This window comes from Streptomyces sp. OZ13, from assembly GCF_052068155.1.
Taxonomy (GTDB): domain Bacteria; phylum Actinomycetota; class Actinomycetes; order Streptomycetales; family Streptomycetaceae; genus Streptomyces.
On sequence record NZ_JBQHCZ010000017.1, the window covers coordinates 55692 to 169195 of the forward strand.

A 113504-nucleotide genomic window follows, 5' to 3' on the forward strand; every position below is an offset into this window, starting at 1 on the left:
GATGTCGACGCTGCGCGTCACCGCCGAACTGCTGACCGTTCACGAGCATCCGAACGCCGACGCCCTGGAGGTGGCCCAGGTGGGCCTGTACCGGGCCGTCGTCGCGAAGGGCGTCTACCGCACCGGTGACGCCGCGCTCTACATCCCCGAGCAGGCGGTCCTCCCGGCGGCGCTCATCGACGAACTGGGGCTGACCGGCCGTCTGGCGGGCGGCGAGTCCGACCGGGTCAAGGCGGTGCGGCTGCGGGGCGAGCTCTCGCAGGGGATCGTGTGCCGGCCCCGGGCGCTGGCGGACGTCGATCTGGTGCGGGCGGCCGCGGAGGGAACGGACTTCGCGGAGCTGCTCTCGATCACCAAGTGGGCGCCGCCGGTGCCGTCCAGGATGAGTGGCGAGATCGAGGCGGCGCCCGGCCTGCTGCCCTGGGTGGACATCGAGAATCTCCAGCGTTATCCGGGCATCTTCGAGCCGGGCGAGGCCGTCGTGATCACCGAGAAGCTGCACGGCACCGCTTGTCTGACGACCTGCAGCACGGCGGACGGCGGCCGGGTGCAGGTCTCGTCCAAGGGTTTCGGCGCCAAGGGCCTGGCGCTCAAGGAGGACCCGGCCAACCTGTACTGGCGCGCGGTCCGCGGGCACGGCGTGCCCAAGATCGCGGCACGCCTGGCCGAGAAGCTGGGCGCGAGCCGGGTGGGTGTGTTCGCCGAGGTGTACGGCGCCGGGGTGCAGGACCTCGGCTACGGCAAGAACGCCAGGACGGAGACCGCGCCGGGCTATGCCGTGTTCGACATCTCCGCGGAGATCGACGGCCGGGTCCGCTGGCTGGACGCGGCGGCCGTCCTCGGCGGTGAACTGCCGGTGGTGCCCCGGCTGTTCAAGGGCCCGTTCGACGTGGACACGGTGCTGGAGCTGGCGAACGGCCGTGAGACGGTGTCGGGCCGGCGACTGCACCTGCGGGAGGGCGTCGTCGTGCGGCCCGTGGTGGAGCGGTACAGCCCGGTCACCGGCGGGCGGGCGATCGCGAAGGCGGTCAGCCCGGCGTACCTGACCCGCAAGGGCGGTACGGAGTTCGAGTGACTCCTGCCCGAACGAGCGAGTACGCGCGGGGCGCACGCGGGCCCGGTCCGGGGGGACCGGGCCCGTCGCGTCCCGGGTCAGCCCCCTTCGCCCGCGCGGCGCCGCTCCGGCAGCAGCCGTGAACCGGTCAGCTGCTCGCCGAACACGTCGTCCGGGTTGGACAGGACGCAGGTCTCCAGGGAGAGGCAGCCGCAGCCGATGCAGTCGGTCAGATGGTCGCGGAGCCGGCTGAGCTGCTTGATGCGCTCGTCGAGTTCGCCGCGCCAGGCCCGGGAGAGCCGCGCCCAGTCGTCACGGTCGGGCGTCCGCTCCTCGGGCAGCTCGGCGAGGGCGTCCCTGATGGTGGCGAGCGGGATGCCGACGCGCTGGGCGGCGCGCACGAAGGCGACCCGGCGCAGTGCGTCCCTTCCGTAGCGGCGCTGGTTCCCGCTGGTGCGGCGGCTGCTGATGAGGCCCTTGGACTCGTAGAAGTGCAGGGCGGACACGGCGGCTCCGCTGCGCGCCGAGAGCTGGCCGACCGTGAGCTCGTGGATCTTCTCTGGAATCTGTGGCACTCCTCGAAGCCTACTGGTCCGTCGTTGACAGGAGGGCGCCCGCCCAACCATGCTGAGCAAGCGCTTAGACATGAGTGTCACAACGGTCGAGAGGCAGGCACCAGGACATGGCAGAGCCGAGGATCTTCACTTCCCCAGAGGAGCTGCGCGCAGGGGTGGGCGAGCAACTGGGACACAGCGACTGGCTCGAGGTCGACCAGAAGCGGATCGATCTCTTCGCCGACGCCACCGGCGATCACCAGTGGATCCACGTGGACCCCGAGCGTGCCGCGAGCGGCCCGTTCGGCACGACGATCGCCCACGGCTATCTGACGCTGTCGCTGCTGCCCGCCCTGGTGCCGCAGGTGCTCCGGGTCGAGGGCATGAAGATGGGCATCAACTACGGCACCAACAAGGTCCGTTTCCCCGCCCCCGTGCCCGTGGGCTCGCGGCTGCGGGCCACCGCGGTGCTGCAGAGCGTCGAGGAGGCCGGCAGCGGGGGCGTGCAGGTGACCGCCCTCGTCACCGTCGAGCGCGAGGGCGGCGACAAGCCGGTGTGCGTGGCGGAGTCGCTGTCACGCTACTTCTTCTGAGCGCTCACCATGCGCAGGACGAGGTCGGCGTAGAGCGCGCCGACCTCGTCGGGCGTCCGACGCCCCTTGGTGTTGAACCAGCGCGCCACGTCGATGCAGAGCGACAGCACAGCGACGGCCGTCCCGGGCACGTCCGGCACGTCGAACTCGCCGGCCTCCACACCCTCTTCGAGAATGCGGCGCACCACGGCGTCGCTCTGCCTGCGCAGGCCGGTGATCTCGGTGCGGTGGGTCTCGCTGAGCGCTTCGAGTTCGTACTGCACCACTCGGGCGGTGGTGTGCCGGCCGGCGTGCCAGCGGACGAACGAGCGCACGGCGTCGGCCAGCCGGTCGGTGGGCGTGCCCGCGCCGGCGTAGGCGGCGCCCAGGATCTCGAGGGCCTTGTCGTGCCCGATCCGGCTGATCCGGTGGAGCAGCTCTTCCTTGGTCTTGTAGTGGATGTAGAGCGCTGCCGGGCTCATGCCGGCCCGGCCGGCGATGTCCCGGGTGGTGGTCGCGTGGTAACCGCGCTCGGCGAAGGCCTCCACGGCGGCGATGAGCAGTTTCCTGGCCGCCTCGGGTGTGACCTCGTCCCACGGCTGCTCCTCGCCGGCCGCCCGGTCCGCCGTCTCGTCCGCCGCACTCATCGCTCGTTCGCCCCTTTCGTGGCACAGGACGAACACCATACCCCGACGGTGAGCAAGCGCTTAGAGCCTGAGCACGGCTTCCGGGACGGATCGTGCTCCGCGAGCGGCTTCCCAGGGGCCGGCCCGTGCCGCCCGGCTCACGATCCGGCCCGTCTCCTGCCGGGCGAACGGCGTCAGAACGCGGAGACCCCGGTCAGCGCACGGCCGATGATCAGCTTCTGGATCTGGCTGGTGCCCTCGTACAGCGTCATCACACGGGCGTCGCGCACCAGCTTGCCGACGGGGTACTCGTCGATGTAGCCGTAGCCGCCGAAGACCTGGAGGGCGTTGTTGGCGCAGCGGACGGCGGCCTCGGAGGCGAACAGCTTGGCCTGGGAGGCGGCGGTGGCGAACGGCTCCCCCCGGTCGATCAGGTCGGCGACCCGCCACGTCAGCAGCCGGGCGGCGTCCACGTCGACGGCTATGTCGCTGAGCAGCTCCTGCACCAGCTGGTAGTGCGCGATGGGCTTGCCGAACTGCTCGCGCTCCTTGGCGTATCCGACCGCGGCGTCGAGGGCGGCCTGCGCGATGCCGACACAGCCGGCGGCGACCGACATCCGGCCCTTGGCGAGTGCGGACATGGCGATGGAGAACCCCTTGCCCTCGGTGCCGAGCATGGCGGACGCCGGGACCCGGACGTCCTCGAGCACCAGCTCCGCGGTGGCCTGGCCGCGCAGCCCCAGCTTTCCGTGGACGGTGCGGCGGGTCAGTCCGGGGGTGCCGGTGGGGACGAGGAAGGCGGACACGCCCTTGTGGCCGGGCATGTCGTTGGTCCTGGCGAACAGCAGCACCACGTCCGCCCAGGTGCCGTTGGTGATGAACATCTTGGAGCCGTTGATCACGTAGTCGCCGCCGTCGGCGACGGCCCGGGTGATCAGGTTTCCCGCGTCGGAGCCGGTGCCGGGCTCGGTGAGGCCGAAGCAGCCGAGGGCTTCGCCGGAGGTGAGCCGGGGCAGCCAGTCGCGCTTCTGCTCCTCGGTCCCGTGGGCGGCGACGGTCTTGGCGACCAGGCCGAGGGAGACGGAGACGATGCCGCGCACGGAGGAGTCACCGCGGCCGAGCTCCTCGGTCACCAGGCAGTAGGCGAGGTGGTCGCCGCCGGAGCCGCCGTACTCCTCGTCGATCGTGAGGCCGAGGAAGCCGAGCGCGCCCAGCTTCTTGACGATGCCCCGCTCGACGCTCTCCGCGCGGTCCCACTCCACGACGTGCGGTGTGATCTCACGGGCCACGAAGTCCTTCGCCAGCTGCCGGACGGCCGTCTGCTCCTCGTCGAGCTCCAGGTTCATTGCGGGCACCCCACTTTAACTATCACTGCTAGTTTATTTGTGCAGGGCCTACTATGTGCCGCATGGCCCGCCCGCGCAAGCCCCTCCTCAGCAGAGAACGCATCGTCGAGACGGCGAGCGCGCTCGTGGACGCGGAGGGCCTCGACGCGGTCTCCACCCGCCGGCTCGCCGCGGAGCTCGGCGTCAGCGGCCCCTCCCTCTACAACCACTTCCGCAACAAGGACGAGATCCTCGACGCGGTCGCCGACGCGGTCAGCGCCCGTGTCGACCTGTCGATGTTCGACGAGGACGACGACCGCGACTGGCGCACCGCCCTGCACGACTGGGCCGTCTCCTACCGGGCCGCCCTGAGCGCCCACCCCAACACCGTGCCCGTCCTCGCCCGCGGGCCCGGCCGCCGCCCGGCCGGCCTCAAGGTCGCGGACGCCGTGTTCGGCGCGATGGTGCGCGCCGGCTGGCCACCCGCCCACGCGACCCGTATCGGCGCCCTGATGCGCTACTTCATCACCGGCTCCGCGCTGGGCTCCTTCGCCCGCGGCTTCGTCGACGACGCGACGGCGTACGACCCGGCGGACTACCCGCACCTGGGCCAGGCCCACCTGCTGGCGGACCGGCAGGAGCAGGTGGACCAAGGGGCGTTCGAGACGGGACTCGAGGCCCTGCTCGACGGCCTGGCGCTCCAGTACGAGACCGTCCGCCACGGCGCCACCCTTCGGTCGGCGCCGAAACGTCCCTGACGCATCCTGGGAGGCATGACCTCCTCCCGCGACCTCGCCGCCTTCGCCGCGCTGCTCGCCGACGAGACCCGCGCGTGCTTCGCCCTCGCCCTCCTCGACGGGCGGGCCTGGACGGCCGGGGAGCTCGCCCGGCACGCCCGGGTCGCCCCGTCGACCGCGAGCGAGCACCTCGGCAAGCTCGTCGCGGGCGGGCTGCTCTCGGAGGAACGGCAGGGCCGGCACCGGTACGTCAGGCTCGCCGACGACCGGGTGGCGCACCTCGTCGAGGAACTCGCCGCGCACGCGTCGCCCGGACCTCCTCCGGAGCCGCGGTCCCTGCGCGAGTCCACCGTCGCCGGAGCCCTGGCGCGGGGACGGACATGCTACGACCATCTGGCAGGACGGCTCGGCATCACGATCACCCGGGCCATGACCGCCCGCGGACTGCTCACCCAGGACACCGGCTTCGCGCTCACGGACCGCGGCGCCCGATGGTTCGGTGACCTGGGGATCGACCTCACGGCCAAGGGCCGCCGCCCGCTCGTACGGGGCTGCCTCGACTGGACGGAGCGCAGGCCGCACCTCGCCGGCGTCGCCGGCGCCCGGCTGTGCGGCCACGCCCTGGACGCCGGCTGGTGCGTACGCATCGGCTCCGACCGGGCCGTGAAGGTGACGGACGACGGCGAGCGGGCGCTGCACACGCTCCTCGGGATCGAGCCGGGGATATTGCGGTGAACCCCGAAAGGTCCAGCCCTTACGGTCGCACCATGACGAACCCCATCCGCCACACGAAGTGGCCCGCCCTGGCCGCCGCCGCCGTCACCGTCGTGCTCTGGGCGTCCGCTTTCGTATCCATCCGCAGCGCGGGTGAGGCCTACTCCCCCGGCGCGCTCGCCCTCGGCCGGCTGCTCGCCGGCTCCCTCGCGCTGGGCTGTGTCCTGCTGATCCGGCGGGAGGGCCTGCCGCCGCGCGCCGCCTGGCCGGGGATCCTCGTCTCCGGTCTGCTGTGGTTCGGCGTCTACATGGTGGTGCTCAACTGGGGCGAGCAGCAGGTCGACGCGGGCACGGCGGCGATGGTGGTGAACATCGGCCCGATCCTCATCGCGCTGCTGGGCGCCCGGCTGCTGGGCGAGGGACTGGGCCCGCGGCTGGTGGCGGGGATGGCCGTGTCGTTCGCGGGCGCCGTGGTCGTGGGCCTGTCGATGTCGGGCGAGGGCGGGGCCTCGACGCTGGGCGTGGTGCTCTGTCTGCTGGCGGCGGTCGGGTACGCGGGTGGCGTGGTGGCACAGAAGCCTGCGCTGGCGCACGCGAGCGCGCTCCAGGCGACGACGTTCGGCTGTCTGGTGGGCGCGGTGGCGTGCCTGCCGTTCGCCGGGCAGCTGGTGGAGGAGGCGTCCCGGGCGCCGGTGCCGGCCACGCTCAACATGGTCTACCTGGGCATCTTCCCCACGGCGCTGGCGTTCACGACGTGGGCGTACGCACTGGCGCGTACGACCGCCGGCCGGATGGGCGCGACGACGTACGCGGTCCCGGCGCTGGTGGTGCTGATGTCCTGGCTCGCGCTGGACGAGGTGCCGGGATGGCTGACCCTCTGCGGCGGGGCGCTGTGCCTCGCGGGTGTGGCGGTGTCCCGGTCCCGCGGCCGGGCGCCGGCCCCCGAGAGCGAGCTCACGGGCCCCCGCGCCTGAACCGTTCCGTAACGCCCCGGCCCCGGGCCCGCCGCCTCGTGCGGCGACGGATCCGGGGCCGGTCGGAGCGAGCGGCGGTCAGTCGGAGTGCGCGTCGGCCGGGGCGGGAGCCGAGGGCGCCGGGGCGGCCTTCGCCGCCCGGGAGGCAAGGATCTTGATGGAGATCAGCGCGATGACGGCCAGGCCGATGATGTAGCCGGAAACCGCCATGGACGTGCCCGTCGCCTCCAGCAGCAGGACCATCATGAACGGCGCCAGGCCGCCGCCGAAGACGGCGGCGATCTGGTAGCCGAGAGAGGCACCGGTGTAGCGCATCTCCGCGGTGAACAGCTCGGCGAAGAGCGCCGCCTGGGGCCCGTACATGATGCTCAGGAAGCAGCTGGTGACGAACGTCCCGACCCCGAGCCAGAGCAGCGACGCGGTGTCGATCAGCAGGAACATCGGCACGGCCCACGCCAGCAGGCCGACGGCGCCGGCCGCATAGATCCGCAGCCGTCCGATGCGGTCGGACAGGGCCGCCGCGGCGGGTATCAGCACCAGCTGGGTGAGGCTCACGCCGAGGGACACGGCGAGGACGGCGCTCCGCTTCATGTCGAGCTCGCGGGTCGCGTAGTCCAGGACGCCGGTGATGATGATGTAGAACGTCGCGGTGTTGACGGCGAACGAGCCGCCGGCCAGGAACACGGTCCCGAGGTGGTCGCGCAGGATCGTGCGCAGCGGGGAGCGGGTCTCGCTCTTCTCCTTCTCGGCGAGCGCGCGTTCGGCCGCACGGAACTCGGGCGTCTCCTCGACCTTGGTGTGGATGTACCAGGCGAGACCGAGGACGAGGAAGCCGACGAAGAACGGCACTCGCCAGCCCCAGGCGGCGAACGCGGAGTCGCTCGTGAGGGAGCCCGCGACCAGGAACACGGTGTTGGCGGTGACGACACCGATGGGGACGCCGAGCTGGACGAGGCTGCCGTAGAGGCCGCGCTTGCCCTCTGGGGCGTACTCGGTGGCCATCAGCATCGCGCCGCCCCACTGGGCGCCTACCGCGATGCCCTGGACGATGCGGAGCAGGACGAGGAGTACGGGCGCGGCGATGCCGATCGTCTCGTACGTGGGGAGCAGGCCGATGCCGGCGGTGGCGAGGCCCATCAGCGTGAGCGCGAGGACGAGCATCGGCTTGCGGCCCCGCTTGTCGCCGAGCTGCCCGGCGATGACGCCGCCCACGGGGCGGGCGAGGAAGCCGACCGCGAAGGTGGCGAAGGCGGCCAGCACACCGGCGGAGGAGCTGCCGGCGGGGAAGTACAGGTCGCCGAGGACCAGGGCGGCGGCGATGCCGAAGACGAAGTAGTCGTACCACTCGACGGCCGAGGCGAGGGCGGCGGCGGTGGCGACGCGTCGCCGCCGGGGGTCGGAGGGCGTGGAGCCGGGGGTGTCGGTGAGCTGAGCTGCGGTGTCCATGAACGTGCACACTCCGGTGGATGCGGGGACGGAGTCGGAGAAGGGGGTGGCACTGGGGAGTTCCGGGGACCGTACCGACCGGTGGGTATGGGGTCAACGGGTTGGACGGGGGAAGTTTCCACGGCGGCTCCGACCGCCGGGGAATACCGTTCGAGCAGCACGGACACCCCGGCCGCGACGGCGGCCGGGGTGTGTCGTGCGTGGGCTCTAGAAGACGACCAGCGCCCGGCCGCCCTTGCCCGCGAGCATGTTCTCGAAGGCCGCCGGGATGCCGTCGAGGGCGATCTGCTCGGTGACCAGCGCGCTCAGGTCCAGCCGGCCGGCTCGGATGTGCTCCGCGAGGACCGGCAGGTCGGCGGCCGGGTCCGAGTTGCCGAAGACGCAGCCGGACAGCGTGCGGCCCCAGTGGAACAGCTCGAGAGCGTGGAAGGTGACCTGCTGGTCCTTGCCTCCGATGCCGACGACCGTGGTGCGCCCGCCGCGGCGGGTGGAGTCCCAGGCGGCGCGGATCGTCGAGGCGCGTCCGACGCACTCGATCGCCACGTCGGCGCCGCGCTTGCCGGTCAGCGCCCGGATCTCCCGCGCCGTGCTGTAGGAGGCGACGACGTACTCGGTGGCGCCCGCGCCGCGCGCCAGCGCCTCCTTCTCCGGGGAGACGTCGACGGCGATGATCGGGCCCGCTCCGGCGATCCGGGCGGACTGGAGGGTGGCCAGCCCGACCCCGCCGACACCGAAGACCACGACGGACTCACCCTCACGTACCCGCGCGGAGTGGTGGACGGCGCCGTAGCCGGTGAGGACGGCGCAGCCCAGCAGTGCCGCGTCCGCCGGCGGGACACCGTCGGGGACGGGCAGCACGCAGTTCGCGGCGACGACCGTCTCCTCCGCGAACGCGCCCACGTTCAGGCCGGGATGGAGCTCGGTGCCGTCGGCCGCGACGGCGTGCACCCGTCCCGCGCCGGTCAGCGCCTCGGCGCACAGCCACACCTCGCCGATGGAGCAGGCGTGGCAACGGCCGCAGGCGGGCGCCCAGTTGAGGACGACGCCGTCGCCGGGTGCGACATGGGTGACGCCCTCGCCGACGGCCAGGACGGTACCCGCGCCCTCGTGGCCGAGGACGGCCGGGACGGGCAACCGCATGGTGCCGTCGGAGAGCGACAGGTCGGAGTGGCACACCCCGACGGCGGCGAGCCTGACCCGGACCTGGCCGGGGCCGGGCTCCGGCAGCGAGATCTCGGTGATCTCCAGGGGAGCGCCGACGGAGGGCAGGACGGCTGCACGGACCACGATGGTTTCCTTACCGCTCAGAACTGGAGGGACTTGGTCTGGAGGTACTCGGCGAGGCCGTGCGGTCCGAGCTCCCGGCCGACGCCGGACTGCTTGTAGCCGCCGAACGGCGCCAGCGGGTTGAAGCGGCCGCCGTTGATGTCGACCTGGCCGGTGTCCATACGGCGGGCGAAGGCCACCGCCTCGGACTCGTCGCCGGCCCAGACGGCGCCGGCGAGGCCGTACACGGTGCCGTTGGCGATCTCGAGGGCGTCGTCCTCGTCCTCGTACTTCAGGATCGACACGACCGGCCCGAAGATCTCCTCCTGGGCGATGGTCATGCCGGGGGTGACGTCGGCGAAGACGGTCGGGCTGACGTAGTAGCCGACTCCGAGCGGCGCCTCGGGGCCGCCGGCGACCAGCCGGGCGCCTTCCTCGATGCCCTTCTCGATGTAACCCCGCACCCGCTCCTGCTGTTTGGCGTTGACGAGGGGGCCGACCCGTTCGCCGGGGACGTACTTGGCGACGGCGGCAGCGGCGAGCTCGACGGCCTCCTCGTACCGGTCCTTGTGCACGAGCATCCGGGTCCACGCGCTGCACGTCTGGCCCGAGTTGGACATCACGTTGGCGATGCCGACGTTCACCGCCTTGGCCAGGTCGGCGCTCGGCAGGATCACGTTGGCGGACTTGCCGCCCAGCTCCAGTGCGACGCGCTTGATCGCGCCGCCCGCGGTCGCGCCGATCTTCCGGCCGACGGCGGTCGATCCGGTGAAGGACACCAGGTCGACGCCTTCGTGCTCGGCGAGCGCCTGGCCGGCCACCGGACCGAGCCCGGTGACCAGGTTGAAAACGCCCGCGGGGATGCCCGCCTCGTGGACGGCCTCCGCGAAGAGCTGCGCCGTCAGCGGGGTGTCCTCCGCCGGCTTGAGCACCACGGTGCAGCCGGCCGCCAGCGCCGGTGCCACCTTGGCGACGATCTGGTGCAGCGGGTAGTTCCAGGGCGTGATCGCGCCGACGACGCCGACCGGCCCCATCAGCACGGTGGAGGTGCCGATCTTCTCCTCGAACGCGTAGGAGCCGGCGAGCTCCGCGTAGGAGCCGGCGACCGCGACGGGCAGGCTCGCGTGGACCGCGAGCGCCAGGGCGGGCGGTGCGCCGAGTTCGGCGGTCACCGTCCCCGCGATCTCCTCGGCGCGCCGGCCGAGTTCGTCCCGCAGGGCCGCGATGTACCGCGCACGCTCGGCGGGCGGCGTCGCCGCCCAGCCCGGGAAGGCCGCGCGGGCGGCACGTACGGCGGCGTCGACGTCCTCCGCCGTGCCGGCCGGCACGTGGGCGATGACCTGTTCGTCCGCGGGGTCGACGACCGCGATCGTTTCCTGTGCCGCGGCAGGCAGCCACCGGCCGCCGATGTACATGCCGTCGTGGGCCTTCATCGATGTCCTCCACGCCTCGCGGTAGTGTCCGCGCCCCAAACTAGCGCCGTTAGTTTTACGGCGCCAGGGGCATCGGACGTGCCGGAGGCCACGTTCCGTGGCGGAGGACTCAGGCGTCGAGGCCCGGAAGGTCCATGGGGGCGGGGCAGATGCGGCGGCCCTGGTGGTCGAACACATAGAGGTGGGCGAGGTCCACGAGCAGCGGCACCTGGGCCCCGGTGCGCAGCCGGAGGTCGGGGCCGGTACGGACGACGAGGTCGCTCGGCGCGGTGATCCTGCTCTCGTGGGCGGGCTCGGGAACCGGCTCGTCGAGCACCGCCACCGGCCCCGCGACCTGAGCCATCGCCCGGTCCTTGAGCCGGGTCAGCACTCCGGGGCCGGGGCTTCTTCGCCGCCGCACGGCCGTCTGCGGACGCGGCGACTCGAGATCGGCGACCACGGCGGGCCGGGAACCGGTGTTGAAGTGCACCAGCGCCTCGTGCCCCTGGTACTCCATGTGCTCGACGATCCCGGTCAGCGCCACCTCTCCCGGGCGGGCCTGGCTGGGCGGCGCGATCCGGGCGGCCTCCGACCGCAGGCCCACGATGATCTGCCGGCCCTGCTGGATGCGCAGCAGCTGGTGGTCGGGGCTGAGCGGCTCGGGCAGCGGCAGCCGCTGCCGGCCCAGGTCGATGGACATCCGGCCGTCCAGCGGCGCGTGGACGACGGCCTGGAGCAGATTGATCCGGGGCGTCCCGATGAACGCGGCGACGAAGACGTTCGCCGGCAGGGCGTAGGTGTCGCGCGGGGAGCTGACCTGCTGGAGCACTCCGCCGCGCATCACGGCGACGCGGTCCCCGAGGGACATGGCCTCCGCCTGGTCGTGCGTGACGTAGACCGTCGTCACCCCCAACTCCGCGGTCAGCCGGGCGATCTCGGCCCGCAGATGGTTGCGGAGCTTGGCGTCGAGATTGGAGAGCGGCTCGTCCATCAGGAAGACCGACGGCCGACGGGAGATCGCCCGTCCCATCGCTACGCGCTGGCGTTCGCCGCCGGAGAGCTGCGCGGGGAACCGGTCGAGGATGTCCTCGATGCCGAGCATCTTGGCGGTGGCCTCCACCCGTGGGTTGCGGTCGGCCCGCGGGTTCTCGAGCTTCAGCGGGAAGCCGATGTTCTCCCGGTTGGTCATGCTCGGGTAGAGCGCGAAGTTCTGGAAGACCATCGCCATGTCGCGTTCACGCGGCGGGATGTCGTTGGCGTACTCGCCGTCCAGCAGGAGCTCGCCCTCGGTGATGTCCTCCAGTCCGGCGATCATCCGCAGCACGGTCGACTTGCCGCAGCCGGAGGGGCCCAACAGGACGAGGAACTCCCCCGGCCGGACACCGAGGGAGAAGTTGTCGACGGCGCGGGGAGCACGGCCGTATCTCTTGCTGACGTTGTGCAGAGCGATGGCGCGAGTCATAGGGTCCCGCCCGGGATGAGAAGGGGCAGCTGCGTCGCCAGAAGCTAGCCCACTATGTCCCGTCAGGGAATGGATCGCGCACGATGCGCGGGGCGCTTGTTACGCATGTGTCCACCATGCGAGACCAGCACCGTCGAGCGGCCGGAAATGGCCATTTCCGCATGGTGGGCCGTACGCCCAACTGCCCCTGGCCGCACGACTATCGGCCGTTCGTGCGCCACACGGCCGCAGGGCCGGGGCCGACCGCTCGGCCGGCCCCGTGCACCCATGACCGGATCACACCTGCCTGACGTCCGTGAGGTGTGCGAAGACGACGACGTTCGCGGAGTAGCCCTTCTTCTTGTCGAAGCTGCCGCCGCAGGTGAGCAGCCGCAGTTCGGGCCGGCCTGTGTGGCCGTACACCTCCGCGTCGGGGAAGGCCTCCTTCGTGTAGGTGCGCACCTTGTCGACGGTGAACACGGCCGTCCGCCGGTCCGCGCGGGCGATGTTGACCTTGTCACCGGGTTTCAGCGCGTTGAGGTTGAGGAAGACGGCGGGGCCGGTCTTGGTGTCGCGGTGGCCGACCACCAGCGCGGTGCCCTTCTCGCCGGGCGCGGGCCCCTTCTGATACCAGCCGACCAGACGCGGATTGTTTACCGGAGGGGCGGTGAGCCGGCCCTTCTTGTCGAGACCGAGCCTCATCACGGGCGACTCGATCATGATGGCCGGGATGGCCAGCTTTCTGGGCGGGGAGGGCGGCAGCGCGAGCTCTCCCTGGGCGGCCGCGGGCGGTGCCGTCGGGGACGGCGCGACGGTCGGGGACGGCGCGACGGTCGGGGGCGATGCGACGGTGGGGGGCGGTGTCGCGGGCCGGGGCGGACGCGCCGCCTCCGGGGCCGGGGACGGCGGCGGCACAGGGGCCACCGGTTTCGCCGGTTCCGCGGAGCGGACGGTGAGCGGCGGCAGGTCGATCACCTTAGGTCCGCCGTGCCCGGCCGGACCGCCGGCCGCGGCCGGCTCGTCGCGCCCGGCTGCCTTTCCGTCCCGTCCCGCGGCGTTCTCTTCGGCCTCGTCGGCCGCGGGCGGCTTCGCGCCGAGCGGGCTGTCCGCCGCGACGGTGACCGGCGGCGCGTCCGGGGGTGCGTCCTGACACCCCCGGACGACGCCGGTGACCAGGGTGGCCGTCACGCTGAGCGTGATGGTCAGACGGCAGGCACGGCTGGGTCCGCGTCGTCGGCGTCGGCGACTCGGTACGTTACGCGGCGCCATGGGCGCGGCGGCGGGCCCGTCGGACGAGGACCAGTCCGGCCGCACCGGCCGCGCCCGCGACGAGCGCCGTCGCCGCGCCGACGGAGGAACCGTCGTCCCCGGAGCCCTCGCTGCCGTCGCCGGCCATGCCGCCGCCGCCCGCGGGCACCGCGCCATGGGGCGCGTCCTTGTCGTCCTTCTCCCAGATCGTGCCCTTCTCGTTGTCGTTCTCCGAGCCCTTGTCCCCGTTGTCGTTCTCCGGGCCCTTGTCCCCGTTGTTCTTCTCCTCGTGCTTGTCGCCGTACTTGTCGCAGTCGACCTCGAAGACCTTCTGCTTCGGCACACCGCTCGGGACCGTCCAGGCGAGCAGGTAGTGACCGTTGGGGAGTGCGTACTCCTCGGTGTGGCCCCGGCCGGCGTTCAGCACGAGGCTGTCGGTCAGGGTGGGTCCTGCGGCCGTGGGGGGCTGCGGCGTGATGGTCCAGGTGACCTGCGACAGGCTTTCGAAGTTGAAGGCGCTGAGGCTGAACTTGCAGACTCCCTTGATGTCGTCCCGGGTGTCCCAGTGCTCGACGCCGGCCTTGTGGATCTTGATGTCGCCGCTGTCGCCGATGGCGGCGAAGGCCGCCGGCGCCGTCGCCAGCGTCATGCCGGCGTAGGCCAGGGCGGCAAGGGCGGCCGCCGCCGTGCGGGCACGGCGGGGGCGGAGAGTTGCGGTCGTGCTCATGCGAGGCTCCTTCAAGCCGATGCGATTGTCATACTGATCACGCGATCGCCTGACTAAATGTCACGAATTCGACGTGAAGACGCATCGAAACGCTGAGAAGCCGTCAGAAATGCCCCTACTAGCGGACACCTCGGCTGTGCCGACCGAGCGATTCGGGCGTGTCGGCGCCCTGATCGGCACCGCCCGACCCACCGCCGGGCGAACGGTCCGCCCCGGTCACCGCCGCCCCGGCCCGCCGGCCTCCCGGGAAGCGCCGCCCGCGGTGCTGCCCGCAGCGCCGCCACGAGCGCCACCCATGGCGCCACCAGGCAGGCCGCCTGCCATGCTGCCCCGAGCGCCACCCTCAGCACCGCCGTCCGGAGCGCCACCCGCGGAGCCGTCCGGGGAACCGCCGTTCTGGCCGACGCCCGCCGACGGTCCGCGTCCGGCGCGGCCGGTGCGCACCGCGGTACCGCCCGACACCACCAGCAGCACACCGAGCATCACGAAGGGCGCCGCGGCACCGGCGAGCCCGGCGACCAGTCCGGCGGAGGCCGGCGCGGCTACCTGGCCGAGACGGTTGCCGGTCAGCCGCAGCGCGAGCGCCGTCGAACGCGCGCCGGCCGGTGCCGCCTGCACCACCGTCGTCATGGACAACGGCTGCCCCACGCCCAGGCAGAAGCCGAGCGCCGCCAGCATCAGCGCCAGCGCCCACAGCGGCACCGGCAGTGCGATGCCCGCGCACAGCACCCCGCCGAGCAGACAGGTCACGGTCAGCAGGGTGGTACGGCCGAGGCGGCGGATCATCGGCGTCATCACCAGCCGGCACGCGATCGTGGCGGCGGCCCGCAGGCTCAGGAGCAGGCCCACGACGGTGGGCGCGATACCGCGGTGCTCGCCGACCACCGGCAGATACGCGGTGAGGATGTCCGTGGCGGAGAGCACGGCGAGGCTGATGAAGATCCCCGCGGGTACGCCGCGGGTACGCAGGATGCGGTGCACGGGAACCTTCGCGGCGGCCGCGTCCCGGTTGTGCCCGACTCCCTTGTGCCGTAGCTCGATACGCCACATCGAGGTCAGCGATACGGCCGCCACGGCCGCGGAGACGACGAGCGCCAGCGCACTCGTGCGGGCCATGTCGTCATCGATCAGCGCGCCCGCGGCAACAGGTCCGGCCAGCTGGCCCAGGGAGGCGCCGATGGTGAAGTGCCCGAAGTTGCGGTCCTGTTCGGCGGGGGCGGACCGGCGGGCGACGATCGACTGGGCGCCGATGACGAAACAGAGGTGGCCGAGTCCCATCACACCGCTCCACGCGGCCATCGCCGGCAGCGAGCCGGCGAGTCCGCTGAGCGCGCAGCCGCCGGCGATCAGCGCGACGCCCGCGTACAGCAGCGGCGCGCAGCGGCCGTGGTCGGTCCTGCGGCCCAGCGGTACGGCGGCGAACAGCGGAAGCAGCGCGTACACACCGGCGATCACACCGATCGCCCGCTCGTCGGCACCGAGCGCCAGCGCCCGGTAGGAGACGGCCGGGCGCGCCATCGACACCGCCGCCTGGGCGAACCCGAAGGCGATGACGAGGCGCAGCAGCCAGAGGCGACCCATGTCAGACGATGCCGAACAGGATCCCGGCCCCCAGCACCACCAGGCTGGTCAGGGCTGCCCACTTGACCGTGAAGCGGGTGTGGTCGCCGAACTCGACCTTCGCCATGCCGACGAGGACGTACACGGCGGGGACGAGCGGGCTGGACATGTGCAGCGGCTGGCCGACGAGGGAGGCGCGGGCGATCTCCAGCGGCGAGACGCCGTGGGCGGCGCCCGCCTCCGCGAGGACCGGCAGCACACCGAAGTAGAAGCCGTCGTTCGACATGAAGTACGTGAGCGGCAGGCTCAGTACGCCCGTGACGATCGCCATGTGCGGGCCCATGCCCTCGGGGATGGCGCCGACGAGCCAGTCCGCCATGTGCTCGACCATGCCGGTGCCGGTGAGGACTCCGGTGAAGACGGCGGCGGCGAAGACCATGCCGGCGACGTTCAGGACGTTGTCCGCGTGGGCCGCGATGCGTGCCTTCTGGTCCGCCATGGAGGGGAAGTTGACGGTCAGGGCGAGGGCCGCGCCGAGCAGGAAGAGCACCGGGATCGGCAGCAGCTCCATGATCATGGCGGTGAGAAGGGCAAGCGTCAGACCGGCGTTGAACCAGTACAGCTTGGGCCGCAGCGTCCCGCGGTTCGGGTCGAGGCCCTGGAAACCGCCGTCCTGGAGCGGGGGTTCGTCCCCCTCGCGGGCGGACCCGGTGTCCGCTCCCGGACCGGATCCGGCGACCTCGGCGCCGGTGCCGGAGCCCGTGGTCCCGCCGGGGTGCCCGCCGACCCCGCCGGCCTTGACGAGCACCGTGCCGGGCTCGGGCTCGAGCGCCTCGTCGAGCGTGAGGTATCCGAGGCGCTTGCGCTCACGACGGCCGAGGACGTACGCGAGGACGAGCACGAAGAGAAGTCCGGCGCCGAGGGCGGGGATCATCGGCACGAAGATGTCGGCCGCGTCCAGCTTGAGCGCGGTGGCGGCACGGGCGGTGGGACCGCCCCAGGGCAGGGTGTTCATCACGCCGTTCGCCGTGGCGGCGATGCCTGTCAGCACGACGAGGCTCATCTTCAGGCGCTTGTAGAGCGGATACATCGCCGAGACCGTGATCATGAAGGTCGTGGAGCCGTCGCCGTCGAGCGAGACGATGGCGGCGAGCACCGCCGTACCGATCACGATGCGCAGCGGGTCCGCCTTGCAGAAGCGCAGGATGCCCCGCACGATCGGGTCGAACAGCCCGACGTCGATCATCACGCCGAAGTAGACGATGGCGAACATCAGCATCGCCGCCGTCGGGGCGAGGTTCCCCACACCTTCGAGGACGTAGTCCCCGAGCTGCGCGCCCTGCCCGACGGCGACGCAGAAGAGTGCGGGGATGAGGACCAGCGCCGCGATCGGCGACATCTTCTTCATCATGATCAGGACCAGGAAGGTCGCGATCATGGCGAAGCCGAGGACTGTCAGCATGGGGACACCTAACGTTCATCCTTGAACTGCCACCGGAGGAGCGGCCCACCGGTGGGTCCGGATGACGTTAGGTGTCGCCATCTGCCGTTAACAAGACGTTGACCCGTGAGCAATACGAGCAAAACCCCAGGTCATCGGCTTGGCGCTACATCCACCGGGATGGCGTTGAGCACCGCGGTGCCCGACAGGGGGTCCAGCCGGGAGCCGTCGAGCAGCTGGTTGACGTTGACTCCTGGACGGCCGGCGGCCACCGACATGCGGATGCCGGGACGGTCGTGGCCCCAGCCGTGCGGCAGGCTGACGACACCGGGGCGCACCGTGTCCGTGATCTCGACGGGGGCCGACACGACGCCTCCGTCGCCGGTGACGCTCACCGTCGCTCCGTCCTCGAGTCCGAGCCGGGCCGCGTCGTCGGGGTGCATGTGCAGGGTGCACCGGTTGGAACCGCCGTTCAGCGCGGGCACGTTGTGCAGCCAGCTGTTGTTGGAACGCAGATGGCGGCGGCCGACCAGCACGAGGCCCTCCGGCCGGGCCGCGAGGGCGGCGCGCAGCCTGGGCAGATCGTCGGCGACGGGGCCGGGCAGCAGCTCGACGCGTCCGCTGCGGGTCTTGAGGATCTGCGGGATGCGGGGCCGCAGGGTGCCGAGGTCGACGCCGTGCGGAGCCTCCAGCAGCATGTCGAGGGTCAGGTCGTACGGGCCGAGGCGCAGCATCATGTCGAGACGGCGCTCGGGGCCGGTGCGTCCGGTGAGTTCGGCGGCGACATCCTCCGCCGCGCGGCCGTGCACCGGGGACGCGGGGTCCGCGACCGCCTTGGCGAGGGTGCTGTTGATGACCATGTCGTCGACGGCTGACGGCTCCGCGCCGTGCATGCCGGAGACGGCGAGGATCAGGCGCGCGTGGATCTCGCACTCGTCCATCAGCCCCTCCTCCAGCGGTACGGCGGCGGGGCTGAAGCGGGCCTGGTTGCTGACGGCGAAGGCGTTGAAGGCGAAGTCGAAGTGCGCGCTCCGGGAGGGCGGCGGCGGGGGCAGCACCACGTCGGCGTGGCGTGAGGTCTCGTTGAGATAGGGGTCGACGCTCACCATCAGGCCGAGGCCGGCCAGGGCCCGGTCGAGGCGGTCGCCGTCGGGGGCGGAGAGCACCGGATTGGCCGCGATCACGATCAGGGCGCGGATCTGTCCGTCGCCCGGGGTCTCGATCTCCTCCGCGAGGGCGGCGACGGGCAGTTCGCCCTTGGCCTCCGGGTGGCCGCTCACCCGGCTCCTCCAGCGGCCGAGGGAGAACCCCTTGCCGGGGGCGGCCGGCCGCGGAGCGCGTTCGGTGGCGGACAGTGGGAAGAGGGCGCCGCCTGGCCTGTCGAGGTTGCCGGTCAGCACGTTGAGGACGTCGACGAGCCAGCTGGCGAGCGTGCCGTGTTCGACGGTGCAGCTGCCGATGCGCCCGTAGACGGCCGCGGTGGGGGCGCCCGCGAGCTCGCGGGCCATCGTGCGGATCTCCTCGGCGTCCATGTCGCAGGCCGCCGCCACGGCCTCAGGTGTGAAGTCCTTCACGGCGGCCTCCACTTCGGCCACCCCCTCGACATGGGCGGCGAGTGCGCCGAGGTCGGTGAGTCCTTCTTCGAACAGCACCTGGGTGAGGGCGGCGAGCAGCAGCGCGTCGGTGCCGGGCCGGATCGCGACGTGCCGGTCGGCGAGCTGGGCGGTGCGGGTGCGGCGCGGGTCGACGACGGTCAGGGTCCCGCCGCGGCGGCGGAGGGCCTTGAGCTTGCCGGGGAAGTCGGGCGCGGTGCAGAGGCTGCCGTTGGACTCCAGCGGGTTGGCGCCGAGCAGCAGCAGGTGGTCGGTGCGGTCCAGGTCGGGCACGGGGATGGCCGTGGCGCTGCCGAAGAGCAGTCCGCTGGAGACGTGTTTGGGCATCTGGTCGAGCGTCGACGCGGAGTAGACGTTGCGGGTGCCCAGGGCGGAGAGCAGGACGGGCGGGTAGAGGGCGCCGGCCATGGTGTGGACGTTCGGGTTGCCGAGGACGACTCCGACGGCGTTCGGTCCGTGCTCCTCGATCAGCGGCCTGATCCGCGCGGCGATCAGGTCGAAGGCTTCCTGCCAGGTGGCGGCGCGCAGTTCGCCGTTCTCCCGGATCAGGGGTGTGCGCAGCCGGTCCGGGTCGGCGTCGAGCTCCCCGAAGGAGGCGCCCTTCGGGCAGATGAAGCCACGGCTGAAGATGTCGTCGCGGTCTCCGCGGGCGCGGGTGACGCGGCTGCCCTCGATGGTGAGGGTCAGCCCGCAGGTCGCTTCGCACAGCGGGCAGACCCGCAGTGCGGTGCGGGTGGGCTCCCCCGGGGCGGCGGCGGTGGATTCGGCTGGAGCGGTGCGGGACACGGGTCCTCCCCGGACGGGCGTGGGCGGCGACGGCGTGGACGGCGGCGGCATGGATGCCGAACTTGAGCATACCGACCGGTATGCATGTGCGGGAGGGTCTTTCACGCCCGGTTTTCACGCCGCCCGGGGGCGTCCAGGACGTCGGAGAGATAGGCGTGGAGCAGCCGTCGGGTCTCCGCGATGATCGCCTCGTCACCGCCGGCCCTCGACCGGAACGCCAGTTGCAGCAGCGCGTCCGCCGCCTCCACGCACACCAGCACCGCCCTGCGCAGCTCCGCGTCGGACTCGCGCCCAAGGTGAGAGGCCAGCAGTTCGCCGAGCCGGTCGGCGACCTCGTGGTGCACGCCGTCCACCGGCGCGCCGACCGGCAGCTGGGCCCCGAAGTCGACGAGGGTGAAGCCGGGGCAGGTGCGCTTCATCGCCAGGTACTCGTCGAGCATCACATCGATCGCGGCGCCCCAGTCCTCACCGGAGGATGCGACGAGCCGCCGGGAGACGTGGTCGGCGTAGGCGTCGAGATTGCGGTGGCCGAGCGCGACGACCAGCGCGCGCTTGTTGCCGAAGAAGCGGTAGACGGATCCGATGGGCACTCCCGCCCGCACCGCGACCGCCCGGGTCGACAGCTGCTCGTAGCCGCTTTCGTCCAGCAGTGCGGCGCACGCGTCGAGGATGCGGGCGAGCCGGTCGGCGCTTCGCCGCTGGACCGGACGGCGGCGCAGTGGTGGCTGGGACACGCGGCCCATCATGCCGGTCCGTTGCCGTTGACGGGGCCGAGGTGCAATCCTACGGTTGTCCATAGGAATGGATTGAGAAATCCTTCAGCACCAGGAGCGGGCGATGAGTGGCACCGGACAGGCGCGGAAGATTGTCGAGGGGCTGACGGAGGCGTCGTTCTCCCCCGGCTTCGGCAACGAGCACAGCTCGGAGGCGGAGCCCGGCGCACTTCCGCACGGGCGCAACTCCCCCCAGCGCGCCCCCCTCGGCCTCTACGCGGAACAGCTCAGCGGCTCGGCCTTCACCGAGCCCCGGGCGCACAACCGCCGCTCGTGGCTGTACCGCATCCGCCCCTCTGCCGCACACCCTCCCTTCGTCCGCGTCGACAACGGCCACGTCCGTACCGCCCCGTTCACCGAGACCGTGCCCGACCCGAACCGGCTGCGCTGGAACCCGCTTCCCGAGCCGGCCACCGGCACCGACTGGCTGGCCGGGCTGTGGACGCTCGGCGGCAACGGCGACGTGACGCAGCGCACCGGCATGGCCGTGCACCTCTACCACGCCAATACGTCCATGACCGACCGCGTGTTCAGCAACGCGGACGGCGAACTGCTGATCGTCCCCGAGCACGGCGGGCTGCTGCTCGTGACCGAGTTCGGGCTGCTGCCCGCCCGGCCCGGGGAGGTCGCCCTCGTCCCCCGCGGCGTCCGCTTCCGGGTCGAGCTGCTGGACGCCACCGCCCGCGGGTACGTCTGCGAGAACTACGGGCAGCCCTTCGAGCTTCCCGAGCTCGGTCCGATCGGCGCCAACGGCCTGGCCAACGCCCGCGACTTCCTGGCCCCCGTCGCCGCCTACGAGGACGTCGAGCAGCCGGTCGAGGTGGTCAACAAGTTCTGCGGGAACCTGTGGGCGGCGACCTACGACCACTCCCCGCTCGACGTGGTCGCCTGGCACGGCACCCATGTCCCGTACGTCTACGACCTGCGCCGCTTCAACGTCATCGGGACGATCTCGTACGACCACCCCGACCCGTCGATCTTCACGGTGCTGACCTCGCCCTCCGACACCCCGGGGCTCGCCGGTGTCGACTTCGTCGTCTTCGCACCGCGCTGGCTGGTCGGCGAGGACACCTTCCGCCCGCCGTACTTCCACCGCAACGTGATGAGCGAGTACATGGGCCTGATCGAGGGTGCGTACGACGCGAAGGCCGAAGGTTTCGTGCCCGGCGGCGGCTCGCTGCACAACATGATGTCGGCGCACGGCCCCGACCGGGAGACCTTCGACCGGGCGAGCGCGGCCGAGCTGAAGCCGCAGAAGATCGACGACGGCCTTGCCTTCATGTTCGAGACCCGCTGGCCGGTGACCGCCACCGCTCAGGCGGCGAACGCCGACCATCTGCAGATGGGGTACGACGACGTGTGGCAGGGTCTTCAGCGCCACTTCAGGTCGTAGTTCGTCGTAGTACGGAGATGCCGTGACCTCCTTCGCCCCCGACTCGCTGGTCCTGAACCGCAAGCTGCCGCTGTGGTACCAGGTCTCGCAGTCCCTGCGCGCCTCGATACTGGGCCGAACGCCCGAGGCGTCGCTGCGGCTGCCCACAGAGGAACAGCTCGCCCAGCATTACGGAGTGAGCGTCCTGACCATGCGTCAGGCACTCAAGGAGCTGGAGGAGGAGGGTCTGATCAGCCGGCACCGCCGGCGCGGCACCTTCATCGAACCGGGGGCACGCCGCGGCGCGCCCCGGCGGCTGCTGGGCTCGATCGACGCGATCGTCGCCCAGCAGTCCGGCGAACGCACCACGGTCCTCGGCCACGGCCCGGAGCCGGTGCCGGTCGAGCTCACCGAGCACTTCCCCGGGGCAGCCGAGGTCGTGGTGTACCGGAGGCTGCGCTGCGACGGCGACAGCGGCGAGCCCACCAACTGGGCGGAGAACGCCCTGCATCCCGATGTCGCCGCCGGGCTGGACGTCGCCGACCTGGAACGCTGGCCGATGACCAAGGTGCTGCGGGACGCCCTCGGTGTCCGTATCAGCCGGATCACCGACACGGTGGAGGCCCGGCTCGCCGACCCGCGGACCGCGGAACTGCTGCGGGTGCCCCTGCTGAGCCCGATCCTGCACTACACCGGTGTGACCTACGACGACACCGGCCGGGTCGTGGACGTGGCCCGCATCCGCTACCGCGGGGACCGGTTCTCCTTCTCGGTCACCGTGGATGCCGCGGACTGAGCCTGACTAGCATGCGACGGTGACTGCTCTCACCGAGGACGTGCCGCTGCTCGACGACCTCATGCCCTGGTCCGTGGCGCCGCTGCGGCTGGGCAGGGACTGGGTGATGGCGCCGGACGCCGCGTCCCTGCGGGCCCGCTGGGACGCCCTCGTACGGGCGGAGGACGGCACCCGCGAGACACTGTTCCGGGTCTCCAGGGCCCGGGGCACGCACGGCACGGTGGCCCAGCTGCCGGGTCAGCCGACCGGTACGGGACGCATGGCGCGCGAGACCGGCCGCTGCCCGGAACCCGTGCGGGTGCTGCACGGAGCCTTCGACGAACAGTGGCTGATCCCCGACCACCGGCTGATCGACGTCGCCCGGCCCGAGTTGTGGCGGGTACGGGACGAGCGGCAGCTGTTCGTCGTCGAACAGGGATACGTGCCGAAGGCCGCCGGACCCGCGCTCACGGTCACCGCCCTGCTCCCGGACGGCCGTTCGCCCGCCGGGCGTCCCGGCCGCATCCGTCCTCTGTACCGGCGGCCCGGCGGACACGAACCCAACATCACACCCGGACTCACCGGCCTGCTGGCCGAGCGGTACGGGCAGCCCGTCGACGCCGAGGACCTGGCCGCCTGGACGGTCGCGGCCGCGGCGCCCTCCCCCGCCGGATGCGTGGTGCCCCTGACGGCGGACGCCGGCGTCTGGTCCACCGGGGTGGCACTCGGCCAGGAGATGATCCGCGTCATGCTGCGCGGCGCGCGGGGCGGCGACCGCCCCCGGCTCCCCGGCGGCCGCCGGCCCTACGTCCGCGCCGCGCTGCCGGCCCGGCCGGACTCGATCGACTACGCCCCCGAGGACGAGGCCCTGCTCCTCGGCGGCACCGGCCGCATCTCCCCCGTCCCGCGCACGGCATGGGACTTCGAGGTGGGCGGGGTCCGGGTGCTGGAGCTCTGGTTCGACCGGCGCACGTCGACAGGCGAGGCGGGCACGCTGGAGGCACTGCGCCCGGCGACCTGGCCGCAGGAGTGGACCTCCGAGCTGCTGGAACTGGTCACGGTCCTGGCACTGCTGGCGGAACTGGCCCCGCGGCGGGCCGCGCTGACGTCCACCGGCCCCCTGATCTCCGCCACGGAACTGCACGCGTCGGGCGTCCTGCCCCCACCGCCGGCGACCCGCCGCCCGGCGTCGGTCCTCGACCACCAGGAGGAGGGCCCGGAGGGGCAGTTCGCCCTCCTGTGAGGCGTCCGTGTTCCGAGGGGCTCCGCCCCCGGACCGCTTCCGGGGTGGGGTACAGCCCGCCGCAGGCGCCATGCCACCACGCACGCGCCCCGCACGCCGTCAGGCGAACGCGTCGATCACCCGCCTCAGCACCCGCTCGAACGTCTCCTCCGCGTCCCCCGGCTCCGCCGCCTCCCCCAGCGCCGCCGCCAGCCGTGGGTAGTCCCCGCCCGCCACCTGACCCGCCAGATACGCGCGGCGTGCCGCCTGTTCCTGCTCCGGCGACCACGGGAGGGACCTGGCGCGTTCGGCCATCGCGAGTTCGGTCGCGACCGTCGTCATCACCGTGCCGTTGACCATCGCGATCAGCTCGAACTTCGTGCCGTACGGCGCGTCCAGGCCCTCCAGCGCGCGCAGGCACCACTCCAGGTAGCGCAGCACGTTGGGGCTGAAGCCGTACAGCGGTGACATCACCCGGGCGAGCCATGGATGGCGGAGCATCATGGCCCGCGCCTGGTGCGCGAGGGCGAGCATCTCCGCGCGCCAGTCGTCCGACGGCTCCCCGAGCTCGTACTCGCCGCTGACCGCGTCGACCATCAGCTCGTACAGGTCCTCCTTGCGGGGCACGTAGTTGTACAGCGACATCGTGCCGCAGCCCAACAGCGCCGCGACCTTGCGCATGGAGAGGGCGTCGATGCCCTCCTCGTCCGCGATGCGCACGGCGGCCGCCGCGATGTCGCTCCGGCTGTACGCCGGTTTCGGACCTCTGCCCGTGCGCTCGGGGCGCGCCCAGATCACTTCCGGTTCGGCCGCTCGGCCCGCCATGGATCATCACCTCCCTCACATCCTAGTTACGTACAGCGTACGTAGTGAGGTACGGTCGACCCATGACAACTACGTACGCTGTACTTAGTGAGGGTCTGGAGAAGCGGTTCGGCGACGTCCGCGCCCTCCGCGGCCTCGATCTGGCCGTCGCCCGGGGCACGGTCTGCGCGGTGCTCGGCCCCAACGGCGCCGGGAAGACGACCGCCGTACGCATCCTGGCCACACTGACCAGGCCCGACGGGGGCAGCGCCACGGTCGCCGGGCAGGACCTGCGGCGTGATCCCGCCGCCGTACGCCGCCGCATCGGCGTCGTCGGGCAGTACGCCTCGGTCGACGGCGACCTGACGGGCGCGGAGAACCTGCGACTGTTCGCCCGGCTGCTGCGCGCCCCCCGCACCCGGGCCGCCGAGCTGCTGGAGCGGTTCGGTCTGACCGAGGCCGCCGGCCGCCCGGCCCGTACCTACTCGGGCGGCATGCGCCGCCGGCTCGACCTGGCGGCCGGGCTGATCACGCGCCCCGAGGTGCTGTTCCTGGACGAGCCGACCACCGGTCTCGACCCGCACAGCCGGAACGAGATCTGGGACGCGGTGCGGCGACTGACCGAAGAGGGCACGACCGTGCTGCTGACCACCCAGTACCTCGAGGAGGCCGACCGGCTCGCCGACGACGTCGTACTGATCGACGGTGGCCGCGCCACCCACAACGGCACCCCCGCCGAACTCAAGGGGCTCATCGGCAACTACGCGGAGGTGGTCGTCCTCGACCGGACCGCGTTGCCGGCCGCGGCGGCCGTCCTCGATCAGCTGACCGGCGCGGAGCCGGTCGTGGACGTGGAGCGCCGGTCCGCCGGGGCCGTCACCACCGACCCGACGCTCACCCTGCCCCGGCTCGTACGGGAGCTCGACGCGGCGGGGGTCGCGGTCCTGGACGCCGGGCTGCGCCCGCCCACCCTGGACGAGGTGTTCCTGCGCCTCACCGGCCGACCCGTGAAGGAGCCCGTCGCATGAGCACCGTCGTCCTCGACAGCACGGCCGTCCTCGGCCGCCACCTGCTGCGCATGAAGCACGCCCCCGCGATCCCCGTCATGACGCAGACCATGCCGATCGTCTTCCTGCTCTTCTTCGGCTACGTCTTCGGCAGCGCGATGGCCATGCCGGGCGCCGACTACCGGGCCTTCCTGGTCCCGGGCATGCTCGTGGCGACCGCCGCGAACGGCATCATGACCGGGATGTTCACCGCCGCCCAGGACTCCCACCGCGGCGTCATGGACCGCTTCCGCTCCCTGCCCATGAGCCGCGGCGCGGTCCCGTTCGGCCAGGCGGCCGCGGATCTCGTGATCGCGGCGGCCGGCCTGGTGCCGCTCCTGCTCGTCGGCCTCGTGATGGGCTGGCGGATCGAGGGCAGCGCCCTCGAGGCCCTGGGCGGATTCGGGATCCTGCTGCTCTTCCGCTTCGCCTCGACCTGGGCCGGCATCCTCCTCGGCCTCGCCTCGCGCAGCGAGGAGGCGGCGGGGCAGCTGGGTGGCGCGACCTTCATGCTGCCGCTGCTGTCGAACGCGTATCTGCCGACCGACGGGCTGCCTGGCGCACTGCGCACGGTCGCCGAGTGGAACCCCGTCTCCGCGGTCACCGCCGCGGTGCGGGACCTCTTCGGCAACGCTTCCCCGGCGGCGGACGCGGCCTGGCCGGTGGCCCATCCGGTGGCCGGAGCGGTGTGCTGGTCACTGTTGCTGCTGGCGGTCTGCGTGCCGCTCGCGGTGCGGCGCTACGCCCGGTCCTGACCGCGCCCGGGCCCGGTGGTGGTGACAAAGGTGCCACCTACACGATATGCACGGCTGTCATGAGCCCACAGCCGCCGCCCCTGCCCCTTCCCCTCGACGGCATCACCGTCGTCGCCGTCGAGCAGGCCGTCTCCGCCCCCTTCGCGACCCGCCAGCTCGCCGACCTCGGCGCCCGGGTGATCAAGGTGGAGCGGCCGGACGGCGGGGACTTCGCCCGCGGTTACGACACCGCGGCCCGAGGTCTCGCCTCGCACTTCGTGTGGTGCAACCGGGGCAAGGAGTCCATCGCGGTGGATCTGAAGGATCCGCGCGGCCTCGACATCGTGCACCGGCTGGTCGCCGGCGCCGATGTGTTCGTGCAGAACCTCGCGCAGGGCGCGGCGGCCCGGCTCGGACTGGACGCCGCCGCGCTGTGCGAGGCGCATCCGAGGCTCGTCGCCGTCGACATCTCCGGCTACGGCTCCGGCGGCCCGTACGCGCACAAGCGTGCCTACGACATGCTCGTGCAGTGCGAGGCGGGGCTGGTGTCGGTGACCGGGACGGCGGAGGAGCCCGTGAAGGCGGGCGTTCCGGCGGCCGACATCGCGGCGGCCATGTACGCGTTCTCCGGGGTGCTCGCCGCCCTGTTGCGCAGGGGGACGACCGGCCGCGGCGGCGTCGTGGAGATCTCCATGCTGGAGGCGCTCGCCGAGTGGATGGGGCACCCGCTGCACCACGGGATGCACGGGGGCGAGCCGCCGGCCCGTACGGGACTCGCGCACGCCGTCATCTCCCCGTACGACGCCTATGCGACCGCCGACGGCGGTCAGGTGCTGCTGTCGGTGCAGAACGACCGCGAGTGGCGGCGGCTCGCCGAACAGGTCCTGGGCCGGCCCGAACTGGCCCTCGATCCCGACTTCGCGACCAACCGGGCACGCACGGCGAACCGTGAGCGGACGGACGCGGCGGTGGCCAAGGCCCTGGCGGGGCTGGACACGGCGGACGCGGTGGCGCGGCTGGAGGCGGCGGGGATCGCCTGCGCACGGCTGAACAGCATGGCGGACGTGGCCGCCCATCCTCAGCTCGCGGCACGGGACCGGTGGCGCGAAATCGCCTCACCGGCGGGGCCGTTGAAGGCGATGCTGCCCCCGATCACACTGCCGGGCGGGGAACCGGCTCGGATGGGGGCGATTCCCGGTCTGGGTGAGCACACGGACGCGCTGCTGCGGGGCCTGGGGATGACGGATGAGGCGGCAGCGCTGTTGCGCCGGGACGGTGTGGTCGCCTGAGCGGGGTGGGCGCGCTCGTCCCGACGCGTGGGAGCCGTGGGTGGTTCGGCCGGGGGTCGGGTCAGCCGCGGCTGCCGAACAGTGAACGGCGGAGCCTGCGCAACGGTGCGAAGAGCGACACGCGCGCACTCTTGCTCCTGCGGCTGCGCGTCACGTCGCGCGAGGTCAGTTCACGCATCAGCAGCGTCGCCTCCGCCGCCTCGACCTGCGGGACGGCCGGTCCGCCGAGCACCGAGAGGTGCCGGTCGAGACGCGAACTCGTCGCACCGCTTCCGCATGTGATGGCAGGCACACGCGGCCTGCTGCGCACTGTTATCTGTTCCATGTCACTCCCCACCCGTACGAGGCACCCGGCCCGGGCAGGTTAACCCTATCTCCCCGCCGGGACACCCGTGTATCCCGCCCGCATGATTCACCACACCCGTACGCGGGTTGACAATTACTCTCCGAATGCGGCTGATTCCAGGGCGAGTTGGACAGCGCGTCCGCGACTTCCGGTCTTCCTTCGTACTGATGACCAATCAACGACTCTTGAAACGCCTGGAGTTGAGTTAGCTTGAAGTGATTTCCACCGGCTTGCGGCTCCAGGTCGCGGACAGGGGGCCCACCATGAGCGACGTGCCGGAAACGCCGGGAGCGGTACGACTGGTCGCCGGCCGCTACCACCTGCTCAGCCCGCTGGACGAGGACGCCACGGGAGTCGTGTGGCTGGCCCGCGACGAGGTCCTCGGCCGCCAGGTCGCGGTCAGGGAGGTCAGGCCTCCGGCCTCGCTCGGAGCCGGGGACGTCCGGGATCTGTACGAGCACCTGGAGAACGCGGCCCGCGCCGCCGGCCGGGTCTCGCACCGCAATGTGGTCGCCGTCCATGACGTGGCGGCGGAGGACGGCCGGCCGTGGATCGTGATGGAACTGGTGCGCGGGCTGTCCCTCTCCGACGTGCTCGACGCGGAGGGGCCGCTGCCACCGCGCCGCGCCGCCCATATCGGGGCGGAGGTACTGGCGGCCCTGCGGGCGGCGCACGCCGCGGGTGTGCTGCACCTGGACGTGCGGCCGTCGAACGTGCTGATCGCCAACGACGGCCGGGTGATGGTCACCGGCTTCGGTGCGCTGACGGCCCGCGACTCCCCCGGTTTCGGTGCCCCGGAGGTGCTGGCGGGCCGCGACCCGGGCCCGGAGTCCGACCTGTGGTCACTCGGGGCGATGCTGCACGCGGCGACGGATGGGCGGTCCGCGTTCGGCACGGACCACGGCCGCGGCGAGCAGGCCGAGGCGGGCAGGGCGGACACCCTGGGCGCGGTCGTCACGGAACTGCTGCACCGCAATCCGGCGGAGCGGCTCGACGCGGCGGAGGCCGAGCACCGGTTGCGCCTGGCGAGCGCGGGCGGTGGTGCGCGTACGGATGTGCCGGTGTCGGCGGCCACACCCTCGGCCACAGAGGAGTCCGTGCCGCGGTCCGGGCCGGAGGCGGAGCCGGCCCCCGGACGGCCCCCGGCAGTGACCGCCGTGACCGAGCCGCAGAGCGACGGCTCGAAACGGGCCACGACGGTCCTGGCCGTGGGGGTGGCGCTGCTGCTGCTCTTCGCCGTCGCCCTCGTCTGGCTGGTGGCCGGGGGCGCTTGAGACCGTGGCGCCTGTCCGGGAGGAACACGGCAGGCCCGCGGGGGAAGCCACGGGCCTGCCGTGAACCGGTTGCTGACGGAGGGCCGGAAAGCGGTCAGGCGTTGGAATTGAACGCCGGCAGGTAGCCGCCGGACTGGCCGGCCGCGGTCGGGTGGTACGACTCTCCGATGTTCAGCCAGTTGACGCTGTGCAGCCAGGCGGAACCGGAGCAGATCTCATGGCCGGTGAACGTCCCCACGACGCTTGCGAAGCCGTAGCCGTGGTCGGCCGCGCGCTTGGCGATCGCCGTGTTGAGGTGGTCGGCGGCGCCGTTGATGGCGGCCCGCTCGTTCTCGCTGAGGCCGGCGATACAGCTGCCGCCCAGCTTGTAGAAACGGGGATAGCCGAGGACGACGACCCGCGCCGCCGGGGCTTTGGCACTGATCGCCGAGTACACCTGGTCGAGCCTTCCCGGCAGTGTCGAGTCGACGTACGCCTTCGCCTGTGCGATGCGGTTCAGGCAGGTGGACTCGGACTGCAGGACGCACGTGGTCATGACGTCGGCGAAGCCCGCGTCATTGCCGCCGACGGTGATGGAGACGAGATCGGTGGACGAGTTGAGGGGACCGAGCTGACTCGCCGTGACATCACCCGTACGGGCGCCCGAGCAAGCCGTGAAGGCGAACGACGAGGGTGAGTTCGCGTTGGCCCAGAGCTTGGGGAAGGCCCGGGTGCTGCGCTTGCAGTTGCCGCTCGCGCTGTCGTAGCTGCCGGCTCCCACGCCGGAGGAGTAGGAGTCGCCGAGGGCCACGTAGTCCAGGGACTGGGCGGTCGAGTCGGCCTGCGCCTGACCTGCTCCGGTGAGAGCGAGGACGGCACCGAGGAGGAGTGAGGATGAGAATGCCGCGGCTCGGGACAGTTTCATGGAACCTCCCTATAGCAGGATCTCTGCCTCAACTTTCGTACCAGGGGACAGAGTTCACCGGAAGTGTCCATGCCAAAAATGTTACTGACGAGTCAGTGGTGCGGTTGGGACGGTACGGCACCTGGTGGTTGATTCACCGTCAAAAAAGACGAAAACAGGCCTCTCTGACGCGGTCTTGTCATACAGTCCCAATCATCAATACCGTCGTACATCCACCCGCACCGGTCCATCACGCAAGCGGCTCAGGGGAGGGCAACGGCACCGCGATGGACTCCGGGCGGGTGTTACGGCAGGGGGGTGCCGTGCCGGTTCCACGCTCGCGTTCATGACGGGCCGTGGACCGCGCGGCCAGTGATGCCGGCTCGACCGACCCAGCACGGAGCGGCGCTTCGCCATGGGCCGATGAGCAGAACACCCCCCTTTCGAACCGGACACTCATCCGGACCGCCCTGGGGAGGGCGGTCCACCGGTGGAGAGAGGGAACGAAGGCCATGAGCTCAGTCCTGCACCCGGCGGCCCCGGGGCAAGATCCGGTGAACGAACTCGCCCGCCCGTCGGCCAGATACCGGCCCATCTCGTCGCACCTGGCCATCACCCCGCCCGTGAGCGTGGTGATTCCCGCGATGAACGAAGCGGAGAACCTTCCGTACGTCTTCAAGACGCTGCCCGACTGGATCCACGAAGTGGTGCTCGTCGACGGGAACTCCACCGACGGCACCGTCGAGGTGGCCCGCGACCTGTGGCCCGGGGTCAAGGTCGTCCAGCAGCGCGGCAAAGGCAAGGGCGACGCCCTCATCAGCGGATTCGCCGCCTGCACCGGCGACATCATCGTGATGGTCGACGCCGACGGCTCCGCCGACGGGCAGGAGATCGTCTCCTATGTCTCCGCCCTGGTCTCCGGTGCCGACTTCGCCAAGGGCTCCCGCTTCGCCAACGGCGGCGGCACGGACGACATGACCCGGGTGCGCCGGCTGGGCAACCGGGTCCTGTGCGCGGTCGTCAACGCCAAGTTCGGCGCCCGCTACACCGACCTGTGCTACGGCTACAACGCCTTTTGGAGGCACTGCCTCGACGAGATCGCCCTGGACTGCACCGGCTTCGAGATCGAGACCCTGATGAACATCCGCGTGGTCAAGGCCGGGCTGCGGGTCCAGGAAGTCCCGAGCCACGAGTACCTCCGCATCCACGGCGTCAGCAACCTGCGGGCCGTGCGGGACGGACTGCGGGTCCTGAAGGTGATCCTCCAGGAGAAGGGCGTACGGCGCGCCGCGCGCCGCCGGCCGGCGGCCATCGGCGTCACGACCGTCCGGGGAGAGGTGTCTTGAGCCCCGGTGCCGGGGGCCGCGACTTCTCCGTGGTGATCTGCGCGTACACCGAGGACCGCTGGGAGGACATCCTCGCGGCGGTCGCCTCGGTCGGACGGCAGACGCTGCCGGCCCTCGAGACGCTGCTCGTCGTCGACCACAACCCGGCGCTGCTCGGGCGGCTTCACGACCGGTACGCAGGGCAACGGGAGGTGCGGGTGCTCGCCAACGCGGGCCCCCGTGGCCTGTCCTCCGGCCGCAACACCGGGATCGCCGCGGCCCTCGGCCACTTCGTCGCCTTCCTCGACGACGACGCCGTGGCCGAACGGGACTGGCTGCGGTACTTCGCCGAGGGCTACGACGACGAGCATGTCATGGCCGTCGGCGGGCGCACCCTGCCCGCGTGGGCCTCCGGCCGCAGACCCGTGTGGTTCCCGGAGGAGTTCGACTGGGTCGTCGGCTGCACCTACCGGGGCCTGCCGCCCGGGAAGGTCAGGGTCCGCAACGTCCTCGGCGGCAACGCCTCCTTCCGGCGCGCCGCGTTCGACGCCTGCGGCGGCTTCGCCACCGGCATCGGGCGGGACGGCGACCGGCGGCCTCTGGGATGCGAGGAGACCGAACTGTGCATCAGGCTCACCCGGGCGCTGCCGGACGCGGTGCTGCTGATCGACGACCGCGCGGTCATCCACCACCGGGTCCCCGCCGCGCGTGAGCGGTTCGGCTACTTCGGCAGCCGCAGCTACGCGGAGGGCCTGTCCAAGGCGCTCGTCGCCCGCAGCGTCGGGGCGGGCAAAGGGCTCGAGTCGGAACGCCGTTACACCACCCGGGTCCTGCCGGCCGGCGTCGCCCGAGGGCTGCGTGACGCGGCCCTCGGCCGGCGGGGCGGCGCGGGCCGGGCGGGCGCGATCGTCGCGGGAGTCGCGGCGGCCGCGGCCGGGTACGTGGTCGGCGGCGTACGGGCGCGCAGGGGCGCCGCGGCGTTCTCCTCGGGGCCGATCGCGAGCACGGCGCCGTGGGAGGCCGCGCGGTGAACGAGCCGGTACCCATCCTGATGTACCACGCCGTCGGGGAGCGGCCCGCTCCCGCGGCCCACGGTCTCTCGGTCGCGCCGAGGGCCTTCGCACAGCAGATGCGGATGCTGGCGGAACGCGGGTTCACCCCCGTCACGACCGCCGAACTCGGCGACGCCTGGCGATCGGACGGACGCCGGCCGCTGCCCGACCGGCCCGTGCTGATCACGTTCGACGACGGATACGAGGGGGTGCACCGGCACGCCCTCCCCGTTCTCGCCGCACACGGCTTCGCGGCCACCGTGTTCGTGTCCACCGGGTGGCTGCGGGGAGAACACGACGAGGGAGGCGCACCGGACACGATGCTCGACTGGGACCAGGTGCGTGAACTGGCCGCGGCGGGGACGGAGATCGGCGGCCACTCCCACACCCACCCCCAGCTCGACCAGCTCGAAGGGGAACGTCTCGCCCACGAGACGGCCCACTGCCGGGACGTCATCGCCCAGGAGTTGGGAACCGCGCCGGTCTCTTTCGCCTACCCCTACGGCTACTCCGACCGGCGGGTGCGCGGCACCGTCCGCGCCGCGGGATTCTCCCAGTCCCTCGCCGTCGGCAACGCCCTCGCGGCGCGGCGCCAGGGGCCGTACGCGCTGCGGCGGCTGACCGTACGGCGCAGCACCGGGCCGACGGAGTTCGAACGGCTCGTCGAAGGGCGGGACCTCGTCAGGAACTTCGCGAAGGACCGGGCCTTCACCAAGGGCTACGCCGTCGTGCGCCGGGCCCGCCGGGCCGCCGCGCACCTGAACGCGTTCACGCCCTCCGCCACGGCGCGCCGCTGAACCGGTCCGTGCCGCCGCACCGGGCAAAACACGGTGCGGCGGCAGGGGCCGTGCCGGATCATGGGCGCCATGTCTGCCAACCCTCAGGACGCGCTGCCGATCCGGCTCAACGTCGACGACAGTGATTCACCCTCTGACGTCATCGACGCGCTGTTCCTCGGTCGCTTCGCGACGGGCGAGCAGCCGTACTCGTTCAGCTCCTCGATCGACCGCGTCAAGCCCGGCGCGACGATGCTGCCGTCCGGGGCGACGGTGCTGCGCTCGGCGCGCGACGACGACCGCAGCTCCACGCTCGCCGAGGGCGACGGCTGGACGCTGCTGGTCTCCCGCTGGAACCGCGGCGCGGACGTCACCGTCACCGCCGTCAGCGCCGACCTCGCGGAGAAGACCCTCAAGGAGGCCACCGACGGCGTGGCCGACGAGCCGGAGCCGCAGCCGGAGAACGTGACCATGGGTTTCTGGTACGTCTCGCCGCGGCGGGGCCCGCACCGCACGACACGGCAGATCGCGGCCGGCACATGGGAAGAGGTCCGGGCCAACTACACCGCGCCCGTCGCCGACGCGATGGACCGGCTGATGAAGGTCACCCCCGACGACATCGCGGGCCGGCTGCTGCTGCTCCACGGCCCGCCCGGCACGGGCAAGACGTCCGCGCTGCGGACCCTGGCCCGCTCCTGGCGCGACTGGTGCCAGGTCGACTGCGTCCTGGACCCGGAGCGGCTGTTCAACGACGTCGGCTATCTGATGGACATCGCGATCGGCGAGGACGAGGGCACCTCGAAGGGACGCTGGCGGCTGCTCCTGCTGGAGGACTGCGACGAGCTGATCCGCGGCGAGGCACGGCACACGGCGGGCCAGGCCCTGTCCCGCCTGCTCAACCTGACGGACGGTCTGCTCGGCCAGGGCCGCAACGTCCTGGTGGGCGTCACCACCAACGAGGACCTCGAACGTCTCCACCCGGCGGTCGTCCGCCCGGGCCGCTGCCTGGCCCGCATCGAGGTCGGCCCGCTGACCCGCGGGGAGTCGGTGGCCTGGCTCGGCACGGAGAAGGGCGTGAACCGGGAGGGCGCCACGCTTGCGGAGCTGTACGCGCTCCGGCGCGGGACGACGCCGGCGTCGGTCCCCTCCCAGACGCCGGGCCCGGACGCGGGACTTTACCTCTGAGGGTGATGATCTCCGTGGCGACGTCACGCCTCGGCGTCGGCGCGACGCCTCAGGTGGTGGTGGCTCGGGGTTGTGCCGCGCTGATGTAGTGCACGGTGGCCTGCTCGGCGTGCGGCGTGAGCAGGTTCCGCAGTTCCTCCGCGGCGGCCTTGAGGAGGTGGCCGTCGCGGGTTGTGTGGAGGGTTTCGAGGACGAAGGCGACGTGTGTGGAGCTCTCGGTGACGCGGGTGCGGTGGGCGTCGCGGTGGTTCCAGTGCCTGGTCAGGACGCCGGTGGCGTCCGTGTAGACGATCTCGCCGGGCTTGGGGTGCTCGACGGTGCCGGGTTCGCCGAGGGGGGTGAACGACTCGGTGCCGTCCGCGTGGCGGATGTCGACGTCGCCGGTGACGTGGTCGAGGTCGAAGGCGCCGGCGGGCAGAGCGTGGCGGACGGAGACGGCGTTGTAAGAGTCGACGGCCGGGTTGATGCGTGGCAAGGTGCCCTTCTTCGCGAGGCGGCGGCCGAGGGCGTCGACGCTGGGGCGGATACGGCGGGGGTTGGTGCCGAAGGAGCGGTAGGCGGTGTGCCAGGCCTCGATGCGGGGGTCGCTCTCGTCGGCGGGATGCCAGGTGCCGTCGGCAAGCAGCTGCTCGAGTTCTTCCACGGCGGCGGTGGTGCGGGGCCAGGGTTCGTGGCCGTGCAGGCCGGTGGCGGTGACCAGGGCGATGAGGGTGTCGGGGAAGGCGTCGGCGACGGCTGGGGCGATACGGAAGGCGGGCACGGCGGATTCTCCCTTTCGTGTGCACCTACGGGCTCGATGGTCATGGCTGCCAGGGGCCGATGCGGCCCAGGCGGCGGCGCTGCTGGCGCGCGGTGGGGGCGTCGAGGCCCTGGCCGCGTTCGGTGAGGTGGCCGGCGACGGCGGTGCGGTGCTCGACGGGCTTGTGGTCGTCGTACTTGAACTTGGCCCGTACGTCCGTGACTTCAAGGCGCAGGCCGCGGATCCCGGGCAGCATCCGGCCGTAGGGCGGCTGGTCGACGGCGACGGGTGCGTGGTCGCCGTCGGGCTGGAAGTGGGCGAGCTGGCGGCGGAGCAGCTCGGCCTTGGCCTCGGGGTCGTCGACGATGTGCGCGCGGCAGGTGAACTGGACGGCCGTGTAGTAGCTGGTGGGGACGCCGTCGGTGGGCGGGGTGCCGGTCTTCGCGCGCCAGGGGCCGGGGATGAAGGCGTAGTCGCCGAAGACGGTGAACAGGACACCGGGGTCGTTCTCGATCGCCTTCCAGACCGGGTTGGGCCGGGCGAGGTGGACCAGGAGATGGCCGGTCTCGCTGGTGAAGTGGGTGGGGACGGCGACGGGCGGGTGACCGGGCAGGCCGTTGACGGTGAGCTGTCCGAAGTCGTGGCCTTCGGCGATCCAGGTCTGCCATTCGGCTTCGTCCAGGCCGGCGTCCCAGGGCTGGATGAACATGCTTCTCTCCGTACGTGGTCGGTGCTGTCGGGAGGGCTGCGGGCCGATCAGGTCAGGGCGAGGAGGCTGACGGCGACGGCGGCGGCGCCCAGGCCGACGAGCTGGCCGCGGTGGATGCGTTCGGCGAGCACGCTGCGGGCGAGCAGGACGGTGCCGGCCGGGTAGAGGGCGGTGATCACGGCGACGACGGCGAGGTCCCCGCTGCGGGCGGCGAGGAGGAACAGCAGGTTCGCCACCGAGTCCAGCACGCCGGCTGTCGCCGACAGGGCGTAGGCGGGCCGCTCGGAGCCCAGCCTGCGGTACATCAGGCCGGCCGCGGTCAGGGTGACGGCCGAGGCGACCGCCCGGCCGACGATCAACGGCGCCACTCCGCTGTCGGACGGCGCCTGGTGCAGGAAGATCAGCTGAAGGGCGATCGCGGCGCCCGCGCCGAAGGCCAGCAGCAGCGCGGTACGGGAGGGACGTGCCGTCCCGGCGCCGTGTCCCGCGCTGACCAGCACGACCGCCACCAGCGCGAGCGGCAGGCCCACCAGTCCGGCTGTCGCCAGGTGCTCGCCCTGCATCAGGCCCACACCGACGGGCAGCACGGCGGACACCAGCGCGGTCACGGGCGAGAGCACATTCATCGGGCCGATCGCCAGGGTGCGGTAGAGCAGGGCGAACGCGGCGGCCGAGGCGACACCGGACGCGGCGCCCCAGGCGAGGGCGCCGGGGCTGAACGAGGCGCCGAGCACCGGCCACAGCAGCAGTTCGACCACAAGGCTGGCCGGTGCCGCGATCATCACGGTGCGCAGCACATGAGCCTTACGGGCGCCGAGACCGCCGAGGAAGTCGGCGCATCCGTAGGCGAGGGAGCTGCCCAGAGCCAGCAGCAGAGCGATCACGGTACGTACATCCCTTACTATTTCAACGGAACGACTGAACCGTACAACGGAACGACCGCCCGATGTCAACCGAATGACCGTGCGGCGCATTGCAGTGACCGGACTCGAGGATGGTGATCGGATGGCCGAGACGGCCGCCGCCCTGCGGACGCTCGCGCACAACGTCAGGACGGCCCGCAACCGCGCGGGGCTCTCCCTCGACGAGCTCAGCCGACGCGCCCAGGTCAGCAAAGGTGCGCTGGTGGGCCTGGAGAAGGCTCAGGGAAACCCCAACTTCGGCACCCTGGTACGGCTGGCCGACACACTCGGCGTCTCCGTGTCCGCCCTGATGGAAGGGTCACCCGAAGGACGCGTCCGCGTCGTGACCGCCGACGCCGTCGCGCCGCTGTGGACCGGAGCGCAGGGCAGTGAGGCCCGGCTCATGCTGACGACCTCGGGCCCTGCCCCGGTCGAGGTCTGGCGCTGGCGGCTGGAACCGGGCGAGGAATACCCCAGCCATCCCCACCAGGCCGGAGTCGTGGAAACCGTCAGCGTCACCGCCGGCCGGATGATCCTGGTGGTCGACGGCACCGAGCACACCGTTGAATCCGGCCAGACCGCCGCCTTCGACGGCGACGCCCCCCACACCTACCGCGGCTCCGGCACCGAAACCTGCCACCTGATCATGACCGTCCACCTCCCGCCGGGCCCGGCGTCGGGAACCTGAGGCGCACCTCGCCCCGCCCATGAGGCGGGACCCGGTCACAAATCCGGGCTGCGGCCCGGACCCGGCACCGCGCGTGTTTCGGGGCTGGGCCCCCGCACCCCCGCGCCTCGAACTCCTCCTACGCCCGGGCGGGCGTGGGAGGGACCCCAGCGGGGCTGAATTCTCCTCCGCCCGCGGGCTGGATGCCGCGCAGCGGCATTTCCAGCCCGCCCGGCGATTGAGGGCACGGCCGAAGGCCGTACGGGGCCCGGGGCTTGCCCTGGTTCGGGTAGTGGGGGTCCCGCCACGGCCGCCAGGTCGTAGGGGGACGGTTGGGGAACAAGCCCGCCGCAGGCGCCGCCCGCCCGCGGCGGGGCCCCGTCATGCCTCCGCGTCGTACGCCACCCGCAGCGCCGTCTCCACCGCCTCGACCGCCGCCGCCCGGCTCAGGCCGAGACGGCGTGCCTCGGCCGCGTACTGCGTCGCGGCCGCCGCCGCCCGCCGCTCCGCCGCGTCACCCGCCGCCGCGACGAACGTGCCGTTGCGGCCGCGCGTCTCGATGACGCCGTCCCCCTCCAGCGCCCGGTACGCCTTCGCCACGGTGTTGGCAGCGAGCCCGAGCTCCTCCGCGAGGCCGCGGACGGTCGGCAGCCGGTGGCCGACGGGCAGCACGCCCGAACGCGCCTGTTCGGAGATCTGCGCGCGCAGTTGCTCGTAGGGCGCGTCCGGCGCGTCGGCGTCGATGGTGATGTTCAAGGTCACCGGCCGATTCTCGCACCGCCCGGAAATTCCCGGGCGATCGTGCCCGTCGGCGCGTACCGTGCCTGCCCATGACTGTGATCGTCCGTGATTTCCGCCCTGAGGACGCCGAAGCCGTGACGCGGGTACGCCGCGCGTCGCTGCCGTTCGAGGTGATGACCCCCGAGTCGCTCCTCTTCGAGGTCGAGAACGCCAACCCGGCGAAGAAGTACCGGCTGTTGGTCGCCGAGAAGGACGGGGAGCTGATCGGCACCGCCCATGTCGGCATCGCGTACGACGCGGCGGAGCCCGGGCAGGGATTCGTCACCCCGCACGTCCACCCCGACCACCAGGGCCACGGCGCGGGTGGGCTGCTGCTGCGCGTCGCGGAGGACCATCTCGGGGCGGAGGGGGCGGCGAAGGTGTACGCGTGGGTGCTGAAGGAGCCGCGGAACCTCGCGTTCGCCGAGAAGCGCGGCTACCGGCCGACCCGTTCGGCGCACTTCCAGCGCCTCGATCTGGCGAACGGGCCGCTCCCGGAACTGCCCGCGCCGCCCCCGGGCGTGGAGCTGCGGACCGCCGCCGACTTCGAGGCGGACCCGCGGCCGATGTTCGAGGCGGACGCGGAGGCCACGTCGGACGAACCGAGCGACATCCCCACCGATTTCCGTGACTACGAGGACTGGCTGAGCCACACCTGGAACCAACCGCTGCTCGACCGGCGGCTCAGCTCCGTGGTGATGGTCGACGGCGAGGTCGCCGCGTACACGGCCGCCATGACGGACGGCGGCACCCGCTATCTGTCCGGCATGACGGGCACGATGCGTGCCCACCGCGGCAAGGGGTACGCCAAGCTCGCCAAGACCGACTCGCTGCGCCGGGCCCGTGCGGCGGGCTACACCGACGCGTTCACGAGCAACGACGGCGACAACGGCCCCATGCTCGCGATCAACAAGTGGTTCGGGTACGAGATCTGCGCCTCGGAGGTCCGCCATGTCCGCACCCTCGATTGAGGTACGGCTGATCAAGGCGGGGGTGACGAAGATCCGCTATCCGGCGGACCTGCTCTCCGACGACGGCACACATGTCACGGTCCGCGCCCTGTGGGCGGCTCCCGGGGTGCGTGACTTCGGTTTCGTACGCTTCGAGCCCGGCGATGTGTTCACCGAGCACTACTGGCGGGACCGCTGGTACTCGGTGAAAGAGGTCCGCAGGGACGACGGCGTGCTCAAGGGCTGGTACTGCGACATCACACGGCCCGCAGAGCTCGAAGAGGCCGGCGGGCTGAGCGTCGAGGACCTGGATCTGGACCTGTGGGTGTCGGCGGACGGCAAGGAGATCCTCCGGCTGGACGAGGACGAGTTCGAGGAGAGCGGTCTCCGCGAACGTGACCCGAAGGCCGCGGCCGAAGCCGTACGGGCCCTGGACGAGCTGGAACAGCGGGCCCGGGCGGGCAGTTTCACGCAGTTGCTGGACCGGTGACACGGTGAGGGGCGGGCCACGACCGTGGCCCGCCCCTCACTTCTTCATGTCGGCTTCGCTTCTAGGCGGCCGACCGGTTCTTGACGATCAGCTTCTTCAGCCACGGCCAGGCGAGCAGCACCACGATCACGGCGTAGACGGTCACCGAGAACGGTGTGTTGACCAGCCCGACGGCGCTGCCGTCGCTGATCTGCAGCGCGCGCCGCAGCTGCTGCTCGGCCGCCGGGCCGAGGATCACACCGATGACGGCGGGCAGCACGGGAAGACCGTAGCGGCGCATTCCGAAGCCGATGAGACCGATGATCAGCAGGATCACCAGGTCGATGGCCTCGCCGCCGACCGCGTACGCGCCCACCGCCGCGAAGAACAGGATGCCGGCGTAGAGGTACGGGCGCGGGATGCGCAGCAACTTCGCCCAGAGCGGCGCGAGCGGCAGGTTCAGCGCGAGCAGCAGCACCATGCCGACGAACAACGAGGCGATCAGGCCCCACACCAGGTCCGGTTCGCGTTCGAAGAGCAGCGGTCCGGGCTGGATGCCGTACTGCTGGAAGGCGGCCAGCATGACCGCCGCCACGGCCGTCGTGGGCAGGCCGAGCGTCAGCATGGAGACGAGCGTGCCCGCCGCGGAGGCGGAGGCCGCGGACTCCGGCCCGGCCACGCCCTCTATGGCGCCCTTGCCGAACTCGTCCTTGTGCTTGGAGAGCCGCTTCTCCGTGACGTACGACAGGAAGGTGGGGATCTCCGCACCGCCGGCCGGGATCGCGCCGAACGGGAAGCCGATGACGGGCCCGCGCAGCCACGGCTTCCAGGTGCGCTTCACATCGGACTTCGCCAGCCACGGCCTGCCGACCGGGATCGCGTCACCGCTGTTGCGCCGCAGATGGGCGGCGACCCAGAGGGCCTCGCCGATGGCGAAGAGACCGACCGCGACGATGACGACGTCGATGCCGTCGGCGAGCTGGAGGGAGCCGAAGGTGAGGCGCTGCTGACCGGTCATCTGGTCGAGGCCGACGAGGCCGAGGGTGAGACCGATGAGCAGCGAGGCGAGGCCGCGGATCCTCGACGAGCCGAGGACCGAGGTGACCGCGATGAACGCCAGCACCATGATGGCGAAGTAGTCGGGCGCGCCGATGTCGACAGCGAGCGCGGCGACGGTCGGGGCGAGGGCGACCAGCAGGATGGTGCCGATCAGGCCGCCCGCGAAGTGGCCGCCCGCCGCGGCCGCCAGCGCCTGCGCGCCGCGCCCGGCCTTGGCCATCGGGTTGCCCTCGATCGCTGCGACGACCGCCGCGCTCTCTCCGGGCGTGTTGAGCAGGATCGACGTCGTGGAGCCGCCGAACATGGCGCCGTAGTAGATGCCGGCGAACATGATGAACGCGCCGGTCGGCTCCAGCCCGTACGTCACCGGCAGCAGCAGTGCGACCGCCATGGCGGGGCCGATGCCGGGCAGCACGCCGATGGCCGTGCCGAGCAGGACGCCTATCGCCGCCCAGAGCAGGTTGACCGGGGTGAGCGCCGTCCCGAAGCCGTCGAGGAGGGAGTTCAGGGAATCCATCAGAGCACTCCCATCAGCGGGCCGCCGGGCAGCGGGACGCCGAGCAGGTTGTTGAAGACGAAGTAGGTGACGACGGACAGGACCGCCGCGATCAGCGGATCGCGGTCGATGCGCCGGCTGCCGAGCGCGTAGGCGGAGCCCCAGAAGAGCAGCGCCCCGGAGACCGGGAAGCCGAGCGGCCCGATGAGGACCGCGTTCGCGAGGAAGACACCGGCGAGCAGCAGCACGGTCCGCCAGTCGCTCGGCTCGGAGAGGTCGATGTCCTCTCCGCCCTCCGCCTCTCCCCGGCCGCCTCTCAGCACGTCGACGGCGAGAAGGACGGCGACGGCCAGCAGGCCGATGCCGACGGCGATCGGCACGGTCGTGGGTCCGACGGGCCCGCGCTGGGCGATGTCGACGTCCATGGTGAGCGCGTCGGTGAGGACGAGGACGCCGATCACGAGGAGCAGCGCGCCGACACCGAGTTCGGAGTGTTCCCGGAGCCAGGCTCGCCTGTCCGGGGTTCTGGTCGTGGACCTGGTCGAGCTCACAGCCCCAGCTCCTTCAGCACCTGGTCGACGCTTTCGTCCTGCTCGTCGAGGAAGTCGCCGAACTTGTCGCCGGTGAGGAAGGCGTCGTCCCAGCCGTTCTTCTTCATGGAGTCCTGCCACTGCTTGGATTCGTGCAGCTTCGTGACCAGCCCGACGAGCTTGTCGCGCTCGCCGTCGGTGAGGCCGGGCGGTGCCACGATGCCGCGCCAGTTGGTGAATTCGGTGTCGAGTCCGGCCTCACGCAGGGTGGGGGCGTCCAGACCGGGGACACGCTTCGGCCCGGTCACGGCCAGCAGCCGCAGCTCGCCCGACTTGATCTGGTCGAGGTACTCGCCGACACCGGAGACCCCGAAGGCGACCTTGTTGCCGAGGATCGAGGCCAGCAGCTCACCGCCGCCGTCGAAGGGGATGTAGTTGACGGACTTGGGCGCGATCCCGGCGGCCTGCGCCATCAGCATGGGCGCGAGGTGGTCGGGCCCGCCGGGCGACGAGCCGCCGCCGACCGGAAGCTTGCCCGGATTCTTCTTCCACGCCTCGATCAGCTGGCCGATGTTCTTGTACGGGGAGTCCTTGGCGACCACCACGATGTCCTGCTCCTCCGTGAGCCGGGCTATCGGTGTGGTGTCGGCCAGGGTCTTCGGCGACTTGTTGGTGTGTACGGCGCCGACGACGCCGAGGCCCATGGACATGGCCAGCTTGCCGTTGCCGTGCTCGCCGACGAGCCGGGTCAGACCGACGGTGCCGCCGGCGCCGGGCAGGTTGAAGACCTCGATGTTGTGGGTGAGCCCTGCGTCCTCGGCGTTCTTGGCGGCCGTGCGGGCGGTGATGTCGTAGCCGCCACCGGGGGTGTTGGGAACCATGAACCGCAGACCGGGGATCTGGGTACCGGTTTCTGCGCCGCTGCCCGAGGTGAGCAGCGGCGGCCCCACGAGCACCAGCAGTGCCGCCCCGAGCAGGGCAATGGGGGTGCGCAGTCGCACGGGATCGCCTCTCGTCGTAGATGTGTGAAGTGGCCCACATGTTGCCTGCGCGTTAAGAAGCTGTCTCTCTTCCGGAATCAACGGACGTTGTGGTCCTTGTGGTCGCGGCTTAGCGTGTCGGCGTGACAAAGGTGCTGGTGGTGGACGACGACTTCATGGTCGCGAAGCTGCACAGCCGCTATGTGTCCCAGGCGGAGGGCTTCACGGTCGCCGGGGTGGCCCACAGCGGCGGCGAGGCGCTGCGCGCCGCGGAGCGGCTGCGGCCCGACCTCGTGCTGCTCGACGTCTACCTGCCCGACATGGACGGGATCACTGTGCTGCGCGAGCTGCGGGCGGCGGAGGAGCGTGATCCGGACCGGCCCAGCGCCGACGCCCTGTTCATCACGGCCGCACGGGACGCGGCGGTGGTCCGCTCCGCACTGCGTGCGGGCGCGCTGCACTACCTGATCAAGCCCTTCAACCAGGCCGCGCTGCACGAGCAGCTCCGGCATGTGGCCGCGCTCCGCTCACGCCTCGACCGGCTGGACGAGGCGCGTCAGGAGGACGTGGACCAGATCTTCGGCACCCGCCCGCCCGGCTCCCGCGAACTGCCCAAGGGCCTCGCCCCGCACACGGCGGAGCTGGTGGAGCGCATCCTGCGGGAGCACCCGGGCGATCTCTCTGCCTCCGAGTGCGCGGCGGCGGGCTCCCTGTCGCGGGTGAGCGCACGGCGGTACCTGGAGTACTTCGCCGAGACGGGCCGGGCCGAGGTGACGCTCCGCTACGGCGGCACGGGTCGCCCGGAGCGCCGCTACCGCCGCGTCGGCTGACACGGGGGCGCGGGGGGCGCCGCGGGTGCGGCAGGTGGCACGGGCGCGGCGGGTGCCGCGTCTTCGAAGGTGCGGGTCAGGTGCCGGCCGGTGGCTGGTGGAGGCCGAAGGGCGAGCCCTGGTCGTCGTGGCACAGCTGGAAGCGGCCGAAGCGGGCGACCGTGTCCTCGTCGCCGCTGCCGACGTCGATGTCGTCGACCGTGCCGCCGAGCTCGCGCACGCGGACGACGGCCTGTTGCATGTCGTCGACGCGGAAGAAGACGTACGGGCCGGCTCCGGGGTCCCCTCCGTGCACTCCGCCGGGGACACCGGGGGTGCGGATCGAGTAGCCGCCGCCCTCCGTCGTCCCGGCCTCGAAGGTCCAGCCGAACAGCCCGGCGTAGAACGTCCGGGCCCGCTCGGAGTCCGCGACGCCCAGTTCGAAGAACGAGATCTCCCCGGCCATGCCCTCTCCCGACGTCGGTGGTACCCGGTGCCGTCCCACCGTACGGCGGCCGCCTGGCACCCGCATCCGGCCGGTCGGCCGCTGCGCGCCACTCCCCGGCGGTGGTCAGACGTCCTTGTGACGGGTGTGGAGGTGGCCGTCGAGAGGGAAAGCGGGAGGCGCCGCGGGCAGAACCCTGTCGAATGCGTAGCGGCATTTCTCCGCGACGCGGCACGACGCGGGATTGTCCACTTGGTGAAGGAGTTCGAGCCGTTCCAGCCCGTCGCCCCCGAACGTGTCGAAGGCCCACCGGGTGAGCACCTCGAGAGCTCGGGAGGCCACACCGCGTCCGCGCGCACGTGCCGTGGTCCAGTAGCCGACCTCCGCGAACGGTTTGCCGGCGGACACCTCTTTGAGCACCACGTTGCCGACCAAGTGATCCGCGGACGAGCCGGGACGCGTCGCGAGGACCGCGAAGGCGAACCGGGTCCCTGTGGCCCATCCCTGCCGTTGGGCCTGCACCCAGCGGGCCGCGTCGGCGTCGGTCTCCATCGCGGAGCCGGCCCATCGGCGCATGGCAGGCTCCTGATACGCCTCGATCAGCGCGGCGACGTCCTGTTCGCACCACGGGCGAAGGAGGAGCGAGGGAACGTCCGGCGCCGCTTGCGCACGCAGGACGACGGCCCGCCGTCCCGCTCGGTCGTACGCGCCGGCGTGCCCGTCGGCCGTGCGGGGCAGCCGGACCCGCAGGGCCTGGACGGACCATGCGAGCGCCGGCGCGAGACTCTCCGGCGCCGGCCAGCCGTTGATGATCGCCAACAGTTCGAAGTACCGCTCTCTGCGGGCGTCGTGCAAGCCCTCCAGCCGCGTCAGCAGATGACGGCGGAGGTCGACGCCGTCGGCGCGGCTCAGGACATTCGCGCAATGTGCTGTGAGCGCCGCGACGACCGGTTCGGCTTCGGGCGACTCCGGTCGTACGCCGCCGGCCAGAGCCGGGCCCACGAGGTCGCGAACGGTCGCGGCGAGATCCCGGTGCGGGGTCCGGGCGCCGGTGTGGGCGTACTGGGCCGCCAGGTCCTCGGCCGGCCGTCGCACGGCGGCCCGGAAGTCCGGGTCCTTCGACAGCTCGGCCAGTTCCACCCAGGCCTTCATCTGCTCCGGGTCGGGGTCGCCCGGCAGTTCCGGCGTCATCGACCGCATGGCCCCCGCCATGCCGGGGCCGTCGCCGAGGCCGCCGAAGACGGCGTCGAGGAAGTCGCCGATCAGGCGTCGGCGTCCGTCTTCGGAAAGCCGTGTCAGTTTGTGCATGAGAGCTGTCTCCTCCGGGGTGGAGCCGCGTTCGGCCACCGCCATCAGCACCGCGCGCCGCATGCCCAGGGTGCGGATCTGCACCGCGAGCGCAGCTGCGTGCGCCGCCGCCACTTCCGGCAGTGAGCGCTCCCGGTCCATCACCTTGCGAGTGGTGGCGAGATCCAGCCCCAGGTCGCGCAATGTCCGCACGAGGCCGAGACGGGCGATGGCGTCGGGACGGTAGAGGCGGTAGCCGGCCGGGCTGCGTTCAGCGGGCGACACGATCCCGTGATCCGAGTAGAACCGGATGGTCTTGACCGTGAGTCCGGTCCGCCGGGCCACTTCGCCGATCGAAAGGAGTGCGTCGCCGTCCATGCCCCCACCCTGATGTCTCCCCCGGAAGGAGACTCAAGCTATCGGCCCGGCCTCACCAAGGTCCCGCTCCCCCGCCCGGACATCGACGGACGGAAACCGGCTGCGTCGCCGGCCGCCCGCCCACGGAGCGACGGCGATGAAGACCAACTGCTCGGGACCGGTCAGGCGTTCTACAGTTCGACGTCGAGGTCGACTCGGGTCTGTTCGGCTTCTCCGTGCAGTGTCTGCTCTGGCTGACCGTCGTGCCCGCCCGGCTCGATGGCATCGCCCGGACCCTGGCGGGTCATCCCGAAGCGGCCTTCGTGGGCAGCACAACCTGCCCTCACAACCTGGTCGCGATCGCCGTCTGCCGGGACGCCGGCGCTCTGCACACCTACCTCACCGACCGCATCGGCTCGCTCGACGGCATCGACCGCATGGAGACGGTGATGATCACCTCCTACACGAAGCGTGCCGCCCCGGCGGTTTGAGGACAGTTCCTCATGGGACGGGCGCGTCACTGTCGCTGCCGCCCACATCCTCAGCGGCTGCTTAGCGTCGCCTTAAGAGGGCCATAAGGATCGGCGCACCCCCACCCAGCAGGCGATTTCAGGCATCGGGAGCGGCTAACTTGCAGATCGCCGGGGCCGGTTCGAGCAGTCGGTGCCGTAGTCCGCGGGGGGCCGCGCCGCCTGCTCGAACCGGCCCCGGTGTCCCCCCATAGCCGTCTGAAGGAGAACGTCCCCATGACCGCTCGCCGCAAGGTCACCACGGTCGCCGCGCTCGGCCTCGCGCCGCTCGCTCTCGCCGGTCTCGCCACGGCGCCGGCGTCCGCCCACGGATCGATGACGGACCCGGTCAGCCGGATCTCGGCCTGTTTCGCGGAGGGGCCGGAGAGCCCGGACTCGGCGGCGTGCAAGGCGCTGGTCGCGGCGGGCGGGACGCAGCCCCTGTACGACTGGAACGAGGTCAACATCGCCAATGCGGCGGGCAACCACAAGCAGTTGATACCGGACGGCAAGCTGTGCAGCGCGGGCCGCGACAAGTACAAGGGTCTCGATCTGCCGCGCGCCGACTGGCCTTCCTCGCCGCTCGCCTCCGGCAACCACACCTTCCGATACAAGGCGACCGCACCGCACAAGGGCACCTTCGAGCTGTATCTGACGAAGGACGGCTACGACCCCACGAAGCCGCTCAAGTGGTCGGACCTGGAGGAGAAGCCGTTCGCGAAGGTCACGAACCCCAGGCTGGAGAACGGCGCGTACGTCTTCGACGGCATCGTGCCGAACAAGTCGGGTCGGCACCTGGTGTATTCGATCTGGCAGCGCTCGGACTCCCCCGAGGCCTTCTACACCTGCTCCGACGTGGTCTTCGGCAAGGACAGCGGTGGAAGTGCGGCGGCCCCCGCCGCGAGTGCGCCCTCCGAGCAGGACATCGAGAAGGGTGCCGACAAGTCCACGGTCGACCACGGCGGTCACGGCGGTGACGACCACGGTGATCAGGCGGGCGCGGGCGCCGGGACAGGTACGGGCACGGGCACGGGCACGGGCGACGGGGCCGGGAAGCCCGCGGAGCAGCCGGCGGAGAACGCCCCGGAGGCGAAGGGCGCCGACGAGCCCGCGGCGGCCCCGGCCGCCCCGGAGACGTCGGACGAGAATCTCGCCGCGACAGGTGGTGACAGCAGCACCACCTACATGGCGATCGGCGGTGCGGCGGCGCTCGCGGTCGGCGCGGCGGCGCTGTTCGGGCTGGGCCGGCGCAGGACCGTGACGCCGGGCGGACGTCACAGCCGCTGAGTGCGACACGGCGGGGCCGCCGCCCGTGGCCGGGAGACCGGGCACGGGCGGCGGCCTTCTGCCGTGCGCCGGGTCAGCCGAAGACGGACGCGCAGGTGGTGGGTCTCGCGTGCGCCGGGTCGAGCGCGTTGGCCACCTCGTGGTAGGCGATCAGGTCGAGCACGCCGATCGCGACGTGCTCCGACAGATCGAGTGGGCAGAGGTCCTGGAGCAGCACGTTGCGGACGTTCGGCCCGCTGAGGTACTGCGACCGCCAGGGGGTGACCACCTGGTCGTAGCGGGTGGCGATGACCGTGTAGCGCACACCGGGCACGGTGTCGCCGTCCGCGTTGAGCTTGGTGAGGAAGGCGGATCCGGTGACCTGGTCGGCGAGGGCCGGGGTGTGCCGGCCGAGCAGGTCCGCCGCGCCGGGGAAGTACGGCAGCAGCCCGGTGAAGCCATTGAGGGTGGTGCCGTGGTTGCTGGGGGCGATGCCGACGAGGGCGTTCACCTTCTCGGCCCCGCCCAGGAACTTGAGGTAGTAGCGCGGCATCATGCCGCCCTGGGAGTGGCCGACGATGTCGGCCTTGGGCGCGCCGGTCGCGGCGAGCACCTTGTCGACATAGGCGTCGAGTTGCTCCGCCGACTTGTCGATGGGTCCGAGGCCGTGGAAGAAGGGCACGTTCGGGAGTTGCCCGTAGTCGAGGGAGAAGACGCAGTAGCCGCGCTTCACCAGATACGGGGCGAGGACGAGCCAGTTGTCGACGGAGTTCCCGAGGGTTCCGTGGACGAGGACGACGGGGCGGGGATGGGCGGCGGAGGGCTTGCAGTCGTAGTTGTTCCAGCCACTGCTGGGGGCGGCAGTGGTGGGTTCCGCGGTGGCGGTGGCGGCCGGGGTGAGGGCGACGGCCACTGCGAGCATGAGGGCTGACAGTGGTCTGAGCGCACGTTTCCAAGGCAGCATCGATCTGTCTCCTTGCGGCTCAAGGGAGTTGCGATGGCTGGATTCGCTGTGCTCACGTCAACTTACGGGCGGGTAACCAGAACTGGGAAGTTACGCGTCGGTAAAGACTGCCCCTTCTTACGGAGCGGATCTGCTATGTACCGGCTCCGCGACGGCGGACAGGCGGCCGCCAGGTGGCGGGGGCAGACCGTGCCCCGGAGGAACGTGTGCGGGCAAGCACCGCTCCGGCAGCCGGGTGCACGGGCAGGAGGCCACGGCTCGGCCGCCCGGCGCCCTACGCCGCCAGCGATCCCGGCACGACCGCCCCGGGACCGAACTTCGCGCGGGCCCGGTCCGCGACCTCCTCGATCCGGCGCGCCCGCTCGTCGGCAGGGTCGAACGTCAGCTGCCGCGCTGCCCGTTCGGCCGCCGTCAGGTCCTCGGCGCGCAGCGACAGCCCCCGCACCCTGGCCCGCTGAAGCCCGAGCGCCCGATGGAGCGCGTATGCGGCGTCGGCGAGCGCCGCCGAGTGGGCGGTCGGCTCCCGCAGGGTGCGGGTACGGGTGGTCGTGGACCGGTCGGCATAACGCACCGTGAGCGTCAGGGACCTGCAGACCTGACGCTCGCCCCGCATCCGCGAACCCAGCTCCTCCGCGAGCGAGAGCAGCGCCCGCCGGTGCTCGACCTGGTCCAACTCGTCGAGGTCGAAGGCCCGTTCGGCGGCCATCGAGCGCGAGAGGGCGTTCGGGACGACCGCCGTGCGGTCGATGCCGCGGGCCCGTTCCCACACCTCGCGCCCGGCCCGCGCGCCCAGGATCCGCTGGATCACGGCGAGCGGCGCGCCGGCGACACGGCCGGCGGAGTCGAGACCGTACGCGCACAGGGTGCGGGCGGTCACCGGCCCCACCCCGTCGAGCGCGGCGACCGGCTTGTCCGCCAGGAAGGCCGCGGTCTCCTTCTCAGTCACCACCAGGGTCGTGCCCGGCACCGCCTCGCGCGCGGCCATCCTGGCGATCATGGGTACGGGTCCGACACCGATGACGCAGTCCACGCCGCAGTGCGCGAGCGCCCGCACCCGCAGCAGGGAGGCGAGCTGCGCCGCGTCCCGCCCGAAGTACCGCTCCGCACCCCGGACGTCGACGAGCGCGGCGTCCGGCGGCAGCGCCTGGACGACGGGGCTGATGTCCTCCGCCACGGCGAGCAGCGCGGGCAGCGCCGCCTCGTACATGGGCGGCAGCAGGAAACGCACGTAGAGGATCATCCGGCACTCCCGGGGCTCTGATGCCACAACTTCCTTCCGCCCGCGGCAGCTTCACCGGCGGGCTTGAGATCCGCCCAGGGGTTGAGCTCGTAACCCGTCGGCAGCTGGATCCGGCGGCCGTTGTCCGATCCGGCCTCGCCGTCCGGCTCCGGCGCCGGGGCGGCCAGCCGGGCGGCGACCGCGTCGAGGCCGCCGGTGCGCCGCAGTTCCACCAGATCCGCCAGATTCCAGGCGGCCGAGCCGACCACGCTGAGGCTGCGCGGCCCGCGCCGCTGCACCACACCGCGCACCAGCAGCAGCCAGGAGTGGAAGACGGTGTGGGCGCAGGCGGCGTGGCTGTCGTCGAAGAAGGCGAGGTCCACCAGGCCGGTGCCGTCGTCGAGCGTGGTGAAGATGACTCGCTTGCCGGAGCGGATCGGCGGGGTCTGGGTGGCCGCCTTGGCACCCGCGACGAGCACCGTCCGCCCGTGCGGGGCATCGCGCAGCCTCTGCGCGGAGAGCACACCGAGCTCGGCCAGGAAGGCATGGTGATCCGCCATCAGATGACGGGAGGCGTCCATGCCGAGCACGCCCAGCTCGGCGCTGAGGCGTTCCGCGTCCCCCAGGTCGGGCAGCCCGACCGGTGCGGTCTTCCGCCCCTGGGCCAGCGGGAGCTGGCTGCCGTAGGGCGCGGCGCCGCGCTGGGTGCGGTGCAGTTCGGCGAGGTGCAGCAGCAGATCGCGGCGGTTGGCGCCGAAGGTGTCGAGCGCGCCGACCTGGGCCAGCCGCTCGGCGACCGGCCGCGAGGGGCAGGCCCGCTGCCAGAAGTCCAGCAGCGAGGAGTACGGCTGCCCCGCCTCGATGCGCGCCGCCTCCGCCTCGCTGATGCCGTGCACGTCGGAGAGCGCGAGCCGCAGCCCCCAACGGCCCTGTCCGGGACGGGAGCCGGCGGCAGTGCCGGAACCAGGACCCGAGCCGGGTTGGGCGTCGGCGCCAGGACCGGTCCCGGTACCGGCCCGGGACGATGCATCATCAGACACCAGTTCGATTCGGTGGGCGACCGCCGACCGGTTCACATCCAGCGGCAGCACCGGCACCCCGCGCCGCCGCGCGTCCGCCAGCAGCAACCGCTTCGGATACATCCCGGGGTCGTGGGTGAGCAGCCCGGCGTAGAAGGCCGCCGGATGGTGCGCCTTGAGCCAGGCCGACTGGTACGTGGGCACGGCGAAAGCGACCGCGTGCGCCTTGCAGAAGCCGTACGACCCGAAGGCCTCGACGATCTCCCAGGTCCGGCCGATCACCTCGGGCGCGTAGCCCTTGGCCCCGGCGTTCTGCGCGAACCAGGTCTTGATCTTCCCCTGCGACTCCGGGTCGGAGAGACCGCGCCGCACCCGGTCGGCCTCGTCCCGGCCGCAGCCGGTCATGATGTCCAGGATCTCGATGATCTGCTCATGGAAGACGACCACTCCGTATGTCTCCCGCAGCGGCCCTTCCAGGTCGGGATGCGGATAGCGGGCGGGTGCCCGGCCGTGCCTGGCCTCGATGAACGGCCGCACCATGTCGGCCGCGACCGGACCCGGGCGGAACAGTGAGATGTCGACGACCAGGTCGCCGAAGGTCTCCGGCTGGAGCCGCCCCACCAGGTCGCGCTGACCGGGCGACTCGATCTGGAAGCAGCCCAGCGTCTCGGTCGACTTGATGAGCCGGTAGGTGGCCGGGTCGCCCGGCGGCACGGCGTCGACGTCGACCTCCTCGCCGGTGGCCCTGCGCACCTCGGCGACCGCGTGCGCCATCGCCGACTGCATCCGCACCCCGAGGACGTCGAGCTTGAGCAGACCGAGCTCCTCCACGTCGTCCTTGTCGAACTGGGACATGGGGAAGCCTTCGCCGCTGGTCGGCATCACCGGCGTGCGGGTGAGCAGCGAGGCGTCGGAGAGCAGCACGCCGCACGGGTGCATGGCGACCCCGCGGGGCAGCGCGTCCAGCGCCTCGACCAGCTCCCACATCCGTTCCCGCTGCTTCGACTCCCTTGCCACCTCCCGCAGTTCCGGCAGTTCGGCCAGGGCCGCGCGGGCGTCGCGGGCCCGGATGTGCGGGAAGGACTTGGCGAGCTTGTCGATCTCCGCCGGATCCATGGACAGGGCGGCGCCCACGTCCCGGATCGCGTGCCTGACCCGGTAGGTCTCCGGCATGGCGACGGTCGCGACCCGCTCCTCGCCGAAGCGGCCGATGATCTCCCGGTAGACCTCGAGCCTGCGGGCGGACTCCACATCGATGTCGATGTCGGGCAGGACACGCCTCCGTTTGGACAAGAAGCGCTCCATCAGCAGCCCGTGCTCGACCGGGTCGGCGTGCGCGATGCCGAGGAGGTGGTTGACCAGGGAACCGGCCCCGGAACCGCGCGCCGCGACCCGGATACCCATGCCCTTCACGTCGTCCACGACCTGAGCGACCGTCAGGAAGTAGGAGGCGAAGCCGTGGTGGGCGATGATGTCCAGCTCGTGGTGCATCCGCTCCCAGTACTCGCGCCGTCCGTCGTAACCGCGCAGCACCATTCCGGCGGCGGCCCGGGAGGCCAGCACCCGCTGCGCGGTGCGGTACTCGGCGCCGACGAGGGCCGGCTCCGGGAAGTGGACACTGCCGATCCCGAGGTCGTCCTCGGGGTCGACCAGGCATTCGGCGGCCGTCTCCTCCGTCACGGCGAGCAGCCGGTGCGCGAGTTCGCGCCGGAAACCGGCGGCCTCCGCGACCCGGGCGGCGAGGGCGGCCATCGCCGCCGGGTCCTTCAGCCAGCGTTCACCGCTGTCGAGGCCCTTGCGCGGGTCGACCGGCACCAGGCGGCGGGCGGCGTCGAGGACGTCGGCGACGGGGCCCTGGCCGGGGTCGGCGTAGCGGACGGCGTTGGTCAGCACGGGCCGTACGCCCTGCTCGGCGGCGAGGCCGAGGGTACGGGCGGCATGGCGCAGCGAGCCCGGACCGGTACCGCCCCCGCCGTGGTGCACGACCTCCAGGCGCAGCCGGTCGCCGTACCGCTCCCGCCAGGGGACGAGCAGCTTGGCCGCGCGGTCGGGCCGGCCGGCGGCCAGTGCCCTGCCCACCTCGGACGAGGGGCCGAGCAGCACGGTCAGCCCGTCGCCGTGGTTGTCGTCCCAGGGCAGCAGGGGGCTGCGGGGGTCGGTGGCGTGGGCGGCGGTGATCATCCGGCACAGGTCGGCCCAGCCTCGGCGGTCGCGGGCCAGGAAGACGGTGCGGGGCGCGGACTCGTCGACGAACGCTCCGCCGCGCACAGGGGTGCGGCGCCGCTCGGCGGGTCCCTCCTGTCGGGCCCGCTCCCCCACGGCGAGGTCCACCCCGAACAGCGGCCGTACGCCTTCCTTGGCGCAGGCTGTGATGAAACGGACCGCGCCCGCAAGGGTGTCGCGGTCGGTCAGCGCGAGGGCGTCCATGCCGCGCTCGGCGGCGCGGCCGGCCAGCCGCTCCGGGTGGGAGGCCCCGTACCGCAGGGAGAACCCGGAAACGGTGTGCAGATGCGTGAAGTAAGGCATCCGCACCTCCTGAATCAGTCGTTCTCACCTCCCCCACCTCCAACCATAGACCAGTTTCGAACATGCGTACGACACATTCCCGGAGCCTTCCCGCAGCCCCGCGTTTCCGCCCCCGCGGGGCGGCAGTGAGGTGCCGCGCGGGGCTACGGAGTGGTGCCCGGCCGCGGCGGGCCGGTGGCGGTACGGCGGCCCGGCAGCGCCGCCGCCAGGAGCGCACCGGCCGCCGCCACGGCCGCGAGGACGGTCAGCGCCGGCCCCGTCGCGGAGACGGACATCACCGCAGGCCCCGCCGGCCCCGCGCCGGGTGCGGCGAACGCCATCAGCGCGGTCGCCACGGCCACCCCCAGCACCGGACCGATGTTCATGGCGGTCTGCTGGAGCCCGCCCGCGACCCCGGCGTGCTCCGCGGGCGCGCCACGTACGACGACCGCCGTCGCGGCGACCATCGCGGCGCCGAAACCGGCGCCCACCAGGAAGAAACCGCCACCGACCGGCACCGCGCCCGCCGCCCGGTCGAGGCGGGAGAGGGCGAGGACGCCGACGGCGAGGAGGGACATCGCCACCACGGTCGTCCGGCGCGGACCGTACCGGCGCAGCGCCACCGCGGACACCGGCGCGCCCAGGACCACCGCGACCGCCCCCGGCAGGGCCTGCAGAGCACTCCGGAAGGGATCGAGACCGAGGACGTCCTGAAGGAAGTAGACACCGGCGAACAGGGCCCCGGACAGCACCGCCGACGCGCACACCAGCACCCCGAGCGCCGGGGCGACGGCGGCCGACCCGAGCATCTCCGGCGGCACCAGCGGGTCCCGGCCGCGCCGTACGTGCCGTACGAACGCGCAGCCCGCGACGACCACCGCGCCGCACCCCGCCACGGTCAGGGCCGCCCGGCCGGTGCCCGGCATGCCGACGAGCGTGTGCACCAGACAGACCAGGGTCACCGCGAGCAGGCAGGCCCCGACCGGGTCGAGCCCGGCCCTTGGGGCAGGGGCGGGCTCCGGGTCCCGCACGACGAGGACGAGCAGTCCGATCACCAGCGCCGGTGCGACATTGAGCAGAAAGACGGACCGCCACCCCAGCTCGGCGGCCAGCGCCCCGCCGACGACCGGCCCAGCGGCGGCCGCCGCTCCGATCGCGCTGGTGCGCAGCGCGATCGGCATGCCCAGCCGGTCGAGCGGAAAGGCGGCCCGCAGCATGCCGAGGGTGGCCGGCTGCAGCAGCGCGCCGAAGACACCCTGCGCGACGCGCAACGCGATGACCCAGCCGATGTCCGGCGCCAGGCCGATCCCGGCGGACGCGGCGCCGAAGCCCAGCATCCCGACGGCGAAGACGCGCCGGTGGCCGTACCGGTCCCCGATGCGCCCGGCGAGGACCAGCAGGCTCGCCACCGCGATCAGATAACCGGTGCCGGTCCACTGGACCTGTTCGAACGACGCGAGCAGATCCCGTTGCATGACGGGCTGCACGATGGTCAGCACGGTGCCGTCCAGGGCGACGACCGAGGCGCCGACGACACTGCCGGCGAGCATGATCCGCCGATGGGCCGCGCTCCGGCCCACGCTCGGGGCGGCGCTCCGGCCCGCGGTCGGGGGGTGCCCGCTCGGGTGCGTGCCCTTGCCTGCGCTTCGGCCCGCGTGGCCCGGGCTCGGGGCCGTACTCAACGGGGGGCCGGCCCGAGATGGGCGTCCAGCACGGTACGCAGCAGCGGTTCGACGTCGTCGGTGCCCGTCGCGAGCTGGAGGCTGCCCCAGCCCCAGAGCTGGGCGATGCCGTGCAGGTTCGCCCACAGCGCGGTCGCGACGACCTGCGGCGGGGCGTCACCGGGCCGCGGCCGCACCCGCGCCACCGCGTCCACGAACGTGCCGAAGAGCGGCAGGCTGGTCTCCCGCAGACCGAGATGACCGCTCTTGAGCAGGTCGTGGCGGAACATCAGCTCGAACATGCCGCCGTCGGTCCGCGCGAAGTCCAGATACAGACGGCACAGTGCGGCGACCCGGGCGCGGGGGTCCTGATCACCGCCGTCGACGACCTCGGCGGCCCGGCGCGCCAGGTCGGTGAAGCCCTCCCGTGCGATCGCGGACAGCAGGGACAGGTGGGTGGGGAAGTAGCGGCGCGGGGCGCCGTGCGAGACGCCCGCGCTGCGGGCGATCTCCCGGAGGGAGAGCGCTTCCACTCCCCGGGTGGTCACCAGCTCGACCCCAGCGGCCACCAGCCTCGCCCGGAGACTCTCGTCGTGTTGCGTCGCAGCAGTCATAGACACTGTCTACCGCAGTCCGTAGACAGTGTCTACCTCAGCCATTCGGACGCTACCGACTGCGCGGGCGGCGGGTGCCGTCGAGCGTTGGGGCCATGGCACAGACGGCACAGACAGACGGCGAGCCGCGCAAGGGGTTCCTCGACGAGGTCAAGGAAGCGGTGACCGTGCGGGCCGCGATCCTGGTCATCGGAGTGCTGGCGCTCCAACTCGGGTTCATCACGTCGTACATCGGCGCCTTCCACCAGCCGAAGCCGCACATGATCCCGCTGGCGATCACCTCGCCCGACACACAGATCGCCGACGAGGCCCTGTACCGGCTCGCCCGGCTGCCGGGCGACCCGCTGGAACCGCGCACCGTCGGCGACGAGGCGGCCGCCCGGCAGCAGATCCTGGAACGCGAGGTCGACGGGGCGCTCGTCATCGACCCACGCGGCACCACCGACCGCCTGCTGGTCGCGGGCGGCGCGGGGGGAGCGCTCTCCGAGGCGCTCGCCGCGGTCGTCGGAAAGGCGGAACAGTCGCAGCAGCGCAGGATCGAGGTCGTGGACATCGTCCCGGGCGCCAAGGGCGACGCGCGCGGCCTCTCCTCGTTCTACCTGGTCGTCGGCTGGTGCGTGGGCGGCTACCTGTGCGCGGCGATCCTCGCCATCAGCGCGGGGGCCCGGCCCGCCTACGGGGCGCGCGCCGTCATCCGGCTCGGCGCGCTGCTGCTCTACTCGATCACCGCGGGACTGCTCGGCGCGCTGATCGCCGGCCCGGTCCTGGACGCACTCCCCGGCAGCGTCTGGGCACTGTGGGGTCTCGGCACACTGCTCGTCTTCGCGGTCGGAGCACTCACGCTGGCGCTTCAGGGACTGGCGGGGATCGTCGGCATCGGCCTGGCGATCCTGCTCGTGGTCGTCCTCGGCAACCCGAGCGCGGGCGGGGCCTACCCGTACCCGCTCCTCCCGCCGTTCTGGCGCACGATCGGCCCGGCGCTGCCACCGGGAGCGGGCACGTATGCGGCGCGCTCCATCGCGTACTTCAGGGGGAACGGGGCGGGCGGACCGATGCTGGTGCTTGCCGCGTGGGCGGTGGCGGGCTCGGCGGTCACGCTGGCATGCGCGGTGGCGCGGAAGCGCCGCGCGGAGGAGTCGCCGCGGGACGTAGGACCGGGGCGGCCTGACAGAGTCAGCCCGTCCGGCGTTTGAGGACACGGCGCGAAGCGCAGTACCGGTCCGGGCGGAGCCCGGTTCGGTAAGGGGCGGGGTGGGGACAAGCTCCGCGCAGCGGCCAACTGCCAGCCCCGCACCCCAAAAAACCCCGGCCCCGCCGCTGCCACGCGGCAGCGGCGGGGCCGGGGCCGGCCGGACGGAAGAAAGGCGTCAGCCGATTTCCGCACCCAGGACCGACAACGCCTCCGTCACCGGCTGGAAGAACGTCTCGCCGCCCGAGCTGCAGTCGCCGCTGCCGCCCGACGTGAGGCCGATCGCCGCGTCGCCCGAGAAGAGGGAGCCGCCGCTGTCGCCCGGTTCCGCGCAGACGTTCGTCTGGATGAGGCCCTCGACGATGTCGCCGTTGCCGTAGTTCACGGTGGCGTCGAGGCCCGTCACCTCACCGTCGTGGACCTGCGTGGTGGAGCCGCTGCGCGTCACCTGCATGCCGACGGTCGCCTCGCCCGCCTGAGTGATGGCCTGGGACCCGCCGTCGTAGAGGTTCACCTCGCTCGGGTGCTCCGTGGCGCCGTTGTACTTCACGAGCGCGAAGTCGTTGCCGGGGAACTGCGAGTCGACCATCGTGCCGACGGCCGGGCCGCCCGCCGAGTCGGACCACTCGCTGCCGGACTGCCCGCAGTGTCCGGCCGTGATGAAGTGCGGCTCGCCGTCCTTGACCACGTTGAAGCCGAGCGAGCAGCGCCCGCCGCCCGAGTGGATTGCGTCGCCGCCGGCGATGAAGGGCCTGAACTCGCCCGCGGTCTTCTTGAGCTCCGCCTTGGCGCCGAGACCCTTGACGACCTCCTGGAGCTTGGCCCAGTCGGCACCCCCGACCGTGCGGTCCGCGGTGACGACGACCTTGTTGGTGACCGGGTCGGTCGCCCACGAGGTGCCGGGGATGGTCGCCTTGTCCGTGAGGGTCTGCCGGGCGCTCTTCAGCTCGACGAGGGTGTTCTCGACGACCCTGGCCTTGCCGCCCGCCTCGCGCACCGTCTGCGCCGCGTCCTCGCTGAGCACGTTCACGATGAGCGCCTTGGCCTTGGCGTCGTAGTACGCGCCGGCCTCCTCGGCACCCAGGTCCGCCCTCAGCGTGGCGGCGAGGTCCCCGGCCGCCGGCGCCGTGAGCGCCTTCACGTCGAACTGCGCGGTGTGGTCACTGGCGTTCGCGCTCTGGAATGTGACGCCCGCGGCAACGATGGCGACGACCGCGCCGCCCGCTACTGCCGCTTTCCTCTTGGGTATGCGTCGGTGCTTCAACTTCGACCTCCTGTGGGGGCCGCGCCCGGAGCAAGTGGGGTGCCCGGACGCGGAGGATGAGTCGCCCACTATTCCGAGGCGTCGCAGTCGCACACAAGGTCGACTACGGGACGGGCACACGACAACACTGCTCCGCTCACAGCCCCTTCACAGAATCCGGGAACCCGCACCGAATGCCCCCGGCAGTCGGCCGCCTGATGGGTAATCACCGGCCGGACGGGGAAGCTCATGATGTCTGCCCGGGCATGGACGGCACGGGGCATGTACGGCGAAGGGGGCGTTCGGGTGCGACGTCGGGTGCGCGCAGCGGACGGGCGGCATCTGATGGTGGAGCGTCTCGGCGATCCGCGCGGCAGACCGGTCTTCCTGCTGCACGGTACGCCGGGCAGCAGGCTCGGCCCCGCGCCGCGCGGCATGGTGCTCTATCAGCGCGGCACACAGCTGATCGCCTACGACCGTCCCGGGTACGGCGGTTCGGACCGGCTCGCGGGCCGCAGCGTCGCCGACGTGGCGCAGGACGTACGGGCGATCGCCGACGATTTCGGCCTGGAGCGCTTCGCGGTCGTGGGCCGGTCCGGAGGCGCGCCCCACGCCCTGGCGTGCGCGGCCCTGATGCCGGACCGGGTGACCCGTGCCGCGGCGCTGGTGACCCTCGCGCCCCGGGACGCGGACGGGCTGGACTGGTTCGAGGGCATGGCCGCGTCCAACGTCACCGAGTACACCAGCGCCTCCGACGACCCGGCCGGACTCGTGGAGCGGTTCACGCTGCGTTCCGCCGAGATCAGGCAGGATCCGGTCAGGCTGCTGAACGACCTGCGCAGAGAGCTCACCGACTCCGACCGGATGGTGGTCTCCGACGCCGGCGTCAGGTCCATGCTGCTGCGCAACTACCAGGAGGCGTTACGCACTTCGGCGTACGGCTGGATCGACGACGCGCTGGCGTTCTGCAGTCCGTGGGGCTTCGACCCGGCGGACATCAAGAGCCCGGTGATGCTGTGGCACGGGGAGAAGGACGTCTTCTCCCCGGTGGGCCACTCGCGCTGGCTCGCCCAGCGCATCCCGGGGGCGACGGCCGTCCTGGAACCGGCCGCCGCGCACTTCGACGCCCTGCACGCGCTGCCCCGCATCCTCACCTGGCTGCTGGACGACTGACCTCGGCCGCCGGCCGAGGGCCGGCGCGCCTGCGGGCACCTCGGCCCGCACCGTCACACCGCCGTCACACCGCCAGCGGCTCGAGGTCGCGGTAGACGCGGCGTTCGTCCTTGGCGATGCGGGTGAGCGCGTGCTCCTCGCCCAGCAGCCGCTGGAGTTCCTCGACCGTCTCCACGCGCAGCTGGGCCGCCTCGTCCTTGCGCCCCAGCAGTCCGAGCGTGACGGACATGTTGGAGGCGATGCCGAGCACCTCCGGGTGGTGCGCTCCCAGCACCTCGCGCAGCCGGCCCACGGTCCGCCGCTCGATCACCAGCGCCTCGTCGCAGAGGCCCAGGTCCGCAAGGGCGTTGGCGAGGTTGATCGTGCTGTAGAGGGCGTGCGGATGGTCCTCTCCCAGGACCTCGCGCATCACCTCGACCACCTCCCGCAGCAGCCGCTCGGCCGTCTCCGGCGTTCCGCAGCCCCACTCGTAGATCCCGAGGTTGTTGATCGCGGCCAGGGTGTACGGGTGCCGCTCGCCGGGGACCTGCCGGTACTGGTCCACGACCTCCTGGGCCAGGTCCCTTGCCGCGACGGGCTCGCCGGCGGCGAACAGGTCCGCCGCCAGGTTCAGGTCGCAGGCCAGCGAGTCGGGGTTGGCGGAGGTGTACTTGGCGCGGTAGCGGTTGCGGGTCGCGGTCGTCAGCCGCCGCGCGTCCTCCAGCCGGCCGGCCCTGCGCAGCGACACCGCGAGGCTCTTGCCCGCGGCCAGCGTGCCGGGGAACGCCCGGCCGAGCTGCTCCTTGTAGACCTCGTAGGTGCGGCTGAGCACGGACACGGAGTCCTCGTACCGTCCGACCTCCCTGAGGTCGCGGGCGAGGTTCATCGCCGAGGAGAGCGTGTACGGGTGCTCCGGGCCGAGCACCTCCGTGCGCCGGTCGAAGACCTCCTGGTCGATCTCGCGGGCCCGCGCGTACTGCCCGACCATCCGCAGGTTCAGCGCCAGGTTGTTGGCGGCGGCGAGCGTGCGCGGGTGGGACTCGTGGAAGATCTGGCTGAACCCTTCGTGCGCCTCGGTCGCCAGTTCCATCGCCCTGCCGTACTCGCCGAGCGTGCCGAGGTCCATCGCCAGACCGCTGGTGGTCATGTACGTGTGCGGATGGGAGGCGCCGAGGACCGCGCGCTGCCGCTCCAGGGTCACCTCGTCGAGGTCCTTCGCCTCCACGTAACGGCCCTGCGAGCGCAGGATGTTGGAAAGGTGGAAGCGCAGGTACAGGTACTGGAGGTCGTCGTTGCCGAGCATGTCCTTCCACGCCTCGCGCAGATCGCTGGCGAGGGTGTAGGCGGTCTTCCAGTCGCCGCGCTTCCACAGGTAGCGCACCCGGTCGATCAGCAGCCTGCGGGTCTCCGGCTCCTTGCAGTACCTGGCCTCCGACGGGCCGAGGTGCGGCCAGATGGTGTTGAACCGCGGCCAGGTCTCGGGGTTGTCTATCGGCTCGTCGTCGTCGGGCCTGGCGCCGGCGAGGATGCGGTGGACGGCGTGGCGCGCGTCCATCTGCTCCTCCTCGCTCAGCTGCGCCCTGATGACGGCCTGCACCAGCCGGTGCACCTGGATGGAGTTGGAGACCTGGTCGACCTTGGCGAGGGCGAACCGGCCGATCTCCCGGATGACCCGGCCCAGCACCAGCTTCTCCTGGAGGGAGGCGTCGTACGGCTTGAGCGCGTCGATCATCTCCTTGCTGTAGAGCAGGTTCGCGGAGATCGGCTCGGGTGCGAAGAAGGCGCACAGCTGAAGCAGCCGGACGGCCGCGGGAGAGCGCTCCTTCAGCCGCTCGATGGACACGTTCCAGGTCGCCGCGACCGGCTCCGGGTAGCCGGCGGGCTGGTTGAGCGCCAGCACGCTGGCGGCCTGCTCACGCAGTTGCTCCAGGTAGGAGGCGACCGGTGTGGCCGTCTCCGCTATCCAGGCCGCCGCCTGCTCGACGGCGAGGGGCAGGTCGCCCACGGCCGTGGCGACCTGGTCGGCGTCCTCGGCGCTCAGGCCCCGGGCGCGCCGCTGTATGTGTTCGATGGACTCCTCGCGCAGGAAGACGTCGACGGGCAGAGCGTCGCCGTACTGCGACCAGGTCTGGTTCCTGGAGGTGACCAGGACGTGGCCGGGGCCGCCCGCGGGGAAGAAGCGCTTGAGCTGCTCGGGGTCGTCGGCGTTGTCGAAGACGAGCAGCCACCGTGACGACGGCACTCCGCGCCGCAGCAGGTCGATCGCCTCCTGCGAGGCGGCGGCCATGTCCTCGCCGCCCTGCGCGCCGAGCCGGACGGCGAGCTCGGCGAGTCCGGCGACGACGTCGTCGGGCTGCTCCGAGGAGATCCACCACACCAGGTCGTAGTCGGCCATGAACCGGTGGACGTACTCGAGGGCCACCTGCGTCTTGCCGACGCCGCCGAGTCCGTAGAGCGTCTGGGGCTGCGGCAGGACCGCGGCCACGGCCATGCCGCCGCCGAGCTGGTCGCGCATCCGCTCCAGCACGACGGAACGGCCGGTGAAACCGGGGTTGCGGGGCGGCGCGTTCCAGATCTTGGGCACCGTTCCGGGGAACCGCGGTCCGGGCGACGACGGCTCGGGAAGCTGCACCGGACGGTCGAGCGCCCGCAGCAGGGCGCCGGTGGCGTGCACCTCGTCGAGCCGGAACAGGTCGACCGGGTTGCGGTCGATGTAGGGGGTGGTGAGGCGGACGTCGCCGACCCGTATCGGGAGCAGGTGCCGCCGCCCGCCGCTCGGGTCCTCCGCCGCCGCGCGCTGGAAGACCTCCACGGCCCGGGCCGACTTGAGGTAGGCGCTGGACAGCAGCACGACGGTACGGGCGGCGTTCTCCGCGGCGGCCGCGTCGACCTCCACGGGATCGTGTTCCGCGGACACGTCACGCGGCACGACCCGGAAGCCGGCTCTGCTGAGCACGTACTCGACCCAGTCGGCCCACATGCGGTTCTCGGCGACGTAGCTGAGGAACAGGTCGGCGGGCAGTGCGGGGCGCCGGCGGGTGAAGGCGTCCCTGATGCGCAGCCGGACGTCCTCGTTGACCGGCGGCATCGCGGTGACCTGCTGATCTGTGACGACGGCGGTGAGGCGTTCGAAGGCGGAGAGCAGGGAGCTGGTGAGCCCGGCCTCGTCGCCGAAGGTCGCGAGCGTCTCCTCGTAGGCGTAGTAGGGCCGGTAGGGGATCTCCACCGCGCCCCAGTACGCGGTGGCCTCCTCGCCGGTCAGGCCCGTGGGGAAGCGGTCGAACTTGAGGCGCGCGAGGGCCCGTCCGGCGTCCGCCTTCTCCTTCTCCCCCTCGTCGATGCGCATGGGGACGGGGAAGATCCGGATGCCCCGGCCGCCGTACCGCTCGTCGATCTGCCGGGCGACCGCGGCGGCGCCGTCGATGGACTGGTCGCTGAGCGTGAAGCAGTCGACGAGGACGTCGGGCAGGTGGACGGTGCAGATGTCGGCGATGTCGCTGAGGCCGGTGCGGCTGTCGATGAGGACGTAGTCGTAGTTGGCCTTCATGTCGTCGCGCAGCGCGTCGAAGAAGTGCCCGCCGCCGAGCCGGTCGTAGAAGTTGTCCCAGTCGAAGGTGGACACGGTCGCGGAGTACTCGCGGTTCTGCTTGCCCGCGGAGACGAAGTCGAGCGTGCCGCCCTCGGGGAACTCCCAGCCGAGGCTCTCGGGGGTGAGGGAGACGGCGTGCGGCTGTATGCGCGCGTAGTCCAGGTGCCAGTCGACGCGGCGCGGCTCGGGATTGGTCGCGGCCCAGGCGTACTCGGTGATCAGGTCGATGACACCGGTGGTGGCGCCCAGCGTGGAGGGGTCCAGGAACGGGTGGAAGAAGCGGTGCAGGCCGGGTGCTTCCAGGTCCCAGTCGACGGCCAGCACCCGCTTACCGTTCGCGGCGAGGATCCAGGCCACGTTGGCCATGGCCATCGTGCGTCCCGTACCTCCCTTGTACGAGTAGAAGGTGACGATGCGCCCGTCACGACTGGCTGTCATCCGTGTCCTCCGCATCAGGGGCGATGTCACGCACGTTCGGGACGTAGTGGGTGGTGCTGTACTCGGCCATCGGACCGCGCAGCCGGGGCCGTTCGCTGTGGCTGCCGCCGCCCGGCGGGGCCGGTGGGAAGGCCTCGGCGTGGCGCAGGTACTCCTGAGCGGCCGCCTCGGCGACCTGTGGCAGCAGGTGCCCGAAGGCCTCCATGCTGTAGACGCCCTTGGCCGCCGCCTGGCAGGCCGCCCGGCCGTGGCTCATCTGGTGCGGCATGGTGCGCTCCAGTTTCTCGATCAGATCGGCCTCCGCGTCGCGACTGTCCGGGTCGTCGCGGTTCCAGGGGACGACGACGCTCACCCACGGGTGCGGATGGGCGTCGAAGGCGGCGAGTTTGCGGCGCCGTTCCTCGTTCTCGAGGGCCCAGCGGTCGATGAGCAGGATCTCGGGGCGGGTCGGCGGCTGGCCTGCGGCCGGCAGCGGCTCGTGGTCGAAAGAGGAGACGGTCGGCTGGTAGTTGAGGGAGCGCACCAGGTCCTGCGCGACGTACGCCAGCGGGCGGGCGGAGTCCGGGTGGTACGGGTTCCAGTCCTGTGACTGCTTGCCGTAGTAGTCGGCCGACCGGCCGGGCGGCAGATCGTGGCTCGTGGGCGCCGCGACGGTGACGTGCATGGGCCGCGGGCCGACGCTGGGTCTGCCGAAGGCGCTGGGCGCCTGGCGGAACTCGACGGGGCTGCCGGGGGCGAGCCGTATGGTGTCGGCGACGCTGACGATCCGTTTCGCCAGTTCGTAGACGGCTGCCTCGTACTCCTCCGCGAAGATCCGGAGCTTGATCAGCCCGTAGAGGCCGTCCGTCACGTACCTGTCGCCGAAGGCACGGTGGTTGAACTGCAACCGCTCCGCGGGGCCCGGGAGTTGTTCGGGCGGCATCGGCACCCATAACGCCGGGACGATCGCCTCCGCGGGGCGGTTGCTCTTGGCGTGGTGGTAGATGGCCCGCTGGGCGAAGGCGTACCACTCCTTGCCGCACATCTCGCTGGCGAAGTAGCGGGGGGAGAAGAGCGGGACGAACACCCGGCAGCTGGCCAGCACTTCACCCAGCCGCTCCGACCAGCCCTCCCCCGAACGTATCTCCCGGTCCATGAAGCCGGCGGGTGCGCCGGCCGGCAGATCGGTCATGGCCATCACATGGCCGCACAGGTCGCGGAACAACCGCTCGACCCACATGTCGGGGTCAGGACCTCCGGCCCCGTACCGCGGTGTGTGCGCGTAGCTCAAGAAGAAGTACGGCCGATGGTCCGCCGCCCGCTGCGCTGAATCCGACACACGACCCCCGTCCTGCGTGAACGCCCGGCCCGACACCCGCCTTCGGTGAAGGACGCGAGCGAAGTAATCATTCCGGAGCGGGTCACGCTCCATCCCCCCGCCGTTCGGTCAATCATCACCGCTTTTCGGTCATCCAACCCCTCGCGTGGTCGACCGCGTCCCTGATCGCGAACAGCCTTGCGGTTCTTCCGCCGAGTTGTCCGCTTCGTTCCACTCCCCATGAGAAGGCGGCGCCGATCGCCTCGAAATCGCTGTCATCCAGCACGACATCGGTGTATTCGGTCCATTCGGAGCCGCCGTCCGGCCGCCGCACCACACAACGGTAGGTGCGCAGCGGAGATCCGACGCGGTATTCGGCGAGATGGAACGCGGTGCATTTGGCGAAGCCCACATTGATCATCAGTACGTGCGCTCCGGCGCGGTCGAGCGCGCCGAGCGGTGAGCGCTCTCCGAGATGGCAGTCCAGCGGGTGCTCGGCGAGGAGTTCCGCCGCACGCCGGCCGAGCGCCGCGAACGACGTCTGCGGATGGGCGCTGCGCAGCGCCCCGGGAGCGGTCCGTACGGATTCGGCCAGCCGGCCCATCCCCTGAGCGGGCGTGGTGGCCGGGTCGAAGGCCTGCATGTCCGCCCGGAAGGCCGCCGCCTGCTCGGGTGTCATGCCGCGCACCCGGGCCAGGTACGCGGACGAGGTGTCCGAGTTCTCCGCCGTGAAGGCCGGGACGACCAGGGTCCCCTCGGGGCCGAGGGCCTCGAGGAGCGCCTCCCGCAGCCGGCGGGCGCCGAGCCCGGTGGCGTGCAGGGAGGCATGGACGAGGAGCGTCATGCCGCTGCGCACTCCCAGGGCGCGCAGGGCCCGTAACGGTTCGCGGTCGCCTGACGGGTCAGTCACGGGCTGCCTCCTTGTGCAGGGCGGCGATGAGCCGCTTGCCGCTGACGGTCGGTTCCGGTGCGTCGCGCAGAGCCTTGAGGGCGAGGACGGCGTGGGCGGCGGCCGACGGTTCGAGGGGCGCGAGCAGGACGCGTTCGTACGCCCCGGCCAGCAACCGCGAGGCGGGCAGCGGCTCGTCCTGCCAGGGCGCCGGGTGCAGCCAGGCGCCGTCCTCGGCCAGGAGGTCGGCCACTTCCCCGATCGCGCGCAGTTTGGCCCGGGAGAAGCCCCGCAGCAGCGCGGCCGCCAGTTCCGCGGGGCTTCCCTCCAGGTGGAGGCCCAGGGCGCCGTAGGCGTGCCGTCCGACCGAAGGACCGCCGCTCCGCAGGGGTGTCAGGGTGGTGAGGGAGGCCGCGATCTCGGCCGCCTGCTCCGGCGCCACGTCCCGCAGCAGGGCCCACGCCCGGGAGAGCGCTCCCGTGTCGCCCACACCGCTCACCGGCTCGTCGTAGCAGTCCCGGAACGGGTCGACGTCCTCCAGCACGAGCCCCGGCCAGCCTTCGAGTCCGGGCCGCCGCGGGGGCCGCCAGCCGGGCGCGGCCTCGCCGGGACGTACGCGTAACGCCTCGCGTCCCGGCACGCTCACGAGCACGTCGTCGGGCCCGCCGACGACCTCGGCCTCGCACGGCGAGCCGTCGGCGGTCAGCCGGAGCTCGCCGAGGGTCGGCAGGACGAGCGTGCCGGTGGGGCAGCCCACCCGTACGGGGACGCCGAGCCGGCTCCGTACGGCGGCGGCGGCCACGTAGGACTCCAGGCGCAGGGCGAGTCCGACAGCGTCGGGGCGCTGCTCGCGCAGGGCGTCGAGGCAGGTGTGAAGCCAGGTGCGGGTGTAGGGGTGGGCGTAGATCTCGTCGAGGCCGAGCGATGTCTCCTCGATGGCCGACGCGAGTTCCCAGGCGGCCGACCACCGCTCTCCGCCCCGGCCGCCGAGTTCCTCGTTGAGCCGGGCGAGGGTGTAGCGGGTCAGGTCCTGCTGGAGGATGAGCAGCGCCTCCGGATCGCTCACGGCCGGGGACGCGGTGGACTGCGCCGTGCGCTCCTCGATGCCGCGGACGAGCGCCTTGAGGTCGTTGCAGTACACGGAGGTGTTGTCGAAGCCGGAGCCGGTGGCGTAGCGGTGTGTGTAGAGGCCGCCGCCGCAGGAGCGGACGACCGGGCACTGACGGCACGTCCTGCTCACGCCCGCGAGGCCGAGTTGGCGTGCCTGGACGCCCGGGTGCAGGGCCACGTCGTCGAAGCGGTGCCGGAAGACGTCGAACCCGGTGGCGGCCGCGCCCTCGTAGGCGCTCTTCAGGGAGTCGACCTGTTCCAGGGTGCCGTCGGTCTCGACGACGACGAGGTCGGAGGGGGCGAGGCCCAGGGATTCGGTGAGGCTGGGGCCGCCTGCCAGGGTGGAGAACACCGAGTCGAAGAGCCGCACCGGCACGGGCCTGCCCCGGGCGTCCCAGCGGTCGAAGACCTCGAGGATCCACTCGGCGTAGGCGGTGGGCGAGCCGTCCGGTCTGGCCGGCGGGTCGTCCCAGGTGGCGTGGGGCAGGAGGAAGTCGATGCGGGGAGGTTCGAGTTCGGCGAGGGCGTCGTACACGGCGACCGGGTCGTTGGCGACGTCGATGGTGCACAGCAGGCCGAGGTAGAGGTGGCGGTAGCGCTCCTGGCGGAGGAGGTCCACGGCCCGCAGGACGAGCGGGTGGCTGGTGCGGCCGTCCGCGTAGCGGCGGTGACGGTCGTTGGCGCTGCGGTCCCCGTCGAGGGAGATGCCGACCCGGACGTCGAATTCGTCGAACAGGTCGAGAAAACGGCTGCTCAGCTGAATGCCGTTGGTGTGGATCCGTAAATCGAGCGCGGCGACCGGTTCAAGGGCTGCGGTGAACTCCTCGCAGACGCGGCGCAGACGCTCGGGGCCTGCCAGCAGAGGCTCCCCTCCGTGCAGGATCACTGACACGGAGGGCAGGGCATGGCTCTTGGCATGCTCGGCCAGTCGCAGAGCTGTCCAGGAAATCGCTTCGTCAGAGATTGCCTTCGGGCGGGTACGCCAGCTCTGATCAGCGTGTTCATAGATGTAGCAATGATCGCAGGCAAGATCGCACCTGCTGTGGACCTTCACAACGATCTGCTGGAAGGGGACCAGTGTGGGTCCTGTCATTCCACCAGTCTAGGGCCGGTCCGCGGCCCCGCGGAGCCGCTCAGAGCGACGAGTTGAAGGTGGTGACGCGCAGACCGCGTGCTTCGGAAGCGGGAAGGACGCGGGCGAGCTTCTGCGCGGCATCGGCACCGCGGACGTCGATCTGCGCCAGTGGAACGCGATTCTTCTTCGCAGCGGCGAAGGATGCGGAGGAGTGAAGGGTCATCGGGGGGCCGTCCTTGATGTTGTGTCCAGCTCAAAGCTGTGTCTGCGGGGATACCACGCACCGTTGCGATGCCGGCGGCACGACTTTACTCTCATGGCCACTCTCAGCAACTCAGCACGGGGATAAGCAACAAAAGAGTTGCACCACATTCTCGCAGGGCCGCAAGGAACAAGCGATTCCGCCTAATGAGTGAACACAAAACCGCAGACGGGGGTGTGTATGAGCGAGCTTTCCAGCCCTTTGCACAGCATGGTCTTCCGCAACGGCGATCTACCGGTTCTCTACCACCGCACGGACGCCATCGCCGTCGCCCGCCAGCGGGAGGCCGTCACGGCCACCCGGTCCCAGCTGCTCCTGCTGGTGGCAGGCGCCGCTCTGGCCTCGCTCCCCACCTCGCTGAAGGTCGGCGAATCCTTCCAAGTCGCCGCGTTTCTCAGCGCGTTGGCGTACGCCGGGGTACTGGTGCTGGGGTACCGCTCCTCCCGGCGTCGAGCAAAGTCGCACTGGCAACTGAACCGCTCCGCGGCGGAGTTCATCAAGTCGATGTGCTGGCGGTACGCGGTGCACGGCGCTCCCTTCGACTCGCATGTCTCCGACCGTGGTGCCGATGACCTGTTCTCCACCCGTCTGGAGGAAGGGTTACGGGAGTTGGCCAAGGTCGGCTGGGAGGATCCGCGCACGGCGGACGGGGAGACCGCGGCGGGCGACCTGATCACCACCCCGATGCGCCGGCTGCGGGCCAAGCCCTTCAGCGTCCGCAAGGAGACCTATGTCAGGGACCGGCTGATCGAGCAGCGCAACTGGTACCACCGGCGTACGGAGATGTCCCGTCGCGCGACCGCGCTCTGGTCCGCGTCGATCGCCCTGCTCACCCTCTTCGCACTGTTCTTCGCGACGCTGCGCACCTTCTCCGTGGCGGACTCCTTCCACGCCCAGGGCGTGCTGTCCGCTGCCGCCGCCGCGTGTCTGGCCTGGGGGGAGATCCGCCGCCACCAGCCGCTGATCGCCGCCCACTCGCTCGTGGAGGAGGACCTGGCGGCCATGCACACGGCCATGGAGACGACGGTGACCGACGCCCAGTGGCCCTCGGCCGTCTACGAGACCGAGCGCATCGTCTCCCCGCAGCACACCGACTGGCTGGTCAGACACCGCAGTTGAGCTTCGGCTGGAGGCGCGTGTCAGTCCCGTTCGAGGCCCTCGCGCCAGATGACGGTCACGGGTTTGCCGAGGTCCCTGGCGTACCGCACGATGTCGCCGGTCCCACCGTGACCCCGGGCGGGCAGCCCGTCCCAGACCGCGAGGAGCCGGTCGCAGTGGTCGGCGATGTAGGCGCCGGCCGCGTAGTAGGCCTCATCGGTCGAGTACGGGAAGGCCAGCCTGACCTCCCGGGTGGCCAGGGCCTTGAGCCGGCGGTAGTGGGCCAGTTCCTCCGGGGCCGTGAAGCCCTGTTCGTAGTCGCCGCTGGGGATGACGGCGGTCAGTTCCGCGCCGCAGTCCAGGGCGATGTCCGCGAAGAGCTGGTCGGCGCCCACCGCGAGACTCGACAGGGCCTCCATCGAGCCCTGATGGCCGCACAGCACGGCCCGCAGACCGGCGCGGATATGGGCACGGGCCTCGGCCGGGATGCCTCGGTGTCCCGTCACTCCGATGCGTTTCACTGCGTCGCAACCCCCGTCACTGCGCTCCCCCGCCGTCCTGACATCCTCTCAAACCAGGACCATACGTCGAGCCCTCGTCCTGTCATACGGACGAGGGCTCGACGGTCTCGGGCTGCCGTGCCGGGGACGACGCGTCAGTAGACGCTGACCCCGTAGCGGCTCAGTGCCTCGGTGACCGGCTGGAAGAACGTCGTACCGCCGGTGCTGCAGTTGCCGCTGCCGCCGGAGGTCAGGCCGATCGCCCGGCTGCCGGAGTAGAGCGGCCCGCCGCTGTCGCCCGGCTCCGCGCAGACGTTCGTGCGGATCATCCCGTAGACGATGTCGCCGCCGCCGTAGTTGACCGTGGCGTTGAGGCCCGTCACGGAGCCGCTGTGGGTGCCCGTGGTGGAGCCGCGGCGGGTGACGGACATGCCGACGGTGGCGTTGGCCGCGCTGGTGATGTCCGTGCCACCGACGGTGCCGGGGTGGGACAGTGACGTGTTGGAGTAGCGGACGATGCCGTAGTCGTTGCCCGGGAAGCTCGAGCCGGTCGTGGGACCGATGCTCGTGGTACGCGAGGAGTTGGTGTACCAGGTGCCCGCTCCGTCGGTGCAGTGACCGGCGGTGAGGAAGTAGTAGGTGCTGCCGCTGCGGACGTTGAAGCCCAGCGAGCAGCGCCAGCCGGACGCGTAGACCGCGTCGCCGCCGGAGATCAGCTTGGAGAAGGTGCCGGGGGTGCGTTCGATGCGCAGTGCGCCGGCGTTGGTTCCGGCCTCGCGCTTGATCTTCGCTATCTCGGCCCGGGAGACGGTGCTGTCGGCCGTGACGACGAGCGTGCCGGTGGCCTCGTCGACGTGCCAGGCGGTACCGGGGACGTCCGCCTGGAGCACGGCGTCGCCCGCCGCGGTGAGCTGGTGCGCGCTGTAGGTCCGTGTCTCTTCGGCGTTGGCGGTGGGGACGGCCAGGGCCGCGGCGGCTGTCAGGCCGGTGGCGACGGCGAGCAGCCGGGTGCGTCTGGCGGTGGTGGGGGTGCGGGAGGTGGTGCGCTTGGTCCTCACTTGTCGTTCCTCCAGAGGGGAATCAGGGACCCGCAGTGGGGGTGCCGGGCCCGTGAGGCGCGGCCCTGAGGCCGGCGCTGTGGGGGAGTTTCAAGCCATACGGTCACATGCCGCAAGGGTGCGTTTTCGGCCGTACGGCCTCCCCGCCGCGCAGGGCGGCGGGAGCACGGGGAGGTCAGTAGAGGCTGACCCGGTACTTGGCGAGGGCCTCTGTCACGGGCTGGTAGAACGTCGTGCCGCCCGTGCTGCAGTTGCCGCTGCCGCCGGAGGTGAGGCCGAGGGCCTTGGTGCCGTCGTAGAGCGCGCCGCCGGAGTCGCCGGGCTCGGCGCAGACATTCGTCTGGATCATGCCGCGGACGGTGCCACCGCCGGAGTAGTGGACGGTGACGCCCAGGGCGGTCACGGTGCCGCTGTGGGTGCCGGTGGTGGAGCCGGAGCGCCTGACGGACTCGCCGACGTAGGCGTCGGCGGCGGTGAAGCCGCCGGTGTGGCTGAGCGAGGTGTTGTCGTAGCGGACGAGGGCGTAGTCGTTGCCCGGGAAGCTGGATCCGACGGTCGGGCCGATGAGCGTGGACTGCGCGGAGTTGGCGTACCAGGTCGGCACCTCGTCGCCGCAGTGGCCGGCGGTGAGGAAGTAGTACGTGCTGCCGCTGCGCACGTTGAAGCCCAGCGAGCAGCGGTATCCGCTTCCGTAGATGGCGTCGCCCGCGCCGAGGAGCGGCTTGAACACTCCGGGCGTGCGCTTGACCGTGATCGCGCCGGCGTCCGCGGCGGCGGCCGAGCGGATCGAGGCGATCTCGGTGTCGGAGACGGTGGAGTCCGCGGTGACGACGACACGGCCGAGTGTCCGGTCGACGTACCATGCGGTGCCCTCCACACCGGCCGCGAGGACTGCGGCGTCGGCGCGGGCGAGTTGGGCCGCAGGGGCGGGTCCGGGCGTGGGGGTGGCCTGGGCGGTGGACGGCGCGACGGCGGCGGTGACCGCCAGGGCCGCGCTCGCGGCGAGCAGTGCTCTGGTGCGCTTGATCCTCACTGTGCTCCTCCTGGGAAGAGGGGAAGAGCCCGCGGTGGCGGGCCCGTGAGGCGCCGGCCAGGATGGCGTGTTCCTGACATGCACTGCCAGAGATAGTGGCTTCCGGGGACCGGACACACAAGACCGCGGGACGGACGGATCACTTCCGCCGCCCCGCGGGCCCCGGCAGCCGGGTGACGGTGCGTCAGCAGTCGCAGCCGCAGTCCGGGCAGTCGCAGTCGCGGCAGCAGCCCTCGCGCTTCTTGCGGGACCAGGGGCCTTCGTACTCCTTGGCGCAGCACAGCCGGCAGGTGCAGCACAGGCCGATGAAAACGGCGCAGCCGGCCCAGAACCCCCGGCGCGGCGGGCGCCCCTGGTGCCCTCCTGGACCGGGCGGCATCCCGCCGGGGCCGCCTGGCGCACCCGCCCCGCCGCCGTAGGGGCCGCCACCGTACGGATTCGAGCCGTACGGGCCTGCGGCGCCGCCCTCGTACGGATTCCGAGGGCTCCCGTACGAGGGCGGCTGGGCCCCGTACCCCTGGTGCGCGCAGGTGACGGTGCCGAACGCCCGGTCGACGGAGGTGCGCAGTTCGTGCACGAGGAGGACGTGCACCAGCTTGTCGTCGACGAAGTGCGCGTCCCGCAGCGCCAGCCGGATCCCGTGGAGCGCGTCGTCGGCGAGCCGGCGCGCCTCGGTGAGCGAGGTGCCCGTGGCCGTGAGCGGGTTCCACGCACCCGACACGGCGTCAGCTTCCCTGTCCTCCACGGCATCCAGCAGATGCGCCAGCCGGCCGAAGAGCCGCCCGGCCTCGGCGAGCGGTGCCGCGTTCTCGGGGCGGCCGGCGAGCACGGCGGTGTGCGCGAAGGCGGCCGCCGTCGCGGTTTCTGTCGGCTCCGTGACCGTGAGGACCGGCGTGCCGGGCCCGGCCAGTGTCTCGAGCCCCGCCTGCCGGTCGACGGCCTCCAGCAGCACGGCCGTGTCGAAGCCGAGCGCGGAGCCCGAGCGCGCGCCCGCCCTGTCCCAGCCGCCGGCGATCCGGCGGGCCGCGGCGGCCACGGGCTTGCGGGCCAACACGCCGTCCCCGTCGGCGACGTGGTCGCGGATCTTCGCGGAGGCGAGGACCAGCGAGACGGCGGCGGCCAGGCGCGCGCCCTCGCCGCGGGCGACGGGAGCGGTGCGCATGGCGCGCAGCGGACAGGGCCCCGCCGTACGGCGTTGCGCCGGCGTGCGCTCGGACTGAGCCTCCGTCAGGACCGAGACGATCAGGCCGTCATAGTTGGTCACGACACGGGCGAACTGTCCGTGGTCCGCGCGAAGTGCCAGGCACAGCCCGCACAGATGGGCCATCCACTCGGTCTTCAGCCCGTCCGTGAGCCGGTGCGAGCATGGTCTGACGATTCCGAACACGACGGCCCCCCGCGAGTCGCTGAGATGTGCGGTGGGCATCGTATCGACCCGGTCGTTCACCCGTACGTCCCCAAGGTCACCCGTCCGGCCCGACTTTTATATTTTCATCCCGTCACGCCCCCTCCAGGGGCCGGACCTTGACGAATCGCCACAACTTCTGCACCAGTACCGTCACGAATCCCCTGCGCGGCGACTATCCACTTGGCGCCCGATCCGCATCATGGACGACGATAGGGGATATGCGGAACGACAAGTGACCGCGATGAAAGGAGGCGTCCATGGGATCGGTGCGTAAGGCGAGCGCCTGGCTGGGACTCGTCGAGGACGACGGGCGTTACTACGACGACGAGTACGCCGAGGGTGCGGAGACGGGTGACGCATGGGTCACCGACCCGCGGGTGCGTGTCGCCTCCGAGTCCGCGCAGCAGGAGGGCCGCCGGATCGCCACCGTCTCCCCGGACGGCTTCCGTGACGCGCGCGGGATCGGCGAGCTGTTCCGGTCCGGTGTTCCCGTCATCGTGAACCTGACGTCGATGGAGCCCGGCGACGCCAAGCGGGTCGTGGACTTCGCCGCGGGTCTCGCCTTCGGACTGCGGGGCTCCATCGAGCGGGTCGCGACGCGGGTCTTCCTGCTGACCCCCGCCGACACCGAGATCGTCAGCGGCGACCCGGCGGGCCGTTCGCAGGACGGTTTCTTCAACCAGAGCTGAGTGGGGGCACCTCCCGGCGGACGGCCGGGGGAGCTCGCCGGTCCCGCCGGGCCGCGCCGGCCTATCGGAAGGCGTCGAGGCCGGTGAGCGCCTTGCCCAGCACGAGCTGGTGCATCTCGACGGTGCCCTCGTAGGTGAGCACCGACTCGAGGTTGGTCGCGTGCCGCATCACGGGGTACTCGAGCGAGATCCCGTTCGCGCCCAGGATGGTGCGGGAGGTGCGGCAGATCTCGATCGCCTCGCGCACGTTGTTGAGCTTTCCGAAGCTGACCTGCTCCGGCCGGAGCTTCCCCGCGTCCATCCGCACACCGAGGTGGTGGGCGAGCAGGATCCCCTTGTGCAGTTCGACGGCCATGTCCGCGAGCTTGGCCTGGGTGAGCTGGAACCCGCCGATCGGCCGGCCGAACTGCTCCCGTGTCCGCGCGTACGACACCGCCGCCTCGAAGCTGGAGCGCGCGGCGCCCATCGAGCCCCACACGATTCCGTAGCGCGCGTGGCTCAGGCAACTGAGCGGCCCGCGCAGCCCGGTGACGTCCGGGAGGACCGCGTCGGCGGGCAGCCGGACCTCGTCCATCACGAGCTCGCTCGTCACGCTGGCGCGCAGGGACCACTTGTGCTTGATCTCCGGCGCGGAGAAGCCGGGTGTGTCGGTGGGTACGACGAAGCCGCGGATGCCGTCGTCGGCCTGCGCCCAGACGACGGCGACCCCGGCCACGGAGCCGTTGGTGATCCACATCTTGCGGCCGGTGAGGACCCAGTCGGAGCCGTCACGCGCGGCGTGGGTGCGCATGGCGGCCGGGTCGGAACCGTGGTCGGGCTCGGTCAGACCGAAGCAGCCGATGATCTCGCCGGCGGCCATCCCGGGCAGCCAGCGCTGCTTCTGCTCCTCGGATCCGAAACGGTGGATCGCGTACATGGCGAGCGAGCCCTGCACGGACACGAGGGAGCGGATGCCGGAGTCCGCGGCTTCGAGTTCGAGGCAGGCCAGTCCGTACTGGACGGCGGTGGCGCCCGCGCAGCCGTAGCCCTCGAGCGACATGCCGAGTGCGCCGATGGAGCCGAGTTCCTTGGCGAGGTCGCGGATGCCGGGGAGCTCGCCCCGCTCGTACCAGTCGGCGATGTGGGGCATGACGCGGTCGGTGGCCCAGGCGCGGACGGTGTCGCGGATCGCGAGGTCCTCGTCGTGGAGGAGGTCGTCGATGCCGAGCGGGTCGCCGGGATCGAAGGGCGGAAGCTTCGACGTTGCGGACATGACCTGACCTCCGGCGGCTCTGGCACTGGACGTCTCCCCCGGCGTGGGCCGTGCGGGGAGGAAGGGCGGCGCGGCCGTAAACTAGCAGTGCTAGTCTGCGGCCTCGCCAGACGTTACGGGTCAGTGTGCCGTGCGTCCAGACCCCGCCGCCTCGGCGGGGGCGGGCCGTTTGGACACCTGCGGCCTGCGGCCCGCGGGCACCCCGGCCCCGGCGCGCGGAACCGCCGCGCCGGCGGTCCGGGCAGCGGAGGCGCCGGACTCACGGGGCGCGGGAAGCGACACCGGCTCGGCCTGCGCCGACTGCGGGCACTTCTCCGACGTGCCGCACTCCATGATCCGCGGCAGCCGCAGCGCGGCGACCGCGCCGAGGAGCAGCAGTCCCGCGCTGACCACCAGGGTGATGTGCAGGCCCTGCACGAAGGAGTGACGGGCGGTGGACCGCAGCAGCTCCCCCGCCGGGCCACCGAGACGGTCGGCCACCTGATAGGCCTCGCCGAGCGAGTGCGCCGCCGCCGAGCTCGCGGACGCCGGGACGCCGGACAGCGAAGCGACCGCGGGGGCGTACGCGGCGTTCATCACGCTGCCGAGCAGGGCGATGCCCATGCCGGCGCCGAGCTGGTACGAGGTCTCGCCTATCGCGGCCGCGCCGCCCGCCTGGTCGGCCGGGGCCTCACTGAGCATCGACTCGTACGCGCCGAACAGCGTCGTCTGGAGTCCGAAGCCGAGCAGGACGAACGCGCCGGTCAGAAGCCAAGGGCGGTCGTGCTGGCCCATCACGGTCAGCAGCAGCACCGCGACGGCGGTCAGGGCGAATCCCCAGCCGACCATCCGGCGGGGGCCGAGACGGTTCAGGGTGTGCGAGCCGGTGGCGCCCGCGGCCATGGCGGCGAAGGTCAGCGGCAGCAGCCGCAGCCCGGTCTCCAGCGGGCCGAGCCCGAGGATCAGCTGGAGGTACTGGACGGCGATCAGTTCCAGACCCACCAGCGCCAGCATGGCGAGGACGATGCAGCCGACGGAGGTGGAGAAGGCGGCCCTGGCGAACATCCGCATGTCGACGAGCGGATGCCGGCGGCGTTTCTGCCGTCCCACGAAGAGCACCAGCAGTGCCGCGCCGAGGAGCAGCGGAATCATGGCGCCCATGTCCAGCGGACCGGCGCCCACGCCCAGCCGCTTCACCCCGAGGACGACGCCGAGTACCCCGGCCGCGGCCATCAGCGCGCCGAGCACGTCCCACGGGCCGTCCGCTCCGCCCCTGGACTCGGGCAGCAGCCAGCGGCCGACGGGGAGGATCAAAGCCATCAGCGGGATGTTGATCAGGAAGACGGAGCCCCACCAGAAGTTCTCGACGAGGAAACCGCCGAGTACGGGGCCGGTGGCGGCGCCCACCGCGGCGACCGCCGTCCATATGCCGATCGCGGTAGCCCGCTCCCGCCGGTCGGGGAAGACCGCCCGCAGGATCGACAGCGTCGCCGGCATGATCATCGCGCCGCCGACGCCGAGCAGGGCGCGGGCGCCTATCAGGATCTGCGGGTCGGGCGCGAAGGCGGCGACAGCGGAGGCGGCGCCGAAGATGCCGTACCCGAGCAGCAGCACCCGGCGTCTGCCGACCCGGTCGCCGAGCGTGCCGAACAGGATCAGCAGCGCTGCACAGACAAGGGGATAGGCGTCCACGATCCACAGCAGCTCGACGCCGCTCGGCCGCAGGTCCTCGGTGACCGCGGGCACCGCGACGTGCAGCACGGTCGCGTCGAGGGCGACGAGCAGCAGGCTGACGCAGAGGACGAAGAGGACGACCCAGCGATTGGCGCCGCCGCCGACGGAGCGCAGGCGTGCGCCGGCCGTGGGCGTCACGGACATGTACGTACCTCCCGGGTGATCCCTCGCGCTCGGCGGGCCGGCCGGGACGGTGGTACGGGAGTGTCCCGACTGGGCGGCCCGGCGTCGACGGGCGAGCGAGTGGTCAGCGTACGCGAGTTCGCGCGCGGTGCGCGTGGTCGATCTCTCACCGGTCCCGGCGGGCCGGTGTGGCGTACGCCACTCGGCGCCGTCACCCGGGGAAATCCCGAACTCCCTGAACACGCCGGAAATTGCGCGCGCTGTCGCGGTGAACCATTGGCGACCTACGGAAGGAAGCGCTCCGAGAGCACCGTCCGATAAATAGGGAACAAGGTCATCTGCTTTTCCTGGCCGTCCCGGAATGAAACTGGACCTGAGACAAACTCCACATCACATAGGCATCACGAAGAGAGTGGATCGACCGGACCACACACTCACTCGCTGTAACGTCGATTGCGTGCGTACCGACATCTTTGCCCGGCTGGACCGGGAGCCGGAACCGCCGAAGATAGAGATCCCGCGGATGACCCGCACGCGTCTCGCCCTCTTCGGCGGGACGTCGGCGTTCTATCTGGCCATCGTCGTCGCCGTGCTGGCGTCGACGTCGCTCGTTGCCCTCGACTGGAAGCTCATGCTCTTCCGGCCCTACGAGCAATGGCCGGAGCAGCACGCGTTTCTCGACTACTTCGTGACCCTCGGCCAGCGCGGCCCGACGGCCGTCATGGTCGCGGCGTGGCTGGGCTGGCGCTCCTGGCGCCAGCACACCCTGCGACCCCTGCTCACGCTCGGCGCCGCCCTGCTGCTGCTGAACGTCACCGTGGGCGCGGTCAAGATCGGGCTCGGCCGCCTCGGCCCCCACTACGCGACGCAGATCGGCTCCGCCGAGCTCTTCGCCGGCGGCGATATATTTCCTTCCGGACACACCGCCAACGCGGTGGTGACCTGGGGAATCCTGGCCTATCTGGCCACCACTCCGAGGGCTCGGCGCTATCTGTCGGCGCTCTCGGCGGTGGTCTCCCTCGGCGTCGGCCTGACCACCGTGTATCTCAGCACCCACTGGCTGAGCGACGTGCTGCTGGGCTGGGCGGCGGGACTGCTGATCCTGCTCGGCCTGCCCTGGTGCGAGCCGCTGATCGCCCGCGCGGAGGCCTTCATCCTCGGTCTGCGCGAGCAGTGGCGCAGGCGCCGGGCGTCCGCCCCCTCGCTGCCCGTCGCCTCGGGAGGACCGCGGCCCGCGGTGTTCCCGCAGCGTGGGACCGAGGCCGCCCCGGCGGACGGCACGGGTCGCGAGCCGGTGGCCGGGGTCGGCCCCACGCCCGGCCGGCCCGCGGCGGGCACCAGGACGGCCACCCACGACCGGTCGCGGGCGCACGCGCGCTCGGAGCGGACGCCGGTGACCCCTTCGGGCAGCAGGCGTCCACCGCGTTCGCGGCCCATGGCGGGCGGCTGACGCACAGATCGGACACGGAACATGCGTGGGCCCCGGTACTCGGCGAGTACCGGGGCCCACGCATGTTCCGTGTCCGGCCGTTCAGCCCGTGGCCTGCGGGCACGGGCCTGGTCAGCCCTTCCAGCAGCGGATCACCGAGCCGTCCTTCACCTCGAAGTTCAGGCGGCCCGCCACGTACTCCATGGTGATGATCGAACCGGGCGGCAGCGCTCTGACGGTCGACCAGCCCCGCTCGCGGGCCTGCTGCTCGGCTGCCGCCGCGTCGAGGCCGACGTACGACTCGGGGCTGTCGTCGGGCTGTGCGGGAGGAGTCGGTATGGGTGCCATGCTCACCACCGTAGGCGGCAGCGGACGGTGACGGAAGCCGGGACGGCCATGTCCCCAGCAGCCCCACATCCCTCGGGGGTCACGCTTCTGTCACAGCTTCACGACACATGATCGCTTCGAACCGGTTCACCCGAACGGGCGTTTCGGGTGCGCTCATGTGTCATTCGGCACGCGCCTGTGGATCATGGCCAATTGCTTTCCATCGACTCATGGGATTCCGGCGAATTCCGGTCGGCAGGACAATTCCCAACGCGAGGAATTCACATTTCCTTTACAGAATCCTCCAGGCTCGGCCCTTCCGTATCAAGGGCCCGCGAGAGCCGGTCACGGATCGCCCGGATGTGCCCGGTCAGTTCCGGCGGCTCGACCACCTCGAAGTCGACGCCCAGGAGCATCAGGTGGACCACCATCACATCCAGGCTCGCGGCCCCGGTCCGCAGCAGGCAGCGGCTGTCGTCCACCGCCTCCAGCACCCCGTCGGACGGGCCGATGATCCCGGCCGCCTGCTCGGCGGACGTGTGCAGCAGGACCACCGCGTGGGCGGCGTACGCGCCGATGGAGACGCCTTTGGAGACGTAGGCCGCGAGGTCGTCGGCCGGGGGCGTGCGCGGGGCGAAGCGGGGACCGTGCGGCGGCCTGGGGACGATCCGGTCGGCCCGGAACGTACGCCAGTCGCCCCGCTCCACGTCCCAGGCGACGAGGTACCAGCGGCGCTCCGTGCACACCAGGCGGTGCGGCTCGACGGTGCGGCGGGTGGCGGCGCCGCCGTGGTCGCGGTACTCGAAGCGCAGCCGCTCGCTGTCCCGGCAGGCGTTGGCCAGCTCGGTGAGCACACCGGGGTCGACGGTGGAACGCTGCTGTCCGCGCAGCATGGGAACGGTGAAGGCGTTGAGCGCGCTCACCCGTCGGCGCAGACGGTTCGGCAGCACCTGCTCCAGCTTGGCGAGCGCCCGTACCGAGGTCTCGCCGATGCCCTCGATGCCCTGGCCCGCCGCCGTGCGCAGGCCGACGGCGACGGCGACGGCCTCCTCGTCGTCGAGCAGGAGCGGCGGCAGTTCGGCGCCCGCGCCGAGCTGGTAGCCGCCGCCGGTGCCCGGGCTGGCGTTGACCGGATAGCCGAGCTCGCGCAGCCGGTCCACGTCCCTGCGGACCGTCCGGGGCGTGACACCGAGCCGGTCGGCCAGGTCGGCGCCGGACCATTCGCGGTGGGCCTGGAGCAGGGACAGCAGGCGCAGCAGTCGTGCCGAGGTCTCCAACATGCGAACGAGTCTGCCAGGCATCGCGGACAGCTTCTGTCCGCGATGATGAACTCCTCGGGCCGGTGCGGGCGCTCAGCCGGCCGGGGTGACGCGGACGCAGAGGTCGTTGTCGCCGGTGTAGCAGGGGGCGACGGTGTACCCGGCGATGCGCTGCTTCGGATAGACGAAGATCGACTTCTTGTCCCAGACGTCGTCCAAAATGCGGGAGATCCGCATCGGGGCAGCTCCCGCGGCCGGCCGCAGCCACAGCTCCCACAGCCGTTCCTTGCCGGCGCCGGCGTCCTCGGCGCCCGCGGCCAGCGGCCCGTACGGCAGCGTGAAACCGAACGCACGGCCCTCGCCGGTGACGGGGACCTCGTGCATCCGCTCCCCCGCCCGGAGCCGGGCCTGCGCCCTCGCGCCCTCGCCCAGCTTCGCCCCGTACAGCAGGCCTGTCACGGACATGGCGCCCTGCTCGGCTGCGAAGGCGAGCTCGCCGGCCTCCGCGTGCGGTGCCCGCCGCCAGCAGCGCACCGCGAGCCGGCCGTCGGCGGTCGGGTAAGGGAGGTGTACGGCGACCGGGCCGGACGCCGGGGCCCGGTCCACGAGGACCCGCAGGTCGCGGATGCCGGGCAGGACGGCCTGCCCCGTCTCCGTGTACGCGTCCCAGCGGCCCTCGGCGAGCTCCGCCGTGGCGGGCAGCACGGCCCGTGCGGCGGCGCGGTCGCCCTCAGGTTTCAGCGGCAGCCGCAGCTCGTCCGCCGGACCCTTGCCGCCGCGCCGTCTCAGGACGAGGACCGCACCGGAGGCCGCCGGCCCGGAGACGTCGAAGGTGATGCCACCGTCGCTCGCGGCGAGGCAGTCGGCGCGCGGCGCCGGATGCTCCTCGGTCGTCGGGGTGCTCATCCGCTCTTCCTCCCCCTGCGGATCAGGTCCGCGGCAACGTAACGCAGTGCGTAGGCCCCGTCGTACAGCGAGCTCCGCGCCCGGTGCAGCGCCTCGCGCAGCGCGCTGCGCGAGCGTCCCCCCTCACCGTGGGCGACGAGCTCGGTGAACAGCGCCTCGTGGCGCTCCGCGATCGGCGCGGGGTCGAACCGTGCGGAGGACACCAGCGCGGCGCGGCCCGCGCTCCGGCGCAGTTCGTCGTCACCGATCAGGCGGAGCAGCGCGTCGGCGATCGCGTCCACGTCACCGACCGGGACCAGCAGGCCGTCGGCGCCGTCGTCGATGATCTCGCGGGGTCCGTGCGGGCAGTCGGTGGAGACGACGGGCAGGCCGCAGCGCATCGCCTCGACGATCGTCATGCCGAACGACTCCAGGCTGGAGGTCACGGCGGCGACCGAGCCCTTGACCCACTCCGGCTCCAGCGGGCTGGCGGGGCCCATGAGATAGACGTGGTTGTGGAGGCCGCGTTCCTCGATGAGGTCGCGCAGCGCCTGCTTCTCGTTACCGGTCGCGTCACCGCTGCCGTAGATCCGCAGCCGCCAGTCGGGGCGGGCCGCGACCACCTTGGAGAAGGCCTTGATCAGCAGGTCGTAGCGTTTGACCCGGGTGAGGCGCCCGGCCGCGACGACCCACTTGGCGGTGCAGTCGGCGGGGGCGACGCCCGGGGCGGGCACGCTGTTGGGCACGGCCTCGATGCGTACGCCCGGCAGCTTGAGCCGCTCCCGGTAGGCACGGGCGTCGGCCTCCGTGACGGTGGTGACGGCGTCGAGCAGGGCGTAACGGTGGCCGATCTCACGGCGCAGGCGGTATCCGTGGCTGTCGAGCGTCAGATGCTCCTGGCCGACGCGCACGACGCCGCGGCGGGCCTGCCGGGCGATGTGGACGTTGAGGCCGGGCCTGGTGCCGACGACGACGTCCGCGTCGAGGGTGGCCAGGTGGGCGGCGATCCGGATGTCGGTGAGGCGGCTGTACTGCCGGTGCCGGCCGTCGCCGCGGGGAAAGAGCTTCGCGGGGAGCCGGGCGAGCGGGTCGTCCCCGTCGTAGCCGGGGCTCTTCTTCCGCAGGTCGACCAGGTGCTTCATGGTCACACCGGCAGGGGCGCCCATCGACGGCTGGTCGCGGTGACGGAAGACGGAGACGATCTCCACGTCGTGCCGTTCCGCGAGCGCGCGGGCGAGGTTGAACGTCGTACGGATCGTCCCGCCGATGCCGTAGGCGTTGTGGAGCAGAAATGAGATGCGCATGGCGCTCCCGCGTCCCCCCTGGTCGCGCGAATGCCCTCCTGGTCAGGAGGTCTGACCCAAGACTTTAACCGCCTCTCGGGGGCGGTACGGGATCTGCGGTACGTCGTAGCAGTTCCCGTCCATGTCGCCACCCTGGGTGACCCCGCCCCCGCCGTCCTGCCGACGCACGACGGACAGGCAGGCCCGTCGCGAGGCGGGTGGTTCGTCGAGGGGCAGGAAGGAGACGGGAAGCAGAAGCCCGCGCGCGGTGGCCTCAGCAGCCCGGAACATCGCCGGCATTCGGGCTGAGCTCCACCAGGGCGCACAGCGCCTTCTGGGACACCTTCCAGGTGTCGCCCTCGAGGACGGCCGTGCCCTTGGCGTCCGGCAGGGCCGTGTTGCCGTCGACCATGAGGTTGTAGGTCACGGTCGCCCGCGTGGGCGAGGTGAACTGGATGCCGGTCACCTCCGCGGACACCCGGGCGGCGTTCTTGTCGTTGCCGAAGGCCGTGAGGACAGGACGCAGCGCCTCGCCGTTCTCGAGGAGCTTCACCTTCTCGTCCGTCGGCACGAAGGGGTCGAAGAAGTCCGTCCAGTTCTTCTTGATCTGCTCCTCGGCCGCCGCCGGATCGGCGGGTTCCGCACCGTCAGTAGGGCTCTCTGGAGTGGCTGCTGTCGTCGGGGGCGATGTCGCCGGCCGGGAGCCTCCGTCACCGTCGTCCCCGCAAGCGGCGGCGAGTGGTCCGAGGACCAGAACCGCTGCGGCGGCCCAGGCCGCGGGTCGGCAGTTCCTTGTGCTGAACATGTCGCTCACCACCCGTATCTCGGCTTCCAGCGTCCGACGGTTCGGGGCGCAGTGCAAGAAAGGAGGCGTTTCGATGCCGACGTCCCGACTGCTGTGGTGGGGTGGGATCGCCGCTGTCGCCTGCGGTGCGGTGCTCTGCGTCGTCGGCTGGTACGGCGTCTCCGGCAAGCGGGTGACCGAGCGGCCGCTGCCCTGCCTCGTGTCCGCCACCGTTCCGGGGGGCGCTCCTGGTCGCGGACGCGGTCCTGATCGCGGCCGGAGTCGTGCGGACGGGGAGGGTCCGGTCAGAAGGCGGCCCGGCGCGGCCCGGTGACGGACCGTCGGCCGGGTCCGTGGTGCTGCACGGGCGGGACGTGAGCCGGCTGCACGCGCAGAAGCGGGCAGGCCTCGGTGTGCGCTTCGTGCCCGACGTCGGCGCGGTGCACGGCAGCCTCACCGTCGCGGAGAACCTCGAACTCGCCTCCGGGGAGGTGATGTCGACCGCACCCTGGACGGCTTCCCGGAACTCCGCCCGCTGCTCGGCCGCACCGCGGGCACCCTGTCGGGCGGTGAGCAGCGGATGCTCGCCGTCTCCCGGGCCCTGCCGGCACCCGCCGGTGTCGTCCCGCTCGACAAGCCCGCGCAGGCATGGCCCCCGCGGTGGCCGCCCGTACCTACCGGCTGCTGCGCGGGCTCGACGCCGCGGTCGTCGTCGCCGAGCAGCGGCTTCCGCAGACCTGACGCGGGGGCCCGGAGCCCCGGTGGTCGTGCACCAACTGCGCCGCGGCTCCGTCGTGTTCAGCGGCGAGCCCGTCGAACTCGCCCCGGCCGGACCCGGCCCGTCAGCCGCTCCCGGCCTGCCGTGACCGCGGGGGCCTGTGGGCCGACGTGACACGGCGCGGTTCGATTCGTTGCCGTTTCACGCGTGACCCCCGCGACTGGTCGCACGTTGAACCTTCGTGCCGGGACCCGCCCGGCACACCTGATCAAGTCCGAGGAGCCACCCGTGCCGCGCATGCTCGACGTCAGCGAGGACGTACGCGCCGAGATCGGCGACGAAGAAGCCGACCGGCTGCTCGCCGGCCTGAACGCCCCGGGCAGCTACGACTGCACCTCCTGCCGCACCCCGGGCGATTCCGACCAGGAGCGGACCAGCACCGTGCTGTTCGTGGGCGACGAGACGGCCGTGCTCGCCTTCGCCCACGCCACTTGCATCCCCTCACAGGTGGTGCAGGTCGCGGAGGACCAGCTCCAGGGCGCCGTCCGCTCCATCACCGGCGAGGAGCCGCAGATCCCGGGCGCGGCTCCGCAGCAGGCGGTGCTCGGTGTCACCAGCGGCCTCATCCTCCTCGACGGGGACGTGCACCCCGCCCTCGTCGTGGAGCCGACCGCGCCGATCGCCCGTCCCGGCACCACGGGCCACGGCGGCGACGACTTCCTGCCGCTCCTGATCGAGCAGGGTTTCCTGCCCGTCGGGGACGTGAACCGGCGCCCGTCCCAGCTGCCCGGCTGGTCGGTCCTGATCGCCATGGGGCAGCTGCACGCCGTGCTCCAGCCCGGTACCGGCGGTGGCAGCCCGGTCGCCTGGTGGCAGGCGCACCAGCCGCTCCAGGTCACCGAGGGCTGGCGGACGGCCGCCAACAAGACGAACACGGTCCTCGTCTACGCCGCCCCGGTCGGCTCGATCGGCCAGCAGCCCCGGGAGGACCTGCTGCGGGACGCGCTGGAGAAGGCGGCGGCCAACGGCCGTCTGGTCGCCGCGGCGATGCCGCTCGCCGGCACCTGAGCCGCCCCGACGCCGCCCGGATCCGGTCCGCCGGCGCAGGGACCACAGCGTGCCGGCCGACCGGCCCGGCGGGCACAGACGTACGCCGGGGCCACTCTCCTGCCCCGGCGTACGTCCGCGCGCGCCGGCGACGGCTCGTACCGTCCCCCGGAAGAATGCAGCTCGCCGCAGCCCGCATCCGTGGGACTGCGGCGTCGTTGCAGGTACGTGCACTCATACGACCCCTCCCCCCAGCCCTTCCAGAGCCAGATCCCTTCCATGCGCCCCGCGCGCGACGGTTCGCCGGGCCGCTCGGCCACGCCGATCTACGACGCGTTGTACTCCGAGTACCTCAGGGCGTTCAAGACGCTGCCGGGTGACCGCAGCGGGGAGGAGGATCTGGACTTCAAGGGGTTCGGGGCGGGGCTGCACGGCGTCCGCGGCGGCTTCCTCGGCTACGGGAGCCATACGAGCCACACAGGGCACACCAGCGGCCACTCCGGCTACTCCACCGGTCAGCAGGGCGGCAGGCACTCGCACCAGACCGGCCGGCACGCGGTCCACCAGCCCGCGGCGCTGCCCCCCGCTCCCCGCAAGGGATCCTGACCTGCCGTCAGCGAACGCCGCTGCCCCCGGACCGTGGGCACGGTCCGGGGGCAGCGGCGTCGATGCCTCATCGGCTACTTCTTGCGGCCGCGCTTCTCCCTCACCCGCACCGAGATGTGGATCGGGGTGCCCTCGAAGCCGAACTCCTCACGCAGCCGACGCTCGACGAAGCGGCGGTAGCCGTGCTCGAGGAAGCCGGACGCGAACAGCACGAACCGCGGCGGCTTGGTGCCGGCCTGCGTGCCGAACAGGATGCGCGGCTGCTTGCCGCCCCGGATCGGGTGCGGATGCGCGGCGACGATCTCGCCGAGGAACGCGTTCAGCCGGCCGGTCGGGACACGCGTCTCCCAGCCCGCCAGCGCCGTCTCGATCGCCGGGACCAGCTTCTCCATGTGGCGGCCGGTGAGCGCGGAGACGTTCACCCGGGGCGCCCAGGCGACCTGCTGCATCTCGGTCTCGATCTCACGCTCGAGGTAGTAGCGGCGCTCCTCGTCGAGGTCGTCCCACTTGTTGTAGGCGACGACGATGGCGCGGCCGGCCTCGACGGCCATGGTGATGATGCGCTGGTCCTGGACGCTGATGGTGTCCGTCGCGTCGATCAGGATGACCGCGACCTCTGCCTTCTCGACGGCGGCGGCCGTGCGCAGCGAGGCGTAGTAGTCGGCGCCCTGCTGGAGGTGGACGCGCTTGCGGATACCGGCGGTGTCGACGAACTTCCAGGTCACGCCGCCGAGTTCGATGAGCTCGTCGACCGGATCACGGGTGGTGCCCGCGAGCTCGTTGACGACGACGCGCTCCTCGCGGGCGACCTTGTTGAGCAGCGACGACTTGCCGACGTTCGGACGGCCGATCAGGGCGATCCGGCGCGGACCGCCGACGGCGGTGCCGAAGGTCTGGGCCGGCGCCTCCGGCAGGGCCTCGAGGACGGCGTCGAGCATGTCGCCCGTGCCGCGGCCGTGCAGCGAGGACACCGGGTGCGGCTGCCCGAGGCCGAGCGACCACAGGGCCGTCGCGTCGGCCTCGCCGCTGGGTCCGTCGACCTTGTTGGCGCAGAGCACGACGGGCTTGCCGGCCCGGCGGAGCAGCTTGACGACCGCCTCGTCGGTGTCGGTCGCGCCGACCGTCGAGTCGACGACGAAGACGACCGCGTCGGCGGCCTCGATGGCGTACTCGGCCTGGGCGGCGACGGAGGCGTCGATGCCGAGGACGTCCTGCTCCCAGCCGCCGGTGTCGACGACCTTGAAGCGGCGGCCGGCCCACTCGGCCTCGTAGGTGACGCGGTCGCGGGTGACGCCGGGCTTGTCCTCGACGACCGCCTCGCGGCGGCCGATGATGCGGTTCACCAGGGTCGACTTGCCGACGTTCGGGCGGCCGACGACGGCGAGGACGGGCAGCGGACCGTGCCCGGCCTCCTCGATCGCGCCCTCGACGTCCTCGACGTCGAAGCCCTCTTCCGCGGCGAGCTCCATGAACTCCGCGTACTCGGCGTCGCCGAGCGCTCCGTGGTCGTGCTGGTCGTTCATGAAGTCCGTTCCTCGTTCGTCACTGGACCGTGTCAGTCGCGCGGCCCATTACTCAAGTCTGTCCTAGCGCCCGGTGAGGCGCTTCGCGTCCGCCAGGTGGGCGGTCAGGTGCTCCTGGATGCGCACCGTCGCCTCGTCGAGCGCCTTGCGCGTGCGGCGTCCGCTGCCGTCCCCGGCCTCGAACGCGTCACCGAAGACGACGTCCACCTTGCTGCGCAGCGGAGGCAGCCCCTTTATCAACCGTCCGCGGCGCTCGGTGCTTCCCAGCACCGCGACCGGGACGATCGGGGCGCCGCTGCGCACCGCGAAGTACGCCAGCCCGGCACGCAGGGAGGCGAAGTCTCCCTCACCGCGGGTGCCCTCGGGGAAGATCCCGAGGACGCCGCCGTTGTCCAGCACGCCGAGCGCGGCCGTTATGGCGGTGCGGTCGGCGGTCGTACGGTCCACCTTGACCTGTCCGATCCCGATGAGGAACGGGTCCAGGGGGCCGACGAACGCCTCCTTCTTGATCAGGAAGTGCACGGGCCTGGGCGCGGTGCCCATCAGCATCGGCCCGTCGATGTTGTGCGCGTGGTTCACCGCGAGGATGACCGGCCCCGCTGCCGGCACCCGCCACGCGCCGAGGACGCGCGGCTTCCACAATCCGTACATCAGCCCGATGCCGATGCCCCGCCCGACGGCCGCGCCCTTCTGTGAGGGAACGGTCACCGGGCGGCCTGCTTCCGCGTGCTGTCGGCCGCGCCCCGCTTCTCGTCGTTGCCGGTCGCGCTCCGCCTCGACTCCGCTTCGGCCGAGTGCCCCTCGACCTGCGCTGCGTCTCGGTTCCGCCGCTCCTCGACGAGAGTGACGACGCATTCGATGACCTGCTGGAGCGTGAGGTCCGTGGTGTCGACCTCGACCGCGTCGTCCGCCTTGGCGAGCGGAGAGGTCTTACGGCTGGAGTCGGCCGCGTCCCGCTTGATCAGGGCTTCGCGGGTGGCCGCGACGTCGGCGCCCTTGAGCTCGCCGCTGCGGCGGGCCGCCCTGGCCTCCGGGGACGCGGTCAGGAAGATCTTCAAATCGGCGTCGGGCAGGACGGTGGTGCCGATGTCACGGCCCTCGACGACGATGCCCTTCTCGGCGGCCTTGGCGATGGAACGCTGCAGCTCGGTGATCCGGGTGCGCACCTCGGGCACCGCGCTGACCGCGCTGACCTTGGCGGTGACGTCCTGCTCGCGGATCGGGCCGGAGGCGTCGAGGCCGTCGACGGTGATCGTCGGTGCCGACGGGTCGGTGCCGGACTCGATCACCGGCTTGCCGGAGGCGGTCGCGATCGCGGCAGGGTCGGACATGTCGATGCCGTTGCTGATCATCCACCAGGTGATCGCGCGGTACTGCGCGCCGGTGTCGAGGTAGCTCAGCCCCAGCGCGGAGGCGACGGCCTTGGAGGTGCTCGACTTGCCCGTGCCGGAGGGGCCATCGATGGCGACGATCACGGATTCCACGGTGTCGGACACCTTCCTGGTTCGTGGGAGTGGGCACGGCGGGAGTGCCGAGGGGCCCAGCACAAGGTTACCGAGTGCGGACGACCACTTCTGCACCCGTACGCCGGGGCCCCGGAGCGGCCCCTTGACACGGCCCTCGGACGCTCCCTCGGCCGGCCGCCCGGAAGCGGCCGAGCCGGGTCCTGCCACTGCTCCGTTCCGCCTCCCGGCCGGGAAGCGCTCCGAGCCGCCGGCCGTCTACTGACGGATCGACCAGCCCCGTTCCCGCAGCGCGGCGGTGAGCACCGGCGCCGCCGTGGGCTCGACCATCAGCTGGACGAGTCCGGCCTGCTGCCCGGTCGCGTGCTCGATGCGGACGTCCTCGATGTTCACGCCGGCGCGGCCGGTGTCGGCGAAGATGCGGGCCAGCTCGCCCGGCTGGTCGCTGATCAGTACGGCGACGACCTCGTAGGCCGCCGGTGCCGTGCCGTGCTTGCCCGGCACCCGTACCCGTCCGGCGTTGCCGCGCCGCAGGACGTCCTCGATGCCCTCCGCGCCGTCCTGGCGCTTGGACTCGTCGGAGGACTGGAGGGACCGCAGCGCTCGGACCGTCTCGTCGAGGTCGGCCGCGACGCCGGCCAGCACGTCGGCCACCGGCCCGGGGTTCGCCGAGAGGATCTCCACCCACATCCGGGGGTCGGAGGCCGCGATCCGGGTCACGTCGCGGATGCCCTGCCCGCACAGCCGTACGGCGGTGTCGTCGGCGTCCTCGAGGCGCGCCGCGACCATGGAGGAGATCAGCTGCGGGGTGTGGGAGACGAGGGCGACCGCCTTGTCGTGGGCGTCCGCGTCCATCACGACGGGCACGGCACGGCAGAGGGCGACCAGCTCGAGGGCCAGGTTCAGGACCTCGGTGTCCGTCTCCCGGGTGGGGGTCAGCACCCAGGGGCGGCCCTCGAAGAGGTCGGCGGTGGCGGCCAGCGGGCCGGAGCGTTCCTTGCCGGACATCGGATGAGTGCCGATGTAGGCGGACAGGTCCACGCCCATCGCCTCGAGCTCCCGGCGGGGGCCTCCCTTGACGCTGGCCACGTCGAGGTAGCCGCGGGCCACGCCGGCGCGCATGGCCTCGGCCAGCGTGGTGGCGACATGCGCCGGGGGCACGGCGACGACGGCGAGGTCGACGCGGCCCTCCGGCCGCTCGTCCGTGCCGGCTCCGAGCGCGGCGGCGGTGCGGGCACGCTCGGCGTCGTGGTCGACGAGGTGCACGGCGACGCCGCGTCCCGCGAGGGCCAGCGCGGCGGACGTGCCGATCAGTCCGGTTCCGATGACGAGCGCGGTTCTCACTGGGCGATGTCCTTGCGGAGGGCGGCGGCTGCGCCGAGGTAGACATGGGCGATCTTCGACCGGGGCAGGTCGGACTCGACGTGCGCGAGGATGCGGACGACGCGCGGCATGGCCCCGGCGATGTCGAGTTCCTGCGCGCAGATCAGCGGCACGTCGACGATGCCGAGCCCGCGCGCCGCGGCCGCGGGGAAGTCGCTGTGCAGATCGGGGGTGGCGGTGAACCAGACGCTGATCAGATCGTCGACGGCCAGGCCGTTGCGCTCGAGGATGGCGGTGAGCAGCTCGCCGACCTGCTCGCCCATGTGTCCGGCGTCGTCCCGTTCCAGTTGGACGGCTCCGCGGACCGCTCGTACCGCCACGTCGTGCTCCTTCGTTCCTACCTGCCGGTCCTGCCGGCCGGGTGCTCCGTTTCAGCGTAGTCAGCGCGCGGCGCGGCGGCCGCGGCGACCGCTCTGCGAGACACGTCGACTCTGCGAGTCGCGGGCCGTCCGGTCCGGCCGCTCCCTGGGACCGACCGTGCGTGGAGGCGCACACTGGGCCTGGGCCGGCGGGCGGACACGACTGCCCGGTTGCTTCTTCTCCGCCCGTTCGGGGGCCAGGATGCTCGTGCCCCGGGCGGTCGGGGGCGACGAACAGAGGAGAGTGTCATGGACACGAGCCGACGGACGGTTCTCGCGGTGGGTGCGGCGGGCGCGGCCGCACTGGTGGCGGGGTGCGGGAACGGAGACGGTGAGGAGGATCCGGCCACCCGGCCGCCGGACGCCACACCCACGGAACCCGGGCAGGACTCCCCCGCGCCAGGTGGCGAGGAGCTCGCCAGGACGGCGGACATCCCGGTCGGCGGCGGCAAGGTCTTCGCCGACAAGAAGATCGTGGTGACGCAGCCGGAGTCCGGCGACTTCAAGGCGTTCTCCGCGGTCTGCACCCATCAGGGCTGCACGGTCGCGAACGTCTCCGACGGAACCATCAACTGCCTGTGCCACGGCAGCAAGTTCGGGCTCGCGGACGCTTCCGTGGAGGCGGGCCCGGCGACGAAGCCCCTGCCGCAGGAGCGGATCACCGTCTCGGGGGACTCGATCCGGCGGGGCTAGGCCCTGTCAGGGCGCGACCTGGCGCTTCCCGTAGCCTCTCGGGCATGACGCCGCTGACACTTGTCCGCGACCACACGGTCTACTCCTGTGTCATGGGGTCGCGCGCCTTCGGGCTGGCCACCGACGACAGCGACACCGACAGGCGCGGTGTGTTCCTCGCGCCCACGCCGCTGTACTGGGGCTTCGAGAAGCCGCCGACGCATGTCGAGGGACCGGCAGAGGAGCAGTTCTCCTGGGAGCTGGAGCGCTTCCTCGAACTGGCGCTGCGCGCCAACCCGAACGTGCTGGAATGCCTGCACTCCCCGATCGTCGAGCACGTCAACGAGACCGGTCGCGAACTGCTGTCCCTGCGCGGGGCGTTCCTGTCGCGCCGCGCCCACGAGACGTTCGTCCGCTACGCGACGGGCCAGCGCAGGAAACTCGAGGCGGACGTGCGGCAGCACGGCGCACCGCGCTGGAAGCACGCCATGCACCTGCTGCGTCTGCTGGGCAGTTGCCGCGATCTGCTGCGCACGGGCGAGCTGGTGATCGACGTGGGTGCGGACCGCGAACGGCTGCTCGAGGTCAAACGGGGCGAGGTGCCGTGGGACCGGGTCGAGTCCTGGATGACCCGCCTCGCCGCCGAGGCGGACACGGCCGAAACCACCTCCCCGCTCCCGCCCGTCCCGGACCGGGCCCGGGTGGAGGACTTCCTGGTGCGGGTCCGGAGGGCGTCGGCGGGCTGAGAGATGACCGGCCGGGCACGACCGTGGACGGTCCCGGCTCAGGCATCCCAGAGCGCACCCAGCGTGACGAGCTCCCCGCGGTACTCGATCCGGTCCGCCCACTCGCGCGGCCACGCGCCGGCGCCGAGGTGGGCGCCCGCGAACGCGCCCGCGAGGCAGGCGATCGAGTCGGAGTCGCCCTTGGTGCAGGCGGCCCGGCGGAGGACCGTGAGCGGCTCCTCGGGGAACATCAGGAAGCACAACAGGCCGGTGGCCAGCGCCTCCTCCGCGATCCAGCCGTCGCCGGTGGCCAGGCAGGGGTCGAGCTCCGGCTCCGGTGAGCGCACCGCGGTGGCGAGCCGTTCGAGGATCTGCAGGCACTCGTCCCAGCCGCGCGCGATGAAGGCCTCGGGCGTCGCGTCGTGCGAGTAGGTCCACAGGTCGCCGAGCCAGCGGTGCAGGTACCGGCTGCGGTTCTCGTACGCGTACGAGCGCAGCTGGCCCACCAGACCGGTCGGCTCCGCCCCCTGCGCCAGCAGGAACACCGCGCGGGCCGTGAGGTCGCTCGCGGCGAGGGCGGTCGGGTGGCCGTGGGTGAGCGCCGCCTGCAACTGCGCCGCGCCGGAGCGCTGTTCCTCGCTCAGGCCCGGTACGAGGCCCACGGGTGCGACGCGCATGTTCGCCCCGCAGCCCTTGGAGCCGATCTGGCTGGCCGCCTGCCACGGCAGGTCGCTGTCCAGCTTCTGGCAGGCGACCAGGCAGGTGCGGCCGGGGGCCCGGTTGTTCTCCGGCGAGTGGTACCAGTCGACGAACTCCTCGCGCACCGGCCTGACGAGCCGGGACGCCACGAGCAGGCCGCGCGACATGGCCGTGCGGATCCCGCGTGCGAGGGCGAGGGTCATCTGGGTGTCGTCGGTGACGATCGCGGGCGTGGGGAGTTCCATCTGCCGCCAGGGCCCGCACTTGGCGAGGATGGCGGGCACGTCGTTGAACTCGGTCGGGAAGCCGAGGGCGTCGCCGAGCGCGAGCCCGGTCAGCGCCCCGGTGGCGGCCTGCTTGGTGATGGTCCTGGTGCTCCTCGTCGTGGTCATGTCTGCTGCCGTCCCTCGGGTCGCAGGAGTGGTGGGTGCAGGGCGGACGCGGCTCCCGCCCGGTAGAGCGCGGCCGGTTTTCCGCGGCCGCCGGTGCGGCGCGGTTCGCCCTCGACGGCCTCGACGAAGCCGGGGGTCGCCAGCACCTTGCGCCGGAAGTTGGGGCGGTCCAGCTCGACGCCCCAGACGGTCTCGTACACCTGCTGGAGTTCGCCGAGTGTGAACTCGCGCGGGCAGAAGGCGGTGGCGAGACAGGTGTACTCGAGCTTGGCGCCGATCCGGCTGTGCGCGTCGGCGAGGATCGTGTCGTGGTCGAAGGCGAGCGGCGTGGCCGAGGAGAGCGGTGTCCAGCGGGCGTGCGCCGCGTCGCCGCCGCCACGCGGCTCCGGCAGGTCCGGTACGAGCGCGGTGTAGGCGACGGACACCACGCGCATCCTCGGGTCGCGGTCCGGGTCGCTGTAGGTGCGCAGCTGCTCGAGGTGGAGGTCGGCGGCGGTCTGCTCCGTCAGGCCGGTCTCCTCGGCCAGTTCGCGGCGTGCGGCGGTCTCCGCGGACTCCCTGGGGAGCAGGAATCCGCCCGGCAACGCCCAGGCGCCCCGGTAGGGCTCCTGTCCGCGCTCGACCAGGAGGACGTGCAGCCGGCTCTCCCTGACCGTGAAGACGGCGAGGTCGACGGTGACGGCGAACGGTTCGAAGGCGTACGGGTCGTAGCCCGCCGGGCGGGTGTCGCTCATCGTTTCTCCGGGAGGGGTTCCGCGAGGTCCCAGCCCTCGGCGATCAGTGCGTCCACGGCGGCGACCGCGATGGCGAGCCGCCGCTCGTGCGGTCCGGTGAGCTCGACGGTGCGGCGGCCGGTGCGGGCGAGTTCCTCGCGGAAGCGGCCGGTCATCCAGGGCCGCAGGTGCTCTCCGTCGCGCAGGCCGTCGTCCTCGAAGTCGACGCCCGTGTGGTCGGTCAGCAGCCACAGGTGCTGGCGGCGCGGCGCGGGGGGCGCCGGGTAGGGGCCGCCCATGTAGCGCTCGTGCCAGATCGTCGTGGCGAAGGCGTCGGTGTCGCAGACGACGACGGGCGAGCCGGCCCGCGCGGCGTGCTCCTCGAGCACCGCCTGTCGCCGTGCGATCAGCGGGAACTCGTCGGAGGAGAACGTGACCTCGTCCCAGCCGGCGCCGGGGCGCCGTGCGCGCAGGGCAGCCAGCTTGTGCTCGCTGAACTCCCGTCCGTACTCGGGCACACAGCGGGTCGGCGCCCACACTCCGCCGCGCCGCCGGTAGTGCTCGGCGAGCGCCCGGGCCATCGTGGTCGTGCCGGTGGACTCGGCGCCGAGGACGACGACCCGCCGGGCGAGCGCGGCGCGCACCGGCGGCTCGAGGAAGTCCCAGCAGCCGAGGGGGTCCTTGCGCACGGCGGTGCCGGAGACCGGGAAGACACTCCGGTCGGGGTCGACGCAGACGGCGTCGGCGCCGAAGCGGCGGCCGAGCTCCGCGCCGTACGCCTCCGAGGTGAAGACGGCGTCCACCCGGCCGGGGACGGCGGCGCGGAAGACGGCCATGTGGGCGTCCCACACATCGGGGTCGTGCACGTCCACCGGGACTTCGTCCATGGTGCCCACGACCCGTACCCCGGGGTGCACTTCGCGCATCCACGCCACGCGGTCGGCCAGCGGGATCGTCTCGACGGACGAGGCGCACACGAGGACGGTGAGCCGTTCGCAGCGGTCGGCCGCCGTCCGTACGAGGTGGTGGTGGCCGGCGTGCGGCGGGTAGAACTTGCCGAGGACCAGGCCGTGTCCGTAGCGCCTCATACGGCCACCGCCTCACGCCGTACGGACAGGTCGCGCGACCAGCCCCGCAGCCCGGCGACGCACAGCGCCATGAAGCCGATGTAGAGCAGCGACGTCAGATAGAGCTCCTTGTACGCGTACAGCGGCACGTACACCACGTCGGCGGCGATCCACAGCCACCACGACTCCAGGCGCTTCCGGCACTGCCCGTACGTCGCCATCAGCGACAGGGCCGTGGTCAGCGCGTCCCAGAAGGGGACGGTGGAGTCGGTGGCACGGTCGAGGAGGAGGGTGAGGGCGAGTGTCCCCATCACCCCCGCCGCGAGCAGCCAGGTCCACTCGGTGCGGGTGGTGCGCCGCACCGGGAGGACGGAAGAACCTGGTCCACCCCCGTGGGTCCAGGTCCACCAGCCGTAGGCGGCGAGGGTGATGAAGACGACCTGCAGGCCGGCGTCGGCGTACAGGCCCGCCTGGGTGAAGAGAAGGATGAAGAAGACGTTGTTGGCGATGCCGATCGGCCAGTTCGCGATGTGCTGGCGGGCGACGAGCCACACACAGAGGGCGCCACTGCCGAAACCGAGGAACTCGGTCCAGCTCACCGGGGTCCCGAGCACGGTGAACAGCGGCTGCTGCAAGGGCCCGAGGATGTCTGCGAGACTCACGCCCGCCCTCCTTAATAGTCATGTTGACTATAAAGCAGCCGCGACGACCGCCACAAGGCTTTTACGACGGCGAAGGGCCCGTGACCTGGCAGGTCACGGGCCCTTTTTCGTACGTTTGTGCCGTTACAGACCGACTTCCTTCATCAGCATGCCGACCTCGGTGTTGGTAAGCCGGCGCAGCCAGCCGGACTTCTGGTCGCCCAGTGAGATCGGCCCGAACGCGGTCCGCACGAGCTTGTCGACCGGGAAGCCCGCCTCGGAGAGCATGCGCCGCACGATGTGCTTGCGGCCCTCGTGGAGGGTGACCTCGACGAGGTAGTTCTTGCCGGTGTTCTCCACGACCCGGAAGTGGTCGGCGCGGGCGTAGCCGTCCTCGAGCTGGATGCCCTCCTTGAGGCGCTTGCCCAGCTCCCTCGGCAGCGGCCCCTGGATGGCGGCGAGGTAGGTCTTCTTCACGCCGTACTTGGGGTGGGTCAGCCGGTGGGCCAGCTCACCGTGGTTGGTGAGCAGGATGATGCCCTCGGTCTCCGTGTCGAGCCGGCCGACGTGGAACAGCCGGGTCTCACGGTTGGTGACGTAGTCGCCGAGGCACTGCCGCCCGTCGGGGTCCTCCATCGTGGACACGACACCGGCGGGCTTGTTCAGCGCGAAGAAGAGGTGCGACTGGGTCGCGACGGTCAGGCCGTCGACCTTGATCTCGTCCTGCTCCGGGTCGACGCGGACACCCTGCTCGATCACGATCTTGCCGTTGACCTCGACACGGCCGGCGTCGATCAGCTCCTCGCACGCCCGGCGCGAGCCCATGCCGGCCCGGGCGAGCACCTTCTGCAGACGCTCCCCCTCCTGGTCGCCGAAGGTCTTGGGGGTCTTGATCTCCGGCTTGTTCGCGTAACGCTCGCGGTTGCGCTCCTCGGAGCGGGCGTCGTACTCACGCGAACGCGCGGGTGCGGTACGGCCGCCACCGCGCTGCGGCGACTGCCTCGGGCCCCCCTTCGCGCCGCCGCGGGCCGCGCCGCCGCGCCCCTTCCTGGGCGCCTCGGGGGTGCCGCCCACGTCGTAGCGACGCTCCTCGGGACGGGGCTTCCCGGCGCGCTTCTGCTTGTCGTCGCGGTCGTTGCCGGCACCGCGGTAGTTACCGCGCCCGCCGCCGCTGCTGCCGCGGCCGCCGCTGTTGCCACCACGGCTCCCGCCGTTGTTTCCGCTGCTGTTCCTGCCGCTGCTGCTTCGCATCAAATTTCCGTCTTGTCGTCTGCGTCCTCACGATCCGGTGCATCCGGATCGAACGACGGAACGCCTTCCTGCGTCTCGGCCTCGATCGCGTCCGCCTCCGGTAGGAAGGGCGCGAGCTCCGGAAGCTCGTCCAGGCCGCGCAGGCCCATCCGCTCCAGAAAGTAGTTCGTCGTCCTGTACAGGATCGCACCTGTTTCAGGTTCCGTGCCCGCCTCCTCGACCAGACCCCGTTGAAGGAGGGTGCGCATGACGCCGTCGCAGTTCACTCCGCGCACCGCGGAGACCCTGGAACGGCTCACAGGCTGCCGGTACGCGACGACCGCGAGGGTCTCCAGAGCGGCCTGGGTCAGCCGGGCGTGCTGCCCGTCGAGCACGAAACGCTCGACCGCCGCGGCGTGCTCCGGGCGGCTGTAGAAGCGCCAGCCACCGGCGACGAGCCGCAGCTCGAAGCCGCGGCCCTGGATCGTGTACTCGTCCGCGAGCTCCCGCAGCGCGTCCGCCACGGCCCTCCTGGGCTGCTCCAGCACCTTGGCCAGGTGCTCCTCCGTCGCCGGCTCGTCGACGACCATGAGGACGGCCTCGAGCGCGGGCTTGAGCTCGCTCACTGCTTCTCCTCCACGACTTGATCGAACTCGTCCGTGACGGCCACCGCTTCGGCCCCGCCCCCGGCCCACACCACCATCAGCTCTCCCAGCGCCTCCTCCTGGTCGAGGGCGACCGCCTTCTCGCGGTAGAGCTCCAGCAGGGCGAGGAACCGGGCGACGACGGTGAGGGTGTCGGGAGCGTCCTCCGAGAGCTCACGGAACGACGCCCTGCCCCGCTCCCTGAGCAGGGCGACCACGACCTCGGCCTGCTCCCTGACGCTGACCAGCGGCGCGTGGATGTGGTCCACGTACACCTGCGGCTTCGCCTTCGGCTGCATGGCCTTCACCGCGAGCTTGGCGAAGCCCTCCGCGCCGATGCTGATGACGACCTCGGGCAGCAGCTCCGCGAGGTGGGCCTCGAGCCCGACGGTACGGGGGTACCGCCGCGCCTCCTCGTCGAGGCGCCGGTCGAAGATGTCGGCGATCTGCTTGTACGCGCGGTACTGGAGCAGCCGGGCGAAGAGCAGGTCACGGGCCTCCAGCAGCGCGAGGTCCGCCTCGTCCTCGACCTCGGCTGCGGGCAGCAGCCGGGCGGCCTTGAGGTCGAGCAGCGTCGCGGCGACGACGAGGAATTCGGTGGTCTGGTCGAGGTCCCAGTCGGGCCCCATGGCCCGGATGTACGCCATGAACTCGTCGGTGACCTTGGAGAGTGCGACCTCGGTCACGTCGAGCTTGTGCTTGGAGATGAGCTGCAGCAGCAGGTCGAACGGCCCCTCGAAGTTGACGAGCCGCACGGTGAACCGCCCGTCCCCACCACCGACGGCATCGCTCGCCCCGTGCTGCTCCTCGGAACCGGCTCCAGCGCGTCCCGCACCCCCGGCGGCCGTCGGCGCACCGCGTGCCGCCTCCGGTCCGCCGGACCGATCGCCGCCGGCGTCGCCGCCGTGCGGCGCACTGGCCTCCGGCTCCGGAGGCTCGCCCTCGGCATCGGGAAGGGACGGGGTCGGGAAATCGACGGCCTCCGGCTCCCGAGGGTCGGCCCCGGTCTCGGGAAGGAGTGGGGGCGGGGAATCGACTCCCCCGGCCGGCGCGCCAAGGGCCGCCTCCGGCCGCTCCACGCCTGCGGGGCCGTCGCCGTCGGGGCCGGCCGGGCTCTTGCCGGCCTCCTCGTCGTCGCGCAGCGCACGACGCCCGGGCTCCGGGGGCTCGCCCCCGGTCTCGGAAAACGAGGGGCTCGGGGAATCGACCGCCTCCGCCGACGCGACCGGGGCCCCCTCGGGCCGATCGCCACCGTCGTGCGGCGCACGGGCCTCCCGCTCCGGAGACTCGCCCTCGGCGTCGGGAAGGGAAGGGGCCCCGGAATCAGCCGTCCACTCCGCCATCGTGTCGTCGTCGAGCGGCGCACGGGGCTCGGGGGCCGGGGGCTCGCCCGCGGTTCGGGGGAGGGGCGGGGTGGGGGGAACCGCTCCCTGGCGCGACGCGCCCGGCCCCCGCCCCAAGGCACGGCGGCGGGACGGGCCGGGCGGGTCGTCGTTCGGGGGCATGGCGGTCCAGGGAGCGGGAGGAACAGGCGCGCCCGCAGGCTACCCGCTCAGCGACCCCTCAGGCGTCTCACGAGGATGCTCGCGTCGCCCCGCTGCTCGAGGTCCGCAAGGACCACCGCCACCGCCTCGCGGACGATCCGGCCGCGGTCCACGGCCAGGCCGTGCTCGCCGCGCAGCACCAGCCGCGCGTGCTCGAGGTCCATGAGTTCCTCGGCGGAGACGTAGACCGTGATCTTCTCGTCGTGGCGTTCGCGCCCGCTGGGCCGGCGGTTCGCGCCGCGTCCCCGCCTGCGCGGCGCGGCGCCGGCGGCGGGGCCCGCGGCCCCGCCCTCCTGGGGGCGGCGCGCCTTGGGCGTCATCGCCCGTCCGGCGGCGGCCGCGGCGTCCGTGGCCCGGCTGCGGCCCTCCTCGGCGGGGTCCGCGTCGGCCGCGGAGTGCTCCTCGGACGACGAGGCGGACGTGGACGAGGAGGCCGGCTCGGCCCCCGCCTCGTCCGGTTCGCCCTGCGCCGGCACCCGCGGTTCACCGTTGGCGTTCGACGTGTTCTGAGCGTTGTTCGGGGTGCTCGGGTTCCCCTGCTTGCGCGGGGACGACGACTGCAGCGCCATGCCCCCGGTCGTACGGAACAGCTCGTCGGCCCCGGGCAGACTCACTCGGCGTGACACCGGGCGAGCACCTCCCTGGCGAGCTGGCGGTATGCGGCGGCGCCGACGGAGTTCGACGCGTAGGTCGTGATCGGCTCACCGGCGACCGTGGTCTCCGGGAAGCGGACGGTCCGCCCGATGACCGTGTGGTAGACGTGGTCGTCGAACGCCTCGACGACCCGCGCCAGCACCTCGCGGCTGTGCACGGTCCGCGAGTCGTACATCGTGGCGAGGATGCCGTCGAGTTCGAGGTCGGGGTTGAGCCGCTCCTGAACCTTCTCGATCGTCTCGGTCAGCAGCGCGACACCACGGAGCGCGAAGAACTCGCACTCGAGCGGCACTATCACCTTGTGCGCCGCGGTGAGCGCGTTGACGGTGAGCAGGCCGAGCGACGGCTGACAGTCGATCACGATGTAGTCGTAGTCGGACATCAGCGGCTTCAGCGCGCGCTGGAGCGTCGACTCGCGCGCGACCTCGCTCACCAACTGCACTTCCGCGGCCGAGAGGTCGATGTTGCTCGGCAGCAGGTCCATGTTGGGCACGGCGGTCTTCAGGAGGACCTCGTCGGCCGACATGCCCCGCTCCATGAGCAGGTTGTAGACGGTGAGGTCGAGCTCCATCGGGTTGACGCCGAGGCCCACCGACAGCGCGCCCTGCGGGTCGAAGTCGACGAGCAGCACCCGCCGTCCGTATTCGGCGAGCGCGGCGCCCAGGTTGATGGTCGACGTCGTCTTGCCGACGCCGCCCTTCTGGTTGCACATCGCGATGATCTTGGCGGGGCCGTGGTCGGTCAGCGGGCCCGGGATCGGGAAGTACGGCAGCGGACGCCCGGTGGGGCCGATCCGCTCGCGGCGCTGACGGGCAGCGTCGGGCGCGAGGGTGGCCGCGTACTCGGGATCGGGCTCGTACTCGGCATCGGGGTCGTAGAAGTGCCCCTCGGGGACTTCCTCGTAGGCGGCGAAGTGGGTGGACTCTCGGCCACTCTCGTTGCCGGCCATGGCGTTCACGTGTTGGCCGTCCATCATCTTCATCGTGTGGGCTGTCGTCATGTGCGTCGTGTGCTGGTGCGTCGCGAAGGTGCGGACAGCGACGGAGCCGACATCCTCGAGACCGGACGACGGGCCCTGGCCCGCCGGAACCGTTCCTGGCCGACCACCCCCGGGAGTAAATGTCGACTCATTCACAAGTCGTCTTACCTCCTTGGACCGTGACCAGGAAACTTATCGATAGGTCAGCGTGGCACCATGCCGACGGTTTGCGACTCTATGGCGTGTCACCGGTCCGCAGCAACACAATCCGCCGGACCCGGCCCGATGTGTCGGCAATCGAACACCCCTCTGTCAAGGGCGCACAGGCCGTTCCGCGTGCCTCCGCCCGCACGTTTCGGGGGTTCGCGAAACGGTTAAAGGGTTACGTTCGAGGCGAGTTGAACGAGCCCCGCAAAGCGGGCGGAGACGAGTCCGGCCGGACCTTGCTGAGCAAGGTCCGGCCGGACTCGTGAGGTTGACGCCGCTGGTTGACCGATCAGCCGAGCAGCGCGCTGAGCTCGACGCTCTCGAGGCCGTGCGCCTCGGCGACCTCACGGTAAACCACCTTGCCGTCATGGGTGTTGAGACCCTTGGCGAGCGCCGGGTCACGGCGCAGCGCCTCGACCCAGCCGTTGTTCGCCAGCGACACGATGTAGGGCAGCGTGGCGTTGGTCAGCGCGTAGGTGGAGGTGTTCGGCACCGCGCCCGGCATGTTGGCGACGCAGTAGAAGACCGAGTCGTGGACGTTGAACGTCGGCTCGGCGTGGGTGGTCGGACGGGAGTCCTCGAAGCAGCCACCCTGATCGATTGCAATGTCGACAAGTACACTTCCGGGCTTCATCTTGGCGACGAGCTCGTTGGTGACCAGCTTCGGCGCCTTGGCTCCGGGGATGAGCACGGCACCGATGACGAGGTCGGCCTCGACGACTGCCTTCTCCAGTTCGAAGGCGTTGGAGACGATCGTCTGCACCTTGGTGCCGAAGATCTTGTCCGCCTCGCGCAGCTTGTTGATGTCCCGGTCGAGCAGGGTCACGTGGAAGCCCATGCCGACCGCGATCTGCGTGGCGTTCCAGCCGGAGACGCCGCCGCCGATGACGACGGCCTTGCCGGCCTGGGTGCCGGGGACGCCACCGGGGAGCACACCACGGCCGCCGGCCGAACGCATGAGGTGGTACGCGCCGACCTGGGGGGCGAGGCGGCCCGCGACCTCGGACATCGGGGCGAGCAGCGGCAGGGTGCGGTTCACCTCGACCGTCTCGTAGGCGATCGCCGTGGTGCCGGACTCCAGCAGGGCGTCGGTGCACTCGCGGGAGGCGGCGAGGTGCAGGTAGGTGAAGAGGGTCTGGTCCTTGCGGAGACGGTGGTACTCCTCCGCGATGGGCTCCTTGACCTTGAGCAGCAGGTCGGCGGTGGCCCAGACCTCGTCGGCGGTGGGCAGGATCCGGGCTCCGGCCGCGACGTACTCGTCGTCCGTGATCGACGAGCCGACACCGGCGTTCTGCTCGACGAGGACCTGGTGCCCGTTGCGCACGAGCTCGTGCACGCCGGCGGGGGTGATGGCCACCCGGAACTCGTTGTTCTTGACCTCGCGGGGGATGCCGACCTTCACGTCGATCACGGTCCTTGACTCAGGGGATTTATCGGTCGATGACGCGCGTACCCAGATGCACGCAGGCATACCGGGACACACCACGAGAAGCTGTGGCGTTGCCAGTCTAATGAAGGATTTCCCGCTGTCTAGCCTTGCAAAGCATTAATCTTCGAGCGAACTGCCACGGATTTCGTAGGTTGAATCCTCTGTTCCAAGCATTCTTTCCGCGGTGGTGCGGTGCAGCCCGGCCGCCGCCGGGTCGCCGAGCCGGTCCAGGGTGTCGGCGAGCCTGAGCCGGAGCGCTGCCTGGAGCCGTGTGTCCCCGGCCCGCCGGGCCAGGTCCACCGCGTCCTGGCAGGTCCGCAGGCATTCCTCCGGTCGGCCGGCGTACTCCTGGACGCGGGCCGCCTCGCTCAACGCCCGCGCCTGGGACGGAAGATCACCGACCTTGCGATGGCCGGCGGCGGCCGCCCGCCAGCTGCGCAGCGCCTCCCCGTACCGTCCCGCGTAGGTGTGCACGCTGCCGAGCCGTCCGTACAGCCGCGCCTCGTCGGCACGCTCACCGCGGGCCTGGCGCTGCGCGAGGGCGCGGCCGTACCAGTCGGCCGCCCGCTGCCAGTCGCCCAGCGCCTGGTACGCGCCGCCTACGGATTCCATCGCGCGGCCCGTCGCGTACGGGTCGTTCGCGGCGCGGCCCGCGTCGAGCGCGGCCCGGTAGCGGGCCAGCGCGTCGGCGGTGCGGCCGGTCTGCGCGTCCAGGTCGGCGAGGTTGAGCAGCGCGGCGGCCTGCTCACGGTGCAGTCCGCGCCGCTCGGCGACGTCGAGGACCAGTTGGTGCAGCCCGTACAGCTCGGGGGCTGCCGCCTCGGTGCCCCAGTGCGCCGCCAGTGCCCTGACCAGGGCGGCGACGAGCCGGCGTGCCAGGGTGTCCAGCTCGCCGTCGTCGACGACGAGCCGGGCGGCGGCCAGCAGCTCCGGCCGGCCGGCGCGCAGCCACTCACCGGCTGCCCACGCCGAGGTGAACCGCAGGGCGCGGGGCAGGGCGGCCAGTTTCTTGCGGGCCGGGGAGCCTTCGGGCTCGGTGATCGCCCGGCAGGCCTGGAGCCGTCGTACGGTCCGCTCGAGCATCCTGGCCCGCGCCAGCTGCACCTCGGCGGGCCGGTCGGTGCTCTCCATCAGGGTGCGCAGCAGCGGCGCGAGCGCACCCGGTACTTCGAACGAGGCCCCGGCACGGCGCAGCAGTCCGAGCCCCGCGAAAAGATCGAGGGTCTCCTGGGCGGCCGAGACGGAGCATCCGGCGAGCGCGGAGGCGGTGTGCGCGTCCGCGCGGCCGGCGGGCGCGAGGGCCAACAGCCGCAGGGTGCGCGCGGCCGACTGCGGCAGTGATTCGTACACCAGCCGGAACGCCCTGGTCAGGGGCCTGGCGCCGGTCGGCCGACCCGCGTCGTCGGGGAGAGTGCGCAGCCGCTTGGCGGCGTCGGCGACGGAGGCGTTCGGGCGGGCCGCGAGCCAGCCGCCGACCAGCACCAGCGCGGCGGGCTGGCCGCCGCACTCCTCGGCGATCGCCTCCGCCGCCTGCGGGTCCACCGTGATCCGCACGGACCCGGTGAAGGTGGTGAGCAGCTCGATCGCGGACTTGGCGTCCATTCCGCCGAGCGTGCAGGGCCTCACGTCCGGGATGCCGGTGAGCGGGCCCTGGGACACGGCGACCACCAGGCAGTCCGGGTTCTGCGGCAGCAGCAGGTCGACCTGCTCGGCGTCCGTGGCGTCGTCGATGAGCAGCAGCACCCTGCGTACGGCGAGGGCCTCGCGCACCATCTCGGTCAGTTCGTCTTCGCCCGCGCCGGGCGGCGAGGCGATCCGGAGCCGGTCGAGCAGTCCGCGTGCCGCCTGGTCCATGGGGACCGGCCGGCCGTCCGGCTCGGTGAGCCGGACATAGAGGATGCCGTCGGGGTAGCGGTCGCCCAGCCTGAGGGCGAGCTGTTGCGCCAGCGCGGAGCGCCCGGAGCCGGGCCGCCCCGCGATCAGGAGCACCCGTGCGCGGGGCGCCTTGCGGCCGGCGAGCGTGTCGAGACCGGCGCGCTCGATGTCGGCGACGAGCGCCTTCAGCTCCCGCTGTCGTCCGAAGAACAGCCCGCCGGGGTGCGTGCCGTCCTGCCCGGGCTGCGTCCCGCTGCGGGCCTGCCCCGCACCACCCGCCGGCACGGGCCCCCCGACTCCGCGCGGCGCCTGTGGCGCCGGGGATGACCCGCCGCCTGTCGGAGGGGCATCGGAGTCCTTGCCGATCGCCACCGGACCGGGCTCCGCCAGCCCGTGTACTTCCGGACCGGGCTCCCCGAGCAGCCCGACTTCCGCAGGGTCGCGTTCAGCCTCGGCGCCCGCCGCCGAGCCGCGCTCTTCGGGTACGTCGGCGTCTGCCTGGTCCCGCTCCAGGGCCGCATCAGCCCCCACACGGCCACGCTGCGGCACTCCGGTTCGCGCCGGGACCGGTTCGGGACGTTCGGAGGACGCCGCTGGGCCGGCCTCCGGGGACCCGCCCACTCCCGAACCGGGTTCGGGACGTTCGGCTGACGCCGCCGAGTCGGGTTCCGAAGGGACGGCGGACGGCGCCCGGCCCACATCGGAAGCGTCGGTGGCCCCCGGTTCTTCGGCGTCCTGCCGCCCGGGACCCCCCGTCCCGGGCCCGGCGGCCTCTTCGGCGGCGGGCCCGGCGGCCGCAGGGGCCGGCGCCCGGGTCAGGGAAACCACGCGCGGGCCCGGCGAGGCATCATCCGGCCCCTCGGGGCGGTGGGCCGGCTCAGGAGGGACCGACCGGTCGGGGCCGTCCAAGTCCAGCGCCTGATCCGTCACGGGCCACGCTCCAGTCCGCCGTGCACGAGCCGAGCCCGACGGGGCTCCGCGCGGGCGATTCGAGCGTAGTTCACGCTCTGCGACGATCCGTGCGGAGCACGGCGCAGTCGTCGCCCGATCGGATCAGCGGATCGTCACATCACGTACGGCCGGACGGGGTGGTCACGCCTCGAAAGGCCGCGCCGGCCACGGCGCCTCCGCCGGGCGCAGAGCGTCGAAGCCCTCGCCCCCACGGGCCGCCACCGCGGACAGCACGCCGACCACCAGGCACGTGTTGTGGAGATCCCCGGCGAGCACACCCTGGACCAGTTCGTCGAGCGGCACCCGGGCCAGCTCCATGTCGGCCTCCTCCTCGGAGACCTCGAAACGGTCGCCCTCGGCCTCGGACAGTTCCCGGGCGAGGAAGATCCGCACCGCCTCGTCGCAGCCGCCGGGGGTGGTGTAGACGTCGGCGAGCACCCGCCAGTCCTCGGCCTTGACGTGCGCCTCTTCGTACAGCTCGCGCTGCGCGGCGTGCAGCGGGTTCTCCCCCGGCACGTCCAGCAGCCCGGCCGGGATCTCCCACAGCTTCTGCCGTACGGGGTGCCGGTACTGGCGGAGCACGAGGACGCGGCCCTCGCCGTCGAGGGCGAGCACGGCGACCGACCCCGGGTGCACCTGGTAGTCACGCTTGACGACGGTGCCGTCGGGCATGACGACATCGTCGGTGCGGACGCTGGTCTTGTTGCCCCGGAACGGCGTCGTGGTCGCGGTGACCTGCCAGTGCTCGGGCGTGTCCTTGATGGCCATCGAAAGCGTCCTTCCACCCACACAACGGAAACCGGGGTACGGATCCTTCACAGGTCCGTACCCCGGTCAACCGTATCGTCTGGCGTGTCACTGACCGGACTTGCGCTCCACGGCCGCCTTCACCAGACCGGCGAAGAGAGGGTGCGGACGCGTCGGGCGGGACCGCAGCTCCGGGTGGGCCTGGGTGGCGACGAGGTAGGGGTGCACCTCGCGCGGGTACTCCACGTACTCGACGAGCTTGTTGTCGGGGGACGTGCCGGAGAAGAGGATGCCCGCCTTCTTCTCGAGCTCCGCGCGGTAGGCGTTGTTCACCTCGTAGCGGTGGCGGTGGCGCTCCTCCACGTAGGGCTCGTCGCCGTAGACCTCGCGCACGATGGAACCCTCCGCGAGCTTCGCCGGGTACAGGCCGAGACGCATGGTGCCGCCGAGGTCGCCGGCGCCCTCGACGTACGCCAGCTGCTCCTCCATGGTGGAGATCACCGGGTGCGCGGTGGCCGCGTCGAATTCGGTGGAGTTGGCGTCGGTGATCTCCGCCAGGTTGCGCGCGGCCTCGATCACGATGCACTGCAGGCCCAGGCAGAGGCCGAGCAGCGGGATCTTGTTCTCGCGGGCGTACTGGATGGCGCCGACCTTGCCGTTGACGCCACGCTCGCCGAAACCGCCGGGGATGACGATCGCGTCGACGTCGCCGAGCTGCTTCGCGGCACCCGCCGGGGTCTTGCAGTCGTCGGAGGTGACCCACTTGACCTGGACACGGGCCTTGTTGGCGAAGCCGCCGGCGCGCATGGCCTCGGTCACCGACAGGTAGGCGTCGGGCAGGTCGATGTACTTGCCGACGAGCGCGACGGTGACCTCGTGGTCGGGGTTGTGGACCCGGTCGAGCAGGTCCTCCCAGACCGTCCAGTCGACGTCGCGGAACGGCAGGTCGAGCTTCCGCACGACATAGGCGTCCAGGCCCTCGGTGTGCAGCACCTTCGGGATGTCGTAGATCGACTTGGCGTCGATGGCGGCGACGACCGCAGCCTCGTCGACGTCGCACATCAGCGAGATCTTGCGCTTGATCGCGGTCGGCACGTCGCGGTCGGCGCGCAGCACGATCGCGTCGGGCTGGATACCGATGTTGCGCAGCGCCGCGACCGAGTGCTGGGTCGGCTTGGTCTTCAGCTCGCCGGAGGGGCCGATGTAGGGCAGCAGCGAGATGTGCACGACGAAGACGTTGTCGCGGCCGACCTCGTGGCGGACCTGGCGGACGGTCTCCAGGAACGGCAGGGACTCGATGTCGCCGACCGTGCCGCCGACCTCGGTGATGACGACGTCGACGTCGTCGGTCGCCATCCGGCGGATACGGGACTTGATCTCGTTGGTGATGTGCGGGATCACCTGCACGGTGTCGCCCAGGTACTCGCCTCGCCGCTCCTTGGCGATGACCTGCGAGTAGACCTGGCCGGTGGTGACGTTGGCCGAGCCGTCGAGGTCGACGTCGAGGAAGCGCTCGTAGTGGCCGATGTCCAGGTCGGTCTCGGCGCCGTCGTTGGTGACGAACACCTCACCGTGCTGGAACGGGTTCATCGTGCCGGGGTCGACGTTCAGGTACGGGTCGAGCTTCTGCATGGTGACCCGCAGGCCCCGTGCCTTGAGCAGCGCACCCAGGCTGGAGGCCGTGAGGCCCTTGCCGAGGGAGGAGGCGACACCCCCGGTGACGAAGATGTGCTTGGTCGTCATGGATTTGGGCGGCATCGCCAAGAGGGGGCTCCCGTGGTCGCGAAGTGAGGTGCGTACCGGCTGCCGACCCGGATCGGGGGGCGCCGTCGCTGCGGTTTCGGGGCCTTCCGGCCACCGGTCCACGGGGTACCAGGGTATCAGCGACGGGGGTGGGCCGCCGCCCGGCCGCGCCCGTGTACTCGTCCCGGCGGCGCCGGAGGTACCGTGACCACAACGCGCGGGAACCGCTCACCGCGGCCCACGGGCCGCTCACCCGTTCGCCGCACCTGTGTTGCGGGGACCCGACACAGATCGTCGACGTGCGTCGTATCCTGCTCGGAAACTCGCTGCCGAGCCGGACCTGTGCACGGACGACATCCCCAGACCGTCACCCGGAACACGGCGCCCCCCACCAGGCACGTGGCAACACCTCCCGCGTGGTGTTTTTGGGGTCGCCGCGGCTTGTCAACGACCCTTGACCGCAGTAAGCGCCCCGCGGGGCGGACATGGCCGTTCGACTGGAGATGCACGTGGCCGGGCGCATCGAGGATTACGCACTCATCGGAGACATGCAGACCGCAGCACTGGTCTGCCGGGACGGCACAGTGGACTGGCTGTGCCTGCCCCGCTTCGACTCGCAGGCCATTTTCGCCGGGCTGCTCGGCACCGAGGAACACGGTTTCTGGCGGCTCGGGCCGGCGTTCGAGCCGCACGGCGAGGCGCCGGACGCGACCCGTCGCACGTACCGCGGCGACTCGCTGATCCTCGAATCCGAGTGGGACACCCCTCGGGGCACGGTCCGAGTGACCGATTTCATGCCGCCGCGTGACGGTGCGCCGCAGCTGATCCGGATCGTTGAAGGCGTCTCCGGCCGGGTGCGGATGCGCTCCGCGCTGCGGATGCGTTTCAGCTACGGACGGATCGTGCCGTGGGTCCACAAGGTCGACAACCGCACGGTCGGTGTCGCCGGCCCCGACTCGGTGTGGCTGGACTCGGACACCGACACGTACGGCAAGGACCTCACGACCTACTCCGACTTCACCGTCGCCCCCGGCGACCGGATCACCTTCACGCTCAGCTGGCAGCCCTCGCACAAGGAGCAGCCGGCCCTTCCCGACCCGCAGGGCTCGCTGGAGGCCACCGCCGAGTTCTGGCGCGAGTGGGTGGACCACTGCACGTACCACGGCCCGTACCGCGAGGCCGTGGTCCGCTCGCTGATCACGCTGAAGGCCCTCACGTACGCGCCGACCGGCGGGATCGTCGCCGCGCCCACGACCTCGCTGCCGGAGGAGATCGGCGGCGTGCGCAACTGGGACTACCGCTACACCTGGCTGCGTGACGCGGCGATCACCCTCTCCTCGCTGCTGCGCACCGGCTACCGCGAAGAGGCCCGCGCCTGGCGCGAGTGGCTGCTGCGGGCCGTCGCCGGCGACCCGGAGAACCTGCAGATCATGTACGGCATCGCGGGCGAACGCGAACTCGGGGAGGCGGAGCTCGACTGGCTGCCCGGCTACGAGAACTCGGGTCCCGTGCGCGTCGGCAACGGCGCCGCGCACCAGCTCCAGCTCGACGTGTACGGCGAGGTCACGGAGGCCCTGCACCTCGCGCACATGACCGGCCTCGCGCGCAACGACTACGCCTCGCTGCTCCAGCTGAAGCTGATCCGCTACCTGGAGAAGCACTGGGACCAGCCCGACGAGGGCATCTGGGAGGTCCGCGGGCCGCGCAGGCACTTCGTGCACTCCAAGGTGATGGCGTGGGTCGCGGTCGACCGGACGATCAAGCTGATCGAGTCCGGTGACGCGGACGGGCCACTGGAGCGCTGGCGCGATCTGCGTGACGAGATCCACCGCGACGTCTGCGAGAAGGGCTACGACCCGGAGCGCAACACCTTCACCCAGTCCTACGGCTCCAAGGAACTGGACGCCTCCCTGCTGCTGATCCCGCAGATGGGCTTCCTGCCGCCCGACGACAAGCGGGTCATCGGCACGATCGAGGCGATCCAGCGCGAACTGTCCACCGAGGACGGCTTCATCCTGCGCTACCCGACCGAGGGCGCGCACGAAGGCGTCGACGGGCTGCCCGGTGACGAAGGCGCGTTCCTGGCCTGCTCGTTCTGGATGGCGGACGACCTGGCGATGATCGGGCGGGTGGACGAGGCCCGGCGGCTGTTCGAGAGGCTGCTGTCGCTCCGCAACGACCTCGGGCTGCTCGCGGAGGAGTGGGATCCGAGGCTGCAGCGGCAGGTGGGCAACTTCCCCCAGGCCTTCAGTCATGTCCCCCTGATCGACACGGCGCTGCGGCTGACCGCGTCCGGGGCCTACGGTGGCTAGGAGTCCGCTGTTGTCCTTGGAACTGTCGCCCCGGTAGCGTCCTCGGCCATGGAAACGCAGGGCGGCATCACCGTGCGGCGGGCACTGGAACTCCCGGGCCTCCGCAGCGGACTCCCGGAGGTCCTGGCCGGCGCCGACCGGCTGGAACGCACCGTGCGCTGGGTCCACGCCGGTGAGGTGCCCAACATCGCCTCCCTGCTCAAGGGCGGGGAGCTGCTCCTGACGACGGGTCTCGGCCTCGGGACCCGTCCGGTGGAGCAGCGGGCGTTCGTCCACCGGCTCGCGGAGCGCGGCATCGCCGCGCTGGTCGTCGAGCTGGGCCCCCGTTTCTCCCGGCTGCCGGCCTCGATCGTGGAGGCGGCGCGGGCGGCCGGTCTGCCGCTGGTGCAACTGCACCGGGAGGTGCCGTTCGTCACGGTCACCGAGGAGATCCACACCGAGATCGTCAACGGCCACTACGCGCTGCTCCAGCAGGCGGAGGAAGTGCACCGCCGCTGCACGGAGGCCCTCCTCGGCGGCGGCGGGGTGCCCCAGGTGCTCGCGATCCTCGCGTCCTTCACGGGCGACCCGGTGTTCCTCGAGACCCCCGACGGGCAGCTCCTGTACGCGGCGGACACCCCCGGCGGCGAACCGGGCGCCGCCGACCCCTTGCAGGTGTGGCAGGGGCTGCGGGGCGGCCGGCAGGACGGCCCCCCGGCGAACGCGGTCCTCGTCGACGTGCCCGGCGGCGGACGAGGGGCGGGCGCGGTCCGTGCCCGGCTGGTGCTGCTGGCCGTGTCGTCCCCGGTGCTGCCGGTGCACCGGATGGCGGCCGAGCGGGCGGCGGGCATCCTCGCCGTGGTGCTGATGCAGGCGCGCCAGGAGGAGGAGCTCGCGGCACGCGGCCGGGGCGACTTCCTGACCGACCTGGCGGAGGGCCGCATCACGCCGGAGGACGCGCCCGCGCAGGCCAGGGTCCTCGGCTTCAAACCGGGCGCGGGGCCGCTGCTGCCGGTGGTGATGCGGATCGCGGCCGAGCTGACGCCCAGCGGCAACTGGTCGGTGCTGGCACGGGCGGTCTCCGAGGAACTGTCGTCGCTCGGGGTGCCGGTGCTGCTCGGCGTCCGGCCGGTGGAGGGCCGGGTGCCGCTCCTCGTCGGACTGCGCGCGGAGGGGGACCGGACCGCCGCCGCGGACCGGGTGGCCCAGGCGCTGCGCGCGGGGGTGGCCCGCGCCGGGCTCGAAAGGGCCGGCGCGCACCCGCCGGTCGTGGTGGTCGCCGCCGCGGGCGGCTGGGCCGCGGCCGGCGCCGCGCTGCGCCACGCGGCGGAAACGGCAGCCGCGGCGCAGGGGCTGGACGACCGGCCCTGGTACGACGCTCGCCGCCTCGACATCGACCTGCTGCTGTGGCGACTGCGCGAGCATCCGGACCTGGCGGCGTTCGTCGACCGCGCGATCGGGCCCCTGCGGGCCCATGACGCGACGTCACGCCCTCCGCTGCTCCCCACCCTGGAGACGTATCTGGCCCACGCGGGCCGCAAGGCCGAGACGGCGCGGGAACTGCACCTGAACCGGCAGACCCTCTACAACCGGCTGGCCCGGATCGGGGAACTGCTCGGCACCGACCTGGAGGACCCGGAGACGGTCCTCGCCCTCAGCCTGGCGCTACGGGCCCGCCGCCACACCCGCTGACCGGGAGGGGCTCGGCCGCTACGAGCCGGTGAGCGCCAACTCGTCGTAGACGCTGAGGACCTGCGCGACCGTCTCGTCCTCCGTCGGCCAAGTCCCCGCCTGTGCCCGGCCCGCCTGCGAGAGCCACGCCCGGCGCGCCGGGTCGGACAGCAGGCGGGTCACGGCGGCCGACAGGGCGACGGGGTCGCCGTAAGGGATCAACTCGGCGGCGTCCCCGACCAGTTCCGGCACCCCGCCGACCGCCGTGGCGACCAGCGGCACGCCCAGCCTCAGTGCCTCCTGCGCGAGCAGTGAACGGGCCTCCCAGCGGGAGGGCAGTACCGCCACGTCCGCCGCGGCCAGCAGCGCGGGAACGTCGTCGTGCCGGCCCAGAAGCCGGACCTGCAACTCCTCGGCCGTGATCCGGCGCTGGAGCGCTGCCCGCTCGGGCCCTTCCCCCGCGATCAATAGGAGCGGCGCGGGGTCCAGGGCGCTCCAGGACCCGGCGGCGTCGAGCAGCGTGCCGTAGCCGCGGTGCCGCTCCAGGCTGCCCACGGCGACGAGTAACGGGTGGCCGACGACGCCCAGTTCGGCGCGGAGCTTCGCGTCAGGAGCGGGCGGGACCTGCGGGGCGGGCGTCGCCACCGGGGCGAGCCTGGCATCGCGGGCGCCGCAGGCACGGGCCCGGTCGACCAGCTCCGAGCAGGTACCGAGGACAACCGCGGCCGCGCGTACGGCCCTTCGTTCGAGCAGCCGCAGGACCGCTGCCCTCGCGCCCTCGGCCTGGGCCGTCGTGTGCCAGGTGACGACGAGCGGGATGCGGGAGCGCTGCGCGCCGAGGGCGAGCGAGGCGCGCACGGCGGCGTGGAGCCCGTGCGCGTGCACCACGTCCGCGCCGGCGCACGCCGCGCGCAGTGCGCCGAGGGCCTGAGGGTCGCTCCGGCGCGGGACCGGCGCGAAGTGCGCGCAGGCGCCCCGGAAGTCGTAGACGTCGTCGATGCGGGCGGGGGCGCACACCGTCACCCGCACGCCCCGTGCCACCAGCCCCGCGGCCAGCGACCTGACGTGCGCGCTGCTGCCCGCACTGCCGCCGCCCAGCACTTGGACCGTACGCAGCTGTGTCACCCGCCAAGGATGCCAGTCCGTACGGACGTTCCGGCACCGTCCGGGTGTCGTGCCGGTGTACGTACGCGGCTCCGGCGGACCGGGATCACTCACATGGGTGAGCCGGCGAGGCGGCTGACCTCGGGCGAGTGTCCGGCCGGCGCCGCCCGTGCCCCTCGGCTACGCCCTCGAGACCGACTTGAAGCACGGACCCGGCGCGCCCGCCCCCGGCGAAAGCCCCCGGGGGCGCGCGACCCTAACCGTCGGCGCGTGCCGTGGCCAGCAGCTCCTCCGCGTGGGCACGGGCCGTCTCCGAGTCCTCCTGGCCCGCCAGCATCCGCGACAGCTCCCGTACCCGGTCCTCGCCCTCGAGGACGGTGACGCCGCTCCGTGTGACCGTGCCGTCGTTGGTCTTCTCGACCAGCAGTTGGCGGTCCGCGAACGCCGCCACCTGCGGCAGGTGCGTCACCACCACCACCTGCGCCGACTTCGCCAGCTTGGCGAGCCGGCGCCCGATCTCGACCGCGGCCTTGCCGCCGACCCCCGCGTCGACCTCGTCGAAGAGGTACGTCGGCACGGGATCGGTCCCGGCGAAGACCACTTCCACGGCGAGCATCACCCGGGACAGCTCACCGCCCGAAGCGCCCTTGGCGATGGGGCGCGGCGGGGCGCCGGGGTGCGGGGCCAGGAGCAGTTCGACCTCGTCGACGCCGGAGGGCCCGTACACCACGCAGCGGCCGCCGACCTCGACGCCGGAGGCCTCGTCGGCGGACTCCGTCTGCCGGACGGCGAACGACACCCGCGCGTGCGGCATCGCGAGCGAGGCGAGTTCCTCCGTCACGGCCTCGGCGAAACGCGCGGCGGCCTCCGTGCGAGCGTCGGTCAACGCCTGGGCGAGGCCGGACAGCTCGGCGCGCAGCGCGTCCCGTTCGGCCGTCAGCTCGCCGATGCGGTCGTCGTCGCTGTCGAGCTCGGTGAGCCTGACCGCGCCCTCCTCCGCCCAGGCGAGCACGGTGGTGATGTCCTCGCCGTACTTGCGGGTCAGCTGCGTCAGTGCCGCCCGGCGCTCCTCCACCGCGGCCAGCCGCAGCGGGTCGGCGTCCAGGTTGTCGGCGTACCCGGCGAGCTCTCCGGCCACGTCGCCGAGGAGGATGGAGATCTCGCCGATCCGGTCGGCGAGCGCCGCCAGCGCCGGATCGTGGGACCGTACGGCATCCAGCGCCCGTCCCGCGCCTGCGACCAGGGTCGTGGCGTCGACGACCTCCGGGTCCTCCGGGTTGCCCGCGAGACCCGCGTGCGCGACCGAGGCGGCGGACGCGAGGGCTTCCGCGTGGCCGAGCCGCTCCGCCTCCGCCGCGAGTTCGACGTCCTCACCGGCGCGGGGTTCCACGGCGGCGATCTCGTTCAGGCCGAAGCGCAGCAGGTCCGCCTCCTGGGCCCGCTCGCGTGCCCGTGTGGTCAGCTCCTCGAGCTCCGTGCTGACGGCGCGCAGCCGCCGGTAGGCGGCCGCGTACTTGGCGTGCGGGACGGCGACGGCGTCACCCGCGTACCTGTCCAGCGCCTCACGCTGTCTGGCGGGCCGCAGCAGGCCCTGCTGGTCCGTCTGGCCGTGCACGGCCACGAGCTCGTCGGCGAGCTCGGACAGCATGCCCACCGGCACGGAACGCCCCCCGAGATGCGCCCGTGAGCGCCCCTCGGCAGAAACGGTCCGGCTGACCAGCAGCGTGCCGTCGTCGAGCTCGGCGCCGGCCTCCTCCGCGCGCAGCGCGGCCGGGGCGTCGGCGGAGACCCTGATCCGGCCCTCCACGACGGCCGACTTCGCACCGATCCGCACCAGAGCCGGATCGGCCCGCCCGCCGAGCAGCAGCCCAAGGCTGGTGACGACCATGGTCTTGCCGGCGCCCGTCTCGCCGGTCACCGCTGTGAATCCGGGCGACAGCTCGACAACAGCGTCGTCGATGACCCCGAGTGACCGTATCCGCATCTCCTCCAACACGGACACGACCATACGAGGTCCGGCCCCCGGTGTGCGACGGACCCCGGCGTCCGATTCA

Annotated in this window: 101 protein-coding genes and 2 pseudogenes; 35 read left to right on the top strand and 68 right to left on the bottom strand. The window is 72.0% G+C overall.

Translation table 11 applies throughout. The features are described 5' to 3' along the window. Position 1 precedes the first annotated feature (1 nt). Positions 2-1075, top strand: coding sequence for an RNA ligase (ATP) (locus ACTMTU_RS29615; protein ID WP_441266503.1), 1074 nt, complete (start codon positions 2-4; stop codon positions 1073-1075). A gap of 77 nt (positions 1076-1152) precedes the next feature. Here the strand turns inward: ACTMTU_RS29615 and soxR are convergent, their stop codons facing one another. Further along, positions 1153-1629 (bottom strand): redox-sensitive transcriptional activator SoxR, encoded by a 477-nt coding sequence (gene soxR / locus ACTMTU_RS29620; RefSeq protein WP_441266504.1) that lies wholly within the window; start codon positions 1627-1629, stop codon positions 1153-1155. Positions 1630-1736: 107 nt separating this feature from the next. Between soxR and ACTMTU_RS29625 the strand changes: the two genes are divergently transcribed. Beyond that, positions 1737-2201 (top strand): MaoC family dehydratase, encoded by a 465-nt coding sequence (locus ACTMTU_RS29625; RefSeq protein WP_441266505.1) that lies wholly within the window; start codon positions 1737-1739, stop codon positions 2199-2201. On the opposite strand, the gene ACTMTU_RS29630 is transcribed toward ACTMTU_RS29625, so the two are convergent. Both ACTMTU_RS29630 and ACTMTU_RS29635 read right to left on the bottom strand, forming a co-directional pair. After that, positions 2189-2827: a TetR/AcrR family transcriptional regulator gene (locus tag ACTMTU_RS29630; protein ID WP_441266506.1), complete on the bottom strand. Its 639-nt coding sequence runs from the start codon at positions 2825-2827 to the stop codon at positions 2189-2191. The two genes, ACTMTU_RS29625 and ACTMTU_RS29630, sit on opposite strands and share 13 nt — an antisense overlap. A 173-nt stretch (positions 2828-3000) precedes the next feature. Beyond that, the gene (locus ACTMTU_RS29635) at positions 3001-4152 is read right to left on the bottom strand and encodes an acyl-CoA dehydrogenase family protein (RefSeq protein ID WP_441266507.1); all 1152 of its coding nucleotides are present in this window, start codon (positions 4150-4152) and stop codon (positions 3001-3003) included. A gap of 62 nt (positions 4153-4214) precedes the next feature. On the opposite strand from ACTMTU_RS29635, the gene ACTMTU_RS29640 reads away from it, so the two are divergent. From ACTMTU_RS29640 to ACTMTU_RS29650, 3 genes are read left to right on the top strand one after another with little or no spacing between them, the layout of a single operon-like run. Beyond that, complete coding sequence (locus ACTMTU_RS29640; protein ID WP_441266508.1) at positions 4215-4889, top strand: TetR/AcrR family transcriptional regulator; 675 nt, start codon at positions 4215-4217, stop codon at positions 4887-4889. A 15-nt stretch (positions 4890-4904) separates the two neighbouring features. Beyond that, the gene (locus tag ACTMTU_RS29645) at positions 4905-5603 is read left to right on the top strand and encodes an ArsR/SmtB family transcription factor (protein ID WP_441266509.1); all 699 of its coding nucleotides are present in this window, start codon (positions 4905-4907) and stop codon (positions 5601-5603) included. A 32-nt stretch (positions 5604-5635) separates the two neighbouring features. After that, the gene (locus tag ACTMTU_RS29650; protein ID WP_441266510.1) at positions 5636-6556 is read left to right on the top strand and encodes a DMT family transporter; all 921 of its coding nucleotides are present in this window, start codon (positions 5636-5638) and stop codon (positions 6554-6556) included. Positions 6557-6634: 78 nt separating this feature from the next. Here the strand turns inward: ACTMTU_RS29650 and ACTMTU_RS29655 are convergent, their stop codons facing one another. From ACTMTU_RS29655 to ACTMTU_RS29700, 10 genes are all read right to left on the bottom strand, one after another. After that, positions 6635-8002 carry an MFS transporter gene (locus ACTMTU_RS29655; protein ID WP_441266511.1) on the bottom strand — a complete coding sequence of 456 codons (1368 nt, stop codon included), beginning with the start codon at positions 8000-8002 and terminating at the stop codon, positions 6635-6637. 207 nt (positions 8003-8209) lie between these two features. Then, complete coding sequence (locus ACTMTU_RS29660; protein WP_441266512.1) at positions 8210-9289, bottom strand: zinc-binding dehydrogenase; 1080 nt, start codon at positions 9287-9289, stop codon at positions 8210-8212. 17 nt (positions 9290-9306) lie between these two features. Continuing rightward, positions 9307-10701, bottom strand: a complete 1395-nt coding sequence (locus tag ACTMTU_RS29665; RefSeq protein WP_441266513.1) for an aldehyde dehydrogenase family protein — start codon at positions 10699-10701, stop codon at positions 9307-9309. A 109-nt stretch (positions 10702-10810) separates the two neighbouring features. Continuing rightward, a complete protein-coding gene (locus ACTMTU_RS29670; RefSeq protein WP_441266514.1) occupies positions 10811-12142 on the bottom strand; it encodes an ABC transporter ATP-binding protein in 1332 nt (443 codons plus the stop codon). 276 nt (positions 12143-12418) lie between these two features. Continuing rightward, on the bottom strand, positions 12419-13096 hold the full coding sequence (locus tag ACTMTU_RS29675; RefSeq protein WP_441266598.1) for a class F sortase: 678 nt from the start codon (positions 13094-13096) through the stop codon (positions 12419-12421). Between the two features lie 280 nt (positions 13097-13376). Next, positions 13377-14096 (bottom strand): hypothetical protein, encoded by a 720-nt coding sequence (locus ACTMTU_RS29680; RefSeq protein WP_441266515.1) that lies wholly within the window; start codon positions 14094-14096, stop codon positions 13377-13379. 216 nt (positions 14097-14312) lie between these two features. Beyond that, the gene (locus ACTMTU_RS29685; RefSeq protein WP_441266516.1) at positions 14313-15677 is read right to left on the bottom strand and encodes an MFS transporter; all 1365 of its coding nucleotides are present in this window, start codon (positions 15675-15677) and stop codon (positions 14313-14315) included. A gap of 1 nt (position 15678) precedes the next feature. After that, positions 15679-17118: a CitMHS family transporter gene (locus ACTMTU_RS29690; RefSeq protein WP_441266517.1), complete on the bottom strand. Its 1440-nt coding sequence runs from the start codon at positions 17116-17118 to the stop codon at positions 15679-15681. Positions 17119-17249: 131 nt separating this feature from the next. After that, the gene (locus tag ACTMTU_RS29695) at positions 17250-19496 is read right to left on the bottom strand and encodes a molybdopterin oxidoreductase family protein (RefSeq protein ID WP_441266518.1); all 2247 of its coding nucleotides are present in this window, start codon (positions 19494-19496) and stop codon (positions 17250-17252) included. A 101-nt stretch (positions 19497-19597) separates the two neighbouring features. Further along, positions 19598-20239 (bottom strand): TetR family transcriptional regulator, encoded by a 642-nt coding sequence (locus ACTMTU_RS29700; RefSeq protein WP_441266599.1) that lies wholly within the window; start codon positions 20237-20239, stop codon positions 19598-19600. A gap of 94 nt (positions 20240-20333) precedes the next feature. Here ACTMTU_RS29700 and hmgA point away from each other — a divergent pair, with 94 nt between their 5' ends. The 3 genes from hmgA to ACTMTU_RS29715 all read left to right on the top strand — a co-directional run bounded on the left by hmgA (position 20334) and on the right by ACTMTU_RS29715 (position 23659). Further along, positions 20334-21662, top strand: coding sequence for a homogentisate 1,2-dioxygenase (gene hmgA / locus ACTMTU_RS29705; RefSeq protein ID WP_441266519.1), 1329 nt, complete (start codon positions 20334-20336; stop codon positions 21660-21662). Between the two features lie 22 nt (positions 21663-21684). After that, positions 21685-22437, top strand: a complete 753-nt coding sequence (locus ACTMTU_RS29710) for a GntR family transcriptional regulator (protein WP_441266520.1) — start codon at positions 21685-21687, stop codon at positions 22435-22437. Positions 22438-22498: 61 nt separating this feature from the next. After that, positions 22499-23659 carry a type ISP restriction/modification enzyme gene (locus ACTMTU_RS29715; RefSeq protein ID WP_441266600.1) on the top strand — a complete coding sequence of 387 codons (1161 nt, stop codon included), beginning with the start codon at positions 22499-22501 and terminating at the stop codon, positions 23657-23659. A 99-nt stretch (positions 23660-23758) separates the two neighbouring features. On the opposite strand, the gene ACTMTU_RS29720 is transcribed toward ACTMTU_RS29715, so the two are convergent. Then, on the bottom strand, positions 23759-24463 hold the full coding sequence (locus ACTMTU_RS29720; RefSeq protein WP_441266521.1) for a TetR/AcrR family transcriptional regulator C-terminal domain-containing protein: 705 nt from the start codon (positions 24461-24463) through the stop codon (positions 23759-23761). 62 nt (positions 24464-24525) lie between these two features. Between ACTMTU_RS29720 and ACTMTU_RS29725 the strand changes: the two genes are divergently transcribed. Genes ACTMTU_RS29725 through ACTMTU_RS29735 form a run of 3 tightly spaced genes read left to right on the top strand, consistent with a single transcriptional unit; the run spans position 24526 to position 27511 of the window. Further along, positions 24526-25470 (top strand): ATP-binding cassette domain-containing protein, encoded by a 945-nt coding sequence (locus ACTMTU_RS29725; protein ID WP_441266522.1) that lies wholly within the window; start codon positions 24526-24528, stop codon positions 25468-25470. Beyond that, positions 25467-26243 (top strand): ABC transporter permease, encoded by a 777-nt coding sequence (locus tag ACTMTU_RS29730; protein WP_441266523.1) that lies wholly within the window; start codon positions 25467-25469, stop codon positions 26241-26243. Before ACTMTU_RS29725 ends, ACTMTU_RS29730 begins: the two co-directional genes overlap by 4 nt. A gap of 59 nt (positions 26244-26302) precedes the next feature. Next, positions 26303-27511, top strand: coding sequence for a CaiB/BaiF CoA transferase family protein (locus ACTMTU_RS29735; RefSeq protein WP_441266524.1), 1209 nt, complete (start codon positions 26303-26305; stop codon positions 27509-27511). 61 nt (positions 27512-27572) lie between these two features. Here ACTMTU_RS29735 and ACTMTU_RS29740 read toward each other — a convergent pair whose 3' ends face one another. Further along, positions 27573-27836 (bottom strand): hypothetical protein, encoded by a 264-nt coding sequence (locus tag ACTMTU_RS29740; RefSeq protein ID WP_159693460.1) that lies wholly within the window; start codon positions 27834-27836, stop codon positions 27573-27575. 284 nt (positions 27837-28120) lie between these two features. Between ACTMTU_RS29740 and ACTMTU_RS29745 the strand changes: the two genes are divergently transcribed. Further along, entirely contained in the window at positions 28121-29131 is a 1011-nt protein-coding gene (locus ACTMTU_RS29745; RefSeq protein WP_441266525.1) for a serine/threonine-protein kinase, read from the top strand. A gap of 94 nt (positions 29132-29225) precedes the next feature. Here the strand turns inward: ACTMTU_RS29745 and ACTMTU_RS29750 are convergent, their stop codons facing one another. Next, the gene (locus ACTMTU_RS29750) at positions 29226-30035 is read right to left on the bottom strand and encodes an SGNH/GDSL hydrolase family protein (RefSeq protein WP_441266526.1); all 810 of its coding nucleotides are present in this window, start codon (positions 30033-30035) and stop codon (positions 29226-29228) included. Between the two features lie 491 nt (positions 30036-30526). On the opposite strand from ACTMTU_RS29750, the gene ACTMTU_RS29755 reads away from it, so the two are divergent. The 4 genes from ACTMTU_RS29755 (at position 30527) to ACTMTU_RS29770 (ending at position 34352) form a co-directional block, all read left to right on the top strand. Next, the gene (locus tag ACTMTU_RS29755; RefSeq protein WP_441266527.1) at positions 30527-31360 is read left to right on the top strand and encodes a glycosyltransferase family 2 protein; all 834 of its coding nucleotides are present in this window, start codon (positions 30527-30529) and stop codon (positions 31358-31360) included. After that, a complete protein-coding gene (locus ACTMTU_RS29760; protein WP_441266528.1) occupies positions 31357-32370 on the top strand; it encodes a glycosyltransferase family 2 protein in 1014 nt (337 codons plus the stop codon). The genes ACTMTU_RS29755 and ACTMTU_RS29760 overlap by 4 nt, the downstream gene beginning before the upstream one ends. A gap of 20 nt (positions 32371-32390) precedes the next feature. Then, positions 32391-33188, top strand: coding sequence for a polysaccharide deacetylase family protein (locus ACTMTU_RS29765; RefSeq protein WP_441266601.1), 798 nt, complete (start codon positions 32391-32393; stop codon positions 33186-33188). Between the two features lie 69 nt (positions 33189-33257). After that, positions 33258-34352, top strand: a complete 1095-nt coding sequence (locus ACTMTU_RS29770) for a DUF5925 domain-containing protein (RefSeq protein ID WP_441266529.1) — start codon at positions 33258-33260, stop codon at positions 34350-34352. Between the two features lie 49 nt (positions 34353-34401). On the opposite strand, the gene ACTMTU_RS29775 is transcribed toward ACTMTU_RS29770, so the two are convergent. The 3 genes from ACTMTU_RS29775 to ACTMTU_RS29785 are packed head-to-tail and all read right to left on the bottom strand — an operon-like array spanning position 34402 to position 36684. Further along, the gene (locus ACTMTU_RS29775; protein ID WP_441266530.1) at positions 34402-35112 is read right to left on the bottom strand and encodes a B3/B4 domain-containing protein; all 711 of its coding nucleotides are present in this window, start codon (positions 35110-35112) and stop codon (positions 34402-34404) included. 40 nt (positions 35113-35152) lie between these two features. Continuing rightward, positions 35153-35800, bottom strand: coding sequence for an FMN-binding negative transcriptional regulator (locus tag ACTMTU_RS29780; protein WP_441266531.1), 648 nt, complete (start codon positions 35798-35800; stop codon positions 35153-35155). Positions 35801-35847: 47 nt separating this feature from the next. Further along, a complete protein-coding gene (locus ACTMTU_RS29785) occupies positions 35848-36684 on the bottom strand; it encodes an EamA family transporter (RefSeq protein WP_441266532.1) in 837 nt (278 codons plus the stop codon). 121 nt (positions 36685-36805) lie between these two features. On the opposite strand from ACTMTU_RS29785, the gene ACTMTU_RS29790 reads away from it, so the two are divergent. Then, a complete protein-coding gene (locus ACTMTU_RS29790) occupies positions 36806-37390 on the top strand; it encodes a helix-turn-helix domain-containing protein (protein WP_441266533.1) in 585 nt (194 codons plus the stop codon). Between the two features lie 360 nt (positions 37391-37750). On the opposite strand, the gene ACTMTU_RS29795 is transcribed toward ACTMTU_RS29790, so the two are convergent. Further along, positions 37751-38131 (bottom strand): GntR family transcriptional regulator, encoded by a 381-nt coding sequence (locus ACTMTU_RS29795; RefSeq protein WP_441266534.1) that lies wholly within the window; start codon positions 38129-38131, stop codon positions 37751-37753. Positions 38132-38199: 68 nt separating this feature from the next. Here ACTMTU_RS29795 and ACTMTU_RS29800 point away from each other — a divergent pair, with 68 nt between their 5' ends. Beyond that, positions 38200-39120, top strand: coding sequence for a GNAT family N-acetyltransferase (locus tag ACTMTU_RS29800; protein ID WP_441266535.1), 921 nt, complete (start codon positions 38200-38202; stop codon positions 39118-39120). Further along, positions 39101-39589 carry a DUF402 domain-containing protein gene (locus ACTMTU_RS29805; protein ID WP_441266536.1) on the top strand — a complete coding sequence of 163 codons (489 nt, stop codon included), beginning with the start codon at positions 39101-39103 and terminating at the stop codon, positions 39587-39589. The genes ACTMTU_RS29800 and ACTMTU_RS29805 overlap by 20 nt, the downstream gene beginning before the upstream one ends. Positions 39590-39650: 61 nt before the next feature. Here ACTMTU_RS29805 and ACTMTU_RS29810 read toward each other — a convergent pair whose 3' ends face one another. From ACTMTU_RS29810 to ACTMTU_RS29820, 3 genes are read right to left on the bottom strand one after another with little or no spacing between them, the layout of a single operon-like run. Continuing rightward, complete coding sequence (locus tag ACTMTU_RS29810) at positions 39651-41144, bottom strand: tripartite tricarboxylate transporter permease (protein ID WP_441266537.1); 1494 nt, start codon at positions 41142-41144, stop codon at positions 39651-39653. Beyond that, positions 41144-41674, bottom strand: a complete 531-nt coding sequence (locus tag ACTMTU_RS29815; RefSeq protein ID WP_441266538.1) for a tripartite tricarboxylate transporter TctB family protein — start codon at positions 41672-41674, stop codon at positions 41144-41146. The genes ACTMTU_RS29810 and ACTMTU_RS29815 overlap by 1 nt, the downstream gene beginning before the upstream one ends. Beyond that, positions 41671-42654: a Bug family tripartite tricarboxylate transporter substrate binding protein gene (locus ACTMTU_RS29820; protein ID WP_441266539.1), complete on the bottom strand. Its 984-nt coding sequence runs from the start codon at positions 42652-42654 to the stop codon at positions 41671-41673. Before ACTMTU_RS29820 ends, ACTMTU_RS29815 begins: the two co-directional genes overlap by 4 nt. A 122-nt stretch (positions 42655-42776) precedes the next feature. Between ACTMTU_RS29820 and ACTMTU_RS29825 the strand changes: the two genes are divergently transcribed. Continuing rightward, positions 42777-43463, top strand: a complete 687-nt coding sequence (locus tag ACTMTU_RS29825; protein ID WP_189473501.1) for a response regulator — start codon at positions 42777-42779, stop codon at positions 43461-43463. 76 nt (positions 43464-43539) lie between these two features. On the opposite strand, the gene ACTMTU_RS29830 is transcribed toward ACTMTU_RS29825, so the two are convergent. The 3 genes and pseudogenes from ACTMTU_RS29830 to ACTMTU_RS29840 all read right to left on the bottom strand — a co-directional run. After that, entirely contained in the window at positions 43540-43908 is a 369-nt protein-coding gene (locus ACTMTU_RS29830) for a VOC family protein (RefSeq protein WP_441266540.1), read from the bottom strand. A 105-nt stretch (positions 43909-44013) separates the two neighbouring features. Further along, complete coding sequence (locus tag ACTMTU_RS29835) at positions 44014-44637, bottom strand: GNAT family N-acetyltransferase (RefSeq protein ID WP_441266602.1); 624 nt, start codon at positions 44635-44637, stop codon at positions 44014-44016. Then, positions 44617-45552 (bottom strand): annotated as a pseudogene (locus ACTMTU_RS29840) (MerR family transcriptional regulator); the annotation flags it as partial. The pseudogene ACTMTU_RS29840 and the gene ACTMTU_RS29835, both read right to left, overlap by 21 nt. A gap of 215 nt (positions 45553-45767) precedes the next feature. On the opposite strand from ACTMTU_RS29840, the gene ACTMTU_RS29845 reads away from it, so the two are divergent. Both ACTMTU_RS29845 and ACTMTU_RS29850 read left to right on the top strand, forming a co-directional pair. Then, entirely contained in the window at positions 45768-46022 is a 255-nt protein-coding gene (locus ACTMTU_RS29845; protein ID WP_441266541.1) for an Lrp/AsnC ligand binding domain-containing protein, read from the top strand. A 255-nt stretch (positions 46023-46277) separates the two neighbouring features. Next, positions 46278-47327: a lytic polysaccharide monooxygenase auxiliary activity family 9 protein gene (locus ACTMTU_RS29850; protein WP_441266542.1), complete on the top strand. Its 1050-nt coding sequence runs from the start codon at positions 46278-46280 to the stop codon at positions 47325-47327. Positions 47328-47400: 73 nt separating this feature from the next. Here ACTMTU_RS29850 and ACTMTU_RS29855 read toward each other — a convergent pair whose 3' ends face one another. From ACTMTU_RS29855 to ACTMTU_RS29875, 5 genes are all read right to left on the bottom strand, one after another. After that, a complete protein-coding gene (locus ACTMTU_RS29855) occupies positions 47401-48270 on the bottom strand; it encodes an esterase/lipase family protein (protein WP_441266543.1) in 870 nt (289 codons plus the stop codon). A 274-nt stretch (positions 48271-48544) separates the two neighbouring features. Beyond that, positions 48545-49510, bottom strand: a complete 966-nt coding sequence (locus tag ACTMTU_RS29860; protein ID WP_441266544.1) for a DNA polymerase Y family protein — start codon at positions 49508-49510, stop codon at positions 48545-48547. Next, positions 49507-53034, bottom strand: a complete 3528-nt coding sequence (locus tag ACTMTU_RS29865; RefSeq protein WP_441266545.1) for a DNA polymerase III subunit alpha — start codon at positions 53032-53034, stop codon at positions 49507-49509. Before ACTMTU_RS29865 ends, ACTMTU_RS29860 begins: the two co-directional genes overlap by 4 nt. Positions 53035-53177: 143 nt before the next feature. Beyond that, positions 53178-54563 (bottom strand): MFS transporter, encoded by a 1386-nt coding sequence (locus ACTMTU_RS29870; RefSeq protein WP_441266546.1) that lies wholly within the window; start codon positions 54561-54563, stop codon positions 53178-53180. A gap of 128 nt (positions 54564-54691) precedes the next feature. Then, positions 54692-55288, bottom strand: coding sequence for a TetR/AcrR family transcriptional regulator (locus ACTMTU_RS29875; RefSeq protein WP_441266547.1), 597 nt, complete (start codon positions 55286-55288; stop codon positions 54692-54694). A gap of 95 nt (positions 55289-55383) precedes the next feature. Here ACTMTU_RS29875 and ACTMTU_RS29880 point away from each other — a divergent pair, with 95 nt between their 5' ends. Beyond that, positions 55384-56481, top strand: coding sequence for a DUF3533 domain-containing protein (locus ACTMTU_RS29880; protein ID WP_441266548.1), 1098 nt, complete (start codon positions 55384-55386; stop codon positions 56479-56481). 174 nt (positions 56482-56655) lie between these two features. On the opposite strand, the gene ACTMTU_RS29885 is transcribed toward ACTMTU_RS29880, so the two are convergent. Next, a complete protein-coding gene (locus ACTMTU_RS29885) occupies positions 56656-57741 on the bottom strand; it encodes a S1 family peptidase (protein WP_441266549.1) in 1086 nt (361 codons plus the stop codon). Between the two features lie 285 nt (positions 57742-58026). Between ACTMTU_RS29885 and ACTMTU_RS29890 the strand changes: the two genes are divergently transcribed. Further along, a complete protein-coding gene (locus ACTMTU_RS29890; RefSeq protein ID WP_244258298.1) occupies positions 58027-58893 on the top strand; it encodes an alpha/beta fold hydrolase in 867 nt (288 codons plus the stop codon). Between the two features lie 64 nt (positions 58894-58957). On the opposite strand, the gene fxsT is transcribed toward ACTMTU_RS29890, so the two are convergent. The 5 genes from fxsT to fxsA all read right to left on the bottom strand — a co-directional run bounded on the left by fxsT (position 58958) and on the right by fxsA (position 67493). Further along, on the bottom strand, positions 58958-62899 hold the full coding sequence (fxsT, locus tag ACTMTU_RS29895) for an FxSxx-COOH system tetratricopeptide repeat protein (RefSeq protein WP_441266550.1): 3942 nt from the start codon (positions 62897-62899) through the stop codon (positions 58958-58960). Then, positions 62883-64217 (bottom strand): TIR-like protein FxsC, encoded by a 1335-nt coding sequence (locus ACTMTU_RS29900; protein ID WP_441266551.1) that lies wholly within the window; start codon positions 64215-64217, stop codon positions 62883-62885. The genes fxsT and ACTMTU_RS29900 overlap by 17 nt, the downstream gene beginning before the upstream one ends. A gap of 115 nt (positions 64218-64332) precedes the next feature. Continuing rightward, a complete protein-coding gene (locus ACTMTU_RS29905) occupies positions 64333-65106 on the bottom strand; it encodes an aminoglycoside N(3)-acetyltransferase (RefSeq protein ID WP_441266552.1) in 774 nt (257 codons plus the stop codon). Then, positions 65099-67288, bottom strand: coding sequence for a radical SAM/SPASM protein FxsBH, inactivated beta-hydroxylase extension form (fxsBH, locus tag ACTMTU_RS29910; protein ID WP_441266553.1), 2190 nt, complete (start codon positions 67286-67288; stop codon positions 65099-65101). The genes ACTMTU_RS29905 and fxsBH overlap by 8 nt, the downstream gene beginning before the upstream one ends. Positions 67289-67328: 40 nt before the next feature. Then, the gene (gene fxsA, locus ACTMTU_RS29915; RefSeq protein WP_441266554.1) at positions 67329-67493 is read right to left on the bottom strand and encodes an FxSxx-COOH cyclophane-containing RiPP peptide; all 165 of its coding nucleotides are present in this window, start codon (positions 67491-67493) and stop codon (positions 67329-67331) included. 249 nt (positions 67494-67742) lie between these two features. Here fxsA and ACTMTU_RS29920 point away from each other — a divergent pair, with 249 nt between their 5' ends. Then, complete coding sequence (locus ACTMTU_RS29920) at positions 67743-68651, top strand: DUF4231 domain-containing protein (protein WP_441266603.1); 909 nt, start codon at positions 67743-67745, stop codon at positions 68649-68651. Between the two features lie 20 nt (positions 68652-68671). On the opposite strand, the gene ACTMTU_RS29925 is transcribed toward ACTMTU_RS29920, so the two are convergent. The 4 genes from ACTMTU_RS29925 to ACTMTU_RS29940 form a co-directional block, all read right to left on the bottom strand. After that, a complete protein-coding gene (locus tag ACTMTU_RS29925; protein ID WP_189473517.1) occupies positions 68672-69151 on the bottom strand; it encodes a hypothetical protein in 480 nt (159 codons plus the stop codon). A gap of 134 nt (positions 69152-69285) precedes the next feature. After that, positions 69286-70188, bottom strand: coding sequence for a S1 family peptidase (locus ACTMTU_RS29930; RefSeq protein WP_441266555.1), 903 nt, complete (start codon positions 70186-70188; stop codon positions 69286-69288). A 175-nt stretch (positions 70189-70363) separates the two neighbouring features. After that, positions 70364-71221, bottom strand: a complete 858-nt coding sequence (locus ACTMTU_RS29935) for a S1 family peptidase (RefSeq protein WP_441266556.1) — start codon at positions 71219-71221, stop codon at positions 70364-70366. Between the two features lie 184 nt (positions 71222-71405). Further along, positions 71406-72608 (bottom strand): DUF5685 family protein, encoded by a 1203-nt coding sequence (locus ACTMTU_RS29940; protein ID WP_441266557.1) that lies wholly within the window; start codon positions 72606-72608, stop codon positions 71406-71408. Positions 72609-72886: 278 nt separating this feature from the next. Here ACTMTU_RS29940 and ACTMTU_RS29945 point away from each other — a divergent pair, with 278 nt between their 5' ends. After that, entirely contained in the window at positions 72887-73318 is a 432-nt protein-coding gene (locus ACTMTU_RS29945; RefSeq protein ID WP_005319308.1) for a cell division protein SepF, read from the top strand. 61 nt (positions 73319-73379) lie between these two features. Here the strand turns inward: ACTMTU_RS29945 and ACTMTU_RS29950 are convergent, their stop codons facing one another. Both ACTMTU_RS29950 and ACTMTU_RS29955 read right to left on the bottom strand, forming a co-directional pair. Further along, positions 73380-74570 carry an acyl-CoA dehydrogenase family protein gene (locus ACTMTU_RS29950; RefSeq protein ID WP_441266558.1) on the bottom strand — a complete coding sequence of 397 codons (1191 nt, stop codon included), beginning with the start codon at positions 74568-74570 and terminating at the stop codon, positions 73380-73382. A 120-nt stretch (positions 74571-74690) separates the two neighbouring features. Continuing rightward, positions 74691-76427 carry an MFS transporter gene (locus tag ACTMTU_RS29955; protein WP_441266559.1) on the bottom strand — a complete coding sequence of 579 codons (1737 nt, stop codon included), beginning with the start codon at positions 76425-76427 and terminating at the stop codon, positions 74691-74693. A 436-nt stretch (positions 76428-76863) separates the two neighbouring features. Between ACTMTU_RS29955 and ACTMTU_RS29960 the strand changes: the two genes are divergently transcribed. Next, positions 76864-77856, top strand: coding sequence for a phosphatase PAP2 family protein (locus ACTMTU_RS29960; protein WP_441266560.1), 993 nt, complete (start codon positions 76864-76866; stop codon positions 77854-77856). Between the two features lie 111 nt (positions 77857-77967). Here ACTMTU_RS29960 and ACTMTU_RS29965 read toward each other — a convergent pair whose 3' ends face one another. From ACTMTU_RS29965 to ACTMTU_RS29985, 5 genes are all read right to left on the bottom strand, one after another. Beyond that, positions 77968-78183 (bottom strand): I78 family peptidase inhibitor, encoded by a 216-nt coding sequence (locus tag ACTMTU_RS29965; protein ID WP_441266561.1) that lies wholly within the window; start codon positions 78181-78183, stop codon positions 77968-77970. 260 nt (positions 78184-78443) lie between these two features. Then, a complete protein-coding gene (locus ACTMTU_RS29970; RefSeq protein WP_441266562.1) occupies positions 78444-79442 on the bottom strand; it encodes a helix-turn-helix transcriptional regulator in 999 nt (332 codons plus the stop codon). Positions 79443-79514: 72 nt separating this feature from the next. Next, the gene (locus ACTMTU_RS29975) at positions 79515-80327 is read right to left on the bottom strand and encodes a hypothetical protein (protein WP_441266563.1); all 813 of its coding nucleotides are present in this window, start codon (positions 80325-80327) and stop codon (positions 79515-79517) included. Further along, positions 80324-81610, bottom strand: a complete 1287-nt coding sequence (locus tag ACTMTU_RS29980) for a glycosyltransferase family 4 protein (protein ID WP_441266564.1) — start codon at positions 81608-81610, stop codon at positions 80324-80326. The genes ACTMTU_RS29975 and ACTMTU_RS29980 overlap by 4 nt, the downstream gene beginning before the upstream one ends. 253 nt (positions 81611-81863) lie before the next feature. Then, the gene (locus ACTMTU_RS29985; protein WP_441266565.1) at positions 81864-82394 is read right to left on the bottom strand and encodes a hypothetical protein; all 531 of its coding nucleotides are present in this window, start codon (positions 82392-82394) and stop codon (positions 81864-81866) included. Positions 82395-82467: 73 nt separating this feature from the next. Between ACTMTU_RS29985 and ACTMTU_RS29990 the strand changes: the two genes are divergently transcribed. The 3 genes from ACTMTU_RS29990 to ACTMTU_RS30000 all read left to right on the top strand — a co-directional run bounded on the left by ACTMTU_RS29990 (position 82468) and on the right by ACTMTU_RS30000 (position 84744). After that, the gene (locus ACTMTU_RS29990; RefSeq protein WP_441266566.1) at positions 82468-82707 is read left to right on the top strand and encodes a hypothetical protein; all 240 of its coding nucleotides are present in this window, start codon (positions 82468-82470) and stop codon (positions 82705-82707) included. A 672-nt stretch (positions 82708-83379) separates the two neighbouring features. Continuing rightward, positions 83380-84159: a hypothetical protein gene (locus ACTMTU_RS29995; RefSeq protein WP_159693370.1), complete on the top strand. Its 780-nt coding sequence runs from the start codon at positions 83380-83382 to the stop codon at positions 84157-84159. A 258-nt stretch (positions 84160-84417) separates the two neighbouring features. Continuing rightward, entirely contained in the window at positions 84418-84744 is a 327-nt protein-coding gene (locus ACTMTU_RS30000) for a hypothetical protein (protein ID WP_441266567.1), read from the top strand. A 74-nt stretch (positions 84745-84818) separates the two neighbouring features. Here the strand turns inward: ACTMTU_RS30000 and der are convergent, their stop codons facing one another. The 5 genes and pseudogenes from der to aroH all read right to left on the bottom strand — a co-directional run bounded on the left by der (position 84819) and on the right by aroH (position 89433). Continuing rightward, positions 84819-86267: a ribosome biogenesis GTPase Der gene (gene der, locus ACTMTU_RS30005; protein ID WP_441266568.1), complete on the bottom strand. Its 1449-nt coding sequence runs from the start codon at positions 86265-86267 to the stop codon at positions 84819-84821. A 63-nt stretch (positions 86268-86330) separates the two neighbouring features. Beyond that, complete coding sequence (locus ACTMTU_RS30010; RefSeq protein WP_229835337.1) at positions 86331-86918, bottom strand: lysophospholipid acyltransferase family protein; 588 nt, start codon at positions 86916-86918, stop codon at positions 86331-86333. A 173-nt stretch (positions 86919-87091) separates the two neighbouring features. After that, a pseudogene (gene cmk, locus ACTMTU_RS30015) lies at positions 87092-87763 on the bottom strand ((d)CMP kinase); the annotation flags it as partial. A gap of 225 nt (positions 87764-87988) precedes the next feature. After that, the gene (locus ACTMTU_RS30020; RefSeq protein WP_441266569.1) at positions 87989-89074 is read right to left on the bottom strand and encodes a prephenate dehydrogenase; all 1086 of its coding nucleotides are present in this window, start codon (positions 89072-89074) and stop codon (positions 87989-87991) included. Further along, positions 89071-89433, bottom strand: coding sequence for a chorismate mutase (gene aroH / locus ACTMTU_RS30025; protein WP_005319263.1), 363 nt, complete (start codon positions 89431-89433; stop codon positions 89071-89073). Before aroH ends, ACTMTU_RS30020 begins: the two co-directional genes overlap by 4 nt. 288 nt (positions 89434-89721) lie before the next feature. On the opposite strand from aroH, the gene ACTMTU_RS30030 reads away from it, so the two are divergent. Together ACTMTU_RS30030 and ACTMTU_RS30035 are read left to right on the top strand one after the other, a co-directional pair. Beyond that, complete coding sequence (locus tag ACTMTU_RS30030) at positions 89722-90165, top strand: Rieske (2Fe-2S) protein (protein WP_441266570.1); 444 nt, start codon at positions 89722-89724, stop codon at positions 90163-90165. 44 nt (positions 90166-90209) lie between these two features. Beyond that, positions 90210-90890 (top strand): nucleotidyltransferase domain-containing protein, encoded by a 681-nt coding sequence (locus tag ACTMTU_RS30035; RefSeq protein ID WP_441266571.1) that lies wholly within the window; start codon positions 90210-90212, stop codon positions 90888-90890. Between the two features lie 38 nt (positions 90891-90928). Here the strand turns inward: ACTMTU_RS30035 and ACTMTU_RS30040 are convergent, their stop codons facing one another. From ACTMTU_RS30040 to ACTMTU_RS30090, 11 genes are all read right to left on the bottom strand, one after another. Continuing rightward, on the bottom strand, positions 90929-91960 hold the full coding sequence (locus ACTMTU_RS30040) for an ADP-ribosylglycohydrolase family protein (RefSeq protein WP_441266572.1): 1032 nt from the start codon (positions 91958-91960) through the stop codon (positions 90929-90931). Next, on the bottom strand, positions 91957-92694 hold the full coding sequence (locus ACTMTU_RS30045; protein WP_441266573.1) for an NUDIX hydrolase: 738 nt from the start codon (positions 92692-92694) through the stop codon (positions 91957-91959). Before ACTMTU_RS30045 ends, ACTMTU_RS30040 begins: the two co-directional genes overlap by 4 nt. Continuing rightward, a complete protein-coding gene (locus ACTMTU_RS30050) occupies positions 92691-93761 on the bottom strand; it encodes an AAA family ATPase (RefSeq protein ID WP_441266574.1) in 1071 nt (356 codons plus the stop codon). The genes ACTMTU_RS30045 and ACTMTU_RS30050 overlap by 4 nt, the downstream gene beginning before the upstream one ends. Beyond that, a complete protein-coding gene (pnuC, locus tag ACTMTU_RS30055) occupies positions 93758-94402 on the bottom strand; it encodes a nicotinamide riboside transporter PnuC (RefSeq protein ID WP_441266575.1) in 645 nt (214 codons plus the stop codon). The genes ACTMTU_RS30050 and pnuC overlap by 4 nt, the downstream gene beginning before the upstream one ends. 123 nt (positions 94403-94525) lie before the next feature. Beyond that, positions 94526-95632: a pseudouridine synthase gene (locus ACTMTU_RS30060; RefSeq protein ID WP_441266576.1), complete on the bottom strand. Its 1107-nt coding sequence runs from the start codon at positions 95630-95632 to the stop codon at positions 94526-94528. Further along, positions 95632-96237: an SMC-Scp complex subunit ScpB gene (gene scpB / locus ACTMTU_RS30065; protein ID WP_037775071.1), complete on the bottom strand. Its 606-nt coding sequence runs from the start codon at positions 96235-96237 to the stop codon at positions 95632-95634. The genes ACTMTU_RS30060 and scpB overlap by 1 nt, the downstream gene beginning before the upstream one ends. Beyond that, the gene (locus ACTMTU_RS30070; RefSeq protein ID WP_441266577.1) at positions 96234-97598 is read right to left on the bottom strand and encodes a segregation/condensation protein A; all 1365 of its coding nucleotides are present in this window, start codon (positions 97596-97598) and stop codon (positions 96234-96236) included. The genes scpB and ACTMTU_RS30070 overlap by 4 nt, the downstream gene beginning before the upstream one ends. A gap of 209 nt (positions 97599-97807) precedes the next feature. Further along, positions 97808-98413, bottom strand: coding sequence for a hypothetical protein (locus tag ACTMTU_RS30075; RefSeq protein WP_441266604.1), 606 nt, complete (start codon positions 98411-98413; stop codon positions 97808-97810). Next, positions 98410-99588: a ParA family protein gene (locus tag ACTMTU_RS30080; RefSeq protein WP_159693344.1), complete on the bottom strand. Its 1179-nt coding sequence runs from the start codon at positions 99586-99588 to the stop codon at positions 98410-98412. The genes ACTMTU_RS30075 and ACTMTU_RS30080 overlap by 4 nt, the downstream gene beginning before the upstream one ends. A gap of 340 nt (positions 99589-99928) precedes the next feature. Beyond that, positions 99929-101041, bottom strand: a complete 1113-nt coding sequence (gene ald / locus ACTMTU_RS30085; protein WP_441266605.1) for an alanine dehydrogenase — start codon at positions 101039-101041, stop codon at positions 99929-99931. Positions 101042-101185: 144 nt separating this feature from the next. Continuing rightward, positions 101186-103228 (bottom strand): tetratricopeptide repeat protein, encoded by a 2043-nt coding sequence (locus ACTMTU_RS30090; protein ID WP_441266578.1) that lies wholly within the window; start codon positions 103226-103228, stop codon positions 101186-101188. Positions 103229-103336: 108 nt separating this feature from the next. On the opposite strand from ACTMTU_RS30090, the gene ACTMTU_RS30095 reads away from it, so the two are divergent. Then, on the top strand, positions 103337-103594 hold the full coding sequence (locus ACTMTU_RS30095; protein WP_441266579.1) for a hypothetical protein: 258 nt from the start codon (positions 103337-103339) through the stop codon (positions 103592-103594). A gap of 441 nt (positions 103595-104035) precedes the next feature. On the opposite strand, the gene ACTMTU_RS30100 is transcribed toward ACTMTU_RS30095, so the two are convergent. Both ACTMTU_RS30100 and ACTMTU_RS30105 read right to left on the bottom strand, forming a co-directional pair. Next, a complete protein-coding gene (locus ACTMTU_RS30100) occupies positions 104036-104662 on the bottom strand; it encodes an NUDIX domain-containing protein (RefSeq protein WP_441266580.1) in 627 nt (208 codons plus the stop codon). 87 nt (positions 104663-104749) lie between these two features. Further along, positions 104750-106399 (bottom strand): CTP synthase, encoded by a 1650-nt coding sequence (locus ACTMTU_RS30105; protein ID WP_441266581.1) that lies wholly within the window; start codon positions 106397-106399, stop codon positions 104750-104752. Positions 106400-106869: 470 nt separating this feature from the next. Here ACTMTU_RS30105 and ACTMTU_RS30110 point away from each other — a divergent pair, with 470 nt between their 5' ends. Beyond that, positions 106870-108696 (top strand): glycoside hydrolase family 15 protein, encoded by a 1827-nt coding sequence (locus ACTMTU_RS30110; RefSeq protein ID WP_441266582.1) that lies wholly within the window; start codon positions 106870-106872, stop codon positions 108694-108696. A 48-nt stretch (positions 108697-108744) separates the two neighbouring features. Continuing rightward, on the top strand, positions 108745-110367 hold the full coding sequence (locus tag ACTMTU_RS30115) for a PucR family transcriptional regulator (RefSeq protein WP_441266583.1): 1623 nt from the start codon (positions 108745-108747) through the stop codon (positions 110365-110367). 18 nt (positions 110368-110385) lie between these two features. On the opposite strand, the gene ACTMTU_RS30120 is transcribed toward ACTMTU_RS30115, so the two are convergent. Further along, positions 110386-111471, bottom strand: coding sequence for a glycosyltransferase family 4 protein (locus ACTMTU_RS30120; protein ID WP_441266584.1), 1086 nt, complete (start codon positions 111469-111471; stop codon positions 110386-110388). A 235-nt stretch (positions 111472-111706) separates the two neighbouring features. Then, on the bottom strand, positions 111707-113452 hold the full coding sequence (recN, locus tag ACTMTU_RS30125) for a DNA repair protein RecN (RefSeq protein WP_441266585.1): 1746 nt from the start codon (positions 113450-113452) through the stop codon (positions 111707-111709). Between the last annotated feature and the right edge of the window lie 52 nt (positions 113453-113504).

Bases quoted from the DNA above. Each gene is read 5' to 3' on its own strand.
- ACTMTU_RS29615 (WP_441266503.1), top strand. From the start codon at position 2: ATGTCGACGCTGCGCGTCACCGCCGAACTGCTGACCGTTCACGAGCAT.
- ACTMTU_RS29625 (WP_441266505.1), top strand. From the start codon at position 1,737: ATGGCAGAGCCGAGGATCTTCACTTCCCCAGAGGAGCTGCGCGCAGGG.
- ACTMTU_RS29630 (WP_441266506.1), bottom strand. From the start codon at position 2,827: ATGAGTGCGGCGGACGAGACGGCGGACCGGGCGGCCGGCGAGGAGCAG.
- ACTMTU_RS29635 (WP_441266507.1), bottom strand. From the start codon at position 4,152: ATGAACCTGGAGCTCGACGAGGAGCAGACGGCCGTCCGGCAGCTGGCG.
- ACTMTU_RS29640 (WP_441266508.1), top strand. From the start codon at position 4,215: ATGGCCCGCCCGCGCAAGCCCCTCCTCAGCAGAGAACGCATCGTCGAG.
- ACTMTU_RS29645 (WP_441266509.1), top strand. From the start codon at position 4,905: ATGACCTCCTCCCGCGACCTCGCCGCCTTCGCCGCGCTGCTCGCCGAC.
- ACTMTU_RS29650 (WP_441266510.1), top strand. From the start codon at position 5,636: ATGACGAACCCCATCCGCCACACGAAGTGGCCCGCCCTGGCCGCCGCC.
- ACTMTU_RS29655 (WP_441266511.1), bottom strand. From the start codon at position 8,002: ATGGACACCGCAGCTCAGCTCACCGACACCCCCGGCTCCACGCCCTCC.
- ACTMTU_RS29665 (WP_441266513.1), bottom strand. From the start codon at position 10,701: ATGAAGGCCCACGACGGCATGTACATCGGCGGCCGGTGGCTGCCTGCC.
- ACTMTU_RS29670 (WP_441266514.1), bottom strand. From the start codon at position 12,142: ATGACTCGCGCCATCGCTCTGCACAACGTCAGCAAGAGATACGGCCGT.
- ACTMTU_RS29680 (WP_441266515.1), bottom strand. From the start codon at position 14,096: ATGAGCACGACCGCAACTCTCCGCCCCCGCCGTGCCCGCACGGCGGCG.
- ACTMTU_RS29685 (WP_441266516.1), bottom strand. From the start codon at position 15,677: ATGGGTCGCCTCTGGCTGCTGCGCCTCGTCATCGCCTTCGGGTTCGCC.
- ACTMTU_RS29690 (WP_441266517.1), bottom strand. From the start codon at position 17,118: ATGCTGACAGTCCTCGGCTTCGCCATGATCGCGACCTTCCTGGTCCTG.
- ACTMTU_RS29700 (WP_441266599.1), bottom strand. From the start codon at position 20,239: ATGGGCCGCGTGTCCCAGCCACCACTGCGCCGCCGTCCGGTCCAGCGG.
- hmgA (WP_441266519.1), top strand. From the start codon at position 20,334: ATGAGTGGCACCGGACAGGCGCGGAAGATTGTCGAGGGGCTGACGGAG.
- ACTMTU_RS29715 (WP_441266600.1), top strand. From the start codon at position 22,499: ATGCCCTGGTCCGTGGCGCCGCTGCGGCTGGGCAGGGACTGGGTGATG.
- ACTMTU_RS29720 (WP_441266521.1), bottom strand. From the start codon at position 24,463: ATGGCGGGCCGAGCGGCCGAACCGGAAGTGATCTGGGCGCGCCCCGAG.
- ACTMTU_RS29725 (WP_441266522.1), top strand. From the start codon at position 24,526: ATGACAACTACGTACGCTGTACTTAGTGAGGGTCTGGAGAAGCGGTTC.
- ACTMTU_RS29730 (WP_441266523.1), top strand. From the start codon at position 25,467: ATGAGCACCGTCGTCCTCGACAGCACGGCCGTCCTCGGCCGCCACCTG.
- ACTMTU_RS29735 (WP_441266524.1), top strand. From the start codon at position 26,303: ATGAGCCCACAGCCGCCGCCCCTGCCCCTTCCCCTCGACGGCATCACC.
- ACTMTU_RS29740 (WP_159693460.1), bottom strand. From the start codon at position 27,836: ATGGAACAGATAACAGTGCGCAGCAGGCCGCGTGTGCCTGCCATCACA.
- ACTMTU_RS29745 (WP_441266525.1), top strand. From the start codon at position 28,121: ATGAGCGACGTGCCGGAAACGCCGGGAGCGGTACGACTGGTCGCCGGC.
- ACTMTU_RS29750 (WP_441266526.1), bottom strand. From the start codon at position 30,035: ATGAAACTGTCCCGAGCCGCGGCATTCTCATCCTCACTCCTCCTCGGT.
- ACTMTU_RS29755 (WP_441266527.1), top strand. From the start codon at position 30,527: ATGAGCTCAGTCCTGCACCCGGCGGCCCCGGGGCAAGATCCGGTGAAC.
- ACTMTU_RS29765 (WP_441266601.1), top strand. From the start codon at position 32,391: ATGTACCACGCCGTCGGGGAGCGGCCCGCTCCCGCGGCCCACGGTCTC.
- ACTMTU_RS29770 (WP_441266529.1), top strand. From the start codon at position 33,258: ATGTCTGCCAACCCTCAGGACGCGCTGCCGATCCGGCTCAACGTCGAC.
- ACTMTU_RS29780 (WP_441266531.1), bottom strand. From the start codon at position 35,800: ATGTTCATCCAGCCCTGGGACGCCGGCCTGGACGAAGCCGAATGGCAG.
- ACTMTU_RS29790 (WP_441266533.1), top strand. From the start codon at position 36,806: ATGGCCGAGACGGCCGCCGCCCTGCGGACGCTCGCGCACAACGTCAGG.
- ACTMTU_RS29800 (WP_441266535.1), top strand. From the start codon at position 38,200: ATGACTGTGATCGTCCGTGATTTCCGCCCTGAGGACGCCGAAGCCGTG.
- ACTMTU_RS29805 (WP_441266536.1), top strand. From the start codon at position 39,101: ATGTCCGCACCCTCGATTGAGGTACGGCTGATCAAGGCGGGGGTGACG.
- ACTMTU_RS29810 (WP_441266537.1), bottom strand. From the start codon at position 41,144: ATGGATTCCCTGAACTCCCTCCTCGACGGCTTCGGGACGGCGCTCACC.
- ACTMTU_RS29830 (WP_441266540.1), bottom strand. From the start codon at position 43,908: ATGGCCGGGGAGATCTCGTTCTTCGAACTGGGCGTCGCGGACTCCGAG.
- ACTMTU_RS29850 (WP_441266542.1), top strand. From the start codon at position 46,278: ATGACCGCTCGCCGCAAGGTCACCACGGTCGCCGCGCTCGGCCTCGCG.
- ACTMTU_RS29855 (WP_441266543.1), bottom strand. From the start codon at position 48,270: ATGCTGCCTTGGAAACGTGCGCTCAGACCACTGTCAGCCCTCATGCTC.
- ACTMTU_RS29860 (WP_441266544.1), bottom strand. From the start codon at position 49,510: ATGATCCTCTACGTGCGTTTCCTGCTGCCGCCCATGTACGAGGCGGCG.
- ACTMTU_RS29865 (WP_441266545.1), bottom strand. From the start codon at position 53,034: ATGCCTTACTTCACGCATCTGCACACCGTTTCCGGGTTCTCCCTGCGG.
- ACTMTU_RS29870 (WP_441266546.1), bottom strand. From the start codon at position 54,563: ATGCTCGCCGGCAGTGTCGTCGGCGCCTCGGTCGTCGCCCTGGACGGC.
- ACTMTU_RS29875 (WP_441266547.1), bottom strand. From the start codon at position 55,288: ATGACTGCTGCGACGCAACACGACGAGAGTCTCCGGGCGAGGCTGGTG.
- ACTMTU_RS29880 (WP_441266548.1), top strand. From the start codon at position 55,384: ATGGCACAGACGGCACAGACAGACGGCGAGCCGCGCAAGGGGTTCCTC.
- fxsT (WP_441266550.1), bottom strand. From the start codon at position 62,899: ATGACAGCCAGTCGTGACGGGCGCATCGTCACCTTCTACTCGTACAAG.
- fxsBH (WP_441266553.1), bottom strand. From the start codon at position 67,288: ATGACAGGACCCACACTGGTCCCCTTCCAGCAGATCGTTGTGAAGGTC.
- fxsA (WP_441266554.1), bottom strand. From the start codon at position 67,493: ATGACCCTTCACTCCTCCGCATCCTTCGCCGCTGCGAAGAAGAATCGC.
- ACTMTU_RS29920 (WP_441266603.1), top strand. From the start codon at position 67,743: ATGGTCTTCCGCAACGGCGATCTACCGGTTCTCTACCACCGCACGGAC.
- ACTMTU_RS29945 (WP_005319308.1), top strand. From the start codon at position 72,887: ATGGGATCGGTGCGTAAGGCGAGCGCCTGGCTGGGACTCGTCGAGGAC.
- ACTMTU_RS29950 (WP_441266558.1), bottom strand. From the start codon at position 74,570: ATGTCCGCAACGTCGAAGCTTCCGCCCTTCGATCCCGGCGACCCGCTC.
- ACTMTU_RS29955 (WP_441266559.1), bottom strand. From the start codon at position 76,427: ATGTCCGTGACGCCCACGGCCGGCGCACGCCTGCGCTCCGTCGGCGGC.
- ACTMTU_RS29965 (WP_441266561.1), bottom strand. From the start codon at position 78,183: ATGGCACCCATACCGACTCCTCCCGCACAGCCCGACGACAGCCCCGAG.
- ACTMTU_RS29970 (WP_441266562.1), bottom strand. From the start codon at position 79,442: ATGTTGGAGACCTCGGCACGACTGCTGCGCCTGCTGTCCCTGCTCCAG.
- ACTMTU_RS29975 (WP_441266563.1), bottom strand. From the start codon at position 80,327: ATGAGCACCCCGACGACCGAGGAGCATCCGGCGCCGCGCGCCGACTGC.
- ACTMTU_RS29980 (WP_441266564.1), bottom strand. From the start codon at position 81,610: ATGCGCATCTCATTTCTGCTCCACAACGCCTACGGCATCGGCGGGACG.
- ACTMTU_RS29985 (WP_441266565.1), bottom strand. From the start codon at position 82,394: ATGTTCAGCACAAGGAACTGCCGACCCGCGGCCTGGGCCGCCGCAGCG.
- ACTMTU_RS29990 (WP_441266566.1), top strand. From the start codon at position 82,468: ATGCCGACGTCCCGACTGCTGTGGTGGGGTGGGATCGCCGCTGTCGCC.
- ACTMTU_RS30000 (WP_441266567.1), top strand. From the start codon at position 84,418: ATGCGCCCCGCGCGCGACGGTTCGCCGGGCCGCTCGGCCACGCCGATC.
- der (WP_441266568.1), bottom strand. From the start codon at position 86,267: ATGAACGACCAGCACGACCACGGAGCGCTCGGCGACGCCGAGTACGCG.
- ACTMTU_RS30010 (WP_229835337.1), bottom strand. From the start codon at position 86,918: ATGTACGGATTGTGGAAGCCGCGCGTCCTCGGCGCGTGGCGGGTGCCG.
- ACTMTU_RS30030 (WP_441266570.1), top strand. From the start codon at position 89,722: ATGGACACGAGCCGACGGACGGTTCTCGCGGTGGGTGCGGCGGGCGCG.
- ACTMTU_RS30035 (WP_441266571.1), top strand. From the start codon at position 90,210: ATGACGCCGCTGACACTTGTCCGCGACCACACGGTCTACTCCTGTGTC.
- ACTMTU_RS30040 (WP_441266572.1), bottom strand. From the start codon at position 91,960: ATGACCACGACGAGGAGCACCAGGACCATCACCAAGCAGGCCGCCACC.
- ACTMTU_RS30045 (WP_441266573.1), bottom strand. From the start codon at position 92,694: ATGAGCGACACCCGCCCGGCGGGCTACGACCCGTACGCCTTCGAACCG.
- ACTMTU_RS30050 (WP_441266574.1), bottom strand. From the start codon at position 93,761: ATGAGGCGCTACGGACACGGCCTGGTCCTCGGCAAGTTCTACCCGCCG.
- ACTMTU_RS30060 (WP_441266576.1), bottom strand. From the start codon at position 95,632: ATGCGAAGCAGCAGCGGCAGGAACAGCAGCGGAAACAACGGCGGGAGC.
- ACTMTU_RS30070 (WP_441266577.1), bottom strand. From the start codon at position 97,598: ATGGCGGAGTGGACGGCTGATTCCGGGGCCCCTTCCCTTCCCGACGCC.
- ACTMTU_RS30100 (WP_441266580.1), bottom strand. From the start codon at position 104,662: ATGGCCATCAAGGACACGCCCGAGCACTGGCAGGTCACCGCGACCACG.
- ACTMTU_RS30105 (WP_441266581.1), bottom strand. From the start codon at position 106,399: ATGCCGCCCAAATCCATGACGACCAAGCACATCTTCGTCACCGGGGGT.
- ACTMTU_RS30110 (WP_441266582.1), top strand. From the start codon at position 106,870: ATGGCCGTTCGACTGGAGATGCACGTGGCCGGGCGCATCGAGGATTAC.
- ACTMTU_RS30115 (WP_441266583.1), top strand. From the start codon at position 108,745: ATGGAAACGCAGGGCGGCATCACCGTGCGGCGGGCACTGGAACTCCCG.